This window comes from Shinella zoogloeoides (genome assembly GCF_003574625.1).
Classification (GTDB): domain Bacteria; phylum Pseudomonadota; class Alphaproteobacteria; order Rhizobiales; family Rhizobiaceae; genus Shinella; species Shinella zoogloeoides_A.
Map to the genome: position 1 here is coordinate 55,728 of NZ_QNUJ01000014.1, position 82,975 is coordinate 138,702.

Consider the following 82,975-nt stretch of genomic DNA (forward strand, 5'->3'; position numbering starts at 1 on the left):
GTCCTGCTTCACGCCGTTGCCGACGTCATAGAGCCAGGCGAGCGAGGCCATGGAATAGGCGTCGCCGATATTGGCGGCCTTTTCGTACCAGACCTTCGCCTCGCCGTAGTTCTGCGACGTGCCGAGGCCGTTCTGGTAGGCCCAGCCGAGCGAGGACATGGCGTTGGCATCGCCCGCATCGGCGGCCTTGCGGTACCAGGCGAGCGACTGGACATAATCCTGCGAGACGCCGAGACCTTCGCGGTAGAACCAGCCCATGGTCGCCATGGCATTGGCATAGCCCTGGTTTGCGGACTGCTGATACCACTTCAAGGCCTCGTTATAGTCCTGGCGGGTGCCGCCATAGCCTTCCCGGTACAGCCAGCCGAGCGAGGCCTGCGCATAGGAATTGCCGGCGATCGCCGCCTTCTCGAACATCGAGAGGCCCTTGGCCACGTCGACCGGTCCATCCGTGCCGTAGATCGAGAACCAGGCGAGGTTGGTGAGCGCGTACATGTTGCCGAGCTCGATGGCCTTCTCGTAGTTGCGCCGCGCCTCGACATAGTTGCGGTCGGCGTCGTGCGAGCGGCCGAGCAGGTTCACCAGCATGCCGTCGGAGGGATTCTCGTTGACGGCCTGCGCGCAGGCGGTGAGCGCCCGCTTGGCGTCGATCTTCAAGAAGTTGACGCCCATGAAGCCGGGCAGCGACTGCGGCTCGCCGGCCAGGAGGAAGCAATCGCGCGAGGCGGCCGTTTCCTTGGCGGCGAGGTTGACGCTGAGGCCCTTCTTCGGCTCCAGCGCGGCGATCAGGTGTTCGGCATCGCCGCGGTGCTGGCTGTCCGGATAGCGCTCGATGAAGCGCTGCAGGGCGGCCGCGTCGGTCGATTCCTTCAGCGCCTCCCAGGCGATGCTTGCCGCGTCCTGGCCTTCGTTCTGGGTGGCCTCCTTGAGGCTGGCGAGCTTCTTTTCCGCCAGCATCTTGTAGACCGGGTCCTTGCCGTGCTTGGCGATGAAGGCGTTGATCAGGTCCTCGTCGGCAAGGTCGCGGATGTTCTGCCAGTCGGCGGCCGCCTCGGACTGGCCGTTCGGCGAGACTTCCTGCGTGTTGCCGCTGTTGGTGATGTTGATGTTCACTTCCTTGATGTTCAGGAAGATCTGCGCCCCGCCGAGCGAACCGTAGACGAAGGGTTCCTGCTCGCGGTTGGTCGCCTGCACCACCTCGTCGCGCACCTTGCCGAGCGCGATGCGCACGTCGAGGCCCGGCTCGGTGAGATATTTCGCGAGCGCCGTGGCGAAGGGGCTGTTCCTGCCCTCCCCGTCCAGCGCCACCGTGCCGGCCTTGGAGGCGAAGGCGATCAGCGTGTCGGCCGATTCGGGCTCGACGCGGGCAAGGCCGCGGCTGACGGCGCGCGTGCCGATGGAGCGCGTCATGGAGGCGGCGAAGGGATTGTTGCGGCAGGCGTCGAGAATGAAGAGCTTCAGCTTCTTGGCGCCTTCCAGCGAGCGCTGGACGCGGTCGATGGCGACGCTCTCGTCCTCGACGTCGCGGTCGCTCCTCAGCGCCGCGTCGACGGGGATCAGGTAATTGACCCCGTTCATCTCCATCGCGTGGCCGGAATAGTAGACCACGGCCATTTCCGCATCGATGGATTCGTCCTCGAAATCGCGCAGCGCCTTGACCATGGCGGCGCGGTCGAGATCGAAGACGGTCTTCACGGAATCAAAGCCCGCTTCCTGGAACGAGGCGCGCATCAGCTCCACGTCGTTCGCAGGATTGTTGAGCGGTGCGGTTTCCTCGTATTTCTGATTGCCTATCAGCAGCGCCACGCGTTTGGCCTCTGCGGCGCCCGCGTTGAACACAACGACAGCAATCGAGACAAGGAAAACCGGCGCCCAGCGTTTCGGTAGTCGCTTGAACATGCCCATCCCTCCGGCATTATTGCCGAGAGTATTACGTATGGGATTGGCCGTTTCAATGCGTGGCCGGCCGGATTTTTTGGACCCGGCCAACGGAAACTCACGCAGAGGCGATCTCCACCCAGCGTGCCTCGCGGAACGACCGCGCCATGGCGTGCACGGATTGCTCGATGCGCAGACCATGATTGAAATCAATGGAATGCGAGGCCATGCCGGCGATTGCGGCGATCAGCTCGCGGCATTCGATGACCTTGAGATCGTTGAAGCCGAGGCCGTGGCCGGGCGCCGGGATGAAGCGGTCATAGGGCCTGTGGTGCGGCGCGGTCAGGACTGTGGAAAAGCCCTGCTCGGTGGCGCGGCCTTCGGTCGTGTAGAGCTGGAACTCGTTCATGCGCTCCTGGTCGTAGAGGATCGAGCCCTTCGAGCCGTAGATCTGCAGGGCGATGCGGCCCTTGCGGCCCCAGGCGGAGCGGTTGGCCATCAGCACGCCGGAAATGCCGCCGGGAAGGCGCATCAGGACGCTGGCGATATCGTGGTTCTCGACGGCGCGGCGGCCGCCTTCCTTCAGCGGGCGCTCGGCATAGGGTTTCGCCAGCGAGGCGATGACGGCCTCGACATGGCCGAAGAGGCTCCAGAGCAGCGAAAGCGGGTGCACCGCGAAATCGTCGAGCGCGCCGTAGCCGGAGGATGCCTCGCTCTTCCAGTAGAAGGGTGCGCCCGGATCGGCCATGAAGTCCTCGTCCATCTCGATGCGGACATGGTTGACCGTGCCGATGCGGCCCTCGTCGAGCAGCAGGCGGATGTGCCGCATGACAGGATTCTGAATGTAATTGTAGCCCATCACGGCCACCTTGCCCGACGTGCGCTGGGCTGCGAGCATGCGCTCGGCATCGGCGAAGGCCGGCGCCATCGGCTTCTCGCACCAGACATGCTTGCCGGCCTCGAGCGCGGCGATGGCCATCTCGGCGTGGAACTGGTTCGGCGTGGTGACGGAAATGACATCGATCTCGGGATCGGACAGGAGGTCGCGCCAGTCGGCGGTGGATCTTGCGAAGCCGAATTCGCGGGCGCGGCTTGCCGCCAGCTCCGCATTGGCCTCGGCGAGATGCACGAGGCGCGGGCGCTCGACGTCGCCGAAGACGGTGCTGACATTGTTCCAGGCGAGCGCATGGCACTTGCCCATGTAACCCGTGCCGATCAGTCCGATACCCAAGGCCTTCATGACAATCCTCCATCGTCTCCGGCCCTCGCAAAACCGCTACGCAGTTTCGCAAGAGTTGATATACCTCGCGCTGAGGGCGCGCCTTGCGCCATCCATAGCGGGAAAGATTTGGAACGAAAACTATCTTTTCCGAAGATATGGAATATTTATTTCATTTGTCGCAGAATGGCCGCACGAGGAGAACAGATCCATGAACAGCAGCGAAGCGGCCCTTACGCGCGTGCCCCGCGATTTCGACAGCCTGCGCAGCGTCATCATCGAGCGCAAGGCGACCATGCCGAAGCGGCTGGCGCAGGTGGCGGCCTATGCGCTTTCCAACCCGGACGACATGGCCTTCGGCACGGCGGCGAGCATCGCGACGGCGGCCGACGTGCAGCCTTCGACGCTGGTACGCCTTGCCCACCACCTCGGCTACGAAGGCTTTTCCGACCTCCAGAACGTCTTTCGCGCGCGCCTGCGCGACCGCACGCTTTCCTATGAGGAGCGCATGCTCTCGCTGGAGGCGGGGCCGGCGGCCAACAGCGACGCGGAACTGCTCTCCGGCTTCCTGACGGCGGCGAGCCAGTCGGTGGCGCGGCTCGCCGGCACCATCGACGGCGAGACCTTCTCCAAGGCCGTCGACCTGCTCGCCCGGGCGGAAACCATCTATCTCGTCGCCAAGCGGCGCTCCTATCCGCTGACGGCGCATATCGCCTATGCCTTCGGCAAGCTCGGCATCCGCCACCAGATCATCGCCTCGCCGAACGGCATCGACCCCGAAATGACGCAGTTCGCGACGACCCGGGACGCCGTGATTGCCGCGAGCTTCGCGCCCTATGCCGCCGAGAGCCTGACGCAGGCGCAGGAGCTCGCCGCCCGGGGCGTACCCATCGTCGCCATCACCGATTCCGTCTTCTCCCCCCTCGCCGCCTCCGCCACCCACTGGTTCGAAGTGTCGGAGGCGGATTATGCCGGCTTCCGCTCGCTTTCCGCCTCCATCGCGCTCGCCATGGCGCTGCCGGTCGCCATCGCCGAGCGGCGGCGTAGCCTCAAGCGCTCGCCCAAAGGGAATGCTGTGGAATAGAAACGGAATGTATATTCCGAATTGACAGAATAATGGAATTCATGTTTCATTTTCCCGAAATCCGCCGCGCATCCACGACGGCGCCGCAAGACCGGGAGGAAGACATGCCCCATACCGACCAGACGAAGACGCTGGACGTCATCACGATCGGCCGTTCGTCCGTCGACCTCTACGGCCAGCAGCTCGGCACGCGCCTGGAAGACACGGCCTCCTTCGCGAAATCGGTCGGCGGCTGCCCGGCAAACATCGCCATCGGCACCGCCCGCCTCGGCCTCAGGTCCGCGCTCATCACCCGCGTCGGCGACGAGCAGATGGGCCGTTTCATCCGCGAACAGTCCGCCCGCGAGGGCGTCAATGTCGAGGGCATCAGGACCGACAGGGAGCGCCTGACGGCGCTCGTGCTGCTCGCCATCGAATCCGAGGGCGTTTCGCCGATGATCTTCGTGCGCACCGACTGCGCCGACATGGCGCTCGACGAGGGCGACGTGGACGAGGCCTTCGTGCGCTCCTCGCGCGCCGTGCTGGTTTCCGGCACGCACTTCTCCCGTCCCAACACCGAGGCCGCGCAGCGCAAGGCGATCCGCATCGCCAAAGAGAGCGGCGGCAAGGTCGTCTTCGACATCGACTACCGTCCGAACCTCTGGGGCCTTGCCGGCCATGCCGAGGGTTTCGAGCGCTATGTGAAGTCCGACCGCGTCTCGGCCATCATGAAATCCGTATTGCCGGATTGCGACCTGATCGTCGGCACCGAGGAGGAGATCATGATCGCCTCGGGCGCGGACGACGTGCTCGCCTCGCTGAAGGCGATCCGCGCGGTCTCCGCCGCCACCATCGTCCTGAAACGCGGCGCGATGGGCTGTATCGTCTATGACGGCCCGATCTCCGACGACCTGGAAGACGGCGTGGTGGGCCAGGGCTTTCCCATCGAGGTCTATAACGTGCTCGGCGCGGGGGATGCCTTCATGTCCGGCTTCCTTCGCGGCTGGCTTACTGGCGAGGACCATGCGACCTCCGCCACCTGGGCCAATGCCTGTGGCGCCTTCGCCGTCTCACGCCTGCTCTGCTCGCCGGAATATCCGAGCTGGGAGGAGCTGGAATTCTTCCTGAAGAACGGCAGCAAGCACCGGGCACTGCGCAAGGACGAGGCGATCAACCATATTCACTGGGCGACGAACCGCAAGCAGGGCGACATTCCGCTGCTCATGGCGCTCGCCTGCGACCACCGCATGCAACTCGTCGACGTCGCCGACGAACTCGGCGTGCCGCACGAAAAGATCTCGCAGTTCAAGCGCCTCACCGTGGAAGCCGCCGCGCGGGTTGCCGGTGGGCGGCCGGGCTATGGCATGCTGATCGACGAGCGCTTCGGGCGCGACGCCTTCTTCGACGCCGCCACCAAGGATTTCTCCTGGCTCGGCCGGCCGGTCGAGCTGCCGGGCTCCAAGCCGCTGCGCTTCGAATTCAGCCAGGATATCGGCTCGCAGCTCGTGGAATGGCCGCTCGACCATTGCATCAAGTGCCTGTGCTTCTACCATCCCGACGATCCGGCCGCGCTCAAGCAGGAGCAGCAGGAGAAGCTGCGCACGCTCTTCGAGGCGGCGCGCCGCGTCGGGCGCGAGCTGCTGGTCGAGATCATCGCCGGCAAGAACGGGCCGCTCAAGGACGATACGATCTCCACCGCGTTGCAGGAGCTCTACGATCTCGGCATCAAGCCGGACTGGTGGAAGCTGGAGCCGCAGGCCTCCCCGGAGGCATGGCGGAACATCGAGGCGGTGATCGCCAAGAACGATGTTTATTGCCGTGGTATCGTGCTGCTCGGGCTGGAGGCACCGACGGAGGACCTCATCAAGGCCTTCGAGGCGACGAAGGTGGCCCCGGCCGTCAAGGGCTTCGCCGTCGGCCGCACGATCTTCGCGGACGCCGCCCGCGCCTGGATGGCCGGCAGAATGGACGACGAGGCGGCCATCGCCGACATGGCCGGCCGCTTCCGCACGCTGACCGACGCCTGGCTCGGCACGCGCGGACTGTAAGACAGAGAATTTGGGAGGAAGACCATGGGCAAGACGATCCGGCTGACGATGGCGCAGGCCGTCGCGCATTTCCTGAAGGCGCAGATGACCGTCGTGGACGGCAGGAAGGTGCCGATCTTCGCCGGTGTCTGGGCCATTTTCGGCCATGGCAACGTCGCGGGCATGGGCGAGGCGCTTTACCAGGTGCGCGAGGAGCTGCCGACGCTGCGCGCCCATAACGAGCAGGGCATGGCGCATGCCGCCGTCGCCTTCGCCAAGGCGAGCTTCCGCCAGCGCTTCATGGCCTGCACGACCTCCATCGGCCCCGGCGCGCTCAACATGGTGACGGCCGCGGGTGTTGCGCATGTCAATCGCCTTCCCGTCCTGTTCCTGCCCGGCGACGTCTTCGCCAACCGCATTCCCGACCCGGTGCTCCAGCAGATCGAGGATTTCGGCGACGGCACCGTTTCGGTCAACGACGCCTTCCGCTGCGTCTCGCGCTATTTCGACCGCATCACCCGCCCCGAGCAGATCATCCCGGCGCTGAAGCGCGCCATGCAGGTGCTGACCGATCCCGTCGATTGCGGCCCGGTGACGCTCTCGCTCTGCCAGGACGTGCAGGCCGAAGCCTACGACTATCCGGCGAGCCTCTTCGAAGAGAAGGTCTGGACGCAGCGCCGCCCGCGCCCGGACAGCGACGAGCTGGCCGCCGCCATCGAGACGCTGCGCAAGGCGGAAAAGCCGCTGATCCTTGCCGGCGGCGGCGTGCTCTATTCGCAGGCGACCGCCGAGCTGAAGGCCTTCGCCGAGCGCCACGGCATTCCCGCCGCCGTCACCCAGGCGGGCAAGTCGGCGATCCCGGACGATCATCCGCTCTGCATGGGCTCCATCGGCGTTACCGGCACCTCCGCCGCCAATGCCTTTGCCGAGGAGGCGGATGTCATCCTCGCCGTCGGCACGCGCATGCAGGATTTCACGACCGGTTCCTGGGCACTCTTCAAGAATGAGAAGCTGAAGATGGTCGGCCTCAACACCGTGGCCTTCGACGCTACCAAGCATGACAGCCGGCCACTCGTTTCCGACGCCCGCGAGGGCCTGACGCTGCTTTCCGAAGCGCTCGGCGGCTGGAAGGCCCCGGCCTCGGTGGAAGCCTCGGCCAGGGCCCGCAAGGCCGAATGGATGGCGGCGGCGAACCGGGCGACCGCGCCGACCAGTGCCGACCTTCCCTCCGACGCGCAGGTCATCGGCGCGGTGCAGCGCAGCATCGGCGGGGAGAATTCCGTGCTCGTCTGCGCGGCGGGCGGCCTTCCGGGCGAGCTGCACAAGCTCTGGCAGGCGGTGAAGCCCGGCGGCTACCACATGGAATACGGCTTTTCCTGCATGGGCTACGAGATCGCCGGGGCGCTCGGCGTCAAGCTGGCGCGGCCGGAGGCGGATGTCGTCGTCATGGTCGGCGACGGCTCCTACATGATGATGAATTCCGAGCTTTCCACCTCGATCATGCTCGGCAAAAAATTGACCGTCGTCGTGCTCGACAATCGCGGCTACGGCTGCATCAACCGCCTGCAGATGGGCACCGGCGGCGCCAACTTCAACAACCTGCTCAAGGACGCGATGATCGAGACCATGCCGGACATCGACTTCCGCGCCCATGCCGAAAGCATGGGGGCCGTCGCCGTCAAGGTCTCCTCCATCGCCGACCTCGAAACGGCCATTGAGGAGAGCAAGGCGAACGACCGCACCTCGGTCATCGTCATCGACACCGATCCGCTGATCACCACCAAGGAAGGCGGCCACTGGTGGGACGTCGCCGTGCCGGAGGTGAGCCCCCGGGCCGAGGTCAACAAGGCGCGCGAGGCCTATGTGAAGGCCCGCGCGGCGCAGAGCCTCGGGTAGGACACAGACAATGCCTCTCTCCTCCTCTCCGTCCTCGGATCAAGCCCGAGGATAACGGAGGAAAGGCAGGGAGATAATGATATCGGAAGGCCGCTTGCCTTCCCCAAGGAGATCCAGATGAAAGCCAAACTCGGCATGTCGCCCATCGCCTGGTGGAACGACGACCTTCCTGAACTCAGCGACGATGTATCCCTCGAGGAATGCCTTCGCCAGTCGCGCAGCGCCGGCTTTACCGGCATGGAGAAAGGACGCCGCTTTCCCGAGGATCCCACCGTGATGCTGCCGATCCTGCGCGCGGCCGACGTGACGCTGTGCGGCGGCTGGTTCTCCGGCACGCTGGTCGACGAGGAGCTTGCCGCCAACAAGGACCGCATCGCGCCGATGATCGAGCTGTTCAAGGCCGTCGATGCGCCCTGCATCGTCTATGGCGAGGTCGGCCGCTCCATCCAGGGTGACCGCTCGAAGCCGCTCGCCACCAAGCCGCGCCTTTCCGACGACGAGATGAAGGCCTATGGCCGCAAGCTGACGGAATTCGGCGAATGGTGCGCGGAACAGGGCATGCCCCTCTCCTACCATCACCACATGGCCGCCGTCGTGGAGACCGAGCCGGAGCTCGACGCCTTCATGAAGGCCTCCGGCGAAGGCATTCCGCTGCTGCTCGATGCCGGGCACCTCGCCTTTGCCGGCGGCGACGTGCTGCGCGCCATCGACAACCACCATGCCCGCATCAACCATGTCCATGTGAAGGACATCCGCCGGTCCGTGGTCGACGGCCTCGACCGCAGCCGGCAGTCCTTCCTCGACGCGGTGGCGCTCGGCGCCTTCACCGTGCCGGGCGACGGCTCGCTCGATTTCGGCGCGATCGTGCAGAAGCTGGCCGATTACGGCTATGAAGGCTGGTTCGTCGTGGAAGCCGAGCAGGACCCGCGCAAGGCGCCGCCGCAGAAAATGGCCGAGATCGGTCATAAGGAACTGATGCGCGTCATGACCGCCGCGGGTTATACCGTGGAGACGGAAGGTTTCCCGAAGGGCTGAACCCTGCCGGACGCCGAATGAAAGGAACATGCCCATGCCGAACCTCCTCGTAAAACCGAACGGCACCCATGGCCGCGTCAGCCATGTGACGCCCGAAAGCGCCGGCTGGACCTATGTCGGCTTCGACCTGCACCGCATGAAGCCAGGCGAGATCGTCGCGGCGGAAACGGGAAGCCGCGAGGTCTGCCTCGTCTGGATCTCCGGCAAGGGCAAGGCGACCGCGGGCGGCAAGGATTTCGGCGTCCTCGGCAAGCGCATGAACCCCTTCGAGGGGGCACCGCATGCGCTCTACATCCCTGCCGATTCCAACTGGTCGGTGACGGCGGAGACCGATCTGGAGCTCGCCGTCTGCTCGGCACCGGGCGGCGGCGACCATGAGGCGAAGGCCATTCCGCCGGGCACCCATCCGAAGCTTTCGCGCGGCAAGGGCTCGAATGTCCGCCACGTCTACAACATCATGCCGGAAGACGATAATTCGGCCCATTCGCTGCTCGTGGTCGAGGTCATCACCCCGAGCGGCAACACCTCGTCCTATCCCTCGCACAAGCACGACCGGGACGACCTGCCGAACGAAAGCCTGCTGGAAGAGACCTACTACCACCGCATCAACCCGCCGCAGGGCTTCGCCTTCCAGCGCGTCTACACGGACGACCGCTCGCTCGACGAGGCGATGGCGGTGGAGGACGGCGACGTGACGCTGGTGCCGAAGGGCTACCACCCCTGCGCCACTATCCACGGCTACGATCTCTACTATCTCAACGTGATGGCGGGGCCGAAGCGGGTGTGGAAGTTCCACAACGCGAAGGAGCATGAGTGGCTGCTGGGGTGAGCCCTGGCGAGGCCGTTGCCTGACCGCCTCCGTTCGAACGGGGCGGCCCGATGTTCAACACATCACGCCGCCGGTGCCGGTTGCCCCTCATCCGCCTGCCGGCCCTTCTTCCCGCAAGCGGGGAGAAGGGATATGCCGCGCCGTTTTTCCCGATCAATGACCCTGCGTGGGGCAAGTCCCCTCTCTCCGCTTGCGGGGAGAGGGTTAGGGTGAGGGGCGAATGGAAAAGAATGGCGCAGCGCCGCCTACCGCTTCCACTTCCGCGTCAAACCCCACGCCCTGGCGATCTCCAGCGTTGACGAGAACCCCGCCTCCAGCATGAACGGCTCGGCGGATACCGCATGGCCGCCGCCCTCGCCTGTCAGCACCGGCGTGCCGTGGCCCATGCCGTCGATCTCGTGGAAGGTGACGAGGGGCTTGCCGTCCTTGTCGGGCCAGATGCGCGTGCGGCGGCCCTTCATGCGCTTTTCCACGAAGGCGTCCTTCGGCAGGCGATAGAGATCGCGCCATTGCTCGACGAGGGCAAGGCCGTTGGAGAGGGAGACGGTCTCGTCGGCCGTGCCGTGCCAGATCGAGATGGCGGGCTTGCGGGTGATGCGGGGAGAAATCTTGCGGACGAGGTCGGACCATTCGCGGGCGGTGCGCTCCGGGGCCTCCTTCATGGCGTCGAAGGCGCGGGTGGCGTCGCGCGCCGCGCCGAAGGGAAGACCCGCGATGATGGCGCCGCCGGCGAAAAGCTCGGGATAGTTGGCCAGCATCGCGGCCGTCATCGCCCCGCCGGCGGAAAGGCCGGTGATGAAGATGCGCTGCGGGTCGCTGCCCGCCTGTTCGGCGGCATGGGCCACCATCTGGCGGATCGACATCAGTTCGCCGCGGTCGCGCGTCACCTCGCTCGGGCGGAACCAGGTGAAGCAGAGCCGCGGATTGTTCGCCTCGCGCTGCTGGGCATAGACGACGGCAAAACCGCGCTCGTCTGCAAGCGACGCCCAGCCGGCGGCGCGGTCGTAGCTTTCGGCATCCTGCTGGCAGCCGTGCAGCACCAGAACGAGCGGCCGCCCGGCGGGCAGGCCTTCGGGAATATGCGCGAACATGCGCAGGCAGCCGGGATTGCTGCCGAAATCCGTGACCTCGACAAGCGGCGATCCGCCTGCCGGACGGCGGCGGGTGGCGGGCGTCTTGCGCTCGGGTGTGCGGTGGAAGGGCCAGAGCAGGTCGCCCAGCCGCGCCTCGGTCGGCACCAGCCGCTCGACCGACCTCTTGAAGCGGTCTCGCATGCCCGGCCTCTCTTTCGTGGAATTGCTCATCGTCAGGCTACATGCGCCTCGTGAAGGACAGGATCAAGGCAGAAGGGGCGAATTTACGGGGATGGCTCATTCTCCGGGCTCATGAGGGCATTCATAAATAGCCAAAGCGTTCGCCCCTCGCTTTCGTTCCCGCCCTTTCGGATGAAGGCAAGCTGATGTAGCACTTCTGCAACGACAAAACCGCGACAGGATGGAAGCAATGAGCGAGCACCACGGCGTCACTCCGGAACAGGCCCGCGCCAAGATGGCGCCCTTCGACTGGGCCGACCCCTTCCTCCTTGAGGACCAGCTGACCGACGAAGAGCGCATGATCCGCGACACGGCCCGCGCCTATTGCCAGGACAAGCTGGCCTCGCGCGTCACCGAGGCGAACCGTCATGAAGTGTTCCACCGCGAGATCATGAGCGAGATGGGCGAACTCGGCCTGCTCGGCCCGACCGTGCCGGAGGAATACGGCGGCGTCGGCGCCAACTACGTCTCCTACGGCCTCGTCGCCCGCGAAGTCGAGCGCGTCGATTCCGGCTACCGCTCGGCCATGTCCGTGCAGTCCTCCCTCGTCATGCACCCGATCTTCGCCTACGGCACGGAAGAGACGCGCAGGAAGTACCTCCCCAAGCTCGCCTCCGGCGAATGGGTCGGCTGCTTCGGCCTCACCGAGCCGGACCATGGCTCGGACCCCTCCTCGATGATCACCCGCGCGAAGAAGGTGGATGGCGGCTATCTCGTCTCGGGCGCCAAGAACTGGATCACCAATTCGCCGATCGCCGATGTCGCGGTCGTCTGGGCCAAGTCCGACGCGCATGACGGCAAGATCAAGGGCTTCGTGCTGGAACGCGGCATGAAGGGCTTCGAGACGCCGAAGATCGAGGGCAAGTTCTCGCTGCGCGCCTCCGTCACCGGCATGATCATGATGCAGGACGTCTTCGTTCCCGACGAGAACCTGCTGCCGGAAGTCGCCGGCCTTGCAGGCCCGTTCGGCTGCCTCAACCGCGCCCGCTACGGCATCGCCTGGGGCGCGATGGGCGCCGCCGAGTTCTGCTGGCACGCCGCCCGCCAGTACACGCTTGATCGCAAGCAGTTCGGCAAGCCGCTCGCCGCCACCCAGCTCATCCAGAAGAAGCTGGCAGACATGGAGACCGAGATCGCGCTCGGCCTGCAGGGCGCGCTGCGCCTCGGCCGCCTGTTCGACGAGCACCGCGCCCCGGCCGAACTGATCTCGCTGATGAAGCGCAACAATTGCGGCAAGGCGCTCGATATCGCCCGCGTTTCCCGCGACATGCACGGCGGCAACGGCGTCTCCGACGAGTACGGCGTCATCCGCCACGTCATGAACCTCGAGGCCGTCAACACCTATGAGGGCACGCACGACATCCACGCGCTGATCCTCGGCCGCGCGCAGACGGGGCTTCAGGCGTTCCAGTAAGTCTTTCCCGTCTTTACGGTTTCCGGCGGCCGCCTGCTAAAATGCGGGCGGCCGTTTTCATCTTTTATCCATCCCGTTTCGATACAGTCGAAACCCGGCAACAGAAGCGGGAGGGAACCATGCCCCTCGAAACCGTCCACGAGCAGCTTCGCCTGCGCCATCCCAAGCGCAGCTTCGTCCCGTATCGCCTCGACAAGCCCGGCTTCATCACCCCGATCGGCCATCACCTCAGCACGGCGCAGCGCTATACCTGCCTGGTGCGCAGCATTTCGAGCGCCGGCGCGGCGATCTCGATCAACAAGGCGCTGGAATTGCCCGAGAATTTCTATCTGGAGATCCAGGGCATCCGGGACGGCATCCCCTGCACGGAATTCAAGCGCGAAGGCGAGGATATGACCGTGCGCTTCAACATGTTCCTCGACACGGATTTCCTCAATCTGGTGCTCGGCCGGACGGTCCCCGCGCAGGACGACTGAAGCGGCCTTCAGCAAAAATCCGGGCCGATAAATTTTTAAGCATTTGTTTCAGCGAAACAAAACGGTCCCCTGCGACACTTCGCCCATCTTCAGGACATGATGTCCCCCTACCGGGAGTATGGCAATGAGTTTGGGTGCCGATCCGCGCTCCACCGCGGGACTTTACGAGCGCAAGTGGGAGCGCTTTGCCGTGAACCGGCAGGGCATGCTGATGACGGTCGGCTTCGACCTCGCGGCGCCGAAGCTGCGCAGCTGCAAGCTCATCGACATTTCGCAGGGCGGCGCGAGCTTCGTCGTGTCCACCACGATCGGCCTTCCGCTGCATTATTATCTCTCCGTCGTCGGCGTCGCCTCGCGCATCGGCTGCGCCGAGGTCTATCGCAACGACAGCCGCATCGGCGTGCAGTTCATCAAGGAAATCGACGAGGAGCTGCTCCACACCATCGTTCGCTCCGACTACTTTACCGGCGGCGTCAACAACACCCGCCCGAAGCAGGAGGAGCGCCGCTACATGGCGGGCGTCGAAAGAGCCGGCCTCGGCTCGGCGGCCACCTGAGCGTTTCGCCTTCCGCCATTATTGGATAGGGTGCCCGTGGAAGACCGATTCCGGCGGGCATTTCTCCGTCCGGCAGCCGGTTCCCCCGTTCATCGATACCAGGCGCCTTCATTCATGTCCGCATTCTCCCGTTTCACCGCCCTCGCCCAGTCCCTGCCCGCCACCGTTCCCTTCGTCGGGCCGGAAGCCATCGAGCGCAATCGCGGCCTTGCCGTGAAGGCGCGCATCGGGGCGAACGAAAGCGGCTTCGGCCCCGCCCCTTCCGTGCTGGAGGCGATGCGCGCAGCGGCTGAAACCACGTGGATGTACAGCGATCCGGAGAATTTCGAGCTGCGCGAGGCGCTGGCCCTTGCCCACGGCATCTCACGCGACAACATCGCCGTCGGCGGCGGCATCGACGGCCTGCTCGGCGAGATCGCAAGGCTCGTCATCGAGCCGGGCGCGCCGGTTGTCACCTCGCTCGGCGGCTATCCGACCTTCAACTACCATGTGAACGGTTTCGGCGGCCGGCTCGTCACCGTGCCCTATGCCGGCGACCGGGAAGACCTCGACGGCCTTCTCGAGGCGGTGCGCCGCGAAGACGCGCCGCTCGTCTATTTCGCCAATCCCGACAATCCGATGGGAAGCTGGTGGGATGCCGACAGCGTCGTCTCCTTCGCGCGGGCGCTGCCGGAAACGACGCTGCTCATCCTCGACGAAGCCTATGGGGAAACCGCGCCGGCCGGGACCATCCCGCCCATCGGCGCGCTGATCGGCCAGCCGAACGTGCTGCGCATGCGCACCTTCTCCAAGGCCTACGGCCTTGCCGGCGCGCGCATCGGCTATGCGATCGGCACGCTCGGCAACGCACAGGCCTTCGACAAGATCCGCAACCATTTCGGCATGTCACGGATCTCGGTGCAGGGCGCGCTCGCCGCCCTCAAGGACCAGGCCTATCTGGCGGACGTCATCGCCCGCATCGCCGCATCCCGCGAGCGCATCGCGGGGATCGCCCGGGCCAACGGGCTTCTGCCGCTTGCCTCCGCCACCAATTTCGTCACCGTCGATTGCGGCCGGGACGGCACCCGTGCCAAGGCCATCGTCGACGGGCTGATGGAGCACGGCGTCTTCATCCGCATGCCCGGCATCGCGCCCCTCAACCGATGCATCCGCATCAGCGTCGGGACGCAGGAGGACATGGCATTGCTGGAGGCGGCATTGCCGCAGGTTCTGGCGGCAGTAGGCAATTAGGCAGTAGGCAGTACGGACATGCCAGCCGCCCCCCTACTGCCTATTGCCTCATCCCCTCAATGCACCGTCATCCATTCGCGGGCGGCGCGCAGCGCCTCTACGAGGTCACTTTTCGTCATCGTCGCCGCAAGGTCGGCGCGCAGCTCGGCGGCGCGGTCGCAACCCTTGATGGCGGCAATGTTCAGCCACTTGTGGGCCTGGACGAGGTCGATGTCGCAGCCCCGGCCCGTCGCATACATGAGGCCCATGTCGCAGAAGATTTCGGCGCGGTTCTCGCCGCCCATCGTGGCGGCCGTTTCGATGGTCTGAAAGTCAAAGCGTGCCATTTCGATTGTCCCTGTCTTCTTTGGTTTACTGCCGTATTGCCCTGTTTTTCGCCCTTTTCGGGCCTCCTTAGGCGCCTGCCGTCTTCTGCGGCTCGGTCTTCCTTCGGAGTTTTGCGGCCCGGTTTTCCGTGCTCGTCTTATGGCTCCACTATGCCGCGGGCCTTTCAAAATGCGCTTAAAATGCATGCTTAATTTGAGACGAACAAAATCCAAACGCTTGGTAAAATTGGATTTTCGTTAAACATCGCATCCCCTGGAAACGGCGGCATTCGCATAAAAATTTACCGATTGTTCAACCGCCGATTTCAACCCTTCGCTAACCACGGCAAACGACCGCATCCTTCACCCTCGCGTTTTTTCGTCGGTCTATCCCCCTTCAAGACGCCTGAAATCCGCGCGAAAGGCATATTTATCTTTACGTGCCCGTAAGATATCTTTCGGCCGTCATTCCGGAGGAGGAAGAGAATGAAACCGAGGACATGGATCGTCGCCGCCGCGCTTCTGGCGGCGCCAAGCATCGCGCTGGCCGCCGAACCGATCGAGGGCAACTGGAAGACGGCAAGCGGCGCCACCGCCGCCATCGCCAAATGCGGCGGCAGCTACTGCATCACGCTGAAGACGGGCAAGCATGCCGGAAAGCGCATCGGCAAGCTCGACGGCACGGGCGCCGACTATAGCGGCTCGATCACCGACCCGGAGACGGACAAGACCTATAGCGGCTCCGGCGCCGTCAGCGGCAATTCCCTGCGCATGAAGGGCTGCGTCCTGGCCGTTCTCTGCAAGTCGCAGACCTGGACGCGGCTGTGAACGGCCAGGCCGCGACCGTCGAAGCACATTTTCGAAGCTCCATGTTAAAGCCGGCGCCCCGCGCCGGCTTGTCCATTTCAGCCGCACGTCCTCGCTCAAGCCGCTGATTTCAAGGCTTCATCGACGCCCCGTCCCTTTCCGAAAACCGAATCACACCTTTCCTGAACGGGAGATGAACCGGCCTCTCAGGGACCGTTCAGTCCTGAGGTGCGAAAACGGCTACACCGAAACATCTGGATGAGGGACATCACCATGGACATCCTCGCACGCCGCCTCACGATCATCACCCTGCTCATGGCCGTCTTCGCCATCATGCTGGCCGCCGCCGTCGAGACGGACTATCGCCGCAGCACGCACAACGGCACCGGCAAGCTCATCGCCTGCTCCACGCCGAGCATGTGCCGCGCCTCGCTCTGACCCGACCTCGCCTGCCGGACGAAACCCGATGATCGCCGCCCTCGCCCACACCTCGACCATGCTGCTGCGCATCCTGACGCTTTGCGCGATGATGATCACCCCGGTCGGGGCGCTCGCCTGGAGCAATGCGGGCGGCCTCGGCATCACCAAGCAGAGCGCGGGCCTCGTGCTTTTCGTCACACTCCAGCGTCAGTCGATGAGCTGAGGCAGGCTTCGTCTTTTCCCGTTCCGTGCTAAACCGGGCCGGCCTCTCGCCGCCAGCCCGGAGCACCGAATGAAATCCCTTCTCGTCTTTTCCGCCGCCGCCCTTGCCGAGATTGCCGGCTGCTTCGCCTTCTGGGCCTGGTGGCGGCTCGACAAGTCCATCCTGTGGCTCATCCCCGGCATGGCCTCGCTCGCCCTTTTCGGCTGGCTGCTGGCGCAGGTCGACAGCGCCTTTGCGGGCCGCGCCTATGCCGCCTATGGCGGCGTCTATATCGCCGCCTCGCTGCTCTGGCTCTGGCTTGCCGAGGGCATGCGCCCCGACCGCTTCGACCTTGCCGGCGCGACGCTTGCGCTGGTCGGCGCGGGCATCGTTCTCGCCGCCCCGCGATAGGGTGCCGCCCCCCTATCCTCCTGTTTTCACGCCGCTATGGGCATGGCGCCGCAGCGTCCTTACCCCGGGGCTTGCGGGCGCGCGGAACTTGTCGTTTGCTTGTCAAATAACAACAACTATAGTGATTCATGAGCAAACGAACCTTCTCGCCGAAACCGCTTTCCTTCGCCACGCCCGAGCCTTATGAGCCGCGCTCCTTCGACGATCCGGTCGCCGCCGTCGATGCCCTCGAGGCGCTCTACGAGCGCAATACGAAATTCCTCACCGACGCCTTCGTCTCGCTCGGCCGGACCGGCACGCCGGAAACGCGCTTCCGCGCCTGCTATCCGCAGGTCAGCATCGAGACGACGAGCTTCGGTCATGTCGATTCCCGCCTGTCCTACGGTTATGTCGCCTCGCCCGGCGTCTATACGACGACGATCACCCGGCCAAAGCTCTTCCGGCATTACCTCAAGGAACAGCTCGGCCTCCTGATGCGCAATCACGGGGTGCGCGTCATCGTCTCGGAATCGACGACGCCGATCCCGCTGCATTTCGCCTTCGGCGAAGGGGCCCATGTTGAGGCGGAAGTCGCCGAAGGCATCGAGCTTCCGCTGCGCGACCTCTTCGACGCGCCGGACCTGACCAATACCGACGACGAGATCGCCAACGGCTCCTATGAGCCCGGCCCGGGCGAGCCCTCGCCGCTTGCGCCCTTCACCGCGCAGCGCGTCGATTATTCGCTCGCCCGCCTCAGCCACTACACGGCGACCAGGGCCAATCATTTCCAGAATTTCGTGCTCTTCACGAACTACCAGTTCTATGTCGACGAATTCTGCGAATGGGCGCGCCAGCAGATGGCGGAGGGCGGCAACGGCTACACGGCCTTCGTCGAGCCCGGCAACATCATCACCCCGGCCGGTTCCGACAAGCCGGAGCCCAACATCACCCCCGGCCGCCTGCCGCAGATGCCGGCCTACCACATCAAGAAGAAGGGCCATGGCGGCATCACGCTGGTCAATATCGGCGTCGGCCCCTCCAACGCCAAGACGATCACCGACCATATCGCCGTGCTGCGCCCGCATGCCTGGCTGATGCTCGGCCATTGCGCGGGCCTCAGGAACAGCCAGACGCTCGGCGACTATGTGCTCGCCCATGCCTATGTGCGCGAGGACCACGTGCTCGACGACGACCTGCCGGTCTGGGTGCCGATCCCGGCGCTCGCCGAGGTGCAGGTGGCGCTGGAAAGCGCGGTAGAGGAGGTCACGGGCCTCCAGGGCTACGATCTCAAGCGCATCATGCGCACCGGCACCGTCGCGACCATCGACAACCGCAACTGGGAGCTGCGCGACCAGCGCGGACCGGTGAAGCGGCTTTCCCAGTCGCGCGCCATCGCGCTCGACATGGAATCTGCGACCATCGCCGCCAACGGCTTCCGCTTCCGTGTGCCCTACGGCACGCTGCTGTGCGTTTCCGACAAGCCGCTGCACGGCGAGCTGAAACTGCCCGGCATGGCGACGGCCTTCTACCGAACCCAGGTCAACCAGCACCTGAGGATCGGCATCCGGGCGCTGGAAAAACTCGCCGGCATGCCGACGGAAAAGCTGCATTCCCGCAAGCTGAGAAGCTTCTTCGAGACGGCGTTCCAGTAGGCGGAGCCGTTCACCTGAGGGAGAACGCCCTTTCCTGATCCGGCGGGAAGGACGGATCCGTCTTCTCGCCGCGCAGGAGTTCAAGCGCGTATTGGAGCTGGACGTCGTCCTTGGCTTCCGGCGGAACGTAGGCGGACGAGCCCGAACCGGCATCCGTCTCGCTCTGGCCCTGGATATGACCGGGCAGGCTCGATTCGCCGGCGGTCTCATCCCTGCCCTGAAGCTCGGGCGGGAGAGGCTGCTCGACCGTGATGTCCGGCGTGATGCCGGTGCCCTGGATCGATTTGCCGGACGGCGTGTAGTAGAGCGCCGTCGTCAGGCGCAGGGCACCGGCATCGCCCATCGGGATGATGGTCTGGACCGAGCCCTTGCCGAAGGAACGGGTGCCGACGACGGTGGCGCGGCGCAGGTCCTGCAATGCGCCGGCGACGATTTCCGCAGCCGAGGCCGAGCCGCCGTTCACCAGCACGACGACGGGCTTGTTATCGGTGAGGTCACCTTCAGTCGCATTGTAACGGTGGGTCTCGTCCTCGTTGCGGCTGCGGGTCGAGACGACCTCGCCGCGCTCCAGGAAGGCATCGGAGACGGCGATCGCCTGATCGACCAGGCCGCCGGGATTGAGACGGAGGTCCAGCACGTAGCCCTTCAGCCTGTCGGCCGGCACGTCTTCCTTGATCCTGGCGATCGCAGCCTCCAGGTCGTCATAGGTCCTTTCGGTGAAGGAGATGACACGCAGATAGCCGACATCGTTCTCGACGCGGAACTTCACGGCCTCCACGGCGATGATGTCGCGCACGATGGTCAGCGTAATCGGCTTGTCGGCGCCCTCGCGGATGAGCGTCAGCGTGATCAGCGTATCGACCGGACCGCGCATCTTCTCCACCGCCTCGTCGAGCTTCAGGCCGCTCAGGGACTGGCCGTCGATTTCGGAGATATAGTCGCCAGCCAGAACGCCGGCCTTCGCCGCGGGCGTATCGTCCATGGGAGCGATGACCTTGACCCGCCCGTCCTCCATCGTCACCTGGATGCCGAGGCCGCCGAACTCGCCGCGCAATTCGGTGCGCGCATCCTCGGCGGCCTCGGCGTTCATGTAGGAGGAATGCGGGTCGAGCGAGGTGAGCATGCCGTTGATGGCGTTCTCGATGAGCTCGTCTTCCTTCGGCGGCGTCACATATTCGCGCTCGATCCGCTCGAGCACCTCGCCGAAGATGGCAAGCTGCTCGTATGTGGACTTGCCGGCGGCGCCCGCCGGGCCGATCACGGCCGTCGCGCCCATCAGGGCGCCGGCGAGAAGGAGCAAAACCCTGCCTGTCATCCCTTGTCCTCCATCCTTATGGAATTGCCGGCCGATCCCTCAGCCCACCATTACCTTCCAGGCATGTTCCAGCCCCTTGCGCGTGATGTCGATCATCTGGTCGACCTCGGCATGGGTGATGACGAGCGGCGGGGAGAAGAGCATGCGGTCACCGGTGGCGCGCAGGACCAGGCCGTTTTCCAGGCAATGGTTGCGGACGGTCACGCCGGCCTTTTCCTTGTCCTCGAAGCGCTTGCGGGTCGCCTTGTCCTCGGCGAGCTGGACGGCGGCCATCAGGCCGACCTGCTGGACCTCGCCAACGATCGGCAGGTCCTCCAGCGACTTGAGACCGGCGGCGAGATAGGGGCCGATGTCGTCGTGGACGCGCTCGACCAGCTTCTCGTCCTCGATGATGCGCAGGTTCTCCAGCGCGGCAGCCGCGCAGACCGGGTGGCCGGAATAGGTGAAGCCGTGGTTGAAGTCGCCCACTTCCTCGACCAGCACATTGCCGACGCGATCGGAGACCATGACGCCGCCGATGGGCAGGTAGCCGGAGGAGAGGCCCTTGGCGATGGGCGCGAGGTCCGGCTCGACGCCGAAATGCTGGTGGCCGAACCAGTGGCCGGTGCGGCCGAAGCCGCAGATCACTTCGTCCGTCACGAGCAGGATGTTGCGCGCCTTGCAGATGCGGGCGATCTCCGGCCAGTAGGTGGCCGGCGGCACGATGACGCCGCCCGCGCCCTGGATCGGCTCGGCGACGAAGGCGGCGACATTGTCCTCGCCGAGCTGGTCGATCTTCTCTTCCAGCTGGCGGGCCATCTTCAGGCCGAACTCGTCGGACGAAAGGTCGCCGCCCTCGCCGTACCAGAAGGGCTGGTCGATATGGTGGACGCCGGCGATCGGCAGATCCCCCTGCTCGTGCATCCACTTCATGCCGCCGAGCGAGGCGCCGGCGACGGTGGAGCCGTGATAGCCGTTCTTGCGGGCGATGATCGCCTTCTTGGTCGGCTTGCCCATGGCGCCCCAGTAGACGCGGGCCATGCGGAACCAGGTGTCGTTGGCCTCGGAGCCCGAGCCGGTGAAGAAGACGCGGTTGATGTTCGGGCCGGCATGCGAGGTGATCTTCTGGGCGAGCAGCACGGCCGGCGGCGTCGTGGTGCCGAAGAAGGTGTTGTAATAGGGCAGCTCGTTCATCTGGCGCATGACCGCGTCGGCGATCTCCTTGCGGCCATAGCCAATATTGACGCACCAGAGACCGGCGAAGCCGTCGAGATAGCGCTTGCCGTGATTGTCGAAGATATAGGAGCCCTCGCCCCGCTCGATGATGCGCGTGCCCGTCGCGTTCAGCTTCTTCATGTCCGAGAAGGGATGAAGATGATGAGCGGCATCGAGGGCACCGAGGTTGGAAGCGACTGCTGCACTGCTGTTCGACATTTGACTACATCCTTGGGGGTAGGCCCCGCCTTATTGAACGGCGAGACAGAATGGGCTACGAAAATGCCCATACAACAGGCATTTGGCAAGAGATCGAGCGCACGCAAAATTTCCTGTCCTTGCTTCCCGCCAAACCAAAAGCAGGCACCATGACAAACGACAAGACGGCAGCCGGTTCGCCGCGCGCCAACGCCCCTATCGATGCCCCGGCCCGTATCGAAATCCTCCTCATCGGCATGAACGGGGACCTGCGCGGCAAGCAGGTTCCACTGGAAGGCGAGAAGAAGATCTGGGACGGTTCCGTGCGCCTGCCCTCCTCCACCCAGTCGCTCGATATCTGGGGCGACGACAATGACGACATCACCGGCCTTTCCATCTCCGTCGGCGATCCCGACGGCCTGTGCATCCCCGACCGCCGCTCGCTGGCGGCCATGCCCTGGGCGCCGGAAGGCTCGCGCCAGGTGCTCGCCACCATGCACGAATTCGACGGCAGCGCCTCCTTCATGGACCCGCGCGCCATTCTCGGGCGCATGCTGAAGCGTTTCGAAGACAAGGGTTTGACACCGGTCGTGGCGACCGAGCTCGAATTCTACGTGGTCGAGGACGACTGGCGCGAGACCGGCAAGCCGCGCCCGCCGGCGGCCCTGATGTATCGCGGCGAGCCGAACGGTTTCCAGCTCTACGACATGCGCGCGACGGATGCGCTCGACGGCTATCTCCAGACCGTGCGGAGCTGGGCGAAGGCGATGGACCTGCCCGCCGATGCGACGACCGCCGAATTCGGCCCCGGCCAGTTCGAGATCAACCTCTTGCACCGGCCGGACGCCATGGCGGCCGCCGACGACTGCATCTACCTGAAGCGCATAGCGGAACTTGCCGCGCCCCGCTTCGGCCTGAAGTCCACCTGCATGGCCAAGCCCTATGCCGAGCATGCGGGCTCGGGCCTGCATGTCCATTGCAGCATCATTGACAGGGACGGCCGCAACATCCTCGACGCAAAGGGCGGCGAGCCGACGAAGCTGAAGTCCATCACCGCCGGCATGCTGCAGACCATGCGCGACGCCCAGCTCGTCTTCGCGCCCTTCGCCAATTCCTACCGGCGCTTCCAGCCGGGTTCCTTCGCGCCGGTCGACCTCACCTGGGGCTTCGGCCACCGCGGCACCGCCATCCGCATCCCGGACAAGGACGGCCCGGCAGCACGCGTCGAGCATCGCGTGGCGGGCGCGGACGTCAATCCCTACCTGCTTTTGACGGCGATCCTCGGCGGCATCCTGCTCGGCCTCGAAAACGACCTCGATCCGGGCCCGGTGACGGAGCCGGGCAAGGACGTGGCCGACGCCAGGCGCCTGACGCACGACTTCCTGACGGCGGTCGAGGAATTCTCCGCCTCGCCCTTCATCGCCGATGCCTTCGGTGCGGCCTATCAGAAGCTCTACGGCGATACCAAGCGCAAGGAGGCGATCACCTTCCTGCGCACGGTGTCGGACTTCGACTACCAGACCTATCTGCCGCGGATTTGACGGTTAGGGGCGGGTGCCCCTCATCCGGCCTGTCGGCCACCTTCTCCCCGCAAGCGGGGCGAAGGGGATATGCCGCACCGGTTTCCCAAACTTTCAACGCTGCGTGGGGCGTCCCCTCTCCCCGCTTGCGGGGAGAGGGCTAGGGTGAGGGGCAAGCTTCCGTACCGCCTCAGGCGGCCGCCGGCTCCGTGGTCGCCATGTTCTCCGCCTGCACCTTCGGCACCATGACCTTCAGTTCGCCCGGATGGAGGCGGATGGAGACGTCGCGGTCCATCGGCAGGAGTTCGCCGTCGATCACGCAGTTGATCGACCGGTCGACATTGGGAAAGTGCAATTCCACCTCTGTACCGGTCATTTCCGTGACGTCGGCATTCTCGCGCAGCTTGCCGCGCAGGATGTCGAAGGCGAGCTTCGCCACGCCCGCAGGCTTCAGGGGATTGGTGGTGTAGAAGCCGAGATGGCCACCCGTCAGGTCGTCGGCATAGAGCAGGCCGTTTTCCCCGAAGCGGTTGTTGGAGACGTTGATGGCCGAGACCTTGCGGTGCTCCTCGACGCCGTCGACATTGAACTCCACCTCGAATTCCGGCGGGTTGAAGATGACGCCGAGGGCCGCGCGGGTGTTGGCGGCCATCTTGCCGAGCCGGGAGCGGTAGGTCATCCCGTTGCGCAGCCGCACCATGCGGGCGTGCAGACCGGCGGAAAACTGGTGCACGAAGGCCCGGTCGTCGGCCGTGCCGATATCGGCGGCGGCGATGTCGCCATCGGCCAGCGCCTCGATCGCCTGCCAGATGTCGAGCGGGATCTTCAGCGAGCGGGCGAAGAGGTTCATCGTGCCGGCCGGAACGATGCCGAGCGGCATTCCGCTCTGCCAGGCAAGGCCGGCCGCCGCCGACACCGTGCCGTCGCCGCCGCCCGCCAGCATCGCGTCGAGGTCGGTGCGCTCGGCGCAGCGGTGCAGCGCCATCTCGATATCGGCCCCTTCGACGATATCACAGTCGAGGTGATGCCCTGCCGCCGCGAAGACCCTTTCCGCATGACGCGCATAGGCCTCCATGTCGGTGGTGCGGAACGTCCCCCCGTCCCTGTTGAAAATCGCCTGTACTCTCATTCGCATACTCCGCTTATGGCCGAGAACGCCTGTGTCCTCCATTAGATAACGGAGAAAGCGGCGATTCACAGGCGGGGGTGAAAGGCAGTGCAACAATTCGTGAAAAGCGGCGGCGCCGGCAATTGCATTTTCGGCCAAAATTGGCAGTAGGCAGCGCGCGGCACTTTGATATAGTGCAATCCGGTCGCCTGGCGTCGGGAGTACGCCGTCCGATCGATTCTTACCCTTTCCCATCCAGGCCATTTCGGCCGGACCAGATCGCATTCGCAGCCAGGAGGAGTGGCCGCCCTTGTGAGGGTTCGTCGCCGGTTTGCCGTGTGGGCCATACCTACGGAGCCTCCCCGTGTCCGAACATCCCCTGCCGAACGCCGCCCTCTCCTCCGGGCAGCCACCGCTTCCGGCGCTCACCGTCACCCTCATCATCCTGGCGCTCGCCGTCGGCAGCTTCGGCATCGGCACCGGCGAGTTCGCCATCATGGGCCTCTTGCCGGACGTTGCCGGCACCTTCGGCGTGACGACCGCCCAGGCCGGCTACGTGATCAGCGCCTATGCGCTCGGCGTGGTGGTCGGCGCGCCGGTCATCGCCGTCATCGGCGCGCGCTACCGCCGCCGCGACCTCCTGCTGGTGCTGATGGGCGTCTTCGCCGCCGGCAACCTTGCCAGCGCCGCCGCGCCGACCTTCGAGAGCTTCATGTTGTTCCGCTTCCTCTCCGGCCTGCCGCACGGGGCCTATTTCGGCGTTGCAGCGCTCGTCGCCGCGTCGATGGTGCCGGTCAACAAGCGCACGCAGGCGGTCGGCAAGGTCATGCTCGGGCTCACGGTCGCCACCCTGATCGGCACGCCGCTCGCCGCCTTCTTCGGCCAGGTGTTCGACTGGCAGTTCATGTTCATCGCCGTCGGCATCACGGGGCTTCTGACGGTCGCGCTGATCGCCCTCTTCCTGCCGCGCGACAAGGCGCCCAAGGGCATCAACGCGCTGACGGAGCTTAGCGCCCTCGGGCGCAGGCAGGTCTGGCTGACACTCGGCATCGCGGCGACCGGCTTCTGCGGCATGTTCGCGGTCTTCACCTATATCTCGCCGATCGTCACGGACGTCGCCGGGCTCAATGTCGGCATGGTGCCGGTCTTCATGGCGATCTTCGGCGGCGGCATGATCGTCGGCAACATCTTCGGCGCCAAGCTTGCCGACATGTCGCTGATGCGCACGATCGGCTGGTCGCTGGTGCTCTATTTCTTCGTGCTCGTCAGCCTGTCGCTGACCGCGCACAATCCGGTGCTGCTCGGCCTCTGCTGCTTCCTGATCGGCTGCAGCTTCGTCGTCGGTCCCGCCCTCCAGACGCGCCTGATGGACGTCGCCGGCAATGCCCAGACGCTCGCCGCCGCGCTCAATCACTCGGCCTTCAACGTCGCCAATGCGCTCGGCGCGTTCTTCGGCGGCCTGTCGATCAGCGCCGGCTACGGCTACGCCTCGATGGGCTTCGTCGGCGCTTCCACCGCCGTCGTCGGCTTCGGCGTCTTCCTGCTCTCGCTGTCGCTGGAAAAGATGGATCGCGCCGCAACGCCGGTCTGCCCGGCGGAATAATCGCCGAACGCGGAAACGAAAAGGGCGCCCCGGCAAAAGCCGTGGGCGCCCTTTTCCTTGCTTCCTGCCCGGATCAGCCGTGGATGATCTCGCGGTGCTTCTGCAGCCGTGCGCCAAAAGCCTGGCTGACGCGGTCGAAGATGATCGCGATGCCGACGATGGCGAGGCCGTTGAAGATGCCGAGGGTGAAATACTGGTTGGAGATCGCCTTCAGCACCGGCTGGCCGAGGCCCTGCACGCCGATCATCGAGGCGATGACCACCATGGCGAGCGCCATCATGATCGTCTGGTTGATGCCGGCCATGATGGTGGGCAGGGCCAGCGGCATCTGCACGTTCTTCAGCTTCTGCCAGCTCGACGAGCCGAAGGCGTCGGCCGCTTCCAGCACGTCCTTGTCGACGAGGCGGATGCCGAGATTGGTGAGACGGATCATCGGCGGAATGGCGTAGATGACGACCGCGATGAGGCCCGGAACCTTGCCGATGCCGAGCAGCATGACCACGGGAATCAGATAGACGAAGCTCGGCATGGTCTGCATCACGTCGAGGATCGGGTTGATGGCGTTCTGCACCCGGTCGGACCGCGACATGAGAATGCCGATCGGTATGCCGATGACGATGGAGAGGACGGTACAGACGAAGATCATCGAGACCGTCTTCATCGTGTCGTCCCACATGTCGAAATAGCCGATCACGAGGAGCGTGGCGATGCTGCCGGCGACGATCTTCCAGTTGCGGCTGGCAAACCAGGCGACCAGCGCGATGAGCAGGAGGATGATCGGCCAGGGCGTCTTCGTCATGAAGCGCTCGGACCAGATGAGAAAGTGCTGCAACGGTTCGAAGAGGCCTTCGATGCTGTCGCCATAGGCGCGGGTGAAGGCGCGGAAGCCCTCGTCGATCGCCTTCTTGAGGTCGCGCAGCGAGTTCGCGTCCATCGTCGGAAATTTCGTAAACCAGTCCATGTCGATCCCCTTCCGGTTCCGTCCGGTCTTGTGCCGGCTTGCGAACCAAACCCTGAAGCATGCCGCGGGAAATTGCATGGCGATTTGCGCCAACGACATGCGCTAAAACGAAGAAGAAGGGCGGCGTGCCCTGCGACACGCCGCCCCGATTGTTCAGCCGCTCAGAGCGCGGCCTTGATCTTTTCGGCCGCTTCCGGCGAGACCCAGTCCTTCCAGAGCGCCTCGTTCTCTTCGAGGAAGTGCTTGGCGCCGTCGTCGCCGCTCGCCTGGTTGTCGGTCATCCAGGCCATTAGCTTGTTGACCGTGGCGTTCGTCCAGGCGCGCTTGTTGAGATAGGCCATGACGTCTTCGCCGGCGCGTTCGGAGAACGGCTTGGTCACGAGCGTCTGGACGGTGTCCTTCGGCCAGTCGTTCTTCTTCGGATCCGGGCAATCGGCAACCGTGTTGCAGCGCTTCCACTCGGCCGCATCATAGGGAACGCCGTGCTCGAGCTTCACCATGTCGTATTTGCCGAGCAGCGCGGTCGGGGCCCAGTAGTAGCCGACCCAGCCTTCCTTGCGCTCGTAGGCCTTGGCGATGGAGCCGTCGAGGCCGGCGGCAGAGCCGGTATCGATCAGCGTGAAGTTCGCGGCTTCCCCGCCATAGGCCTTGTAGAGCTGGCCGGTCACGACCGTGCCGCCCCAGCCCTGCGGGCCGTTATGAACGGCGCCCTTGCTCTTGTCCTCCGGATCCGGGAACAGTTCCGGGTGCTTCAGCGCGTCGTCGATCGTCTTGATGTCCGGATGGGCATCGGCGACGTATTTCGGGATCCACCAGCCCTGGACAGCGCCGTCGGACAGCGCGACGGCCGCGCCGACCAGCTTGCCCTCGTCGATGCCGCGCTTGACGACGTCCGGCAGGAGGTCCACCCAGCCTTCCGGCGCGAGATCCGGGTCGCCCTTCTCGATCATCGAGGTGATGGTCGGAACCGTGTCGCCGACGATGACCTCGGCATTGCAGCCGTAGCCTTCGTTCAGGATGAACTTGTCGAGTGCGGCGAGGACCTCGGCGCTCTGCCAGTTCATGCTGGCGATGGTCACGTCGCCGCATTCGGCGCGTGCAGCGCCCGTCATGGCCATGAGGCCGGCGACGAGGCAGGTGGAAGCAAGAAGATGTTTCATATCCGTTCCCTCATTTTGCGGCGGTGTCGTTGTGTCTGTCCGAGCCCCGCCGCACCGCCGCCGCCAGGCCCGTAATCCTCCACGGAACGTTCCCGAAGGGACCGGAAGCCCTCCTGGATCCGCGATACCGCATCCTCGACTTTTGCAGCTACAAAGTCGAATGCCGGTACGAATGCGTCTGGAATTGACCCCGATGCGTCATGGCGACATCAAATTCGCAGAACCGTCCCCACATTGTCCGCGCGTGGGGCTCCGGCGGCAATGGTATGATACAATTCAGCTTTTTCAACCCGCAAACGAAAGGCCGGCACGAAGCCGGCCTTGATCCGATGCGACACGGGCGCCGAAAGCGCCTCAGATCAGGCTTCGCGGCGGCCCTGGATGACGAAGACGCGGCCGCTCACCTGAACGCGCTCGTAGAGATCGATCACGTCATGGTTGAGCATGCGCACGCAGCCGCTCGACATGGCCTGGCCGATGGACCACGGCTGGTTGGTGCCGTGGATGCGGAACATGGTGTCGCGACCGTTCTGGTAGAGATAGATGGCGCGGGCGCCGAGCGGGTTATTGATGCCGCCGGGCACGCCTGCGGCATATTTCAGGTTCTTCTTCGGATCGCGGCGGATCATGTTGGGCGTCGGCGTCCAGCTCGGCCATTCGGCCTTGCGGCCGATATAGGCGCTGCCGGCCAGCGAATAGCCCTGCCGGCCGACGCCGATGCCGTAGCGCATCGCCCGGCCGTTGCCGAGCACGTAGTAGAGACGGCGCGCCGGCGTATCGACGACGATGGTGCCGGCGGCGTGCGACGTATCGTAGGCGACTTCCTGGCGGCGCAGCTCGGGCTTGATCTTGTCGAGCGGCATCGCCCGGAGCGGATGCTTCTCGTCCAGGCGGTCGCCGTAGTTGGCGCGGTCACTGGTGCCGTTCGTCGCGCAGCCTGCCAGCAATGCAGACGCGCCGATGAGGAATCCGCGGCGTGAGATCGACATGAGGCCCCCTAACCATTTGCCATTCCTCAAAGATTTATGGAGGTATGGTTAATGGCCGGTTAACGGACGAAAGGCCGCAGCGCCCGCAGCCATCTCCGTCTTGACATTCGCGGGAAACGGGCACATCACAAACGAACGTGCGGGATTTCACTCCTCCCGCACGGATTTCAACGGAGCCATCATCACGATGCCAAGCGACAGTAGCAGTCGATCGAGGACGCCCGAGCGGCATATCGTGCACTGACGTTTCCGTCAGCTCGCCCGGTCGGCCGCAAGGGCCGATCGACGGAAAGGCGAGCAACATGAACATCCAGCGTTTCCCCGCAACCGCCGGCCGCGCCGCACGCGACCTTCTGAATACCGGCCGCAAGGCCCCCACCATCGCCGACCGCATCGAGCAGCTCAACCGGCTCGACGTGCGCGAAGCCGCACACCAGCTCGCCACGCTGCCCGAGGGGAAGGCTCTCGCCGTCATCTCCCGGCCCGAGCTGCACGGGGCGGCCGACATCGTCGCGGCCCTGCCGACGGACCATGCCGCGCGGCTCCTCAAGGACACCGCCTACGACCGGGTCGCCGACCTCTTCCAGGCCATGGAGGACGGCGCACGGCGCTCCGCCATCTTCGCCCGGCTCGATCCGGCGACGGCGCAGGCCGTCTCCCATCTCATGGCCTATCCGCAGCGCACCGCCGGCGCCATGATGACCCCGGAATTCGTCAGCGTGCTCGAGGACATCACGGTCGCCGAGGCGCTGGACCACGTACGCGCCGTGGAAAAGTCGAGCGAGACCATCTACGCCATCTACGTGCTGGAGCCGGAAAGCCGCGCGCTCAGCGGCGTCGTCACCCTGCGCCGCCTGATCATGGGCGATCCCGCCGCCAGCATCATGAGCGTCGCCCGGCAGGCCGGCGTCGTCAGCATCACCCCGCTGACGACGCAGGAGGAGGTCGCCCGGCAGATCCGCAGCCACAACCTGCTGGCCATCCCCGTGCTCGACGACAAGCGCAACGTCCTCGGCATCGTCACCGTGGACGACGTGATCGACACGATGATCGCCGACACGACGGAGGACGCGCACAAGTTCGGCGGCATGGAAGCGCTCGGCAAGCCCTATATGCAGATCGGCCTCGGCGGGATGATCCGCAAGCGCGCCGGCTGGCTCGCCGCGCTGTTCCTCGGCGAGATGCTGACGGCAAGCGCCATGCAGCATTTCGAGGCGGAGCTGGAAAAGGCCATCGTGCTGACGCTGTTCGTGCCGCTGATCATGAGCTCGGGCGGCAATTCGGGCTCGCAGGCCACCTCGCTGATCATCCGCGCGCTGGCGCTCGGCGAATTGAAGCTTTCCGACTGGTGGAGGGTCGCGCTGCGCGAGCTTCCGACGGGCATCGCGCTCGGCGCCATGCTCGGCCTCGTCGGCTTCGCCCGCATCACGCTCTGGCAAGAGATCGGCCTCTACGACTACGGGCCGCACTGGGTTCTCATCGGCCTGACGGTCTTCGCCGCGCTGATCGGCATCGTCGCCTTCGGCTCGATGGCGGGCTCCATGCTGCCCTTCCTGCTGCAGCGGCTGCGCTTCGACCCCGCCAGCGCCTCAGCGCCCTTCGTCGCCACGCTGGTCGATGTCAGCGGGCTGGTGATCTATTTCAGCGTCGCGCTGGTGATCCTCAGCGGGACACTGCTCTAGAAGAACAAAGGCCGGTGGATCGCTCCACTGGCCTTTCTGTCTGCTGCCGCTCCGGCATCACATATTCGGATAGACCGGCCCTCCGCCGGCTCTTTCTTTTTCCGGGGGTCCGTGCGACCCAGCCTCTCCCAACACTACATGTTGGGGTAGACCGGCCCTTCGCCCCCTTGTGGCGGCACCCAGTTGATGTTCTGGTTGGGGTCCTTGATGTCGCAGGTCTTGCAGTGCACGCAGTTCTGCGCGTTGATCACGAAGACGTCCTTGCCGTCCTTCTCCACCCATTCGTAGACGCCCGCCGGACAGTAGCGCGTCGACGGACCGGCATAGACGTCGAGTTCCGAGGTCTTCTGCAGTTCCGGGTTCTTCACCTGAAGATGGATCGGCTGGTCTTCCTCGTGGTTGGTGTTCGACAGGAACACCGAGGAGAGACGATCGAAGGTAAGCACGCCATCGGGCTTGGGATAATCGATCCGCTGGTGCTTGGCCGCCGGCTCCAGAGAGGCGGCATCGGTCTTGCCGTGCTTCAGCGTGCCGAAGAAGGAGAAGCCGAGCAGCGTGTTCGTCCACATGTCGAGACCGCCGAGCGCGACACCGACCGCCGTGCCGAACTTCGACCAGAGCGGCTTGACGTTGCGCACCTTCCTGAGGTCCGAGCCGATGGCGCTGTCGCGCCAGCCCTGCTCGATCTCGATCGGCTCGTCATTGGCGCGGCCGTTGGCGATGGCATCCGCCAGCTTCTCCGCCGCCAGCATGCCGGACAGCACCGCATTGTGGCTGCCCTTGATGCGGGGAACGTTGACGAAGCCGGCCGAGCAGCCGATCAGCGCGCCGCCCGGGAACGACAGCTTCGGCACCGACTGGTAGCCGCCCTCGGTGATGGCGCGTGCGCCATAGGAGAGGCGCTTGCCGCCCTCGAAGGTTCCCCGGATCGCCGGATGGGTCTTGAAGCGCTGGAACTCCTCGAAGGGGAAGAGATACGGATTCTTGTAGTTGAGGTGCACCACGAAGCCGACGGCGACCATGTTGTCTTCGAGGTGGTACAGGAACGAGCCGCCGCCGGTCTTCATGCCGAGCGGCCAGCCGAAGGAGTGCTGCACGAGGCCGGGCCTGTGGTTCTCGGGCTTGACCTGCCAGAGCTCCTTGAGGCCGATGCCGAACTTCTGGGGCTCGCGATCCTTCTGGAGATCGAACTTCGCGATGAGCTGCTTGGCCAGCGAACCGCGCACGCCTTCCGAGATCAGCGTGTACTTGCCGAGCAGCGCCATGCCGCGAGTATAGTTCGGGCCGGGCTCGCCATTGCGCTCGATGCCCATGTCACCGGTGGCAACGCCGATCACCGCGCCTTCGTCGTTATAGAGCACTTCGGTCGCGGCGAAGCCCGGATAGATCTCGACGCCAAGCTCTTCCGCCTTGGTGGCCAGCCAGCGACAGACATTGCCGAGCGAGACGATGTAATTGCCGTGATTGTTCATCAGCGGCGGCATGAAGGCGTTCGGCAGGCGGACGGAGCCGGCCGGGCCGAGGAAGAGGAAGTGGTCGTCCGTCACCTCGGTCTTGAAGGGATGGCCTTCATCCTCGCGCCAGCCGGGCAGCAGGCGGTCGATGCCGATGGGATCGACGACCGCGCCCGACAGGATATGCGCGCCGACTTCCGAGCCCTTTTCCAGGACGACGACGGTCAGATCCGGATTGACCTGCTTCAGCCGGATCGCCGCCGAAAGGCCCGCCGGGCCCGCACCGACGATCACAACGTCGAATTCCATCGATTCGCGTTCGGGGAGTTCCATTTCTTCGCTCATTCATCTCTCCACCCGCGCCCCCTCAAAAGCCGCGGAAAGTCCCTCGTATCGGCCTGTCATGACAAATACGGCAAATCTTGTCGAGCCGTTCTGCGACAGACTTTCCCCGCATTTGCGCATGACCTCATGACATGGGCCCGAAGTATTGTTTACTTTAACGTAAACGTCAATCTATTGTCGGCCCTGCCGGTGGGCTACGCGCTTGATTCCGCTTGTCCCCGGGACTACGCATTCGGCCAGCCCGAATGCCTGCCCGAGAGGAAGCGCCATGTCCGAGATTATCCGATCGCTCCAACGCGACTTGAACGAATTCGGCGGGGACCTCCACCTTATCGGAGCCGACATGCTCGGCGGCCGGCATCCCGGCGAGCATCCGGACAATTTCGGCGCCGGCGCCATGGCGATGCCGGCGACGCCGAAGGCGACGGCAGCGGTCGTGCGCTGGTGCGCGGAGAACGGCGTGCCGGTCGTGCCGCAGGGCGGGCGCACGGGGCTCGTCGGCGGCGGCATCAGCCGGCCGGGTGACCTCATCCTCTCGACGGCGCGGCTCGACCGTATCGAGGACATCGATCCCCTCGCCCGCACGGTGACGGTCGGCGCGGGCGTGACGCTGCAGACGCTGCAGGAGGCGACCGCAACGTTCGGCCTCACCCCCGGCATCGACCTTGCCGCGCGCGGCAGCGCCACCATCGGCGGCATGATCGCCACCAATGCCGGCGGCATCCTCGCCTTCCGCAACGGCGTGATGCGCCACCAGGTGCTCGGCATCGAGGCCGTGATGCCGGACGGCAGCCTCTTCAGCGACCTGACGCGCGTGCTCAAGGTCAGCGCCGGGCCGGACATCAAGCAGCTGCTCATCGGCTCGGAAGGGGCCTACGGCTTCGTCACCCGCGCGGTGCTGAAGCTGGAAAGCTTCAACCCGATGCGCGCCACGGCCCTCGTCGGCGTCAGGGACGCGGCCTCCGCGCTTGCCGTGATCGCCCATTTCCGTTCCCTGCCCGCCTTGCAGCTCGAAGGGGCCGAACTGATGTGGCGGCGCTATTTCCTCGACAGCGCCGGAGAGCGTGGCTTCGACCTCGACTGGCTGGAGGACGGCACGGCGGCGGTCCTCTTGATGGAGGTTTCCGCCGCCAGCGAAGAGGAGGCTCGCACCGCGCTGGAAGAGGGCCTTGCCGAACTCTGGGAGCAGCATGGGCTGACCAGCGGCATCGTCGCCGCCTCGCTCGACCAGGCACGGCGCTTCTGGGCGCTGCGGGAGGAAAGCGATTTCATCTATCGCCTGCACCCCGCCGCGCCCTCCTACGACGTATCGCTGCCGCCCGGCGCGCTGGACGCCTATGTCGCGGACCTCGGCGCCCGGCTGAAGGCGGTGCATCCGAGCTTCGACGCCTATGTCTACGGCCATGTCGCCGACGGCAACCTGCATCTTTCCGTCATCGGCGAAGGCGCGGCGGCCCCGGCCGTGAAGGACGCCATCGAGGATGCCGTCTATACCGGCGTCACGGAAGCCGGCGGCAGTTTTTCCGCCGAGCATGGGGTAGGCACGGAGAAGCGCCGCGCCTATCTCACCTACGGCAATCCGGCCCGCCGCGCTCTGGCGCAGGCGATGAAGGCCGCGCTCGACCCGAAGAACCTGTTCAATCCCGGCAAGGTGCCCTACCGCGCCGATTGAACCCGAAAGGAAGGACCTCACCATGGATCTCGCCATCGCGGGCAAACGCGCCCTCATCCTCGCCTCCTCCCGCGGCCTCGGCAAGGGCATTGCCGTCGCGCTCGCCCGCGAGGGCGCGCATGTCCTCCTGTGCGGCCGCAGCGCCGAGGTGCTGGAGGCCAATTGCAAGGCGATCAACGCGGAAGGCCCCGGCCGGGCGGACTGGGTCCAGGCCGATCTCGGCGACGAAAACTTCGTCGAGACGCTGGTGCAGGCTGTCTCGGAAAAGCTTGGCGGCGTCGATATCCTCGTCAACAATTCCGGCGGCCCGACGCCGGGCTCGACCGAGGACATGAGCGAGGAGAAGCTCGCCGCCTATTTCAATTCCATGGTGCTGCGCATCATCACGCTCACAAACCGCCTGCTGCCGGGCATGAAGGAGCGTGGCTGGGGCCGCATCCTCACCGTCGCCTCCTCCGGCGTGATCGAGCCGATCCCCGGCCTTGCGCTTTCCAACACGCTGCGGCCGGCGCTGGCCGGCTGGTCGAAGACGCTGGCGGGCGAGGTCGCGCAATACGGCATCACCAGCAACATGCTGCTGCCGGGCAGCATCATGACCGACCGGCTGAAGAGCCTCGATGCCGCCGCCGCCGAGCGTAGCGGCAGGAGCATCGAGGACGTGCGCGCGGCCTCGGAAAAGGCGATCCCCGCCCGCCGCTACGGCACCGTCGAGGAATTCGCCGCGACCGCCGCCTTCCTCTGCAGCACGCCGGCAAGCTACGTGACCGGCAGCCTCGTCCGCTGCGACGGCGGGGCGGCGCATTCGGTCTGAGGGCAGCCTCCGCCCTTGCCATCCGCCGCGGCCTGTGCGATCTGGCGCGCTCTCAAATTGCGGGGCGCGCCTGACGCGCCCTTTCGCGCGCGGAGCCCTTCGCTCCGGTTCAACCCATACCAGCGGACAAAGGGGCACGGCGATGGCACGGGCACTCGGGCTCGATTTCGGCACGACCAACACGGTTCTGGCGCTTGCGACAGGCGGCAGCGACACGCAGTCGATGCGCTTCGAAAGCAGCGTCGGCGTCACCGACACGATGCGCACGGCGCTTTCCTTCATGAAGGATCCGGTCGTCGGCGCGCAGGCATTGAAGGTCGAGGCCGGGCAGGCGGCGATCCGCCAGTTCATCGACAATCCCGGCGATTGCCGCTTCCTGCAATCGATCAAGACATTTGCGGCGAGCGCCCTCTTCCAGGGCACGCTGATCTTCGCCCGCCGGCACGCCTTCGACGACCTGATGGAAATCTTCCTGCGGCGCCTCAAGGCCTATGCCGGCGACGAATGGCCGGGGGACGTCTCGCGGGTGATCGCGGGCCGGCCGGTGCAGTTCGCCGGCGCAAGTCCGGACCCGGACCTTGCGCTGGAGCGCTACAACGCCGCGCTGACACGGCTCGGCTTTCCGGAGATCCACTATGTCTTCGAGCCGGTCGCGGCGGCCTATTATTTCGCGCAGACGCTGAAGAGCGACGCGACGGTGCTGGTCGCCGATTTCGGCGGGGGCACGACGGACTATTCGCTGATCCGCTTCGAGCGGCAGGCGGGCCGGCTGGCGGCAAGGCCCATCGGCCATTCGGGCGTCGGCATTGCGGGCGACCATTTCGATGCGCGCATGATCGACCATCTCGTGGCGCCGGAAATCGGCAAGGGCACGCATTTCAGGAGCTTCGACAAGGTGCTGGAGGTGCCGAGCGGATACTACGCCAACTTCGCGCGCTGGAACCAGCTTTCGATCTTCAAGACGACGCGGGAATTCACCGATCTCAAGTCGCTGGTGCGCTCGGCGCTGGAGCCGGAAAAGCTGGAGCTCTTCATCGACCTCGTCGAGCATGACGAGGGCTATCCGCTCTACCAGGCGATCTCGGCGACCAAGATGGCGCTCTCTTCCTCCGACGAAGCGGAATTCGACTTCGCCCCGCTCGGCGCCGCCGGCCGCAAGGTGGTGAAGCGCGCCGATTTCGAAAGCTGGATCGCGCCGGACCTCGCCCGCATCGAGGGCGCGCTCGACGAGGTGCTGGAAAAGACCCATACGGCACCGGCGGAGGTCGACAAGGTGTTCCTCACCGGCGGCACCTCCTTCGTGCCGGCCGTGCGGAACATCTTCACCCGCCGCTTCGATGCCGGAAAGATCGAGACGGGCGGCGAACTCCTCTCCATCGCCCATGGCCTTGCGCTGATCGGCGAAAGCGAGGACGTCGCGCAGTGGGCGGCGTGACGCGGGCGCTTTCCTCCCGTCCGTCGCTTCGCTAAGGTGCGCCGCATGAACGCCGCCAGAGATCTTCATCCCGAACAGCTCCGTTCGCTTCTGCATTTCTATGCGGATGCGGGCGTGGAATGGCTGCTGGAGGAAGAGGCGGTCGACCGCATCGCCGAATTCGAGGCGATGCGCGCGGCGCGGGGCGCACAGCCCCGGCAGGAGGCCGCGCCCACGGCTCAGGCACCGGCCCGGCAGGCCCCCGCGCGGCAAGAGCAAGCGCGGCCCGCCACCCCTGCCCCGATGCCGAATGTCTCGATCCCGGACAGCCAGGCCGTGGCGGAGGCGGAATTCGCCGCCGCCAGCGCCCGTTCGCTGGACGAGCTGCGCACGGCGATGGAAGGCTTCAACGGCTGCAACCTCAAGACCAGCGCGCGCTGCCTCGTCTTTGCTGAGGGTAATGCGAAACCCTCCGTCATGGTGATCGGCGCCATGCCGAATGCCGAGGACGACCGCGACGGCCAGCCCTTCTCCGGCCGGCAGGGCGCGATGCTCGACCGCATGCTCGCCGGCATCGGGCTTGCCCGCGCCGACCTGCTCCTGACCAATGTCGTGCCGTGGCGGCCGCCGGGCAACCGGCCGCCGTCGCAGCGCGAAGCCGATATCTGCCGGCCTTTCATCGAGCGGCAGATCGCGCTTGCCGAGCCGAATCACCTGCTGATCCTCGGCAATTTCGCCGCGCGCTTCCTCCTGCGCTCCAACGACACGATCCACCAGTTGCGCGGGGAATGGCGCGACATCGAGGTTGCCGGCCGCACGGTCTCCGCCTTCGCGACGCTCCATCCACAGGATCTCGTGACGGCGCCGATCAGCAAGCGGCTGGCCTGGCAGGACCTCCTTGCCTTCCGCGCAGGGCTCAAGGGCTGACACCGGAAAGGACAATCAGTCTTTTCAATGACTTGGCCGCAACGTCCTGCCAACCTTCAAGCGCCTTGCCGCGAATCTGCCTCAAGCATGAACAAAATATTTCAGCAGCCATGCGAATTGCACATACCTGCCGGGCAGAATGTCGCATTGCGAAATCAATGTTGCGGTGCAATATAAACAAACGGGAGGACAGGATTTAAGGAATCGACCCATGACCGCCCGTTTTCGGCCCATTCATTCGAGCTTCGAGACGCTCCGCCATTCCGGTCTTCGCGCCGGCCGCGGCTTCGGCGGCATCGCTGCCCCGGCCAACGAGCAGCTCACGGCCGCCGGCTTTGCCCGCATCAACCGCCCCGCCCAGCTCTTCTCCGAGTTCATCACGCGCTGAGCGAATGCGAGGGCGCTTCCGCGCCCTCTCCAGACGACCGCAGGAGCAAGCCATGGCCACGATCCGCAAGCTGATGTCCGATATCGCCGATATCCGCGCCGCCGTGAACGCCGCGCGGGAATATTCGGTGCTCGCTTCCCTGCCGCGCGACGCCGTGCAGCGCCGCGATCCGCTCAAGGCCTTCCTGCCCAACTGAGGCCGCTTTGAAGCGGCCCCGGGCCGCGATATGATCGCCATCGTGAGGAGGTGAGACGCCTTCCTCCGGTGGAGACCGGGCCGAAGCCCGGTTCCCGTTTCTTGGCTGATCGTCAGGGTGAAGCGCCAAGCCCTGAACCTGATGACCGGCGTAAGCCGGATTTTCAAACGTCTCACCTCCTTTCTTTTTGCCGGGCATTCGCCCGACGTTTCCTTTCAGCGGAACCCATCCGGGATAGCTGCGACCTCTCCGTTTCATGACAATCTCTTTACGCCAGCCGTTGTCGCAGTGGACAGCGCGCGGGCGGCGCAATAGAGCGACAGTCGCAAGACGAACGCATCCCGCCTTTTCCGGAGCCCCCATGCTGGCGAGCCTCGTGCCGATCCTCAGCCTGATGCTGTCCACCCTCCTGATGATGGTGGCCTTCGGCCTCCAGAGCTATGTCGTGCCGGTGCGCGCGGTCGCGGAAGGCTGGTCGACGCAGACGATCTCGATGATCGCGACGGGCTACACGATCGGCTTCACGCTCTCCTGCATCGTCACGCCGAAATTCGTGCTGCTCGTCGGCCATGTGCGGGTGTTCGTGGCGCTGATCACGCTGCTCGCCATCGCCATCCTGCTCTGCGCGCTCGTCGTGGACTGGCCGGCCTGGATGCTGTTCCGCGCCATATCGGGCTTTGCCATTTCCGGCAGCTATCTCATCATCGAGAGCTGGCTGAACGAGAAGGTGACCAACGACAATCGCGGCTCGGTCTTCTCCATCTACCTGATCACGACCATGGTCGGCACGATCGGCGGGCAATATCTCGTGCCGCTCGGCGATCCGTCCAACACGACGCTCTTCATCCTCTGCGGCATCATCTTCTCCGTCGCGCTGCTGCCGACCGCCCTCACCTCCTCGCCGCTGCCGGCGGCGCCCACACAGGTGCGCTTCAACGTTCCGACGCTCTATCGCCGCTCGCCCGTCGCCGTGGTCGGGGCGTTCCTCGCCGGCGCGCTCTCCGGCGCCTGGCTCAATCTCGGCGGCGTCTTCACGCAGCGTAGCGGGCTCACCACCGCCGAGGGCGCGACGCTGCTCGCCTCGGTGCTCATCGGCAGCTCCCTCTCGCAGATCCCGATCGGCCGGGCCTCCGACCGGATGGACCGCCGCCTCGTGATGGTCGCCTGCGGCGCGGTCGGAACGGTCTCCTGCCTCGTCATGGCGCTCGTGGCCGGCGGGCCGCCGGTCCTGCTCTATATCGTCGCCGCCTGCGTCGGCTCGGTGATCTTCCCGATCTATGCGCTGAATGTCGCCCATGCCAACGACCGGGCGCAGCCGGACGAATATGTCGAGGTTTCCTCCGGCATGATGATCGTCTACGGCGTCGGGACGATCTCCGGCCCCATCATGGTCGGTCCCATCATGGACCGCTTCGGCCCCGGTTCGCTCTTTGCGGTGCTCGCCGTCTATTTCCTGCTCTACGGCGCCTATGCCGCCTGGCGCATCAGCCGGCGCGAGGAAAACGACGGCCTCGTCGCCAAGACGGATTTCCAGGCCATGGCGGTGCAGCCGCTCGGCGCCGATGCCGCCGCCGCGGCGCTCCAGCCGGATGCGGTGCCCGAGGAACGCGTCGAGGACACGACGACGCCGGAATGGCGTCAGCCCTGAGGGAGCTTGTGCCGCAATTCGGCGCGGCGCTTCAGGTCGAGCCGATGCTCGCGGAAGATCACGAAGATGCCGGCGCTGACGACGATAGCGGTGCCGAGGAGCATGGTGCGCGTCGGCACGTCGCCGAACAGGACATAGCCGATGATCAGGCCGAGCACGATAGAGGTATATTCGAAGGGCGCGATGGTGGAGACGTCGGCATAGCGGTAGCTCGACGTCAGCAGCAACTGGGCGATGCCGCCGCAGAAGCCGGCGAGCGCCATCAGGACGAGCGATTGCCAGCTAAGCGCAATCCAGCCGAAGGGCAGCGTGCCGAGCGAGAAGAGCGAGGCGAAGAGCGAGAAATAGATCACGATAGTCGGCGTGCGCTCCGTCTGCACCAGCTTGCGCACCAGCACCATGGCGCAGGAGCCGAGCACGCCGAAGGCCAGCATGGCGAGCACGCCCATCGCCTCCGACGAGCCCATGCCGCCACTGCGGAAGAGCGTGAGGCGCGGCCAGCTGATGATCGCGACGCCGACGAGGCCGACGAGAACGGCCGTCCAGCGATAGAGGCCGACGCGCTCCTTGAGGAAGACGGCGGCGATCATGACGGTGAAGAGCGGCAGCGCATAGCCGAGCGCGATGGATTCCGGCAGGGGCAGGTGCACGAGCCCGTAGAAGCCGAAGCCCATGGAGAGGATGCCGACGAAGCCGCGCTTGAAATGCCCGAAAATGTCCTTCGTGCGGAAGGCGTCGCGCAGCTGCCCGTGCAGGCCGAGGAAGACGAGGATCGGCACCATGGCGAAGGCGGAGCGCAGGAAGGTGATCTGTCCTGCCGGAATGTCCTTTCCGGCCGCCTTGATGAGCGTCGACATGCACAGGAACGTCACCACCGAGGCGACCTTCAGGCAAATCCCCTTCATGGGATCGGGAGACTGGACGTCCATGCGGGAACTCGTCACGGCGGGCCGGCCGTGGCTTCGGGGACTGAGGATGATCGGAGAACCGATTCAGACGATCGCAAGTCTAGCCGCATTGCGGGCCGGGTACGATGAATTCTCGTGATGCATCCCGGATAATTTTGATCGAAGCCGGACCCCGGAAATGCTGTGCCGGGACGGCACGATTTTGTGATTTCAGCTTTCCCTTGGAAATGAGATGTTAAGCCAATCGTCCTATCAATTCGTTGAACTTGGGGGCAGACCGTCCCGGCGCTCCTTCCGCCATGCACAGGCACGAGGGGCCGGGCGGCATAGAGCAGGACATATCCATGCGGACAGAGAACGGCCAGATCATCCACCTGGCGGACTATCGCCAGACTGACTTCGTTCTCGAGCGCGTCGATCTGACCTTCGAACTGGACCCGACGGAAACCAAGGTCGAGGCCCGCCTGATCTTCCACCGCCGCGAGGGTGCCGATCCGGCCGCGCCACTCGTCCTCGACGGCGACGAGCTGGTCATGACCGGCCTCCTCTTCGACCAGATGGAGATGGACGCCGCCCGCTACGACGCGACGTCCGACAGCCTGACGATCCGCGACCTGCCGGCAAGCGAGCCCTTCGAGATCACGATCACCACGATGATCAATCCCGAGGCCAACACGCAGCTCATGGGTCTCTACCGCACGAACGGCGTCTACTGCACGCAGTGCGAGGCCGAGGGCTTCCGCCGCATCACCTATTTCCCCGACCGACCGGACGTGCTCGCCGTCTACACGGTCAACATCATCGCCGACAAGGCGAGCTGCCCGCTGCTGCTCTCCAACGGCAATTTCCTCGGCGGCGCGGGCTACGGTGAAGGCAAGCATTTCGCCGCATGGTTCGACCCGCATCCGAAACCCTCCTATCTCTTCGCGCTCGTCGCCGGCGATCTCGGCGTGGTTGAGGACACGTTCACGACGATGTCCGGCCGCGAGGTGACGCTGAAGATCTATGTCGAGCACGGCAAGGAGCCGCGCGCGGCCTATGCGATGGATGCGCTGAAGCGCTCGATGAAATGGGACGAGGAGGTGTTCGGCCGCGAATACGACCTCGACATCTTCATGATCGTCGCCGTCTCCGACTTCAACATGGGCGCCATGGAGAACAAGGGGCTCAACGTCTTCAACGACAAATACGTGCTGGCCGACCCGGAAACCGCCACCGATCAGGACTATGCGAATATCGAGGCGATCATCGCCCACGAATATTTCCACAACTGGACCGGCAACCGCGTGACCTGCCGCGACTGGTTCCAGCTCTGCCTGAAGGAAGGCCTGACGGTCTACCGCGACCACGAATTCTCCGCCGACCAGCGCTCGCGCGCCGTCAAGCGCATCGCCGAGGTGCGGCACCTGAAGTCGGAGCAGTTCCCGGAGGACGCCGGCCCCCTCGCCCATCCGGTGCGCCCGACGAAATACCGCGAGATCAACAACTTCTACACGACGACCGTCTACGAGAAGGGCTCCGAGGTGACGCGCATGATCGCGACCATCGTCGGGACCGACGGCTTCAAGAAGGGCATGGACCTCTATTTCGAGCGGCACGACGGCGATGCCGCGACGATCGAGGATTTCGTCAAGTGCTTCGAGGACGCGAACGGCGTCGACCTTTCGCAGTTCTCGCTCTGGTATCATCAGGCCGGCACGCCGCTCGTCAGCGTGTCGTGCAGCTACGACCAGGCGAAGGGCGAATTCACGCTATCGCTGGAGCAGATGATCCCGCCGACGCCCGGCCAGGCGACCAAGGAGCCGATGCACATTCCGCTGCGCTTCGGCCTGCTCCTTGCTGACGGCTCGGAAGCCACGCCGAGCGCCGTCAGCGGCGCGGATGTGACCGGCGACGTGCTGCACCTCAAGGAGCGCCGCCAGACCGTCACCTTCTCCGGCATCGCCTCTCGCCCGGTCGTCTCGCTCAACCGCAGCTTCTCCGCGCCGATCAACCTGCATTTCGAGCAGGCTCCGGCCGATCTCGCCCAGATCGCCCGCCACGATAGCGACCTCTTCTCCCGCTGGCAGGCGCTGAACGACCTTGCCCTGCCGAACCTCGTCGAGGCGGCGCGCAAGGCCCGCGCCGGCGAAGCCGTCGAGACGAATACGGTTCTCGCCGACACGCTGATCGCCATTGCCGGCGACGAGGCGCTGGAGCCGGCCTTCCGCGCGCAGGCGCTGGCCCTGCCGTCGGAATCCGACATCGCCCGCGAGCTCGGCAGCAACAACGACCCGGACGCCATCCGCGCCGGCCGCGAGGCCGTGCTGGCCTTCGTCGCGAGCCGCGATCCCGCGGCCTTCGCAAGGCTGTTCGACGCCAACCGCACCGAAGGCGCCTTCACGCCGGACGCGGCGAGCGCCGGCCAGCGCGCGCTGCGCAACGCGGCGCTCGCCTATCTCGCCGTGTCCGACGGCACGCCGGCCCGCGCGGCACAGGCCTTCGCCTCCGCCGACAACATGACGGATCTCAGCGCGGCGCTGACCGTGCTCGCCCACCGCTTCCCCGACGCGCCGGAAACCGCGGCGGCGCTGGAGACCTTCCGCGCGCGCTTTGCCGACAATGCGCTGGTCATCGACAAATGGTTCTCCATCCAGTCGACCATTCCCGGCGACGGGGCGCTTGCGCGCGTCAAGGCGCTGATGGAAAGCCCGCATTTCAACAAGGCGAACCCGAACCGCGTGCGCGCGCTCGTCGGCACCTTCGCCTTCTCCAACCCGACCGGCTTCAACCGGGCGGACGGCGCAGGCTACAGGTTCCTCGCCGAGCAGATCCTGGAGATCGACCCCAAGAACCCGCAGCTCGCCGCGCGCATCCTCACCTCCATGCGCTCCTGGCGGGCGCTGGAGGAGATGCGCTCCGACCACGCCCGCAACGCGCTGCGCACCATCGCCGCGGGCGAAAAACTCTCCTCCGACGTCTCCGACATCGTGGAGCGCATGCTGAAGGGCTGAGCCCCCGGCTCACTTGTCCGGCGGGCAGACGCGGATCCGGTGGCCATCCGGGTCCAGCGCGACGAAGGTGCGGCCGAAGACGGCCGTGAACGGCGGCTGCTCGATGGCGACGCCGGCCGCCTTCCACGTTTCATGCAGCGCGTCGATCGCCGCATCGTCATCGACGGCGATGGCGATCTCGGAACGATGGCCGGTGCCAGACGAGACGAATTCCGGCGAGCCGGTCGACCACAGGCCGAGACCGAGGCCGTTCTCGAACCGGAAGGCGACGAAGCCGGGCGACTGGGCCACCGGTGCGCGGCCGAAAAGCTGCTCGTAGAAGCGGCCGCTTGCGGCCGGGTTCCCGACATAGAGGATCAGGAGATTGGGAGAGATCATGGGGATCGTCCTTTCGTTGCTTTGACGGGACGATCCTAGGCGACACCACTGCCAGAAAATGGCAGTATCGTCGCATGGCCCGCTCCGAACGACTGCTCGCCCTCCTCCAGCTTCTGCGCCGCCACCGCCATCCGGTGAGCGGCGCCACGCTTGCCGGCGAGCTCGGCGTCAGCATCCGCACGCTCTACCGCGACATCGCCACGCTTCAGGTGCAGGGCGCCGATATCGAGGGCGAGCCGGGCGTCGGCTATGTGCTGCGCCCCGGCTTCATGCTGCCGCCGCTCATGTTCTCGCAAGGAGAACTGGAGGCGCTGGTGCTGGGCTTCCGCTGGGTGCAGAAATTCGCCGATGCGCCCGTAACCAAGGCGGCGACGGACGCGCTCGCCAAGATTTCCGCCGTGCTGCCGGCCGAGCTTGCCGCGGAGCTGGAGAGCACGGCGCTGCTGGTCGGGCCGCGCAGGATCGTCGACGGCGAGATCGTCGATCTTGCCGTGATCCGCGCGGCGATCCGCCGGGAGCGCAAGCTCCGGCTGTCCTATTGCGACGCGGCGGGCGTGCGCAGCGAACGCGTGGTCTGGCCGGTCGCGCTCGGCTATTTCGAGGAGACGCGCATGCTGGTCGCCTGGTGCGAATGGCGGCAGGGCTACCGGCATTTCCGCACGGAGCGCATGGCGGCGATCGCGCTTCTGGAGGAGCGCTTTCCCCGCCGCCGCGCCGCCATGCTGAAGGAATGGCGCGAGACGGACGCGGGACCGCGACGGGCGAGCCAAGCGTAAAGCCATGCCCGGCAAGTGCAATTTCCCAACTATGAGAAATGGTTAAAAAACTTTTACCTTTTTCTATGGACAAGCCGAATCACAATTGATTCATTAGGGCAGATTCGGGCGAGCGGCGCGCCGAATCACGAGAGGGTTACAAGGTTTATGACTATGGCGGACGCGCAACGAGGACGCGCAGCCGGCGGATGGACTCGTCTCAGATTCCCGGGAATGGCGGCCTGGGAAGACGAGGCGACGGGACAGGCGAAGATCTTCGCCGGGCCTGCCGCACGGCGTCTGACGCGGGCTGAGCCCGTGCTGAAACGGTCTATACCGATCCTGATCATCGCCTTCCTCTTCGTGGTCGGCATTTCGCGCATGGTCGGCATCATCGCCGAGCATGACCGGATGGATGCGAGCGTGCGCGACACGACCTCGCTGACGGCGATGGCCGTCGGCGCGGTCTTTTCCGGCACGCTGGCCGAAAGCCTGGCGAACTCCGACCGCATGGCCGTCGAGGCCGCGCTCTCGCTCAACCTGCCGCAGGACCGCATGCAGCCGGGCGGCATCGTGCTCTTCGTCGAGGAGGAAGGCCGCGTCTTCGGCGCCTCGCTGGCGGCCGCGCGCTTCGTCGGCCAGTCATTGGCGCGCTTTTCCTCCGAGCTTGCCGCCGCGCAGTATTTCGGCGAGGCGGGCGGCGTCTTCCACACCCGCATCGGCGGCGAGGAATATTATGCCTCGCTGGTGCAGATGCCGAAGAAGGGCGGCTTCATCGTCGTCGCCAATCCGCTCGGGCATCTCGCCCTCTTCTGGCGCGACGAGGTGGCGCTGAACGTCACGCTCTTCGCCGGCATCTCGGCGATCCTGCTCGTCATCCTCTATGCCTATTACATCCAGGCCAAGCGCGCGCGCGACGCGGATGCGATCTTCGCGGAATCCAACCTGCGCGTGGAGACGGCGCTCGCCCGCGGCCGCTGCGGCCTGTGGGACTTCGACCTCACCAACCGCCGGCTCTTCTGGTCGCGCTCCATGTACGAGATGCTCGGCATGCCGGCGCGCGACAGCGTGCTCTCCTTCGGCGATGCCGCGCGCCTGATGCATCCCGACGACGACGGCATCTATCAGGTCGCGCGCGCGGTCGCGCGCAGCGAGGCCAAGCAGGTCGACCAGGTCTTCCGCATGCGCCATGCCGAGGGGCATTACGTCTGGCTGCGCGCCCGCGCCCAGCTCATCCGCATGGCCTCCGGCCGGCTGCACATGATCGGCATCGCCATGGACGTGACCGAGCAGCACAGGCTCGCCCAGCGCTACCAGGAGGCCGACCAGCGCCTCGCCGACGCCATCGAATGCACTTCCGAGGCCTTCGTCCTCTGGGACAAGCACGACCGGCTCGTCATGTGCAACGCGCATTACCAGCAGGCCTACGGCCTTCCCGACGAGGTGCTGGTGCCCGGCACGGAGCGCGCGACGGTGCATGCCGCGGCGGCTCGCCCGGTCATCGAGCGACGCATCGCGGATGCGGACGGCACCGGCATTTCGCAGACCAGCGAGGTGCAGCTTGCCGACGAGCGCTGGCTGCAGATCAACGAGCGGCGCACCCGCGACGGCGGCTGCGTCTCCGTGGGCACCGACATCACGATGATGAAGCGGCATCAGGTGCGCCTGCGCGAATCCGAACGCCGGCTGATGGCGACCATCGGCGACCTCTCGGCCTCCCGCGCCACGCTGGAGCGGCAGAAGACGGAACTTTCGCTCGCCAATGCCAACTATCAGGCGGAGAAGGAGCGCGCCGAGGCGGCCAACCGCGCCAAGTCGGAATTCCTCGCCAACATGTCGCACGAGCTGCGCACGCCGCTCAACGCCATCCTCGGCTTCTCGGAAATCCTGCAGAACCAGATGTTCGGGCCGATCGGCTCGGACAAGTACCGTGAATATTCGCGCGACATCCACGAGAGCGGCAAGCACCTGCTCAATGTCATCAGCGATATCCTCGACATGTCGAAGATCGAGGCCGGCCACATGCGCATCAGCTGCGAGACGGTTGATCTTACGCCGCTGATCGAGGAGACCATGCGGCTCACCATGCTGCAGGCGGAAAAGAAGAACATCGCCGTGCGGCAGACCTGCCCGGACAATCTCCTTGCCGTCGCGGATCGCCGCGCCATGAAGCAGATCCTGCTGAACCTGCTCTCGAACGCCATGAAGTTCACCAATGCGGGCGGCAAGGTGGAGGTGCGGGCGCGCAAGGTTCACGGCGCGATCACGCTGACCATCGCCGACACCGGCATCGGCATCCCGAAATCCGCCCTGCAGAAGATCGGCCAGCCCTTCGAGCAGGTGCAGAGCCAGTACGCCAAGAGCAAGGGCGGCTCGGGCCTTGGCCTTGCCATCTCCCGCTCCCTCGCCCACCTCCACGGCGGCGGCATGCGCATCCATTCCGTCGAGGGCAAGGGCACGATCATCTCGGTACGCATCCCCGATCGCGAACGGCTGGCGGGGTTGCATCTGGCGGCGGCTTGAGGCAATCGATCTCGACCGTGGCTTGCCCCTCATCCGGCCTGCCGGCCACCTTCTCCCGCAAGGGGGAGAAGGTGAGATGCCGAACCGCTTTCCCAAACCATCAGCGTTCATGTGGGGCACGTCCCCTCTCCCCGCTTGCGGGGAGAGGGTTAGGGTGAGGGGCAAGCAACCTTGCGGCCAATCACGCTTGTACTCGATGCCATCCCAGTCCCTAACATGATGGCGACGGCGCAACGGAGACGCCTCAGCCCTTCACCACCCCCTGGAAAATCTTCCGCACAGCCTTCGATATCCGGTGGATTTCCGCCTCCAGCGTGCGCAGGTCCGGGCAGTCACCGGCCCGGCAGACGAGGTCGATGAGGCCGGCTGGGGCTTCCCTGGGGTCGAAGCCGCCGTCGACGCAGAGGCGGACGATCTGCGAGATCTCCGTATAGAGAGACAGCGCCTTCTGCACCGTATCGAGGTCGTTGGGGTCCATCATGCCGGCGCCAAGGACGGCGAGCGCATCGGCGGTCGGCATGACCTCTTCCGGCTGCGGTGCGCCGCGCGCCGGCGCGACCAGCGCCAGGAACTGGGCGATGAATTCGATGTCGATCAACCCGCCCGCGATGAGCTTCAGGTCCCAGATGTCCCTGGGCGGCTTTTCCTGATCGATGAGATCGCGCATCTCGGCGACGTCCTTGGCGATCTTCGCCGTGTCGCGCTTGCGGGCAAGCACGGTGCGGAAGATGCCTTCCGCCTCCGTCATCAGGCTCTCCTCGCCGCAGAGCACCCGGGCGCGGGTGAGCGCCATGTGCTCCCAGGTCCAGGCCTCCTCGGCCTGGTACTTGGCGAAGGAGGTGATGCGGGTTGCCACCGGCCCCTTGTTGCCGGAGGGGCGCAGGCGCATGTCCACCTCGTAAAGCACGCCTTCGGCCGTCGGCGCGGAGAGCGCCGCGATCAGCCGCTGGGTGATGCGGGTGAAGTATTTGACGTTGTCGAGAGGTTTCGGACCATCCGATTCGAAGGCGTCGCTCTCGTGGTCGTAGAGGAGGATCAGGTCGATGTCGGAGCCGGCGGTCAATTCGAAGCTGCCGAGCTTGCCCATGCCGACCAGCACCACGCGCCCGCCGGGGAATTTGCCGTGCGCCGCCTCGATCTCCTCCAGCACCGCCTTCAGCGCCGCCGCGACGATGAGGTCGGCGACATGGGTGAAGGCGCGGGCGGCCTGTTTGCCGGTGATCGCGCCGGTCAGCAGGCGGATGCCGATGAGGAAGCGTTGCTCGGCGGCGATGATGCGAAGGCGATCGAGAATTTCCTCATAGTGCCGCGCGCCGGAGACAAAGCCTTCGATGCGCTCGGATAGGTAGGCGCGGGTCGGCAGTTCCGCGAGGAGGCCGGGGTCCAGCATACCGTCGAAGACATGCGGCTTGGCCGCGATCACCTCGGCCAGCTTCGGCGCGGACGACATGATGTTGACGATGAGGGAGAGCAGCGCCGGGTTGTTGCCGAGCAGCGAGAAGAGCTGGATGCCCGCCGGCAGGCCGGAGATGAAGCTGTCGAAGCGCAGCAGCGCCTCGTCCGCCCGCTTGCTCTCGCCAAAGACGCGCAGCAGCTGTGGTGTCAGCTCCGTCAGCCGCTCGCGCGCCTCGACGGATTGCGTGGCGCGGTAGCGGCCGTAGTGCCAGGTGCGGATGGTGCGGGAAATGTCGGCCGGGCGCTCGAAGCCGAGACGCTTCAGGGTCTCCAGCGTATCGGGATCGTCCTTCTGACCGGTGAAGACGAGGTTGCCCGTCTCGGAGGAGAGCTTCGCCTCCTGCTCGAAGAGCGCCGCATAGCGCCGCTCGACGGTCTTCAGCACTTCGACCAGCTTTGCGGAGAAGGCGGCGGTGTCGGCAAAGCCCATCATGAAGGCGATGCGCTTCAGCTCGGCCTCGGTTTCGGGCAGGATGTGGCTCTGCTCGTCGCGCACCATCTGCACGCGATGCTCGACGTCGCGCAGGAACCAGTAGGCCTCCGTCAGCTCCCGCGCCGTCGCCTCGTCGATCCAGCTGGCTTTCGCAAGCTCGGCCAGCATGGGCTCGGTGGCGCGCAGGCGCAGCGCCGGCACGCGGCCGCCGGCGATGAGCTGCTGGGTCTGCACGAAGAACTCGATCTCGCGGATGCCGCCGCGGCCGAGCTTGACGTTGTGGCCCTTCACGGCGATCTCGCCGTGGCCCTTGTGCACATGGATCTGCCGCTTGATCGAATGGATGTCGGCGATCGCCGCGTAGTCGAGATATTTGCGGAAGACGAAGGGCACCAGCCCCCTGAGGAAGGCTTCGCCGGCCTTGAGGTCGCCGGCGATGGGCTTGGCCTTGATGAAGGCGGCGCGCTCCCAGTTCTGGCCCCTGCCCTCGTAATAGAGCATGGCCGAATCGAAGGAGATGGCGAGTGGTGTCGCGCCGGGATCGGGCCGGAGGCGAAGGTCCGTGCGGAAGACATAGCCGTCCGCCGTGCGCTCCTGCATGATGCGGATCAGCCGGCGCACGAGGCGCGAGAAGGTTTCGACCGCCTCGCTCGGATCGACCGCCACGTCCGCCATCGGATCGAAGAAGACGACGAGGTCGATATCCGAGGAATAGTTGAGCTCGGCCGCGCCGAGCTTGCCCATGCCGAGCACGATGAGGCCGGACTTCTCGCTCGGGCGGGCGGGATCGGGCAGCTTCAGCTTGCCGCTCGCATGCGCCGAAAGAAGGAGATGGTCGATGGCCGCCGATGTCGCCGCTTCCGCAAGTCCGGTCAGGAGCGCCGTGGTCTTGCGGGCGTCGAAGATGCGGGCAAGGTCGGCGAGCGCCGTCAGGAAGGCGACCTCGCGCTTGGCGACGCGCAGCCGCGTCATCAGCATCGCTTCCGTCACCTCGCCGCCCTCCCCCGGCTCCCAGGCCTTGCGGGTGCGGGCGACGGCGGCCTCGATGGCGGGAAGGATCGGCTCCTCCAGCGCACGGACGAGAAGGGCCGGATCGATACGGGCGGTATCGCGCAGATAGGGCGAGAGCGTGAAGGCCGCGACGATGAAATCCTTGAGCGGGCCATCCTCGGCAAGAAGCTTCGCAATGCCGGCGTGTTCCCTGCCCCAATCCTTGAGGTCGGACAGGACCGATTTGACTTCCGTCTGGCTCAGGGGCCGGATGGGGGATGCCGAAAGATCGGAAAATCGCGTCGCTTCCGTCACGCTCATGATGTCTCCTCGCCGTTTCGAGGAGGTGTATCAGTCCGGGAGGATGGGGAAAACCATCCTGACGGTCAGCCCCCGATTGTTTTCCCGCTCCGGATGGGTCGCGTCGAGCTTCAGCCGGCCATGATGCATCTCCATCACGGCGCCGACAAGCGAGAGGCCGAGGCCGGTGCCCGGCTTGGAGCGGCTCGCGTCGAGGCGCACGAAGCGCTGCACCACGTCGTCGCGCTTGTCGTCCGGCACGCCGGGGCCGCTGTCGGCGACGGAAAGGACGACGTCGGCCTCGCGCCGCGCCAGCGAGACGCGGATCTCCGGCTCGCCCTCGCTGCCCTCGGCATATTTGACGGCATTGTCGATGAGATTGCCCAGCGCCTGGCCGATCAGCTCGCGATTGCCCTTGACCTCGATGCCGTCGGCAATCTCGGTGACGAGCCGCAGGCCGCAATCCTCCGCGACGGGCTCGTAGAGCTCGGCGCTGTCATGGGCGATCTCGCTGATATCGACGGCGCTCATCTCGGCGGGCGCCTGGCCGGCCTCGACGCGGGAGATCATCAAGAGCGCGTTGAAGGTGCGGATGAGCTGGTCGGATTCGCCGATCATCTCCTCCAGCGCCGTACGATGCTCCGCCGCTTCGCCGCCGGCGAGCGCCGCCTCCGCCTTGTTGCGCAGGCGCGTCAGCGGGGTCTTGAGATCGTGCGCGATGTTGTCGGAGACCTGCTTCAGGCCCTCGTTCAGCTTCTCGATGCGCCCCAGCATGGTGTTCAGCGATTCCGACAGGCGGTCGAACTCATCGCCGGAACCGCTGGTCGGCAGGCGCTGCGAGAGGTCGCCGGCCATGATGCGCTGGCTGGCGTCCGACATGCGGTCCATGCGCTTCAGCGCGTTGCGTCCGATCAGGTACCAGATGGCGAGCGCGCCGACACCCATGACGCCGAGCGCCACCATCAGCGCCTGACGCACCAGCACACGGAAATTCTCCGGCTCGCCAAGATCGCGGCCGACCAGCACGCGAAGGCCGTTGGAGAGCACGATCACCTGCGCATAGGCCATCGGCCGGCTGTTGCCGCGCGCCTCCTCCTGATAGCGCTGGTAGCGGAACGGCGTCTCCGTCCAGCCCTCGGTGTCGAGCACGCCAGGCTGGAGGGAGGCGACATTGCCGGCCAGCACCTCGCCGGTGGGGCTGGCGATGATGTAAAGATTCGCGCCGGGCTGGCGGGAGCGGCGCTCCAGCGTGCGCAAGAGGCCGTTCATGCCGTTGTTGTCGAAGATGCGCTCGATCTGGTCGGCCTCCTGCGCCACCGCCTCACGCATCTGCTGCTGGAGCAGCCCCTCCGACATGGAGGAGACGTAGAAGACGAGGAAGGCCGCGCAGGCGGCGAAGAGCAGGAGATAGACGGCGGAGAGGCGCACGGCGGTGGTGCGGTAGAGGGCGGTCAGCCTGCCGAGCATGCGGTTCATGGGGTCAGCCTGCCGCCTCGTCCTTCATCATGTATCCGGCGCCGCGCACCGTGCGCAGCAGCGGCTGGTCGAAGTCCTTCTCGATCTTCGAGCGCAGCCGCGAGACATGGACGTCGATGACGTTGGTCTGCGGGTCGAAATGATAGTCCCAGACGTTTTCGAGCAGCATGGTGCGCGTCACCACCTGCCCGGCATTCTTCATGAGATATTCGAGCAGGCGGAATTCGCGCGGCTGGAGCAGGATTTCCTTGCCGGCGCGCTTGACGGTGTGGGAGAGCCGGTCGAGCTCGAGATCGCCGACGCGGTAGACCATGTCCTGCTCGGGCGTGCCCTTGCGGCGGCCCAGCACCTCGATGCGCGCCAGAAGCTCGCTGAAGGCATAGGGCTTGGGAAGGTAATCGTCGCCGCCGGCGCGAAGGCCCGTCACGCGGTCGTCGACCTGGCCGAGGGCCGAGAGGATGAGCACCGGCGTGTGGATGTTGCGGCGGCGCAATTCCGAGATCAACGACAGGCCGTCGCGGCGCGGCAGCATGCGATCGATGACGAGGACGTCATAGGTGTTCTCGGTGGCAAGGAAGAGCCCGCTTTCGCCATCGCTGGCATGATCGAGCACGATGCCCGCCTCGCGAAAGGCCTTCGAGAGATAGGCCGCCGCCTCCAGATCGTCTTCAACAATCAATATCTTCATCGTAGGGACCTTACAGCATGTTCGGAGGGTCTTGGCTAGAAGCCGCCCCCCCATACGGCAGCGCCGCGAAACCTTTCGATCTCGCGGCGCCGTGGGCAGGGAACAACGGAGCCGGTCAGCCCTGATCGATCGGCAGCGCCAGGAAGCGGCTGCCGTCCTTGGTCTCGATCTGGAACAGCGCCTTGGTGCGGCCGTCCTTGCGGGCACCCTCGATCACTTTCATCACGTCGTCGGCCGACTTGACGGCCTGGTTGTTGACGGAGGTGATGCGGTCGCCTTCCTTGAGGCCCCGGTCGCTGGCGTCGGAGTCCGGATCGACGGTGGAGACCGTCAGGCCGTCGTCGCCCGGCGTCACCGAAATGCCGAGATCGGCGAGCGCCTGCTCGCTGTTCTCCTCGGCCGGAGCCGCTTCGTCGGGGGTCGCCGAGGCCTGGATCTGCTCGCCGGCCAGCGTGCCGATCTCGACCGACACGTTCTGCGACTTGCCATCGCGCCAGACCGAGATATCGACCTTCTTGCCGGGCGCGATGTCGGCGACGCGGCGGGCAAGGTCACGCGGGTCCTTGACGGGTTCACCGTCGAGCGCAGTAATCACGTCGCCCTTCTTGATGCCGGCCTTGGCGCCGGGGGAGTCGGCCTGCGGCTCGACGACGAGGGCACCGGCGGCGTCCGCAAGGCCGAGCGAGTCGGCAATGTCGCGGCTTACCGGCTGGATCTGCACGCCGAGCCAGCCGCGGTCGACCTTGCCGTCCTTCATCAGGTCGGCGACAACGCCCTTGGCGACGGAAGCCGGGATGGCGAAGGCGATACCGACATTGCCGCCCGAGGGCGAGAAGATCGCGGTGTTGATACCGACGACCTGGCCGGAGAGGTTGAAGGTCGGGCCGCCCGAATTGCCGCGGTTCACGGCGGCGTCCACCTGGAGGTAGTCGTCATAGGGGCCGGAGCCGATGTCGCGGCCGCGGGCGGAGATGATGCCGGCCGTCACCGTGCCGCCGAGGCCGAACGGATTGCCAACGGCGACAACCCAGTCGCCGACGCGGATCTGGCTATCATCGGCGAAGCTGACATAGGTGAACTTGCGCTTGTCCTTCTCGGCGACCTTCAGCACGGCGAGGTCGGTGCGGCTGTCCTTGCCGACGAGCGTCGCGTTGAGTTCGGTGCCGTCGTTCATGACGACCGTGAAGGCAGAGCCGTCGCTGACGACGTGGTTGTTGGTGACGATATAGCCGTCTTCGGAGATGAAGAAGCCGGAACCCTGCGCGGTCGGGCGCAGATGCGGCTTGCGGTTCGGGCCGCGACGGTCGCCGAAGCGGCGATCCGGACCGCGATCGCCATGGAACTGGTCCTGACCGCCGAATTCACGGAAGAAGCGCTTCAGCGGGTGATCGTCGGGAAGATCGTCGAAGCCGCGGCCGCCGAAGTTGAAGCTGAAATTGCTCTCGTCATTGGCCTGCTTCACATCGGACTGGACGCGGACGGAAACCACTGCGGGGGAGACGGCCGAAACGACATCCGCGAAGCTCGCGACCTGGGGGGCCTGGACGGTGACGGCCTCGGCATGGCTTTCGGTGACGCGCGCGGGAATGCCGGTCGCAAGCATGACGGCCGCAAGCCCGGCGACGGTGGTCGTCTGCAGCACGGTCTTGAGGCCAGGACGGAATGCGGAGATCTTGGACATTCTTTGCACCTTTTTTCTCTTCTCTCATGGCTGCGCCCGGCAGCCGATGGAAAAGAGATAGGCCGGCGCACATTACATGGCACTATCCGCCGCATGAATTTTTCGTAATGTTGGGAATTCGGCTAGTCGTTTTTCAGGGCGCGTTCCAGCTCGGCCTTTTCCGCTTCGGAAAGCGGCGTGCCCATCGGCTGGCCGCCGCGCCGGCGCACGAAGAGGACCATCGCGGTCGCGCCGGCGAGGAAGAGCACAAGCGGCGCGCCCCACAGCAGCAGCGTCTCGCCGCGCACACGCGGGTTGAGCAGCACGAATTCGCCGTAGCGGGAGACCACATAGTCGATCACCGCCTCGTCGCTGTCGCCGTTCTTCAGCCGCTCGCGCACGAGGAGGCGAAGGTCGCGGGCTAGTTCCGCATTGGAATCGTCGATCGACTGGTTCTGGCAGACCATGCAGCGCAGTTCTGCCGAAAGGGCGCGGGCGCGCGCCTCCAGCGCCGGATCGGAGAGGACCTCGTCCGGATTGACGGCGAAGGCCGGGAAGGCCGAAAGCAGGAAGAGAGCGGCGATGAGCAGGCGGCGCATCATTCCGCCGCCTCCAGCACGGGTTTCACCTTGCGGGCCTTCTGCGGCGCGCCGACGCGCAGGCGCCGGTCGCAGAGCGAGACCGCGCCGCCCGCCATCATGATCAGCGCGCCGATCCAGATGCACAGGATCATCGGCTTCCACCAGACGCGCACGACGATGCCGCCGTCGGCCATGGCGTCGCCGAGCGAGACATAGAGCTGGCTGAGGCCGAAGGTGCGGATACCCGCTTCCGTCGTCGGCATGCGGCGCGCCATATAGAGGCGCTTCGACGACCAGATCTCGGTGACGATCACGCCGCCGCGCGCCACGGTGAAGTGGCCGGCTTCTTCCGTATAATTCGGCCCCTGCCCGCGGCGCATGCCGTCGAAGGTCAGGGTATAGCCGCCGGCCTCGACCTGCGCGCCGGGCTTCATCTCCACCACATGCTCGGTCTCGAAGGCGGTGACCGCGATGATACCGACGACCGTGACGCCGATGCCGATATGCGCGAGCGCCGTGCCGAAGGCCGAGCCCGGCAGGCCGATGAAGCGGCGGAAGGCGACATTGCCGGCCACCTTGCCGATGCCGGCGCGCAGCCACAGATCGGTGATCGCGCCCGCGATCATGTAGAAGCCGATGGCGAGGCCGAAATAGGCGAGCACCGGGCCGCCGTCATGCACATAGACGACCGCCGCCGCCACGACGAGGCCGATGCCGACCGCCGCGAAGAGGCGCTGGCCGGCGGCGAGGATATCGCCCCGCTTCCAGGCGAGCAGCGGCCCGAAGGGCACGGCCAGCAGCAGCGGCAGCATCAGAAGGCCGAAGGTGAGGTTGAAGAAGGGCGGGCCGACGGAGATTTTCTCGCCCGTCAGCGCTTCCAGCACGAGCGGATAGAGCGTGCCGGTCAGCACCGTCGCCGCCGCCGTCGTGAGAATAAGATTGTTGAGGACGAGCGCGCCCTCGCGCGAGATCGGCGCGAAGAGGCCGCCGGCCTTGAGCGTCGCGGCGCGGAAGGCGAAGAGCGACAGCGCCCCGCCGATGAAGAAGACGAGGATGCCGAGGATGAAGACGCCGCGCGTCGGATCGGTCGCGAAGGCATGCACCGAGGTCAGCACGCCCGAGCGCACGAGGAAGGTACCGAGCAGCGACATGGAGAAGGTGAGGATCGCGAGCAGCACGGTCCAGATCTTCAGCGCCTCGCGCTTTTCCATGACGAGCGCGGAATGCAGCAGCGCCGTGCCGGCGAGCCACGGAATGAAGGAGGCGTTCTCCACCGGGTCCCAGAACCACCAGCCGCCCCAGCCGAGCTCGTAATAGGCCCAGTACGAGCCCATGGCGATGCCGGCCGTGAGGAAGGACCAGGCCGCGAGCGCCCAGGGCCGCACCCAGCGCGCCCAGGCCGCATCGATGCGGCCGTCGATCAGCGCCGCGATGGCGAAGGAGAAGCAGACGGAAAAGCCGACATAGCCGAGATAGAGCAGCGGCGGATGGATGGCGAGGCCGATGTCCTGCAGCACCGGATTGAGGTCCCGCCCTTCGGGCGGCGCCGGCGAAAGGCGCAGGAACGGATTGGAGGTCAGCAGGATGAAGAGGGCGAAGGCCACCGAGATCAGCCCCTGCACCGCCAGCACGTTGGCGCGCAGCCGCTCCGGCAGGTTGGCGCCGAAGGTCGCGACCATCGCGCTGAAGAAGGAGAGGATGAGGAGCCAGAGCATCATCGAGCCCTCGTGGTTCCCCCAGACGCCGGAGATCTTGTAGATCATCGGCTTCAGCGAATGCGAGTTCTCGAAGACGTTGGCGACCGAGAAGTCGGAGACGACATAGGCGAAGGTCAGCACCGAGAAGGAGAAGAGCACGAGCATGAAGCCGGCAAGGGCCGCGGCGGGAGCCACGGCCATCAGCGAGCGGTCGTTGCGAAGCGTACCGACCAGCGGCAGGACGAACTGGACGACGACCGTCGCCAGCGCCAGCACGAGGGCATAATGTCCAAGCTCGATGATCATTTGATCGTTTCCTTACCGGAAAGCTCGACGCCCTGCGCCTTCAGGCGGTCGGCCACATCCTTGGGCATATAGGTCTCGTCATGCTTGGCGAGAACCGTGTCGGCGACGAAAAGTCCATCCGTGCCGAAGGCCCCCTCGGCGACGACGCCCTGGCCCTCGCGGAAGAGGTCCGGCAGGATGCCGGTATAGGTCACCGGCACGTTGGCGAGCGTGTCGGTCACCGTGAAGGTTATGGTGGAGCCCTCGCCGCGCTTGACCGTGCCGGCCTCCACGAGGCCGCCGAGACGGATGCGGGTGCCCGGCGCGAGGTTCGCCTTGGCGAGATCGCCCGGCACGTAGAAATAGGCGATCGACTGGCTGAAGGCGAACATGACCAGCAGCACTGCCGCGACGAGGAAGGCGACGCCGCCACCGATCACCGCCAGACGTTTCTGTTTGCGTGTCATTGTCCGCTGCCCTCAACCGAAATCGACAGTTCCCGCGCCAGCGCGAGAAGCTGTCTTCCGTTCTCGCTGTCCGCCGGGAAGGTTTTCAGCGCCGTCATTAGCGCCGCCTCGGCCTTCGGCCTTTGATCCAGCACAACATAGGAACGGATGATGCGCATCCACCCTTCGAAATTGTCGGGATTTTCCTGGAGCTTCGCCGCGAGGCCCTCGACCATGCCGCCGATCATCTGCCGGCGGTCGCCCGCCGACATGTCCTCTGCGGCGGCAACGTCCTCGGCCGTCGGGTTGCCGGGCTGGCCGGCCGTGCCGCCGCCCTCACCCGTCGCGGTCGCGGCGATATGCTTGTTGACGAGCGGCAGCCAGGGCGCATCGGCCGGCGCTTGCTTCGCCATCGCCTCGAAGGCCGCCCGGGCCTCCTCGCGCTTGCCTTCCTGCTCCAGCGCCAGCGCGAGATAGTAGCGGGCACGGGGATTGTCGGCATTGAGCTTCAGCGATGCTTCGAGATGCTTGCGCGCATCCGCGGTGACGATGCCGTTCGCAAGGGCGATCAGCGTCTCCGCATAGCCGTCGAGCCGGTCGGGCGTTTCGCCGAGCAGGCGGATCGCCTCGGAGAAGGCGTTCGCCGCATCCTCCATCCTGCCGCTGCGGTAATAGATCGGCGCAAGCAGGTCCCAGCCCTCCCCGTCCTCGGGATTGCGGGCCAGATGGTTCTCCGCCTTGGCGACGAGGATGCCGATATCATTGCCGGGATTGGCGAGGCGTTCGGCGAGCGGCTGGGCCGGAAGGTCCGGCCGGCCGGTCGCGATGTAGAGACAGAGCCCGATGGCGGGCAGGAGCACGATGACGAAAGCCTGCGCCAGCCGGTTGCGGCGGCTTGCAGGATGCGCCCGCTCCTTCGCTTCGGCCTTGCGGGCGGCGATCAGCCGGCGCGCGACCTCCGCGCGGGCAAGTTCGGCCTCGCCGACGCCGATGAGGCCCGTCGCCTCGTCGCGCTTCAATTCCTCGAGCTGGTCGCGATAGACCTCGACGTCATAGCCGGCATCGTCCGCCGCCTCCGCGGGATGGCGCAGCAGCGGCAGGAGCAGGACGACGGCGACAGCGGCCGTCAGGATGGCGACGAGAATCCAGAAGAACATGACCGTTCAAATACTGGAACACCGGTGCGTTTCCAATTCCCCCCGGCGCGATGACGCAAAATTGAGGCGTTTCGCCGCAAGTTTATGCCTGTTCAGGCCCGGGCGTTCAGGAAAGCGGCGTCCAGGCGCCGTCGGCATTGCGGCAGGCGGCCCCGCGGGTCGTGGTGTCGCGCCCCTCGACCGTCAGCGTATGGCTGTACTGGCGGCAGTTCTGCGAGCCGACCTGATAGGGCGCGGCCGCGACGACCGAGCCGCTGACGCCCTTGCCCTGCCAGACGACAGGCTGGCCGCCGGGGGCCGCCTCGAGCGCGCGGTATTCCGCCTCGAGCGCCCGCTGCATGTCGGCCTTGGAGAGCTGCGTCGCCGCATTGCGGCTCACGAGACCACCCTGAAGGGCGGTGATATAGACGGCGGCGCCACGCGAGCCGGACGGCAGCACGCCGCCGGCCATACCCTTGCCGCCTGATGTGGTGGTGCATCCTGAAACCGTCACTGTTGCCAGAAGCAGGGGGAAAAAGGCGCCGCGCAAACCCGTCTTCATCCGCTGGGACCGTCTCTCTACACGCAAGGGGCGGCAAGCCGCGCCATAACCATCCACATCCGCGATCCTCATCGTCGCGAGCCCTTTCCTTGTTGCATTGTCCGCCGCCTCAGGCAACATCCTTTGTGACAGCCGGCAGAACGAGCCGCGCCAGCAGCCCGCCGCCCGCCCCGCGCGAAAGCCCGAAGGTCCCCTGGTATTCCGAGGTGATCTCGCTGACGATGGAAAGGCCGAGGCCGGTGCCCGGCTTGCTTTCGTCGAGCCGCTTTCCCCGCTTCATCGCCTCGCGAATCTGGTCGGGTTCGAGGCCCGGACCGTCGTCCTCCACCTCGATCACGATCCAGCCCTTGCGCCCGTCGTCGTTGCCGCGCACATCGACCGGCGCCGGGGTGACGCGGACGGCAACCGCCGTGCGGGCATAGCGCGCCGCGTTTTCGAGGAGATTGCCGACGGTTTCCTCGACGTCCTGCTGCTCCATCGCCAGGACGAGGCCGGGCGGATCGACCGCCAGCGGGAACTGGATCTCGGCATTCAGCCGCCGCATCACGCGCACCAGCCGCTCCAGCACCGGGAGCGCCTCCGTGCGCGCCAGCACCGATTCGCGCTGGGCGGCGATGCGGGCGCGGTTGAGGTAGGACTGCACCTGTCCCTGCATGGCCTCGGCCTGCGTCTTCACGAGGTCGCCCTGGGGCGCGGCGATGAGGCGCGATTCGTTGAGCAGCACGGCGATGGGCGTCTTCAGCGAATGGGCGAGATTGCCGACCTGCATGCGGGCGCGCTCGACGATGCGCCGGTTGCTGTCGATCAGCGCGTTCACCTCGCTCGCCAGGGGCAGGATTTCCCTCGGGAAATCGCCGTCGAGCTGTTCGCTCTCGCCGGCCCGGATCTTTTCCAGCGCCTTGCGGGCGCGGTCGAGGGGCTTCAGGCCGATGAGGATCGCCGCCGCGTTGAGGAGAAGGCTGCCGACGCCGAAGCCGGCGAGCGCCAGATAGAGGCTGCCGGAGAAATCGTTGATGTCCGCTTCCAGCACGTCGCGATTGCCGACGACGCGGAAGCGCGCCGTGCGCCCCTCGTCGTCGAGCACCACTTCCGTCTCGCCCACCTCCACCTCGTTCCCGAAGGAATCGACCGTGGTGTAGAAGCGCTCGTAGCGCGTGTCGAAGGGGATGCTGTCGGTATCGGGGATCGGTATGCTGCCGGTGCCGAGAGAGGAGGAGGTCAGCGCCTCGCCCTCCAGCGCCCCGCCGATCGGCTCGACGATCCAGTACCAGCCGGATTGCGGCTGGAAGAAGCGCAGGTCCCCGAGCTGCGGCGTGCCGGCAAGCCGGGTGTTGTCGCCCGCCGAAACCGAATTGATGACGTTGTAGAGCTGGGCGCGCAGGAGGTCGCGGAAGCTCTTCTCCGCGCTCTGCCTGTAGAGCGTGGAGATGACCACGGCGATGACGACGAGCGCCACCGCGGCCCAGAGGGAGGCGAGGAAGAGGACGCGGAAGGTGAGCGAGCGGGAGCGTCTGGCCTTATTTTCCATTGGCCGGCGCTTGCATCCGGTAGCCGAGGCCGCGCACGGTCTCGATCAGGTCGACGCCGATCTTCTTGCGCAGGCGCCCGACGAACACCTCGATCGTGTTGGAATCGCGGTCGAAATCCTGATCGTACATGTGCTCGACCAGCTCGGTGCGCGAGACGACCTCGCCCATATGGTGCATGAGGTAGGAGAGCAGTCGATATTCGTGCGAGGTGAGCTTCAGCGTCTCGCCGTTGACGGTCGCCTTGGAGCCCTTGGTGTCGAGCCGGACGGGGCCGCAGACGATGTCGGGGCTGGCATGGCCGGCCGCGCGGCGGATGAGGGCGCGGATGCGCGCCAGCACCTCCTCGACATGGAAGGGCTTTGCCACATAGTCGTCGGCGCCGGCGTCGATGCCGGCGACCTTGTCGCTCCAACGGTCGCGGGCGGTCAGCAGCAGGACCGGCATCGCCTTGCCGTCGGCGCGCCATTTCTCGAGGACGGTGATGCCGTCCATCTCCGGCAGGCCGATATCGAGGATGATGGCGTCATAGGGCTCGGTATCGCCGAGATAGTGGCCTTCCTCGCCATCGAAGGCCTGGTCCACCACGTAGCCCGCCTCCTTCAGCGCCTCGCTGAGCTGCCGGCTCAGATTGACGTCGTCCTCGACCACCAGAATGCGCATCGCGTCGTCCCCGTCTCCATTCCATCGCCGGGCAAGGTAGCCCGGCGGCCCTTACATCGGCACGCGCACCGTCACCTTGCGCGGGCGGGCATTGCCATTGCCGGGCACCAGCACGGTCACCACGCAGCTATTGCCATCCGGCTTGGCGGACAGAAGCTCGCCGCCGGTCTGGGCCACCACCTGCGCGGCCGCGCTGCTGCAATCGCCGCCTACCGCGACGACATCCCGCCGCGCGCCCGTTTCGACGGGCGCCGGGAGCATCAGGCTGGCCGCAAGCGCGGATATGAGAAGTGGCGAGGCCATGAACATACTTTCAGATGCGGATCGGTGTGATGCAAGCAATAAACGATCCACGCTGAATGGCAAATGAATGCGGGCCGGGGTTGGAAATGCCGCCTAGTGCACGCGCCGGCTCGCCGAAATCCGGCCGATCAGCGCCACGAGGCCGCCGACCACGCCCACCGCCGCGACGAGGAGATCCGCAAGCTCGGCCTCGTCGCCGGCCGTCACCTCGACCCCGGCGGCATGGGCGAGCGAGGCGAGAATCGCGACAAGCGCGCCCCAGACGGTGCGCGACCGGTACCAGGCTTTCACGTCGTTCATGGCTTTTCCTTTCCTAGAGGATGAGTGTCGCCTCGGCCGGCAGGCCGAGCGGCACCGCGCGGCCGAGCTGGCGCACGCGGATGGAGAGCGAGCCCTGCAGCACGCCGAAATCGGCCAGCTCGTCGGCGGCCGGATAGGTGTAGGCGGGGACCGGGGTCTCGACGCTGCGCAGCACCGTTCCGCCCGAGAGAATGTCGAGCCGGTAGGCCTCGGCCGGCTCGTCGAGCGGGATTTCGGCGGCGAGCCAGCTATCCGAATCGATCCGCCCGCGCCGTATCCACGAGAAGCGCGCCACGCCGTCGAGCCCGCGCCGGCCGCGAAGGTGCACGGGCGAGAGCGGCGTCAAGGCCCGCTGCCCGCCGGCAAAGGCGAACGGCCCGACCTGCCCTTCGGAAACGCCGACCGCATCGACGATCCAGTTGGTAAGCCGCCCGATCTCCTCCACGTCGAGGCCGAGCGGGCGCACGGCATCGTCGAGCACCACGACCTGCGCCCCTTCGGCATGGCCGGACACCATGGCGTCCTCCGTGCCGCAAAGCGCGCGCAAAAGTCCCGTCAGCCGCCAGCGGCCCGGCGCGATTTCGCTCGCGGTGCGGAAGGCGACGATTTCCCACGCGCCGTTTGCGCCCTCAACGGCGAGGCGGTTGCTACCGTTCAGCACGCTCACCGTGTCCACGGAGGAGAGCCCGCCCGTGGGCAGGTCGAGAAGGATCGCCCGGTCCGGGTCGAAGCGCCCGACGACGCCCGCGCCAAGCGGCTCGGCCAGCTCGCCGATCCGCGCCGGCCGGTCGAGCCGCACGCGGATGCGGTAGCCTTCGCTGGTTTCCGAGCTGGAGACGACCATGGAGCGCCACGGCCGCGCATAGGCGGCGATGGAGGCGAAATCCTGTGCTTCGCCCGAGCCGAGGACCGGCAAATCGAGAAGGGCGATGACGGGCGATAAGGCATCCGCCGGCCCCGCCCCGTTGACCGGCTTGTTGCCGCCGCCGACCACCAGCGGCGCTGCGCTCTCGCCCGCCGCCAGCCCACGCGCCTCCACCTCGCGCACGAGGCCGTCCGTGATGCCGGTGATGAGGAAGCGTCCGGAAGGCCCCTCCGCCAGCCGCACCACGTCGCCGGGCGTGAAGCCGAGCGCCGTCGGCGGCAGGCGGAAGGTGACGCGGCGCTGGCCGGAGCGATGGTCGCGCAGCGCGGTTTCCACGCTCGTGGTCGCCGCGCCCGCATGCAGCACGGCCGGCAGCGAGATGCGCAGCACCCGGTCCGTATCGCCCGCCATGCGGCGGGAGCGCGTGGTGACGCGCGGATGGGCGCTCGTCTCGTCGAAATGGTCCAGGATCGCCTCGCCGGCAAGATCGCTGATATGGCCGCGCGTCTCCTCGAAGAGCGCCTCGTCCGGCCGTTCGGCGAGCACGTCGAGCCGGGCCGCCGGCAGGGCGGATTTCAGCCGCGAGCGGAAGGTGAGCCTGCCGTTCGCCTCCAGCGCATCGATCTGGAAGGCCTCCATCAGCGGCTCGACCAGCCCGCGCGCCGAGGCCTGCTCGCCCTGCACGAGGCCCGGCAGGTCGCCCACCACGCCCGAAACGTCGAAATCGGCAAAGCCGTTGTCGGTCAGGATGGCAGCGATGACGTCGGCGACGGTGCCCGCACCGAGCCGGCCGTTCAGCCAGTGCCCGCGCTGCCAGTTGATGCCGTCCGCCCAGAGCGCGGTGTTTTCGGGGAAGGCCGGATAGGGCCGCGCGTCCCAGGTCCACAGGAACATGCGGCGGGATCGACCATGCCCGCCTCCGGCCCCGCGCCCTGCCACCAGTCGTGATGGGCGTCGAGGAAGCGGCGCTGCATGGAATCGCTGCGCGCGCCGCCGGAATGGTGCGGCGGCGTGTTCTCGATGCTCTTCGGGTCGAGGAAGGTCTGCGGCTGGTTGGCGCCCTTGTCGATGGCCGGGCAGCCGAGCCGCTCCAGAACGAGGCAGGCATTCAGCCGGCCGGGATCGATGAGCGCACCCATCACAGCCTCGCAGGCGCCAGGGCGCGACGAGCCGGTCGTAGCCCTCCGGCACCGCCCCCGGCTGGTCTTCGGCGGCGAGCACGCCGCGCAGCTCGAACATCACGGCTACATGCAGCAGCAGCGCCCGCTTCAGCGTATCCGGCACATCCGCGCCGCTATCGCCGAAGCCGGCGGTGAAATCGATCTCGATGCCGTTCATCGCCCGCGCCGTCGCCGGCCTTTCGGGCAGGATGAGCCGGGCCGGCCGCGCCGCGCCGTCGAGCACGTAGCCGGCCGTATTCACGTCGACCGGCGCGCCGAAATCGTCGTAGACCGTCAGCATTTCAATGGCTTGCACCGGCCCCCTGGCAATCTGAATCACCCTGCCCTCCGGCCAGTCGTCGAGATAGAGCCGCAGCAGCCGCGCGATCAGGCAAAGCCCCGTCTCGGCCTCCAGATGTTCGCGCGCCGCGCGGACCAGCGCCGCCAGCATCGCATCCTCGCCGTCCGTGTCGAGGCGCAGATGCGCCTTCACCTCGGCGAGCGTGACCGGCTCCACGGCCGGCGGCATGAGTTCGGCAATGGTCATGGCAATCCTGTCCGATGGAGGAAATGCGGGCGCGGCCGGGAGGAAAACCGCGCCCGCTGCACCGGCGGCAGGGAACGCCCGCCGGTGCGAGAGAAAAAGAAACAGAAGAAAGTCCCCCTCTGCCTGCCGGCATCTCCCCCACAAGGGGGAGAAAGATGGAGGCTTGCTCATCGTTCAAAGTGGAATGCAGGGGGCGCGGCGCGGTAAGCCCCTCCCCCTTGTGGGGAGGGGTTGGGGAGGGGTCTTGCCCTCAGCTCGCCGCGAACTTCACCAGCTTGATCGCCTCGAAATTCTGCACCCCGCCGCCGACGCGCTTGGTGGTGTAGAACAGCACATAGGGCTTGGCCGAATAGGGATCGCGCAGCACGCGAACGCCCGTGCGGTCGACGACGAGATAGCCGGCGCGGAAATCGCCGAAAGCGATGGAGAAGCTGTCGGCCGCCACATCCGGCATGTCCTCGGCCTCGGCGATGGCAAAGCCCATCAGCGAGGCTGCCTGGCCGGGCGTTGCCGGCGGGCGCCAGAGATAGTTACCGTCGGCGTCCTTGAACTTGCGGATGGCGCTCTGCGTCTTGCGGTTCATGACGAAGCTGGCATTCTGCCGGTGCCCCGCTTTCAGCGCATAGATCGTGTCGATCAGCGTGTCGGACGGCCCGCTCGCCTTGAAGGCCCCGGCCGTGCCCGTGGCGATATAGCCGATATTGCCCCAGCTCCAGCCGCTGTCGGCGACATTGGTATAGCTGAGGAACCCCTTCGGCTTGTTGGTGCCGTCGCCGGAGACGAAGGCCGTGCCCTCCTGCTCGCCGAAGACGATGTCCACCTCCGAGGCGATCCAGCTTTCCACGTCCACCGCCGCGTCGTCGAGCAGCGCCGCCGTCGCCGCAGGCATGGCGTAGAGCTCCATGGTCGGGAAGGAGAGCTCGGCGAGCTGCGCCGCGTTGGTCTGCGGCCGCGAGGCCGTCTCCGCCACCCAGCCGCAGGCCATGCCGGAGGTCGCGAAGGGCTTCTTCAGCACCGCGCCGGAGACCTGCCGCACCGTCGCCAGCGCCCGGATCGGCGAAGCGGCGGAAAGCCTCCGGCCGATCTCCGTATCGGTCTCCGGCGGCACGAGATAGCCGCCGTCCGCCGCCGAGCCGACCGACATGGCCTTGCCCTCCAGCGCCCGAAGCGCGCTCTCGTCGCCCCGGCGCATATAGGCGGAAAAGGCCGCCTTGTGCTCGGCCGCCTCGGGCGAGCCCTCGCCGGCACCGCCCAGCGCCGGGCGGGCCTTCTTCAGCGCCAGCCCGTCGAGCACGCGCTTGTGCTCGTCCATGGCGCGGTTGATGCGGTCCACCTTGTCGCGCGTCACCACGTCGGCGGTCAGCTTCTGCTCGATCTCGCCGAGCCGGCGGTCGTTCGTCTCCTTGAAGGCCTCGAAGGCCTCCATGAAATCGTCGAAGGCGGCGGTCATCGTTTCCGGCACGGCCTTGGTCTCCGGCGCGGTCTTCGTCCTCTGCGTCATGCCTGGTATCTCCTGTTAGCGTTTCATCATCCGGGCCGCCCGGCGCATGGTGCGCACGAGCTCCGTTTCCCGGTCGCGGAACGCTTGAAATCAGGTTTTCCGAATATTTTACAGCTAGTTATGCGCTCTTATTGAAAGCCCAATCCCGCTTCCTATCCACCTTTAAATGAACGGTATCGGAGCAAAAAAAGACATAAAAAAAGCCCGACCACCGAAGGCGGCCGGGCTGGTTGGTCAGGTGTTCATGGCTGCGCTGGCACCGCGAGAGATCGCGCATTCTATAATGGCCAGCGAGGCTTGAAGCACGTCGCGGGTGGAAAGCAGTCCTTCAATGAACCGCACCGCTACATTCTCGCCGTCTTCGGTCTTAGCCTCCGCCATGTTGGCCATGGCCTCAATTACTTCAACCTTGGTCCGGGTCAGCAAGACGCTAGCCATCCGAACCGTGACCAGCGTCATCATCCACCGTTCCCTGTCCGGAAGAATTTCGAGGAGGTCGCTTTGCCACGGTTCGAAGTCTATTGCGGCGATCTCCTCCCACGTCGGTTCGCTGTCTGTCTCTACCGCGCCAGACGGTGCTGAGACGTGCCCCATTTCCGCGTGATCGCCATACATAAATCCAGAGGGTGTGGGGTGGCGCTCGGCAGCGGCGAGGCTCGGCTCATCATCGGCATAGTCCGCTTCGCGGCAGTCACCGGCATCCTCTTCGCGTTCGCTTGTGTCGTGATCGAAGCCAGCGAGATAGGGCTCGAAATCGGGGTCGCCTTCCATAGCGTCGAGCATGTCGATAAGCCGCTCGATTGACGTCGCGATGGCAGCGCGAGGTGTCGTTTCGGGCAGCACGAAAAACAGCGTACCGTCACGCCGCTGGATGTCAGGGTAGTGTTCCATGGTTGTCTCTCGGTTCGACCGGATTTCTACGTCCGGGGAGCAACGGGCTTTCTACGACGCGATGCTCCTAGCGCCGGTGGCAGACCGGCGGCCGGGGGGTAGAAACCTGCCGAGAGACAGGCAGCACGATTTTAAGGTTTCCCTCTGGACATAGCGCACTCCCCCGGCCTACAAAGGTCGGGTTCGGCGCGCACGCCAATGCGCAGCCAAGCGATTTTGACCCCGCCAAGGGTCTCACGCTGTCAGCAGCCATCGACGCCAATCGATGCCCTGCCTATCTCGGTCCGGGTTTCTACGCCCACGGACAACTTGCCTGATTTGAAGCCGACATTCAAGCACACCCTCGCCAAAGGGTGGATGCTTGTGCTTTGACTCTAGTATGGGTCGGGCAAGAATATCTTGCCCGACGACGCACACAGATATTCGGACGTGGCTGCCAGTCCCAGCGAGAACTATGCGGCTCGCAACGCACCACGCCTTTTCTTGCACTTTCGGTACCAGATGATGGCGAGGGCGCGCCAAAGTGGCACTTTGTGCGTGGCGCCGAATAGCTTTGCTTCCTCTTCTGCAGTGTACAACAAGTCAATAATGGCGGACGTCAAATCATCAGCCGTGATGTGCTCTGCATACTCATTATCGGTCAGCAGCATTTCGGCCGCTTTGATTTGAGAGGCAGTTATCGGGCCACGTTCAGCATTGGCAATCGTCTCAAGTACCTGCCTAGCGACGATCCGTCCGCGACGCGCAATAAGTGCCTCGATCTGTTTGACCGCGATGGTCTGGCGCGATCCATCTCCCGTGTAAGAATTCGGATTCTTTAAAAGCTTTACGTTGGACGCCGTGCAGGTCAATTCCAAGGTCAACGCGTCCTCGTCCGCAGCGGCGATTGCAGCTTGATGGAGTTGCAGATTCGTAACGCGCAACGACTGTGTGTTTTGGCCGATAAAGGCTTTCGCCTGGGCCGCCGTGTCCTCCGCCTCCACAATCATGACCGGGATCTCAGGAATGTTCGGGTTCGATGCTGCAGCGATGGCGGTATGCTGGCCATCAAGCACCTTGAGAACCGTCGCACCCTCATGTTCTGCATAGGCGCAAATCGGCGGCTTAAACTTTGCCCAATCAAATTCTTCAATCATGCGCCGTATCTGGGAGAGGCCCCTCTCGCCAATACTGCGCTGGTATGCAGGATCGACAAATAGGTCGGTGGGCTTGATAAATTCGAAGATCGGCGTTCCGGTGGGTGGCACGCCCGGAGCGAGTCCACTGATACTGACCGGCGTAATAGCTCGCACGTTGTCTTGCATTTCCTCTCCTCTCTAAGTTTCAACGAGAGGCTATGCGCATGACCTTCTAGGCGTCCAAGCGGGATCGATATCGTGCTTTCTCCGCAGATAACATCCACATGCTCCGCCCCACTTTGAACCGATACCTGGAACAAGTCAGCGACCGCCCTACAGCCTCAGATAGATATTCTTTGATCGAAGCACAATTCTGGGGGATACAATGAAATTCAAATACATCGCTGCCGCGCTCGCCGCGGCTGTTGCGACTTCCTGCGCAAAACGGCCTGATGCAATCGTGCCTGCCGACATTCCCATGGCCGCCTATGCCGGTCAAACCTGCCCTGCCCTTCAAACGGAACTCGCAAAGGAAAAGGCAGCTCTATCCGCAGTTTCGAAGCAGCAATACGTCGCAGAAAATGGCGACGCCTTCGGCGTGTTTGATCGGCTTGCCAATGTCGAGCACATTTGGCGGCGACAGGGAGGACAGGCTGCCGCGGCCAAGGACTAGGCTCCAATGGGCGCCGGTTTCACCCGCCGCGACCAGCCTCAGCACGAGTGGGCGTGAAAGAGATGGACATAATAGAAGATGCTTGGGAAGGTAGTGTCGACGGCCATCTTGCTCTAATCGCCGGGACCGCGGGAGCCGCATATGTTCTCAACAGGTGTTGAACGCGCATTCCAGAAATTCGCTGCAGAGAAAGAGTTGACGCGCGACGAGGCGCTGGCATTCATCGTGCGCGACTGGCTGATGGGGCAAAGTCTCCACTCGCTGGACGACGACCTAGACCAGGAGGAAATACAAGCATCCCTCCTGACGAACTTGAACGAAGGCGCTGGCCAAGATCGGCGCTGAAGTCCGAAAGTGAACTCCATCCTGCAGGAGCATTAACGGAGGGAAAGATGAAGTTGGCGCCGAAGATTGAAGACGCCTTGGACCGCTTTGCCTTGGAGCAGGACCTCACGCGCGAGGAGGCGCTTGCGGTTATCGCTGAGGACTGGTTGATCGGGCAAGGGTATCTCCGCGCGGATGAGGGTGATGAGGAGACAACAGAGCCGGTTCAAAACTGAGCTTGATGCGTGCGACAGGCTTCTTGTTGGCCCTGAGTTCCTAATGATGGATTTACGGAGTTGCTAAGCCGACAAAACTAACGCAACGTTCGCCGCGATTTGGAGAGCACGTCATGGCACATCGTACTAAAGATGAAGCTCAGTTGCGGATGGCGATGGGCGTTGCGCGCGTTGCCATGCGCCAAGGCCTCGAACCGTCAGAAGGCGTGAAACTGCTCAGAGAGTATTTTACCACCGTACAGGCGTTAGAGAGCTCTCCTCCGGCCGGAGCTTGTCAGCAGTCAGAAGTGACGAGAACGCGCCGCCTTTCCGAATAGCCCTAGACCTACCGGGTTTTCGTTCGAACCTCCGCCTTCACCATGCCGCAGTCTATCTGGTCGGAATGCAACATGGCCATCTCGATCATGTACGCGAGTTGCCAATCGCTGGCCTCCGCCTGTGACCGGAGTTCACGCAACATCTGCGTGATGTAGCTTCCGGATTTCCTTCCCGTTGTGCCTACGCTCGCTACGAGCGATTGTTTGGGCCGTGCGTCCATGTTGAACCCCCTCAACGTTACAATTTGCAACTCAAACGATAGCTCAGCATTAAGATCAGACAATTCGGACAAATAAACGATGAGTTTTCACACGCGATAATTGGAGAATTTTACTCAACACAACCCGCCATCCGCGCTCCGCCAATGGAACCTTATCCCAATTTGCTGGTTTGTAGCGATCCGCGCATGTCCCGAGCGGATGTTGGAAGAGACGAGCCTTCCAGGCATTGCGAGGGTTCGTCTCTTTTTTTCGCCTGAGACTTTCGGACCCGTGTCGGCGGCCATTAAAAAGGGTATCTGCTTACGGCTTTCCTCGCTTCGCAGAACATGCCATCTGTAGCCGCCCGAAAGGGCGCGGGTGCCTTGGGAGAGCCAAAGTCTTCAAGGCGCAGGTCCGGGGGCTTGTTTGGCGGCGCAGCTCCCCTGTTGCGCCGCCGCCCGTCGGAACAATTCTCTCTCGCGCTCGTTCTGAAACGCCACTCTACTTAGTTCAGCCTTTGCCCCGCCTCGTGCGGGGCGCTTTGTATAGCGTGAGGTGTGAGATGGCCATTGGCAGATGGAACGAGCCCGTCACATTCGAAACCCAGCGGCTCGGTCAATATCGGACGATCGCGAGCGCCGAGGAGGCTGCACGGGCCCTACTCACGGATTGGCCAGCTGATTCTGGCCATGCCTTCATGAAGGCGCAGAAGCGCTTGTATAGCCGTGCTGGAGAGACGCAAGGCCCGGAAGCTGCGAGAAAAGCATTCCTGGCCGCCGAGGAAGAGGCAGGTGTGTTTGTACGGACGGCGACTTGATTCGGACTACCGCTCGACAACCCCAGATCGATTTTCTTGCTCACAGATCAAAAAACCCGCTAAGGTTTAGGCATTATAGGGATCTGGGCAAAACGTGAAGAATGAAAAGAATCGCACCTTCTAGGATCGCAATGCTTGCAAGGATTGGAGAGAAGCGCTGGAAGCTATGCTTGAGGCGCAAAGGCAGAACCCGCCTACCACCAAGCCCCGAAATCCGCGTTTCTGCTCCACAGGTTCTTAGCTTTCAACAAGCTTACGGCCCTACTGTCGCATTCCTTGATGCATTTAGAGATGCGGTGCTCACGCGCCGCTCCTCTTTGCAGCGTCTCTATATCGATCTGAAACCCATAAAAATGCTTTCAGTCCCCGTCGCTATCGTCTTAGCTGCAGAGTTCCACCGTTGGAAACTAATGAAAAACATTCGTCTCCGCGTGAGGGAATCACATCTGTGGGCTCCGACTGTTCGGAACCTTTTGTCTGATTTGGGGGTTTTTCAGTTGCTCGGCATTAAGCCGGTAACTGACGAAATTGGTGAGGACAATTTTACTCTCGCCCCACTTATGTCTGGACAGAAGACCGATGGAGAGAAAATAGCCATGCTCCAAGAGAGATTTCGCAGCGTCTTGGATGGCTTTACAAATAATCCAGAGATGTTTGCGGGCCTCATGGAAGCAGCAGAGAACGCGATTGCTCACGCATATCCTCCTAACTACGTGCCGCGCCACGCTTTTGCGGGGCATCGTTGGTGGGCCGCCGGCTGTTTGGATATGAAAAGGGCCGCATTACGATTTTTCGTTTTTGACCAGGGGGCGGGGATTCCTCATACGTTGCCAACCGCCACCTTCTACGAGCATGTTAGAGCCCGAATTGCTTCAGCATTTGGAGAGATGTTCCCGAACGATTCCATTATGTTGAAGGCCGCGTTAGAGGTTGGACGCACACGCACTGGCGACGATCATAGAGGGCTAGGCCTTCAGCGCATGAGTGATGTGGTAACCGGTTCAACGGACGGTTATCTGCGAATCTTGAGTGGCAGAGGCGAAATAGTGTATCATGCTGACGAGACCATTGAGGCGCGCGACCATGACCGCTCGATCGGAGGTACGCTCATCGAATGGAATGTCAGCGCAGACGTATTCCGTAGTCAGGAAGATTCCGATGAGAACGATTAGCATCGCTGACGATTTTACGAAGTACCCTGGTGGGCGCTACCGTAAACATGGAAAAGGCAGTGGGGAGGAATTCCGCGATGATTACCTCGTCCCAGCGATAAAAAACGAGGAACAGCTTATAATCGTGCTCGACGGCACAGCTGGGTATTCCTCCTCATTCCTAGAGGAGGCATTCGGTGGGCTTATTCGCCGCGGGTTCCAGCGTGAGAAACTGCGCCAGCTTCTTCGCTTCAAAGCAGAGGGCGCCTTCAAAACTTACGAAAATATGATCTGGAAGTTCGTTGATGCGACCAAGCCGGAAGCTGTAGCCCACTGAACCGCGCTCAATAATATGGAAGCGTTCTGGACTATCGTATTAGCTGGAATCGGCGCGTTCATCGCGAATTTTGGTGCGAAATACGTTGAGACATTATTTCAGCGGAGCAAAAATTCAGAGGACCAGCGGAATTCTGATTTGCAGGATTTGATTGCTGCGGCTCGATCCCTTGGTGAGATGTCTGAAAGATTTTGGGTGAAAGGGGCATCAGACCTGGGAATGGAAGGACAGGTTCTGCGTTCTCAGATGATTGCCCAACAGCACAATATTGCCGAACTCGTTGAAACGCTTTTCACAAGCCCAATCAAATGGGACTGTGATGTGAAAGTGCATGCATTAATCGAGCACGCCACTGGTGGTGATTTCTGGGAACCCGACCGTGAAGCCGACCCAGGGAGGCTTACTGCTATTTTAGTAGCGGTTCATGGCCTAGTGCACGCAGCAAAAGCGGGCCGTCGAAAAATGCGGCACAACTGGCTGGCGTAGCAGAGACTTTCATGAATGGCAGACCATCGCATTCGTTGGGATTTCAAACCCGCCCTCCCCGGTAAGCTTTTCGTGCGGCGCCTACAACTTTATGTAATGCTGAAACCGACAGATAACACCCGTGGGCTATCACGCCGGAATGAGCAACTTCACCTATCTCGTCATCGGCGCGTCGGTCGCAAGCTTTCTGGCTACGGGCGGATATGCCCTCGTCCCACGCGAGATTTACGACCCGAGTTGCAACATCAAGGGCAATGTCTCCTACAACGGCGGCCAGCGGATATATCACGTTCCAGGCCAGCATTATTATGACGCGACCCGCATCAGCTACATGGATGGAGAGCGGTGGTTTTGTTCGGAAGCTGAGGCTCAAGCCGCCGGCTGGAGGCGAGCTGGCTACTAATGCGACTATCGTCCAGTCAGAAGAGTGCCGATGCGCTTGAGAGCGTCGGCGAATGAAACCCCGAGGGCGATGCCGCCAACTCCCATCATGCCGAGAGCACCCATGCCAAGGAGCTTCCAGCGTCGGACCTCGTCCGTGACGGGCTTCATGTCCTTCACATCTTTCTCCAGCCCTGCGACCGTTGTCTGAACTTCGCCCACCGTGCCGACAACCTCGTCGATGCGGCTATGCATCTTCGCGCGGCTGGCGTCGGATTTGTCGTCCGAACGCTGGAGCTTGTCCTCGATGCGGCGTAGATCTTCCTGAATTGCCCGCTGGCTGGCGATTAGCTCGCCCATTTGCTGGCGCAGCGCACCATCATCCGCCGTCATTTCCTGCACCCCGCGTCCTGCTGGCATTGCCGATTGTTCGAATTGATCGCCGGCCCGGCCGTGGCGTCGTCTGCCGCCCAGCGAGCCGCCTGCGCGTCGGAGATGGCAGCAAGCTTTTCGGCCGTGACGCGCAGGCGATAGAAGTTCGTGGCCGTCTTTCCGCGCCGGTAGACCTCCAGCCATCCGGCGGCGACAATCTGCCTGATCACCCTCTCCACCGTGCGGGAGCAAACCCCGATCTCGTCGGCGATGGTCTGCTGCGATGGATCGCAACGGCTGGTTTCGAAATTCAGGCAATCGACCAGATACGAGAGCAGGATCTTGGCCGTTCGCGTCATGCGCCGGTCGCGATCCTTTCTCGCCCAAGCGACGAACGCCGCCTTCGACGAGGTGAATTCCGCGTGCAGCCGCCGGTAGCGCTCATGGAAATCGCGCGGCCACTGCTTCTTGTTGGCGGGAAGCCGGCGCAACTGTTCGCGCATGTCGTCCGGCAAAAGCACGATGTAGTGGAAGCCGTCTTTTTCCATCATTGGCGGGCGCCCTTCATAAATTCGCAGATCAGCCGTTGGACCGCGAAGAGCCCGTCACGCTGATGGATGTCGTTGAGGTCGTCGCCGACGGCCGGAGGGAGGAGGTACGGAACGCGGCTGCGGCGGGCGTAGAATTCGCCGGCACCGATGCCGCCGAACTGCTCGATGGGCTTGTCGTGGTCGGTGGCGATGAAGGCGCGCCCCTGCGCGTTCTTGGCGACGATCTCGACGTTCGCCGCTGAGAAGCAGCAGACGACCGACGCATTGAGCCGCAGCGCCTTCAGGGCAACGCCCGCCCATAGCCGGCAATCCGCTCCGCCCGGTCCAGCCCGTTGACGATCCGCCGCGCGCCCACCCAGTCCGAACCGCTGCCCGAAAAATGATCCCCCAGCCGCCGCCCTGTGAAGACGCCCTGCAGCATGCCCGCAAACAGGATCTCCACCGATACCGCCAGTTCCATCGCCCGTTCCGGCCGCGCGACGAGGTCGACGCCCGTCAGTGCCGAAAGCCGCTCGTAATTCCGCCTGTGCGTAATCTGCACCAACCCGCGCCCGAGCCAGCTCTTGCCGTCCGCGTCCCGCCGCCAATAGGGCGCGGAGACCTGCGGCAGACGCCCCTCGGAAAAGGCCCGGTCGAGGTTCGCGATGGCCGCCGCGTCGCTCGCGGCGAAGGTCTCGCGGACCGGCTGCATGCGCCCGCCCGTCTCGTGATGGGCCGTCGCCAGCATATAGGCGAGGAAGCGGCGGTCGTCCGTCTCGCCGCCCCGCTCGAAGCGGTCGAGGAGCGCCGTCATGCCGCGCACCTGGCCGCGCGCCAACCGCCCGCCGTAGAGCGTCCCGCGCACGGCATCGAAGAAGACCTTGCGGTCGATATCCATCGTCAGATCCCTCGTACCACCGCGCCCGCCCAGCCCGCCGGGCTCGCGCCCGTCACCGATCCGTCGGCCAGCACCACCGCCCGGCCCTCGCCGTCGAGCCCCGCCACCACGATGCCGCAGACGGAAGCCGCCGACGCCGTCGCTGGCGGATCGACCGCCACGACGATGCGCGACAGCGGCCCCGGCTGGCGCAGGCGGATCGCCTCCAGCCGCGCCCTCGTCCACAGCGCGTCCTCGCGGTCGGCGATCAGCTCGCCGTCGAGCTCCTGCCGCCCGAGCCGCGTGCCGCCGTAGCGGCCGGCCATGGCGGAAAGGAAGCCCGGCGAGAGGTTCCTGGCATTGTCGGCTGTCGCGATGCGCCGCACCGCCGTTGCCGGATCGGCGGCGAGCGCCCGCAGCAGCGGCACCGGGCGCGGCGTCGTCGTCACCAGCACGCGCGGAGCGTCGCCGAGGCGCAGGCCGAATTGCAGCATGTCCCAGGTCTCCTGCGCGTGCTTCCATTTGCCGAGCTCGTCGCACCAGCCGAAATGGAATTGCGGCCCGCGCAGGCTTTCCGGATCCTCCGAGGAGAAGATCTGCCCGATGGACCCGTTCGGCCAGACGAGCCGGCGGCGCGAGGCCTCGAAGTCCGGCCGGAAACGCCGCGCTATGCGGCAGATGCCCGACACGCCGTCGATCATCACCTCGCGCGCATCACCGAGCGTTTCGGCCACCAGCGCGATGCGGCTTTCCGGCCGCGCCAGCGCCAGCGCATGCACCCATTCGGCTCCCGCCCGCGTCTTGCCCGAGCCGCGCCCGCCCATCAAAAGCCAGACCCGCCAGTCGCCCGGCGGGGGCGTCTGTGCGGTGCGGCAGGTGAAGTGCCAGCCGCGGAGCTGGTGCAGGGAGCGGGGGACACGCCGTTCGTTTGAAGACGAAGGTACATCGGGCGAGCCCCTCATCCCGCTGCCGCGACCTTCTCCCCGCAAGCGGGGAGAAGGGAGGGATGCCGGGGTTTGCGCTCCATCAGACGTGATTTCGTAGGAGGGCGCGTCGGGCGAGCCCCTCATCCCCCTGCCGGGACCTTCTCCCCGCAGGCGGGGAGAAGGGTGGGATGCCAGGGTTTCCTTCCCATCGGTCGTTGCCGGAGGATGAGGCATGTCCCCGATCCCCTTCTCCCCGCTTGCGGGGAGAAGGTCCCGGCAGGGGGATGAGGGGCAATCTTTACCGACCGCCCCTCGCCGCCCCAGCCCCGCCTCCAGCGCATCGCCCGCTTCCGCCAGTGCCGCCCGTCGTTCCTCGATCATCCTCAAGCCCGCGGCCGCCGCCTTCACAGTCCTGTCCAGCTTCTTGCGCGCCGCCCGGCAGGCCAGACGCTCCCTACGGCCCGCCTTCCATGGCCGCGGCAGCATCGCCGCCAGCCCCGGCTTCCCGCATCCATTCCTGTTTCGCGGCATGCACCCGCTCCTCCACGCGCTCTTCCACGAGCCGGTCGAATTCCTTGATCAGCGCCGCCTCGTCGTCCTCTCCGCCGGCTTCCGCCTCGGCGCGACCGGCGATCAGCGTGCGCTGCAGGCTGTCGATCTTCTCCAGCGTGCGCACGATCAGCGAGACGGCCTCGATGGCCGCCTTGGCGTCGGTCTGGGCCAGCTTGCGCGCGGCCTCGTCGCCGGCATCGTCCGCGTCGCGCTCGGCCAGCACCTTCTGGCTCTGGAAGCGCTGGAAGCGTTCGCGCAGCTCCTTGGTCATTTCGAGAAGCATGGCCTGCATGTCGAGGAAGGGATCGCCCGGCGCTTCCGCCTTGGTGTCGAGCACCGGCGCCGCACCGCTCTCGAGGCCCGCGCCCTTTGCCGAAAGCCCATCATAGACCGCCCATTCCGGCAGGATGCCGTAAAGGTCGAGTTCGATCGTCATATCCGTTTCCATCGCAAGGCCCGAAAATGAAAAGGCGCCCGGTCCGAAAGGAACGAGCGCCTGCCAAAATCTCATCCGAGCACCCCCGCCTCTCTCCGAAAGCGGATATGCCCCATCACCAGGGTTTCTGTACAATCCCGAGGCGCAACGCGCCGTGGCGGAACTGTCCTGGCCGGCCACGGGCGGCCATCGCCGAACCTCCAGCCTCCGGAAAGCCCGGCGAACCCGCCGCCCGCACCTTTCCGACCATGACATAACCCTACCAAACGACCGTGACGCCGTCAAGGACTATTTTCCTATTCTGGCCGAAAACTTTTCCAAGGGGCCGTTCGGTGCTATCCTACGGCCATGATATCCGACGACCTCATCACGATGGCGCTCGGCATGCCGGGAGCGCGGGAAAGCGCCCATTTTGGGAAGCGGGACTTCCGGGTGGGCGAGAAGGTGTTCATGACCCTGCCCGAGCCCGGCCGCGCGGTCCTGAAGTTCACGCGGGACCAGCAATCGCTGGTGCTGGAGACCGATCCCGGCCTCTGCGCGCCGGTGCCCGGCGGCTGGGGACAGAAGGGCTGGACCTCGCTCTATTTCGACGATGCGGACGGCGAGCGGGTGCGCGCGCTGATCGGCACCGCCTGGCGCAATGTCGCGCCGAAGAAGCTCGCCGCCAGCCTCCATTGACGGGCGGCTACTTGCCCTCGCCCACTTCCAGCGGCCACGTCACGAGGTAGTCCTCGTAGTCGTCGATGTCGATGCCCTCCTCGCTGACGGTGCGCCCGCGCGCGGAGATGCCGGCCTGGTGCACGGTGTCGGGATCGCCGGAGACGAGCGGGTGCCACCAGTAGAGGTCGTGGCCGTCGCGGATGAGGCGGTAGCCGCAGGTCGGCGGCAGCCAGGAGATTTCGGCGACGCTCTCCACCGTCAGGCGGATGCAGTCGGGCACGGTCGCCTGCCGGTTCTCGTAGTCCGAGCAGCGACAGCTCTCTCCGTCGAGCAGCACGCAGCGGATGGAGGTCCAGGCGATCTCGCCGGTATCCCAGTCCTCCAGCTTGTTGAGGCAACAGAGCCCGCAGCCGTCGCACAGGCTCTCCCACTCCGCGTCGTTCATCTCGGCAAGCGTCTTGGTCTTCCAGAACGGCAGGTCGCCGGGCTTTTCCGCAGTATCGGTCGTCATGCCCGACCCCTGAACCCCTTGCGGCCAAAGGTCAAGGCCCTTACCCCCGCGCCCTTCCCCGCAAAATCCGTTCTGTTGTCGTCAAAAGGCTGATATCGTGGCCGAATAAACCGCTGGTGACAGGACGTTAACCAGACCCGGGCAGGCTGCGGGCCGTCCCGTCACCCATCCCGTCACAAGGTATGCGATCGTGGAAGACGACAGCCAGAAGCCCGAAAAACCCCGCCGCCGCAAGCGGCACATCTTCCTGCGCATCGATTCCTGGATCGACTCCACGGTCTGGAACGCCGGCTTTCGCGCGGCGGAGATCTGGGAGGAGATCACCATCTTCTCCCGCCGCTTTCACGTCAAAGGCTGGAAGAAGGCCGCCTTCGAGGTCGCCGGCGAGGGCATGAACCTTGGCAGCGCCGGTTTCGTGCTGCTGCTGGCGCTGGCGCTGCCCGCCTTCGAGGAGACCAAGGGCGACTGGCGCAACCAGAGCGACTTCGCCGTCACCTTCCTCGACCGCTACGGTAACGAGATCGGCCATCGCGGCATCATCCACGAGGATTCCGTTCCCATCGACGAATTGCCGGACCACCTGATCAAGGCGGTGCTGGCGACGGAGGACCGCCGCTTCTTCACCCATTTCGGCATCGACTTCCTCGGCCTTGCCCGCGCCATGAACGAGAACGCGCGCGCCGGCGGCGTCGTGCAGGGCGGCTCCACCCTCACCCAGCAGCTCGCCAAGAACCTGTTCCTCTCCAACGAGCGCACCATCGAGCGCAAGATCAAGGAGGCGTTCCTGGCGCTGTGGCTGGAGGCGAACCTTTCCAAGAAGGAAATCCTGCGGCTCTATCTCGACCGCGCCTATATGGGCGGCGGCACCTTCGGGGTGGCGGCGGCCGCGCAGTTCTATTTCGGCAAGAACGTGACGGATGTGAACCTTGCTGAATCCGCCATGCTGGCCGGCCTCTTCAAGGCGCCCGCCCGCTATGCCCCGCATGTCAACCTGCCGGCGGCGCGCGCCCGCGCCAACGAGGTGCTGAGCAACCTCGTGCAGGGCGGCCTGATGACCGAGGGCCAGGTGATCGCCGCGCGGCGCAATCCGGCGAGCGTCATCGACCGCAACGAGAAGACCGCGCCGGACTTCTTCCTCGACTGGGCCTTCGACGAGGTGCAGCGCATCGCAAGGCCCTTCGCCCAGCATTCGCTCATCGTGCGCACGACCATCGACATGGGCCTGCAGGCCGCCGCCGAGGAGGCCATCGAGAGCGGCCTTCGCCAGTATGGCGAGAGCTACCGCGTCAAGCAGGGCGCGCTGGTGATGATGGAGAACGGCGGGGCGGTGCGCGCCATGGTGGGCGGGCGCGACTATGGCGAAAGCCAGTTCAACCGCGCCACCCGGGCGCTCCGCCAGCCGGGCTCCTCCTTCAAGGCCTATACCTATGCCGCCGCCATGGAGGCCGGCATGACGCCGGAGACGACCATCGTCGACGCGCCGATCAGCTGGGGCGGCTGGTCGCCGCAGAACTACGGCCGCAGCTATGCCGGCCGCATCACGCTGATGACCGCCATGGCGAAATCCATCAACACCGTGCCGGTGCGCCTTGCCAAGGACAAGCTCGGCACCAAGCGCATCGCGGAGATGGCCAAGGAAATGGGTGTGGAAACGCCGCTGCGCACCGACAAGACCATGCCGCTCGGCACCTCGGAGCTGACCGTGCTCGACCAGGCGACGGCCTATGGCGTCTTTCCCGCCGACGGCATGCAGTCGCGCCGCCACGGCATCAGCCAGATCCTCAACTACGACGGCAAGATCCTCTACGATTTCGGCCGCGACGAGGTGCCGGCAAGGCGGGTGCTCTCCGAACAGGCGAACAGCTCGATGAACCGAATCTTCGTCACCATCCCGGTCAACGGCACGGCGCGGCGCGGCGCGCTCGACCGCGGCATCGTCTCGGGCGGCAAGACGGGCACGACGCAGGCCTATCGCGACGCCTGGTATGTCGGCTTCACCGGCAACTACACGGCCGCCGTCTGGTTCGGCAACGACGACTATACCTCGACCAACAACATGACGGGCGGCTCGCTGCCGGCCATGACCTTCAAGCGGCTGATGGACTATGCCCATCAGGGCATCGAGCTTCGCCCCATTCCCGGCATCGAAAATCCGCTGCCGGACGGCAAGAAGGCCACCGAGACCGCCAAGGCGCCGAGCGACGACAATCCGCTGCCCGCGCTCGTTCGTCCCCGTTCGCTCTCCTCCGAGGTCACCCGGCTCCTGAAGGACATCGCCCGGCAGCTCGGCGAGGCAACGCCCCTGAAGGCCGATGGCCGCGTGGCCGCGCTTGACGGGGCTTCCGTGAAGCGGACAGAGTGACGGATAGAGCGTTTCCGCGTTTCTCCGAATCGCAAAAACGCTCTATCTCTTCGTTTCGACGCAGTTCCGGACGCAAGACCGCTTCGCACTTCTGCCGGAATTGCTTTTTGTTTTCGTTTGTCTTGTCGGGAAAACCGGGGTCCACTTTCCCTGACAAACTCCAGCTTACTCCAACGGTCCGATCGTCTTGTTCCGCACGCCCCTCGTCATCGCCACAGCGCTCGCCGTCGCCTTCGGCCTCGGCATCCTGAGCTCGATCTATGCCCTCAGGGCAACGGTCGGCTTCGGCGCCATCACGCTCGGGCCGTGGACGGCCTTCCCGGCGGCGCAGACCGTGGATGCCGACCCCTATGCCAAGGCGCACCGCGCGCGCGATGGAAAGCTGCTGCTCGGCGGGGCGGAGGGCCTCGTCTTCACCGCCGCGACGGACAGCGACCGCCGCACCCTGGTCGAGAACTGCCGCTACGAGATCACCGGCATCACCCCGCCAGCCCGCCTGTGGACGCTGCATGCGACGGACGCACGCGGCAATCCGCTCGCCGGCGCGCGGCCGGACCTGCCGACGGGCATCAACGCCTGGTCGGTGCTGCGCGGCGCCGACGGCGACTTCTCGATCGATATCGCCTCCTCCGCCATGCCCGGCAATTGGCTCGCCGTGCCGGAGGGCCGGGCCTCGTTCCTGCTCGTCATGACCCTCCTCGACACGCCGACGGCCGGCAGCTCCGGCGTCATCGACCTTGCCATGCCCGGCATCAAGCGGCTGGACTGCGCCGATGCGTAGCTTCCTCTACGCCATTGCCATCGGCCTGATCGGCGCGGCGCTGCTGCATATCGTCATCATCCTCTCGCTGCCGAGCTTTACCGGCCGCGACGCCTATACGCGCGTGCAGAGCCTCGGCGAGGCGAACCGCTTCTACAAGCTGGCGGAAAAGCCCGGCGACACGCTGGCGCCGATCAACGACGACCCGGCGATGGAGACCTCCGTCTGCACTTTTTCGGTCGAGAACGGCCCGATCCGCCTCTATGCGGAAGGCAACGTGCCCTTCTGGTCGCTCGCCGTCTATGACGAGGCCTCAAACGAGGTCTTCAGCATGAACGACCGCACGTCGGTCTCGGGCGCGCTCGATACGCTGATCGCGACGCCCATCCAGCTCATCGGCATCCGCAAGGCGGTGCCGCCGGAACTGGAGCAGTCAATCCTCGTGGAGATGCGGGGAGAGGAAGGCTATGCGGTGCTGCGCACCTTCGTGCCGACGGAGAGCCGGCGGAAAGCCGCCGACGGCTTTCTTGCAGACGCAAGCTGCGAGCCCTTCACGCCCGACCAGTAGGCGCGGGCGAGCATCGACAGCCCAGGGCCGCTTCAGGGCCGGCGGGCCGTATCCTGGGCGCCGCGCTTTGCGGTCTTGCCGCGGGGCGCGATCATGGCCGGCGTCAGGCGCTCGTAGCGCACGCCGGTAAAAAGAAGGATCTTTGCCGGCGCCTCCGGGCGGGCGGCCTCGCGCCGCGGCATTCGCGTGCGCCATTCGCTCATTCGTACCACGTCTGCCATTCTCGCCTCCAAGAGAAGAATCGAGACGGATGAAGTACTCCTACAAATCTCACCCTGCCCGTTTGAACGGGCCGGTGCCTCCGGTTCCGTCACCCGGACGCGGCAGGAGCGCATCGTCATCCCTGTCGCATACGGGTGGAAAACGGCGATACGGGACCAGAAGTTTCCCTTTCACGGGAATGTGTCTGGCGGCCGTCCGGTATCCGGAACATCGCACCTTTCCCTGCCGAAGCGGCGCGCCCGAGGGCGGATCCCGCTTCCTGGTCGAATCATAGCACGTCTTTCAAGAGAGACGAGCCGATCCATGTCCCCAGAAATAGCGGTGATCGGGTTAACAGCCTGTTAAGAATAAGCAGGAACGCATCTTCGCGCTGTTTCGCAGGGAACAGAACCCCGCCAAAACCCCTCTTCCCGGCCGCGTCCGGGACCGTAGTGAGTCGGGAAAGCCGCCGTTTTTCGTTCGAGATTCCGGCACGATTTCCATCCGCCTCCAGCTCTCCATCCAAAAACATTACAATAGTCTAATTTAGATATACATTGAATCAAGACCCCTTCACAGCTTTTCGGTGGCGGACGGGCCGGACAGGTTCTCCGCCCGTTAACATTGCTATATATTATATATTTTTAATTTAATATATTAAGGGAAAATACGTGGAATAATGCGCGCCGCGCCCGAAGATAGACATGAAAAAGTGCACCCTAATATTTATAGTAAAAAAGATAATCCAAAAAATATTTCATGACTTTTTCATAGTAAAAATTCCATTTCCTTTTTAGCAACTCCTGATTAAGAAATTGAATTTTCCATTAAAGGTGGCTAATGTAACGTTAACGCCACACGAAATAGAAGGCGGCGCTCCTCATTACCAAGCAACACTGAGAGGATTAGTCATGTTTTCGCGTAGAATCCTATTCTCCGCAACTACAGTTGCGGCCTGCGTTGGCCTTTATGCTTTCAATGCCGACGCCCAGACAACACGGCAGGACCGTGCTGAAAGCGCCTGCGAAGCAGCCCTCGCCTCCGGCGATATGGCCGCATTGCGGCAGGTACAGCGGCGTTTCAAGAATGAACTGACGGCTTGCACCGCCTTAGCGACAACCTTCGTCACCCTTCCTGAAAGCAGCGGCGGTTCATTCGCCGGCCGCCTTGCCACCCCCGGCAACAATGGCGACGATGGTGACGGCGATGGCGACGGCGGCGGTAACGGCGGCGGTCATCATGGTCATCACGGTGGCCATCACGGCCACCACGGTGGCAATGGCGGCCACGGCGGCCATGGCGGTCACCATGGTGGCCACCACGGCGGTAATGGCGACGGCGATGGCCACGGAAACGGGCATGGGCATGGCGGCGGCGGTAACGGCGGCGGCGGCGGCAATGGCGGCCACGGCGGCGACAACCACGGCGGCAATGGCGGTGGCGGCGGTAACGGCGGCCACGGCGGTAACAACCATGGCGGCAACGGCGGTGGCGGCGGTAACGGCGGCAACGGCGGCAACAACCATGGCGGTAACGGCGGTGGTGGCGGTAACGGCGGCCACGGCGGTGACAACCACGGCGGCAATGGCGGTGGCGGCGGTAACGGCGGCAATGGCGGCAGCCAGGGCGGCGGTAACGGTGGCGGCGGCGGCAACGGCGGCAATGGCGGAAACCAGGGCGGCGGTAACGGCGGCGGCGGCGGTAACGGCGGCAATGGCGGCAGCCAGGGCGGCGGTAACGGTGGCGGCGGCGGCAACGGCGGCAATGGCGGCAGCCAGGGCGGCGGTAACGGTGGCGGCGGCGGCAACGGCGGCAATGGCGGCAGCCAGGGCGGCGGTAATGGCGGCGGCGGCGGCAACG

The 82,975-nt window shown here is 65.2% G+C and carries 78 protein-coding genes and 1 pseudogene (1 of these 79 running past the window's edge); 41 read left to right on the plus strand and 38 right to left on the minus strand.

Translation table 11 applies throughout. The features are described from left to right. Positions 1-1,899: the 5' portion of a caspase family protein gene (locus DSD28_RS23480; RefSeq protein WP_162911527.1), read on the minus strand. The gene continues 1,449 nt to the left of window position 1, outside the view; the window shows 1,899 of its 3,348 coding nt (coding positions 1-1,899); its start codon is at positions 1,897-1,899; its stop codon lies off the left edge, out of view. Positions 1,900-1,996: 97 nt separating this feature from the next. Continuing rightward, positions 1,997-3,118 (minus strand): Gfo/Idh/MocA family protein, encoded by a 1,122-nt coding sequence (locus DSD28_RS23485; RefSeq protein ID WP_119258854.1) that lies wholly within the window; start codon positions 3,116-3,118, stop codon positions 1,997-1,999. A gap of 190 nt (positions 3,119-3,308) precedes the next feature. On the opposite strand from DSD28_RS23485, the gene DSD28_RS23490 reads away from it, so the two are divergent. From DSD28_RS23490 to iolB, 5 genes are all read left to right on the plus strand, one after another. After that, entirely contained in the window at positions 3,309-4,181 is an 873-nt protein-coding gene (locus tag DSD28_RS23490; RefSeq protein ID WP_119258855.1) for a MurR/RpiR family transcriptional regulator, read from the plus strand. A 104-nt stretch (positions 4,182-4,285) separates the two neighbouring features. Further along, positions 4,286-6,208: a bifunctional 5-dehydro-2-deoxygluconokinase/5-dehydro-2-deoxyphosphogluconate aldolase gene (locus DSD28_RS23495; RefSeq protein ID WP_119258925.1), complete on the plus strand. Its 1,923-nt coding sequence runs from the start codon at positions 4,286-4,288 to the stop codon at positions 6,206-6,208. A 24-nt stretch (positions 6,209-6,232) separates the two neighbouring features. Beyond that, positions 6,233-8,083 (plus strand): 3D-(3,5/4)-trihydroxycyclohexane-1,2-dione acylhydrolase (decyclizing), encoded by a 1,851-nt coding sequence (iolD, locus tag DSD28_RS23500; protein ID WP_119258856.1) that lies wholly within the window; start codon positions 6,233-6,235, stop codon positions 8,081-8,083. 117 nt (positions 8,084-8,200) lie between these two features. Next, positions 8,201-9,118 (plus strand): myo-inosose-2 dehydratase, encoded by a 918-nt coding sequence (iolE, locus tag DSD28_RS23505; RefSeq protein WP_119258857.1) that lies wholly within the window; start codon positions 8,201-8,203, stop codon positions 9,116-9,118. Positions 9,119-9,152: 34 nt separating this feature from the next. Beyond that, a complete protein-coding gene (iolB, locus tag DSD28_RS23510) occupies positions 9,153-9,947 on the plus strand; it encodes a 5-deoxy-glucuronate isomerase (RefSeq protein ID WP_119258926.1) in 795 nt (264 codons plus the stop codon). A gap of 245 nt (positions 9,948-10,192) precedes the next feature. On the opposite strand, the gene DSD28_RS23515 is transcribed toward iolB, so the two are convergent. Then, positions 10,193-11,221, minus strand: coding sequence for an extracellular catalytic domain type 1 short-chain-length polyhydroxyalkanoate depolymerase (locus tag DSD28_RS23515; RefSeq protein WP_162911528.1), 1,029 nt, complete (start codon positions 11,219-11,221; stop codon positions 10,193-10,195). Between the two features lie 229 nt (positions 11,222-11,450). On the opposite strand from DSD28_RS23515, the gene DSD28_RS23520 reads away from it, so the two are divergent. The 4 genes from DSD28_RS23520 (at position 11,451) to DSD28_RS23535 (ending at position 14,936) form a co-directional block, all read left to right on the plus strand. Beyond that, positions 11,451-12,674 carry an acyl-CoA dehydrogenase gene (locus DSD28_RS23520; RefSeq protein ID WP_119258859.1) on the plus strand — a complete coding sequence of 408 codons (1,224 nt, stop codon included), beginning with the start codon at positions 11,451-11,453 and terminating at the stop codon, positions 12,672-12,674. Positions 12,675-12,793: 119 nt separating this feature from the next. Next, complete coding sequence (locus DSD28_RS23525; protein ID WP_245424920.1) at positions 12,794-13,150, plus strand: hypothetical protein; 357 nt, start codon at positions 12,794-12,796, stop codon at positions 13,148-13,150. 124 nt (positions 13,151-13,274) lie between these two features. After that, positions 13,275-13,706 carry a PilZ domain-containing protein gene (locus tag DSD28_RS23530; RefSeq protein ID WP_205536231.1) on the plus strand — a complete coding sequence of 144 codons (432 nt, stop codon included), beginning with the start codon at positions 13,275-13,277 and terminating at the stop codon, positions 13,704-13,706. Positions 13,707-13,820: 114 nt separating this feature from the next. Beyond that, the gene (locus DSD28_RS23535) at positions 13,821-14,936 is read left to right on the plus strand and encodes a pyridoxal phosphate-dependent aminotransferase (protein WP_119258860.1); all 1,116 of its coding nucleotides are present in this window, start codon (positions 13,821-13,823) and stop codon (positions 14,934-14,936) included. A 56-nt stretch (positions 14,937-14,992) separates the two neighbouring features. Here the strand turns inward: DSD28_RS23535 and DSD28_RS23540 are convergent, their stop codons facing one another. After that, positions 14,993-15,262, minus strand: a complete 270-nt coding sequence (locus DSD28_RS23540) for an SEL1-like repeat protein (RefSeq protein ID WP_119258861.1) — start codon at positions 15,260-15,262, stop codon at positions 14,993-14,995. 465 nt (positions 15,263-15,727) lie between these two features. Between DSD28_RS23540 and DSD28_RS23545 the strand changes: the two genes are divergently transcribed. The 5 genes from DSD28_RS23545 (at position 15,728) to DSD28_RS23560 (ending at position 18,712) form a co-directional block, all read left to right on the plus strand. Next, on the plus strand, positions 15,728-16,069 hold the full coding sequence (locus DSD28_RS23545; protein ID WP_119258862.1) for a DUF2147 domain-containing protein: 342 nt from the start codon (positions 15,728-15,730) through the stop codon (positions 16,067-16,069). Positions 16,070-16,321: 252 nt separating this feature from the next. Then, on the plus strand, positions 16,322-16,486 hold the full coding sequence (locus tag DSD28_RS23550) for a hypothetical protein (RefSeq protein ID WP_162911522.1): 165 nt from the start codon (positions 16,322-16,324) through the stop codon (positions 16,484-16,486). 28 nt (positions 16,487-16,514) lie between these two features. Beyond that, positions 16,515-16,691, plus strand: a complete 177-nt coding sequence (locus tag DSD28_RS26070; RefSeq protein WP_162911523.1) for a hypothetical protein — start codon at positions 16,515-16,517, stop codon at positions 16,689-16,691. A gap of 69 nt (positions 16,692-16,760) precedes the next feature. Continuing rightward, positions 16,761-17,081 (plus strand): YnfA family protein, encoded by a 321-nt coding sequence (locus DSD28_RS23555; protein ID WP_119258864.1) that lies wholly within the window; start codon positions 16,761-16,763, stop codon positions 17,079-17,081. A gap of 128 nt (positions 17,082-17,209) precedes the next feature. After that, a complete protein-coding gene (locus DSD28_RS23560) occupies positions 17,210-18,712 on the plus strand; it encodes an AMP nucleosidase (RefSeq protein ID WP_119258865.1) in 1,503 nt (500 codons plus the stop codon). Positions 18,713-18,722: 10 nt separating this feature from the next. Here the strand turns inward: DSD28_RS23560 and DSD28_RS23565 are convergent, their stop codons facing one another. Together DSD28_RS23565 and DSD28_RS23570 are read right to left on the minus strand one after the other, a co-directional pair. Further along, positions 18,723-20,027 (minus strand): S41 family peptidase, encoded by a 1,305-nt coding sequence (locus tag DSD28_RS23565; RefSeq protein WP_119258866.1) that lies wholly within the window; start codon positions 20,025-20,027, stop codon positions 18,723-18,725. A 39-nt stretch (positions 20,028-20,066) separates the two neighbouring features. After that, entirely contained in the window at positions 20,067-21,440 is a 1,374-nt protein-coding gene (locus tag DSD28_RS23570) for an aspartate aminotransferase family protein (RefSeq protein WP_119258867.1), read from the minus strand. A 149-nt stretch (positions 21,441-21,589) separates the two neighbouring features. Between DSD28_RS23570 and DSD28_RS23575 the strand changes: the two genes are divergently transcribed. Next, on the plus strand, positions 21,590-22,960 hold the full coding sequence (locus tag DSD28_RS23575) for a glutamine synthetase family protein (protein ID WP_119258928.1): 1,371 nt from the start codon (positions 21,590-21,592) through the stop codon (positions 22,958-22,960). 169 nt (positions 22,961-23,129) lie between these two features. On the opposite strand, the gene DSD28_RS23580 is transcribed toward DSD28_RS23575, so the two are convergent. Beyond that, positions 23,130-24,068 carry a diacylglycerol/lipid kinase family protein gene (locus tag DSD28_RS23580; RefSeq protein WP_119258868.1) on the minus strand — a complete coding sequence of 313 codons (939 nt, stop codon included), beginning with the start codon at positions 24,066-24,068 and terminating at the stop codon, positions 23,130-23,132. A gap of 343 nt (positions 24,069-24,411) precedes the next feature. On the opposite strand from DSD28_RS23580, the gene DSD28_RS23585 reads away from it, so the two are divergent. Continuing rightward, complete coding sequence (locus DSD28_RS23585) at positions 24,412-25,650, plus strand: MFS transporter (RefSeq protein WP_119258869.1); 1,239 nt, start codon at positions 24,412-24,414, stop codon at positions 25,648-25,650. 73 nt (positions 25,651-25,723) lie between these two features. On the opposite strand, the gene DSD28_RS23590 is transcribed toward DSD28_RS23585, so the two are convergent. The 3 genes from DSD28_RS23590 to DSD28_RS23600 form a co-directional block, all read right to left on the minus strand. Beyond that, complete coding sequence (locus tag DSD28_RS23590; protein ID WP_119258870.1) at positions 25,724-26,611, minus strand: ABC transporter permease; 888 nt, start codon at positions 26,609-26,611, stop codon at positions 25,724-25,726. Between the two features lie 161 nt (positions 26,612-26,772). Further along, positions 26,773-27,771, minus strand: a complete 999-nt coding sequence (locus DSD28_RS23595; protein ID WP_119258871.1) for an ABC transporter substrate-binding protein — start codon at positions 27,769-27,771, stop codon at positions 26,773-26,775. Between the two features lie 359 nt (positions 27,772-28,130). Then, positions 28,131-28,760, minus strand: coding sequence for a L,D-transpeptidase (locus DSD28_RS23600; protein WP_119258872.1), 630 nt, complete (start codon positions 28,758-28,760; stop codon positions 28,131-28,133). 302 nt (positions 28,761-29,062) lie between these two features. Here DSD28_RS23600 and mgtE point away from each other — a divergent pair, with 302 nt between their 5' ends. After that, a complete protein-coding gene (mgtE, locus tag DSD28_RS23605) occupies positions 29,063-30,442 on the plus strand; it encodes a magnesium transporter (RefSeq protein ID WP_119258873.1) in 1,380 nt (459 codons plus the stop codon). A 134-nt stretch (positions 30,443-30,576) separates the two neighbouring features. Here mgtE and DSD28_RS23610 read toward each other — a convergent pair whose 3' ends face one another. Beyond that, complete coding sequence (locus DSD28_RS23610; RefSeq protein WP_119258874.1) at positions 30,577-32,241, minus strand: electron transfer flavoprotein-ubiquinone oxidoreductase; 1,665 nt, start codon at positions 32,239-32,241, stop codon at positions 30,577-30,579. Between the two features lie 268 nt (positions 32,242-32,509). Here DSD28_RS23610 and DSD28_RS23615 point away from each other — a divergent pair, with 268 nt between their 5' ends. The 7 genes from DSD28_RS23615 to DSD28_RS23635 all read left to right on the plus strand — a co-directional run bounded on the left by DSD28_RS23615 (position 32,510) and on the right by DSD28_RS23635 (position 39,297). Then, positions 32,510-33,913, plus strand: coding sequence for an FAD-binding oxidoreductase (locus DSD28_RS23615; protein WP_119258875.1), 1,404 nt, complete (start codon positions 32,510-32,512; stop codon positions 33,911-33,913). 22 nt (positions 33,914-33,935) lie between these two features. Beyond that, positions 33,936-34,724 carry an SDR family oxidoreductase gene (locus tag DSD28_RS23620; protein WP_119258876.1) on the plus strand — a complete coding sequence of 263 codons (789 nt, stop codon included), beginning with the start codon at positions 33,936-33,938 and terminating at the stop codon, positions 34,722-34,724. Between the two features lie 142 nt (positions 34,725-34,866). Beyond that, positions 34,867-36,159, plus strand: a complete 1,293-nt coding sequence (locus tag DSD28_RS23625; protein ID WP_119258877.1) for an Hsp70 family protein — start codon at positions 34,867-34,869, stop codon at positions 36,157-36,159. A 45-nt stretch (positions 36,160-36,204) separates the two neighbouring features. Continuing rightward, positions 36,205-37,065 (plus strand): uracil-DNA glycosylase, encoded by an 861-nt coding sequence (locus DSD28_RS23630; RefSeq protein ID WP_119258878.1) that lies wholly within the window; start codon positions 36,205-36,207, stop codon positions 37,063-37,065. Between the two features lie 211 nt (positions 37,066-37,276). After that, positions 37,277-37,453 carry a hypothetical protein gene (locus tag DSD28_RS26075; RefSeq protein WP_162911529.1) on the plus strand — a complete coding sequence of 59 codons (177 nt, stop codon included), beginning with the start codon at positions 37,277-37,279 and terminating at the stop codon, positions 37,451-37,453. A 52-nt stretch (positions 37,454-37,505) separates the two neighbouring features. Continuing rightward, the gene (locus DSD28_RS26080; RefSeq protein ID WP_162911530.1) at positions 37,506-37,649 is read left to right on the plus strand and encodes a hypothetical protein; all 144 of its coding nucleotides are present in this window, start codon (positions 37,506-37,508) and stop codon (positions 37,647-37,649) included. 361 nt (positions 37,650-38,010) lie between these two features. Beyond that, positions 38,011-39,297, plus strand: a complete 1,287-nt coding sequence (locus DSD28_RS23635) for an MFS transporter (protein ID WP_119258879.1) — start codon at positions 38,011-38,013, stop codon at positions 39,295-39,297. Here DSD28_RS23635 and DSD28_RS23640 read toward each other — a convergent pair. Next, positions 39,288-40,226 carry a DMT family transporter gene (locus DSD28_RS23640; protein ID WP_119258880.1) on the minus strand — a complete coding sequence of 313 codons (939 nt, stop codon included), beginning with the start codon at positions 40,224-40,226 and terminating at the stop codon, positions 39,288-39,290. The genes DSD28_RS23635 and DSD28_RS23640 overlap by 10 nt on opposite strands. Positions 40,227-40,549: 323 nt before the next feature. Between DSD28_RS23640 and pepN the strand changes: the two genes are divergently transcribed. Further along, complete coding sequence (pepN, locus tag DSD28_RS23645; protein ID WP_119258881.1) at positions 40,550-43,198, plus strand: aminopeptidase N; 2,649 nt, start codon at positions 40,550-40,552, stop codon at positions 43,196-43,198. Positions 43,199-43,207: 9 nt separating this feature from the next. Here pepN and DSD28_RS23650 read toward each other — a convergent pair whose 3' ends face one another. Continuing rightward, positions 43,208-43,576 (minus strand): VOC family protein, encoded by a 369-nt coding sequence (locus DSD28_RS23650; protein WP_119258882.1) that lies wholly within the window; start codon positions 43,574-43,576, stop codon positions 43,208-43,210. A 74-nt stretch (positions 43,577-43,650) separates the two neighbouring features. On the opposite strand from DSD28_RS23650, the gene DSD28_RS23655 reads away from it, so the two are divergent. Together DSD28_RS23655 and DSD28_RS23660 are read left to right on the plus strand one after the other, a co-directional pair. Beyond that, positions 43,651-44,352, plus strand: a complete 702-nt coding sequence (locus tag DSD28_RS23655; RefSeq protein WP_119258883.1) for a helix-turn-helix transcriptional regulator — start codon at positions 43,651-43,653, stop codon at positions 44,350-44,352. Positions 44,353-44,505: 153 nt separating this feature from the next. Then, positions 44,506-46,854 carry a PAS domain-containing sensor histidine kinase gene (locus DSD28_RS23660; protein WP_119258884.1) on the plus strand — a complete coding sequence of 783 codons (2,349 nt, stop codon included), beginning with the start codon at positions 44,506-44,508 and terminating at the stop codon, positions 46,852-46,854. 244 nt (positions 46,855-47,098) lie between these two features. Here DSD28_RS23660 and DSD28_RS23665 read toward each other — a convergent pair whose 3' ends face one another. From DSD28_RS23665 to DSD28_RS23745, 17 genes are all read right to left on the minus strand, one after another. Further along, positions 47,099-50,053 carry a bifunctional [glutamine synthetase] adenylyltransferase/[glutamine synthetase]-adenylyl-L-tyrosine phosphorylase gene (locus DSD28_RS23665; RefSeq protein ID WP_119258885.1) on the minus strand — a complete coding sequence of 985 codons (2,955 nt, stop codon included), beginning with the start codon at positions 50,051-50,053 and terminating at the stop codon, positions 47,099-47,101. Positions 50,054-50,083: 30 nt separating this feature from the next. Continuing rightward, on the minus strand, positions 50,084-51,499 hold the full coding sequence (locus DSD28_RS23670) for a sensor histidine kinase (protein ID WP_119258929.1): 1,416 nt from the start codon (positions 51,497-51,499) through the stop codon (positions 50,084-50,086). Positions 51,500-51,512: 13 nt separating this feature from the next. Beyond that, positions 51,513-52,250: a response regulator transcription factor gene (locus tag DSD28_RS23675; protein ID WP_281048116.1), complete on the minus strand. Its 738-nt coding sequence runs from the start codon at positions 52,248-52,250 to the stop codon at positions 51,513-51,515. A 61-nt stretch (positions 52,251-52,311) separates the two neighbouring features. Then, the gene (locus tag DSD28_RS23680) at positions 52,312-53,877 is read right to left on the minus strand and encodes a Do family serine endopeptidase (protein WP_119258887.1); all 1,566 of its coding nucleotides are present in this window, start codon (positions 53,875-53,877) and stop codon (positions 52,312-52,314) included. 122 nt (positions 53,878-53,999) lie between these two features. After that, positions 54,000-54,458 (minus strand): cytochrome c-type biogenesis protein, encoded by a 459-nt coding sequence (locus tag DSD28_RS23685; RefSeq protein WP_119258888.1) that lies wholly within the window; start codon positions 54,456-54,458, stop codon positions 54,000-54,002. Beyond that, entirely contained in the window at positions 54,455-56,440 is a 1,986-nt protein-coding gene (locus DSD28_RS23690; protein WP_119258889.1) for a heme lyase CcmF/NrfE family subunit, read from the minus strand. The genes DSD28_RS23685 and DSD28_RS23690 overlap by 4 nt, the downstream gene beginning before the upstream one ends. Continuing rightward, positions 56,437-56,886 carry a cytochrome c maturation protein CcmE gene (ccmE, locus tag DSD28_RS23695; protein WP_119258890.1) on the minus strand — a complete coding sequence of 150 codons (450 nt, stop codon included), beginning with the start codon at positions 56,884-56,886 and terminating at the stop codon, positions 56,437-56,439. The genes DSD28_RS23690 and ccmE overlap by 4 nt, the downstream gene beginning before the upstream one ends. Then, positions 56,883-58,022, minus strand: coding sequence for a c-type cytochrome biogenesis protein CcmI (gene ccmI, locus DSD28_RS23700; RefSeq protein WP_119258891.1), 1,140 nt, complete (start codon positions 58,020-58,022; stop codon positions 56,883-56,885). The genes ccmE and ccmI overlap by 4 nt, the downstream gene beginning before the upstream one ends. A 106-nt stretch (positions 58,023-58,128) precedes the next feature. After that, positions 58,129-58,563, minus strand: coding sequence for a hypothetical protein (locus tag DSD28_RS23705; protein ID WP_119258892.1), 435 nt, complete (start codon positions 58,561-58,563; stop codon positions 58,129-58,131). Positions 58,564-58,672: 109 nt separating this feature from the next. Continuing rightward, positions 58,673-60,091: an ATP-binding protein gene (locus DSD28_RS23710; RefSeq protein ID WP_119258893.1), complete on the minus strand. Its 1,419-nt coding sequence runs from the start codon at positions 60,089-60,091 to the stop codon at positions 58,673-58,675. Beyond that, the gene (locus tag DSD28_RS23715) at positions 60,081-60,752 is read right to left on the minus strand and encodes a response regulator transcription factor (protein ID WP_119258894.1); all 672 of its coding nucleotides are present in this window, start codon (positions 60,750-60,752) and stop codon (positions 60,081-60,083) included. Before DSD28_RS23715 ends, DSD28_RS23710 begins: the two co-directional genes overlap by 11 nt. A gap of 51 nt (positions 60,753-60,803) precedes the next feature. Continuing rightward, complete coding sequence (locus DSD28_RS23720) at positions 60,804-61,055, minus strand: hypothetical protein (protein WP_119258930.1); 252 nt, start codon at positions 61,053-61,055, stop codon at positions 60,804-60,806. Between the two features lie 93 nt (positions 61,056-61,148). Continuing rightward, entirely contained in the window at positions 61,149-61,355 is a 207-nt protein-coding gene (locus DSD28_RS23725) for a hypothetical protein (protein ID WP_119258895.1), read from the minus strand. A 13-nt stretch (positions 61,356-61,368) separates the two neighbouring features. Further along, positions 61,369-63,927, minus strand: a complete 2,559-nt coding sequence (locus DSD28_RS26310; RefSeq protein WP_162911531.1) for a head-tail connector protein — start codon at positions 63,925-63,927, stop codon at positions 61,369-61,371. A gap of 250 nt (positions 63,928-64,177) precedes the next feature. Next, complete coding sequence (locus DSD28_RS23735; RefSeq protein ID WP_119258897.1) at positions 64,178-65,428, minus strand: phage major capsid protein; 1,251 nt, start codon at positions 65,426-65,428, stop codon at positions 64,178-64,180. A 234-nt stretch (positions 65,429-65,662) separates the two neighbouring features. Beyond that, positions 65,663-66,319: a hypothetical protein gene (locus DSD28_RS23740; RefSeq protein WP_119258898.1), complete on the minus strand. Its 657-nt coding sequence runs from the start codon at positions 66,317-66,319 to the stop codon at positions 65,663-65,665. Positions 66,320-66,771: 452 nt separating this feature from the next. Then, entirely contained in the window at positions 66,772-67,623 is an 852-nt protein-coding gene (locus DSD28_RS23745; RefSeq protein ID WP_119258899.1) for a hypothetical protein, read from the minus strand. A gap of 199 nt (positions 67,624-67,822) precedes the next feature. On the opposite strand from DSD28_RS23745, the gene DSD28_RS23750 reads away from it, so the two are divergent. The 9 genes from DSD28_RS23750 (at position 67,823) to DSD28_RS23780 (ending at position 72,382) form a co-directional block, all read left to right on the plus strand. After that, positions 67,823-68,110, plus strand: coding sequence for a hypothetical protein (locus DSD28_RS23750; RefSeq protein ID WP_432430879.1), 288 nt, complete (start codon positions 67,823-67,825; stop codon positions 68,108-68,110). A gap of 141 nt (positions 68,111-68,251) precedes the next feature. Continuing rightward, complete coding sequence (locus DSD28_RS23755; protein ID WP_119258900.1) at positions 68,252-68,455, plus strand: hypothetical protein; 204 nt, start codon at positions 68,252-68,254, stop codon at positions 68,453-68,455. 47 nt (positions 68,456-68,502) lie between these two features. After that, positions 68,503-68,670, plus strand: a complete 168-nt coding sequence (locus DSD28_RS26085; protein WP_162911532.1) for a hypothetical protein — start codon at positions 68,503-68,505, stop codon at positions 68,668-68,670. 113 nt (positions 68,671-68,783) lie between these two features. Beyond that, positions 68,784-68,987 (plus strand): hypothetical protein, encoded by a 204-nt coding sequence (locus tag DSD28_RS26090; RefSeq protein WP_162911533.1) that lies wholly within the window; start codon positions 68,784-68,786, stop codon positions 68,985-68,987. A 763-nt stretch (positions 68,988-69,750) separates the two neighbouring features. After that, positions 69,751-70,005, plus strand: a complete 255-nt coding sequence (locus DSD28_RS26515) for a DUF982 domain-containing protein (protein WP_119258902.1) — start codon at positions 69,751-69,753, stop codon at positions 70,003-70,005. Positions 70,006-70,106: 101 nt separating this feature from the next. Continuing rightward, entirely contained in the window at positions 70,107-71,177 is a 1,071-nt protein-coding gene (locus DSD28_RS23770; RefSeq protein ID WP_162911534.1) for a hypothetical protein, read from the plus strand. After that, positions 71,164-71,493 carry an STAS-like domain-containing protein gene (locus DSD28_RS23775; protein WP_119258904.1) on the plus strand — a complete coding sequence of 110 codons (330 nt, stop codon included), beginning with the start codon at positions 71,164-71,166 and terminating at the stop codon, positions 71,491-71,493. The genes DSD28_RS23770 and DSD28_RS23775 overlap by 14 nt, the downstream gene beginning before the upstream one ends. Before the next feature lie 15 nt (positions 71,494-71,508). Next, entirely contained in the window at positions 71,509-71,979 is a 471-nt protein-coding gene (locus DSD28_RS26095) for a hypothetical protein (RefSeq protein WP_162911535.1), read from the plus strand. Between the two features lie 121 nt (positions 71,980-72,100). Next, entirely contained in the window at positions 72,101-72,382 is a 282-nt protein-coding gene (locus DSD28_RS23780; protein WP_245424922.1) for a sunset domain-containing protein, read from the plus strand. Between the two features lie 5 nt (positions 72,383-72,387). Here DSD28_RS23780 and DSD28_RS23785 read toward each other — a convergent pair whose 3' ends face one another. Both DSD28_RS23785 and DSD28_RS23790 read right to left on the minus strand, forming a co-directional pair. Beyond that, positions 72,388-72,753, minus strand: coding sequence for a DUF1515 family protein (locus DSD28_RS23785; RefSeq protein WP_119258906.1), 366 nt, complete (start codon positions 72,751-72,753; stop codon positions 72,388-72,390). Beyond that, entirely contained in the window at positions 72,750-73,280 is a 531-nt protein-coding gene (locus tag DSD28_RS23790; RefSeq protein WP_162911536.1) for a helix-turn-helix domain-containing protein, read from the minus strand. The genes DSD28_RS23785 and DSD28_RS23790 overlap by 4 nt, the downstream gene beginning before the upstream one ends. A gap of 38 nt (positions 73,281-73,318) precedes the next feature. Here DSD28_RS23790 and DSD28_RS23795 point away from each other — a divergent pair, with 38 nt between their 5' ends. Then, positions 73,319-73,525, plus strand: a complete 207-nt coding sequence (locus tag DSD28_RS23795) for a hypothetical protein (protein ID WP_119258908.1) — start codon at positions 73,319-73,321, stop codon at positions 73,523-73,525. A 38-nt stretch (positions 73,526-73,563) separates the two neighbouring features. Here DSD28_RS23795 and DSD28_RS23800 read toward each other — a convergent pair whose 3' ends face one another. The 3 genes and pseudogenes from DSD28_RS23800 to DSD28_RS23810 form a co-directional block, all read right to left on the minus strand. Further along, on the minus strand, positions 73,564-74,160 hold the full coding sequence (locus DSD28_RS23800; protein WP_119258909.1) for a glycoside hydrolase family 19 protein: 597 nt from the start codon (positions 74,158-74,160) through the stop codon (positions 73,564-73,566). An 11-nt stretch (positions 74,161-74,171) separates the two neighbouring features. After that, positions 74,172-75,101, minus strand: a pseudogene (locus DSD28_RS23805) (terminase large subunit domain-containing protein); the annotation flags it as partial. A 418-nt stretch (positions 75,102-75,519) separates the two neighbouring features. After that, entirely contained in the window at positions 75,520-76,053 is a 534-nt protein-coding gene (locus DSD28_RS23810; protein WP_162911537.1) for a hypothetical protein, read from the minus strand. A gap of 348 nt (positions 76,054-76,401) precedes the next feature. Between DSD28_RS23810 and DSD28_RS23815 the strand changes: the two genes are divergently transcribed. Beyond that, positions 76,402-76,731, plus strand: coding sequence for an MmcQ/YjbR family DNA-binding protein (locus tag DSD28_RS23815; protein WP_119258912.1), 330 nt, complete (start codon positions 76,402-76,404; stop codon positions 76,729-76,731). Positions 76,732-76,738: 7 nt separating this feature from the next. Here DSD28_RS23815 and DSD28_RS23820 read toward each other — a convergent pair whose 3' ends face one another. Then, on the minus strand, positions 76,739-77,224 hold the full coding sequence (locus DSD28_RS23820) for a YcgN family cysteine cluster protein (RefSeq protein WP_119258913.1): 486 nt from the start codon (positions 77,222-77,224) through the stop codon (positions 76,739-76,741). A gap of 187 nt (positions 77,225-77,411) precedes the next feature. Here DSD28_RS23820 and DSD28_RS23825 point away from each other — a divergent pair, with 187 nt between their 5' ends. The 3 genes from DSD28_RS23825 to DSD28_RS23835 all read left to right on the plus strand — a co-directional run bounded on the left by DSD28_RS23825 (position 77,412) and on the right by DSD28_RS23835 (position 80,914). Further along, a complete protein-coding gene (locus tag DSD28_RS23825; protein WP_119258914.1) occupies positions 77,412-79,586 on the plus strand; it encodes a transglycosylase domain-containing protein in 2,175 nt (724 codons plus the stop codon). 187 nt (positions 79,587-79,773) lie between these two features. Further along, the gene (locus DSD28_RS23830; RefSeq protein ID WP_119258915.1) at positions 79,774-80,367 is read left to right on the plus strand and encodes a DUF1214 domain-containing protein; all 594 of its coding nucleotides are present in this window, start codon (positions 79,774-79,776) and stop codon (positions 80,365-80,367) included. Next, positions 80,360-80,914, plus strand: coding sequence for a DUF1254 domain-containing protein (locus DSD28_RS23835; protein WP_119258916.1), 555 nt, complete (start codon positions 80,360-80,362; stop codon positions 80,912-80,914). The genes DSD28_RS23830 and DSD28_RS23835 overlap by 8 nt, the downstream gene beginning before the upstream one ends. Before the next feature lie 32 nt (positions 80,915-80,946). Here DSD28_RS23835 and DSD28_RS23840 read toward each other — a convergent pair whose 3' ends face one another. Both DSD28_RS23840 and DSD28_RS26100 read right to left on the minus strand, forming a co-directional pair. Continuing rightward, positions 80,947-81,135: a hypothetical protein gene (locus tag DSD28_RS23840; protein WP_119258917.1), complete on the minus strand. Its 189-nt coding sequence runs from the start codon at positions 81,133-81,135 to the stop codon at positions 80,947-80,949. Between the two features lie 1,131 nt (positions 81,136-82,266). Beyond that, on the minus strand, positions 82,267-82,975 hold a 709-nt coding region (locus tag DSD28_RS26100), incomplete at its 5' end, for a hypothetical protein (protein WP_205536232.1).

Excerpts from the sequence above, each read along its gene's own strand:
- DSD28_RS26070 (WP_162911523.1), top strand. The coding sequence starts at position 16,515 with ATGATCGCCGCCCTCGCCCACACCTCGACCATGCTGCTGCGCATCCTG.
- DSD28_RS23680 (WP_119258887.1), bottom strand. The coding sequence starts at position 53,877 with ATGTCCAAGATCTCCGCATTCCGTCCTGGCCTCAAGACCGTGCTGCAG.
- DSD28_RS26095 (WP_162911535.1), top strand. The coding sequence starts at position 71,509 with ATGGAAGCGTTCTGGACTATCGTATTAGCTGGAATCGGCGCGTTCATC.
- DSD28_RS23620 (WP_119258876.1), top strand. The coding sequence starts at position 33,936 with ATGGATCTCGCCATCGCGGGCAAACGCGCCCTCATCCTCGCCTCCTCC.
- DSD28_RS26080 (WP_162911530.1), top strand. The coding sequence starts at position 37,506 with ATGGCCACGATCCGCAAGCTGATGTCCGATATCGCCGATATCCGCGCC.
- DSD28_RS23670 (WP_119258929.1), bottom strand. The coding sequence starts at position 51,499 with ATGCTCGGCAGGCTGACCGCCCTCTACCGCACCACCGCCGTGCGCCTC.
- ccmE (WP_119258890.1), bottom strand. The coding sequence starts at position 56,886 with ATGACACGCAAACAGAAACGTCTGGCGGTGATCGGTGGCGGCGTCGCC.
- iolB (WP_119258926.1), top strand. The coding sequence starts at position 9,153 with ATGCCGAACCTCCTCGTAAAACCGAACGGCACCCATGGCCGCGTCAGC.
- DSD28_RS23545 (WP_119258862.1), top strand. The coding sequence starts at position 15,728 with ATGAAACCGAGGACATGGATCGTCGCCGCCGCGCTTCTGGCGGCGCCA.
- DSD28_RS23755 (WP_119258900.1), top strand. The coding sequence starts at position 68,252 with ATGTTCTCAACAGGTGTTGAACGCGCATTCCAGAAATTCGCTGCAGAG.
- DSD28_RS23720 (WP_119258930.1), bottom strand. The coding sequence starts at position 61,055 with ATGGCCTCGCCACTTCTCATATCCGCGCTTGCGGCCAGCCTGATGCTC.
- DSD28_RS23810 (WP_162911537.1), bottom strand. The coding sequence starts at position 76,053 with ATGACGATCGAACTCGACCTTTACGGCATCCTGCCGGAATGGGCGGTC.
- DSD28_RS23600 (WP_119258872.1), bottom strand. The coding sequence starts at position 28,760 with ATGTCGATCTCACGCCGCGGATTCCTCATCGGCGCGTCTGCATTGCTG.
- DSD28_RS23815 (WP_119258912.1), top strand. The coding sequence starts at position 76,402 with ATGATATCCGACGACCTCATCACGATGGCGCTCGGCATGCCGGGAGCG.
- DSD28_RS23840 (WP_119258917.1), bottom strand. The coding sequence starts at position 81,135 with ATGGCAGACGTGGTACGAATGAGCGAATGGCGCACGCGAATGCCGCGG.
- DSD28_RS23750 (WP_432430879.1), top strand. The coding sequence starts at position 67,823 with ATGAAATTCAAATACATCGCTGCCGCGCTCGCCGCGGCTGTTGCGACT.
- DSD28_RS23560 (WP_119258865.1), top strand. The coding sequence starts at position 17,210 with ATGAGCAAACGAACCTTCTCGCCGAAACCGCTTTCCTTCGCCACGCCC.
- DSD28_RS23535 (WP_119258860.1), top strand. The coding sequence starts at position 13,821 with ATGTCCGCATTCTCCCGTTTCACCGCCCTCGCCCAGTCCCTGCCCGCC.
- DSD28_RS26310 (WP_162911531.1), bottom strand. The coding sequence starts at position 63,927 with ATGACCATTGCCGAACTCATGCCGCCGGCCGTGGAGCCGGTCACGCTC.
- DSD28_RS23590 (WP_119258870.1), bottom strand. The coding sequence starts at position 26,611 with ATGGACTGGTTTACGAAATTTCCGACGATGGACGCGAACTCGCTGCGC.
- DSD28_RS26085 (WP_162911532.1), top strand. The coding sequence starts at position 68,503 with ATGAAGTTGGCGCCGAAGATTGAAGACGCCTTGGACCGCTTTGCCTTG.
- pepN (WP_119258881.1), top strand. The coding sequence starts at position 40,550 with ATGCGGACAGAGAACGGCCAGATCATCCACCTGGCGGACTATCGCCAG.
- DSD28_RS23715 (WP_119258894.1), bottom strand. The coding sequence starts at position 60,752 with ATGCGCATTCTGGTGGTCGAGGACGACGTCAATCTGAGCCGGCAGCTC.
- DSD28_RS23540 (WP_119258861.1), bottom strand. The coding sequence starts at position 15,262 with ATGGCACGCTTTGACTTTCAGACCATCGAAACGGCCGCCACGATGGGC.
- DSD28_RS23565 (WP_119258866.1), bottom strand. The coding sequence starts at position 20,027 with ATGACAGGCAGGGTTTTGCTCCTTCTCGCCGGCGCCCTGATGGGCGCG.
- DSD28_RS23735 (WP_119258897.1), bottom strand. The coding sequence starts at position 65,428 with ATGACGCAGAGGACGAAGACCGCGCCGGAGACCAAGGCCGTGCCGGAA.
- DSD28_RS23740 (WP_119258898.1), bottom strand. The coding sequence starts at position 66,319 with ATGGAACACTACCCTGACATCCAGCGGCGTGACGGTACGCTGTTTTTC.
- DSD28_RS23610 (WP_119258874.1), bottom strand. The coding sequence starts at position 32,241 with ATGAGCGAAGAAATGGAACTCCCCGAACGCGAATCGATGGAATTCGAC.
- DSD28_RS26090 (WP_162911533.1), top strand. The coding sequence starts at position 68,784 with ATGGCACATCGTACTAAAGATGAAGCTCAGTTGCGGATGGCGATGGGC.
- DSD28_RS23790 (WP_162911536.1), bottom strand. The coding sequence starts at position 73,280 with ATGGAAAAAGACGGCTTCCACTACATCGTGCTTTTGCCGGACGACATG.
- DSD28_RS26515 (WP_119258902.1), top strand. The coding sequence starts at position 69,751 with ATGGCCATTGGCAGATGGAACGAGCCCGTCACATTCGAAACCCAGCGG.
- ccmI (WP_119258891.1), bottom strand. The coding sequence starts at position 58,022 with ATGTTCTTCTGGATTCTCGTCGCCATCCTGACGGCCGCTGTCGCCGTC.
- DSD28_RS23630 (WP_119258878.1), top strand. The coding sequence starts at position 36,205 with ATGAACGCCGCCAGAGATCTTCATCCCGAACAGCTCCGTTCGCTTCTG.
- DSD28_RS23745 (WP_119258899.1), bottom strand. The coding sequence starts at position 67,623 with ATGCAAGACAACGTGCGAGCTATTACGCCGGTCAGTATCAGTGGACTC.
- DSD28_RS23580 (WP_119258868.1), bottom strand. The coding sequence starts at position 24,068 with ATGAGAGTACAGGCGATTTTCAACAGGGACGGGGGGACGTTCCGCACC.
- DSD28_RS23570 (WP_119258867.1), bottom strand. The coding sequence starts at position 21,440 with ATGTCGAACAGCAGTGCAGCAGTCGCTTCCAACCTCGGTGCCCTCGAT.
- DSD28_RS23705 (WP_119258892.1), bottom strand. The coding sequence starts at position 58,563 with ATGAAGACGGGTTTGCGCGGCGCCTTTTTCCCCCTGCTTCTGGCAACA.
- DSD28_RS23770 (WP_162911534.1), top strand. The coding sequence starts at position 70,107 with ATGAAAAGAATCGCACCTTCTAGGATCGCAATGCTTGCAAGGATTGGA.
- DSD28_RS23785 (WP_119258906.1), bottom strand. The coding sequence starts at position 72,753 with ATGACGGCGGATGATGGTGCGCTGCGCCAGCAAATGGGCGAGCTAATC.
- DSD28_RS23595 (WP_119258871.1), bottom strand. The coding sequence starts at position 27,771 with ATGAAACATCTTCTTGCTTCCACCTGCCTCGTCGCCGGCCTCATGGCC.
- DSD28_RS23820 (WP_119258913.1), bottom strand. The coding sequence starts at position 77,224 with ATGACGACCGATACTGCGGAAAAGCCCGGCGACCTGCCGTTCTGGAAG.
- DSD28_RS23685 (WP_119258888.1), bottom strand. The coding sequence starts at position 54,458 with ATGATGCGCCGCCTGCTCATCGCCGCTCTCTTCCTGCTTTCGGCCTTC.
- DSD28_RS23640 (WP_119258880.1), bottom strand. The coding sequence starts at position 40,226 with ATGGACGTCCAGTCTCCCGATCCCATGAAGGGGATTTGCCTGAAGGTC.
- DSD28_RS23800 (WP_119258909.1), bottom strand. The coding sequence starts at position 74,160 with ATGGATATCGACCGCAAGGTCTTCTTCGATGCCGTGCGCGGGACGCTC.
- DSD28_RS23515 (WP_162911528.1), bottom strand. The coding sequence starts at position 11,221 with ATGCGAGACCGCTTCAAGAGGTCGGTCGAGCGGCTGGTGCCGACCGAG.
- DSD28_RS23530 (WP_205536231.1), top strand. The coding sequence starts at position 13,275 with ATGAGTTTGGGTGCCGATCCGCGCTCCACCGCGGGACTTTACGAGCGC.
- DSD28_RS23665 (WP_119258885.1), bottom strand. The coding sequence starts at position 50,053 with ATGAGCGTGACGGAAGCGACGCGATTTTCCGATCTTTCGGCATCCCCC.
- DSD28_RS23615 (WP_119258875.1), top strand. The coding sequence starts at position 32,510 with ATGTCCGAGATTATCCGATCGCTCCAACGCGACTTGAACGAATTCGGC.
- DSD28_RS23490 (WP_119258855.1), top strand. The coding sequence starts at position 3,309 with ATGAACAGCAGCGAAGCGGCCCTTACGCGCGTGCCCCGCGATTTCGAC.
- DSD28_RS23485 (WP_119258854.1), bottom strand. The coding sequence starts at position 3,118 with ATGAAGGCCTTGGGTATCGGACTGATCGGCACGGGTTACATGGGCAAG.
- DSD28_RS23690 (WP_119258889.1), bottom strand. The coding sequence starts at position 56,440 with ATGATCATCGAGCTTGGACATTATGCCCTCGTGCTGGCGCTGGCGACG.
- DSD28_RS23495 (WP_119258925.1), top strand. The coding sequence starts at position 4,286 with ATGCCCCATACCGACCAGACGAAGACGCTGGACGTCATCACGATCGGC.
- DSD28_RS23625 (WP_119258877.1), top strand. The coding sequence starts at position 34,867 with ATGGCACGGGCACTCGGGCTCGATTTCGGCACGACCAACACGGTTCTG.
- DSD28_RS23550 (WP_162911522.1), top strand. The coding sequence starts at position 16,322 with ATGGACATCCTCGCACGCCGCCTCACGATCATCACCCTGCTCATGGCC.
- DSD28_RS23675 (WP_281048116.1), bottom strand. The coding sequence starts at position 52,250 with ATGGGGGGGCGGCTTCTAGCCAAGACCCTCCGAACATGCTGTAAGGTC.
- DSD28_RS23650 (WP_119258882.1), bottom strand. The coding sequence starts at position 43,576 with ATGATCTCTCCCAATCTCCTGATCCTCTATGTCGGGAACCCGGCCGCA.
- DSD28_RS23725 (WP_119258895.1), bottom strand. The coding sequence starts at position 61,355 with ATGAACGACGTGAAAGCCTGGTACCGGTCGCGCACCGTCTGGGGCGCG.
- DSD28_RS23710 (WP_119258893.1), bottom strand. The coding sequence starts at position 60,091 with ATGGAAAATAAGGCCAGACGCTCCCGCTCGCTCACCTTCCGCGTCCTC.
- DSD28_RS23775 (WP_119258904.1), top strand. The coding sequence starts at position 71,164 with ATGAGAACGATTAGCATCGCTGACGATTTTACGAAGTACCCTGGTGGG.
- DSD28_RS23660 (WP_119258884.1), top strand. The coding sequence starts at position 44,506 with ATGGCGGACGCGCAACGAGGACGCGCAGCCGGCGGATGGACTCGTCTC.
- iolE (WP_119258857.1), top strand. The coding sequence starts at position 8,201 with ATGAAAGCCAAACTCGGCATGTCGCCCATCGCCTGGTGGAACGACGAC.
- DSD28_RS23525 (WP_245424920.1), top strand. The coding sequence starts at position 12,794 with ATGCCCCTCGAAACCGTCCACGAGCAGCTTCGCCTGCGCCATCCCAAG.
- mgtE (WP_119258873.1), top strand. The coding sequence starts at position 29,063 with ATGAACATCCAGCGTTTCCCCGCAACCGCCGGCCGCGCCGCACGCGAC.
- DSD28_RS23635 (WP_119258879.1), top strand. The coding sequence starts at position 38,011 with ATGCTGGCGAGCCTCGTGCCGATCCTCAGCCTGATGCTGTCCACCCTC.
- iolD (WP_119258856.1), top strand. The coding sequence starts at position 6,233 with ATGGGCAAGACGATCCGGCTGACGATGGCGCAGGCCGTCGCGCATTTC.
- DSD28_RS23575 (WP_119258928.1), top strand. The coding sequence starts at position 21,590 with ATGACAAACGACAAGACGGCAGCCGGTTCGCCGCGCGCCAACGCCCCT.
- DSD28_RS23555 (WP_119258864.1), top strand. The coding sequence starts at position 16,761 with ATGAAATCCCTTCTCGTCTTTTCCGCCGCCGCCCTTGCCGAGATTGCC.
- DSD28_RS23835 (WP_119258916.1), top strand. The coding sequence starts at position 80,360 with ATGCGTAGCTTCCTCTACGCCATTGCCATCGGCCTGATCGGCGCGGCG.
- DSD28_RS23520 (WP_119258859.1), top strand. The coding sequence starts at position 11,451 with ATGAGCGAGCACCACGGCGTCACTCCGGAACAGGCCCGCGCCAAGATG.
- DSD28_RS23655 (WP_119258883.1), top strand. The coding sequence starts at position 43,651 with ATGGCCCGCTCCGAACGACTGCTCGCCCTCCTCCAGCTTCTGCGCCGC.
- DSD28_RS26075 (WP_162911529.1), top strand. The coding sequence starts at position 37,277 with ATGACCGCCCGTTTTCGGCCCATTCATTCGAGCTTCGAGACGCTCCGC.